This window comes from Rhodococcus sp. Leaf225, from assembly GCF_001426145.1.
Taxonomy (GTDB): domain Bacteria; phylum Actinomycetota; class Actinomycetes; order Mycobacteriales; family Mycobacteriaceae; genus Rhodococcoides.
This window is the reverse complement of record NZ_LMRN01000021.1, coordinates 85,248-200,590: the sequence shown is the minus strand read 5'-3', so window position 1 is coordinate 200,590 and position 115,343 is coordinate 85,248. Positions and strand designations below refer to the sequence as shown.

Here is a 115,343-nt window from a genome sequence, read left to right as displayed (position 1 = left end):
GCTCGTGGCTCGGCGCCACGTCGATCTCGCACGCGTCTGCAGCTGTCTGAGGCCGCTCGTCTGACCCTCCCGCCAGCCCGCACACCCCCCGGCCGGTCAGGGACGAGGTGTGCGGACCAGCCCTCCGAGACACCCCTTCCTGTTCGGCGCCCGACCTTGGAGCGCCCATGACGAACACCCCCGACACCGCTGCGCCGCGCGCACGGTCGACCCGTCCCGCCAAGCGGAGGTCCGAGGGCCAGTGGGCACTCGGCTACCGGGAACCGCTCAACGCGAACGAACAGAGCAAGAAGGACGACAACCCACTCAACGTCCGCGCGCGGATCGAGAACATCTACTCCAAGCAGGGTTTCGACAGCATCGACAAGGCCGATCTGCGCGGACGCTTCCGCTGGTGGGGGCTCTACACCCAGCGCGAGCAGGGCTACGACGGCACCTTCACGGGCGACGAGAACATCGACCTGCTCGAAGCGAAGTACTTCATGATGCGCATCCGCTGCGATGCCGGCGCACTCAGCGCGTTGCAGTTGCGCACTCTGGGTGAGATCTCGCAGGAGTTCGGCCGCGACACCGCCGATCTGTCCGACCGGGAGAACGTGCAGTACCACTGGATCGAGGTGGAGAACGTCCCCGAGATCTGGCGCCGCATCGAGTCGGTCGGTCTGAAGACCACCGAGGCGTGCGGCGACTGCCCGCGCGTCGTGCTGGGCTCCCCGCTCGCCGGCGAGTCGCTCGACGAGGTCCTCGATCCCACGCCCGCCATCGACGAGATCGTCGAGCGCTACATCGGCCGGCCGGAGTACTCGAACCTCCCCCGCAAGTTCAAGACCGCGATCTCCGGCCAGCAGGACGTGGTCCACGAGGTCAACGACATCGCCTTCATCGGGGTGAACCATCCCGAGCACGGTCCCGGCCTCGACGTCTGGGTCGGCGGCGGTCTGTCCACCAATCCCATGCTCGCGCAGCGGCTCGGGGTCTGGGTGCCGCTGCACGAGGTCGCCGACGTGTGGGAAGGCGTCGTCTCGATCTTCCGTGACTACGGGTACCGGCGTCTGCGCAACAAGGCGCGGCTGAAGTTCCTGGTCAAGGACTGGGGCGTGGAGAAGTTCCGGGAAGTGCTCGAGACCGAGTACCTGAAGCGGCCGCTTCTCGACGGCCCCGCCCCGGAGAAGCCGACCCGGCCCGTCGACCACGTCGGGGTCCAGAAGCTGAAGAACGGCCTCAACGCCGTCGGACTCGCCCCCATCGCGGGCCGCGTGTCCGGCACGATCCTGACGAAGGTCGCCGACGCGGCCGCGCGGGCAGGGTCGGATCGCATCCGGTTCACCCCGTACCAGAAGCTCATCGTCCTGGACATCTCCGACGAGAAGCTCGAGGACTTCATCGCCGAGATGGACGCGCTGGGTCTGCCGGCGCGGCCGTCCATCTGGCGCAAGAACCTGATGGCGTGCAGCGGCATCGAGTTCTGCAAGCTGTCCTTCGCCGAGACCCGCAAGCGTTCGCAGGTGCTCGTCCCCGAACTCGAGCAGCGGCTGGCCGACGTCAACGCGCAACTCGACGTCCCCATCACCGTGAACATCAACGGCTGCCCCAACTCGTGCGCTCGTTCGCAGGTCGCCGACATCGGGTTCAAGGGTCAACTGGTGGACGACGGTGACGGCGGACAGGTGGAGGGCTTCCAGGTCCATCTCGGTGGAAGCCTCGGCTTCGACAGTGCCTTCGGCCGGAAGTTGCGCCAGCACAAGGTCACCAGCGCCGAGCTGGGCGACTACATCGACCGGGTCGTCCGCAACTTCGTCAAGCAGCGCGACGAGGGCGAGCGGTTCGCGCAGTGGGCCGTACGCGCCGACGACGCGGATCTGCAGTGAGCGAGCACGGGAATCGCGTGTCCCGCCCTCGCGTTGTCTCCTGGACCGTCCGCCCGCGAAAGGTTGTCTCATGAGCGTCGCCACCCATCGCCACCTGACCGAGTCCGAGCTCCGCGCCATCGCCGAGCGGGGTGCGCGGGAGATGGACGGCGCCTCGGCGGACGAGCTCATGCGCTGGACCGAGGACACCTTCGGCGACGACTACATCGTCGCGTCGAACATGCAGGACGGCGCGCTGGTCCATCTGGCCGCGCAGGTGCATCCGGGTGTCGACGTGCTCTTCCTGGAGACCGGCTACCACTTCGCCGAGACCATCGGTACTCGTGACGCCGTCGAGTCGGTCTACGGGGTCAACGTCATCGACGCGAAGACGACCGTGTCGGTGGCCGAGCAGGACAGGCTCGAGGGCAAGGATCTCTTCGCCCGCGATCCCGCACGCTGCTGCGCACTGCGCAAGGTCGTGCCGCTGAAGCGTGAGCTGGCGAACTACAGCGCCTGGGTCACCGGCATCCGCCGCGTCGAGGCACCCACGCGCGCCAACTCGCCGCTGATCTCCTTCGACGAGGCGTTCGGCCTGGTGAAGATCAACCCGATCGCGGCGTGGTCCGACGACGAGATGCAGTCCTACATCGACGAGCACGGCATCCTCGTGAACCCGCTCGTCGACGAGGGCTACCCGTCGATCGGGTGCGCACCGTGCACGGCCAAGCCCGCTCCCGGAGCGGACCCGCGCAGCGGTCGCTGGGCCGGCAGCACCAAGACCGAGTGCGGACTGCACTCGACCGAGGAAGGAACCCGATGACAGCCGCCACGAGCGTGGATGTCACCCACGTCGACGAGCTCCGGGCACTCGAGGCCGAGTCCGTGCACATCATCCGCGAGGTGGTGGCCGAGCTCGAACGACCCGTACTGCTGTTCTCGGCGGGCAAGGACTCCATCGTCCTGCTCCGCCTGGCGGAGAAGGCGTTCCGCCCCTCCCCCGTTCCCTTCCCGGTGATGCACGTCGACACCGGACACAACTTCCCCGAGGTCATCGAGTTCCGCGACCGACGACTCGAGGAGGGCGGCCATCGCCTCGTCGTCGCGTCCGTCCAGGAGTCGATCGACTCCGGTCGCGTCCGCGAGGTCGGCGGGTCCTCCGGCTCACGCAACCGTCTCCAGACCCGGACGTTGCTGGACGCGTTGGAGGAGAACAAGTTCGACGCCGCCTTCGGTGGTGCGCGGCGCGACGAGGAGCGTGCGCGCGCCAAGGAGCGTGTGCTGAGCTTCCGCGACGAGTTCGGCCAGTGGGATCCGCGGGCCCAACGCCCCGAGCCGTGGTCGCTGTACAACGGCCGCATCAAGCGCGGTGAGCAGGTCCGCGTGTTCCCGCTGAGCAACTGGACCGAGCTGGACATCTGGCGGTACATCGAGCTCGAGCAGCTCGAGCTGCCGTCCATCTACTTCGCCCACGAGCGCGAGGTGTTCGAGCGCGACGGCATCCTGCTCGCCACCTCGGAGTTCACCTCCCCGACCGAGCACGAGACCGCTGCCGTCGAGATGGTGCGCTACCGCACGGTGGGCGACCTCACCATCACCGGCGCCGTGCGCTCGCACGCCACCGACATCGCCGGGGTGATCACGGAGATCTCCGCGGCCACCGTGTCCGAGCGCGGCGAGACCCGCGCCGACGACCGCACGTCCATAGCCGCGATGGAAGATCGCAAGCGCGAGGGGTACTTCTGATGACCATCACCAATCCGCTTCCGATGTCGGACGTTCCGGTGTCCCCGGCCCCCACCGCCCCGCGTCAGCTGCTGCGCATCGCCACGGCCGGCTCCGTCGACGACGGCAAGTCCACCCTCATCGGGCGGCTGCTGCACGACACGGACAGTCTTCCGCTCGATCACCTCGACGCCGTGACCGACGAGGAGGGCGTGGCCGACCTCGCCGCCCTGTCGGACGGTCTGCGTGCCGAGCGCGAGCAGGGCATCACCATCGATGTCGCCTACCGCTTCTTCTCCACGCCGAGTCGCAGCTACGTCCTCGCAGACACCCCGGGACACGAGCGCTACACGCGCAACATGTTCACGGGAGCCTCCAACGCGAACGTCGCCATCCTGCTCGTGGACGCTCGCGCCGGCGTGTTGCGGCAGACGCGTCGTCACGCCCGGATCGCGACGCTCGTGGGTGTGGACCGCCTGGTGGCGACCGTCAACAAGATGGATCTCATCGACTTCGACGAGTCACGCTTCCGTGACGTCGAGCGCGAGCTCGCCGACCTCGGTGCCCGCCTCGGCACGGAGATCCTGGTCATCCCGATCGCGGCGAAGCTGGGCGACAACGTCGTTCGGCCGTCCTCGACCATGCCCTGGTACACGGGCCCCACTCTGCTCGATCACCTCGAGAGCATCGACCTGGTCGCTCCCGCACCGGTCGCCACGGAGCTGCGGTTGCCCGTGCAGTGGGTCTCTCGCCCCACCGACGGCGAACGCCGTCGGTACACCGGCCGGCTGTCCGCCGGCACCGTGCAGATCGGCGACTCGATCGTCGCGCTGCCGTCCGGATCGCGCAGTGTGGTCACGGCACTCGACACACTGGACGACACCCGCGACGTCGCCGTGGCTCCGCTCAGCGTCTCCGTCGAACTGGCCGACGACATCGACGTGGCACGCGGCGACGTCCTGGTCAGTGGCGAGCCCGACGCCCACCTACCCACGCTCGCACGGGAATTCGATGCCACCGTGTGCTGGCTGGCGGAGGCACCTCTCGGTGTCGGCGACCGACTGGCGATCAAGCACACCACCACCACGGTGCGCGCGACGGTGCAGCGCATTCACTCGCGACTCGATCCGGAGACGCTCGACGAGCATCCCGGCTCGGAGAACCTGTCGCTCAACGACATCGCGCGGGTGACGCTGAGAACCAGTGCGGTGATCGTGACCGACGACTACGCGGACAACCGCGACTCCGGTGCGTTCATCCTGCTGGACGAGCACACGAACGACACCGTGGCCGCGGGCATCATCGAGGGGTCCCGCGCGGTACTCGACCGCTCGGACACCCCGTCCTGGGTTCCGTCGTCGATCACCCGCGACGAGCGTGTCCGCCGTACCGGTCAGCACGGTGCGACGATCTGGCTCACCGGCCACCCGTCCTCGCACAAGGCCGCGGTCGCCGTCGCGCTCGAGGACGCACTGACCGCCTCCGGTCGCACCGCCTACATCGTCGGCGGTGACAACGTCCGCGGAGTCCTCGACATCGACGCCGCAGCCGGAACCCGCGCCGCGACGGTGCAACTCGCCCGGTTGGCCCGGTTGTTCGCCGATGCCGGAGTGGTCGCGATCGTGCCCATCTCGTCGGCGGACGGCGAGGATCTCGCTGCCGCGCGAGTCGAGATCGCTGCGGCCGGGATCCCGGTCACCGATCATCACGTCGATGCCGACGACACCGCGACGCCGGCCGAGGTCGCGGCAGCCGTGCTGCGCGAATCGAACGCGTAAGGAAGAGACGCCCCCGCGTCGAGACGACGTCAGGAACCGCCGACGACGGCAGTGGAGCATGCAGGGTCGAGTCATGACCTTGCGTGAACTACTGCCGTCGCTGTCGTCTCCGGACGATGCTCGTGCGCTGTGGCCCGGGGAGATTCACACCCACGGGGGCAGGATGTGCGTCCGAAGCGACGGGCGCGCCGAGACGTTCCTCGACGATCTGTGCGACGAGTACGGCGACGCGGTGGCCGTCCGAGCGGACACCGCGGTGGTGACGGTGACCAGGGTCCGGTCGGTGGACGTGTACCGAGGGCTCCTCCGCGTCGTCACGACCGGTGCCGACTCGGGTGTCGCCCCGGTGTCCGTCCGCGTCGCCTCGCGCCATCCGGTGTGCCGACCGGTTCCGTGTTGCCTCTGCACCCGGTCGGGGCGCTGCGTGTGCCCCGCGCTCGACCTGCCGTCGGACATCCACGCCGGCGACGTGCTGGCGATGGTCACGCGATGCGGTGATCCGGCGTTCCGTGGCCCTACCGTGTGTGTCCGGTCGGGGTGCGTCGAACGCGAGTGAGTCAGCCGGGGATCACCGGCACGCGCGTGGCACGCACGTACACGGTCTCCCCGCTCTGCAGCCCCAGCGCCTCGTTGTCGCCGCGGGTGATCTGCGCGAAGAACAGCTCGTTGGTGGCGCCGTTGCGCAGCTCCACCCGCACCTCGAAGCCCAGGTGCACGACACGCTCGACGGTCGCCCGCAACACCCCCGCGTTCTCGGCCGTGCCGGTCTGCTGCGCGTTCGCGAGATCCGGTGTGCGGCCGACCCGGATGTCGTGCGGACGGACCAGCTGGCCGTTGAGCCGCGACACCTCGCCGAGGAAGGACATGACGAAATCGTTCGCCGGGGTGTCGTAGAGATCGCGAGGAGCGCCCACCTGCTCGATCCGGCCCTTGTTCATGACCGCGATCCGGTCGGCGACGTCCAGCGCCTCCTGCTGATCGTGCGTGACGAGCACCGTGGTGACGTGCACCTCGTCGTGCAGTCGACGGAGCCACGTGCGGAGATCGGCCCGCACCTTGGCGTCCAGGGCACCGAACGGCTCGTCGAGCAGCAACACCCGCGGGTCCACGGCGAGCGCGCGGGCCAGGGCCATGCGCTGACGCTGGCCACCGGACAGTTGCGCCGGGAAGCGCGTCTGGAATCCCGAGAGACCGACGATGTCGAGCAGCTGATCGACGCGCTCGTCGATCTCGGCCTTGGGCCGCTTGCGGATCTCGAGCCCGAAGGCGACGTTCTTGCGCACGGTGAGGTGCTTGAACGCGGCGTAGTGCTGGAAGACGAATCCGATGTCGCGCTTCTGCGGACTGACGGTCGTGACGTCGTCGCCGGCGATGACCACCACGCCGGAGTCCAGCTCCTCGAGTCCGGCGATCGACCGCAACAGTGTCGACTTTCCCGACCCGCTGGGCCCCAGCAGCGCCGTCAACGATCCGGACGGGATGTCGAGGGACACGTCGTCGAGGGCCGCGAAGTCGCCGTAGTTCTTCCGCGCTCCCCGGACGGAGATCTCGATGCCGCCCGTGCGCTTCTCTGTCGTCGTGGTCGTCGTCGTCACGGTGCTCATTCCTTGGTTCGCTTGCGGTCCAGAACCGTCATCAGCAACAACACGATGACGGCGACGACCATGAGAAGGGTCGACGCGGCGTACGCGCCCGGTTGGTTGAAGTCCTCGTACCTGGCGTTCACCAGCAGCGTCAGCGTCTGCGAGATGCCCGGCAGGTTGGTGGAGACGATGATGACGGCACCGAACTCGCCGAGCGCGCGGGCGACCGTCAGGACGACGCCGTACGTCAGCCCCCAGCGGATGGCGGGAAGTGTGATGCGCCAGAAGGTCTGCCACGACGTCGCGCCCAGTGTGGCCGCGGCCTCCTCCTGTTCCTGTCCGATCTCGTGCAGCACCGGTTCCACCTCGCGCACCACGAACGGCAGCGTGACGAAGATGGTGGCGAGTACCATGCCGGGCAGCGCGAAGATGATCGTGATGCCCCACTCGGCGAGGAAGCCGAACCAGCCGCCGGCACCCCACAGCAGGATGAGCGCGACACCCACGATGACCGGGGACACCGCGAACGGGAGATCGACGACCGCCTGCACGAGACCCTTGCCACGGAAGTTGCCGCGCGCGAGAGCCAGGGCCGTGACGACGCCGAACACCACGTTCAGCGGCACGACGATCGCGACGATGATCAGCGACAACTGCAACGCCGACTGTGCGGCCGGTGTGGTGATGAGCTGGAAGAACGAGACGATGCCGTTCTCGAACGTGCGGTACAGGATCGCACCCAGCGGGAACACCACCAGCACGGCCAGATAGAGCAACGCGACCGTACGGAGGCTCAGTCGAGTTCCGGTGGACAGCTTCACTTCTGCTCCTCCCGCCGGGCGAGGCGGCTACCGGCGATGCGCAGCACGAACAGCACCACGAAGGCGATGAGCAACAGCACCACGGAGATCGCGGCCGCGTCGACGGGCTGATCGGTCTCGATCTGCTCGCGGATGAGCTGCGACGCGATCTGCGTCTCGCCGGGAATGTTGCCACCGATGAGGACGACGGATCCGAACTCGCCGAGTGCCCGCGAGAAGGCCAGTCCGGCACCCGAGAGGATCGACGGCAGCAGCACCGGCAGCACGACCCGCCGGAAGATCACCAGATTGCTCGCACCGAGAGAGGCGGCCGCTTCCTCCACTTCCCGGTCGAGCTCGATGAGGACCGGCTGCACCGCGCGCACGACGAACGGCAGTGTGACGAAGGCGAGGGCGAGCACGACACCGGCCTTGGTGGCGTTCAACGTGATGCCCACCGGACTCATCGGTCCGTACAGCGACAGCAGCACCAGGCTCGCGACGATGGTGGGTAGGGCGAACGGCAGGTCGATCAGTGCGTTGACGACCGACTTGCCCGGAAAGTCGTCGCGCACCAACACCCAGGCGATGACAGTGCCCATCACCACGTTGATCAGCGCCGCCACCACCGAGACCTGCACCGTCACGCGCAGGGTGGCCAGCGCCCGCGGATCGGTGACCGCGTCCCAGAACTCGGCGGGTCCGTCGGACAGGGAGCGACTCAGCACGGCTGCCAGGGGCAGCAGGACGATGATCGAGAGCCACAGGACGACGGTGCCGAGCGTGAGCGATCCCCCGGGAAGATGGGAGGCCGGCCGGCGAGAGGCGGGAAGGCCGGAGGCCGGCCGGCGACGGGCGGGAAGGCCGGAGGCCGGCCGGCGAGTGAGGAACTTTCGCCGACCGGCGACCTCTGTCGTCATGGTCAGCTCGATGCCTTGTAGATCGCGTTGATGGCACCGTTCTCACCGAACAGGTCACTGTCCACCGCAGCCCAGCCACCGAGGTCGTCGATGGTGTACAGCTTCTGCGGCGTCGGGAACTTGTCGGTGTAGTCGGCGGCGACTGCGGGGTCGACGGGACGGAAACCGCTGTCGGCCCAGATCTTCTGGCCGTCCGCGGTGTAGAGGTAGTCGTTCAACGCGTTGGCCTGCTCGAGATTCGCGCTGGAGTTGACGACCGCGACGGGGTTGTCGATGCGGAAGGTCTGGTCCGGAACGATGTGCTCCACCGGCTGACCCTGCCCCTCGAGCAACAGCGCCTCGTTCTCGTAGCTGAGCAGGACGTCGCCCTGGCCCTGGAGGAACGCCTCGGACGCGGAGCGGCCGGAGTCGGGCTGCACCGGGAAGTGCTTCACCAGTTCGGTGACGTAGTCCAGGCCGGCCTGGCGATCCTGGCCGCCGTTGCTCACGGAGGCGTAGGGCGCCAACAAGTTCCACTTCGCCGAGCCGGAGCTGAGCGGGCTGGGGCTGATGACCTGCACGTCGGGGCGGATCAGGTCCTCCCACGTGCGAATGTTCTTCGGGTTGCCCGGTCGCGTCACGATGGACACCACGGAGCCGAACGGCACGCCACCGTAGGCGTTCTGGTTCCAGGCCTCGTCGACCTTGCCGGCCTTCACCAGTCGGGTGACGTCGGGCTCGACCGAGAAGTTGACGATGTCGGCCGGTGCGCCGTCGGCGACCTTGCGCGACTGGTTGCCCGAGGCGCCGTAGTCGGCGTTGATGGTGACGTTGTCACCGTTCTCGGTGGAGGCGAACGCGGCGCCGATGGCATCCCACCCGTTCTTGGGCACGGCGTACCCGACGAGGGTGAGCGACGGACCGGACGTGGACGCGGCGGTCTCCCCGACGGTGTCGGAGGACCCGGTGGAGCACGCGGTCAGGGTGAGGGCGGCCGCGACGGCGGCGGCGGACAGCAGGCGGACACGACGTGATGGGAACACGGTGGACCTCTCGAGGAGTGCGGCACACGCGAGCGCGCGGCGGCACGGACATGAACAGCGGTGATGGACGGAACTGACGAGCGGAACGCGCCGGAATCGGTGAGGGCGCGCCGTGTGGGGTCAGCGACAGTCGACGTCAGCGACCGCGAGCATGCCGACAGCGATCAGCGCCAGTTCATGGCGGATCGGGTGCGGGGCTGCGTCGGACACAGCCGAGAATTTAGCAGAAAGTCGGAGAGAGCCTGCTACCGAGTCAACAGCCACGCGACGATCACCAGCACGATCAGCGCGATGAGGGCCAGGGTCACACGGGAGCGGGGCACGGTGTCACTTCTCTCGGGGGTCGGAGTTGCCGGTGGTCACGGCTGCGGGATCCCGGTCGGCGGGCGTCCGGCGGAAGTAGCGCCGCCTGGCATCGAAGAGCGCAGACAACACGGTGTCGACGACGTACGCGGTGAGTGCCGCTGCCGGCACGACCACCAGCAGGACGACGGCGACCTGGGGTACGAACGGCAACCCGGCGATCCAGAGTTCGACTCCGTCCCACCACGTGGCCACTGCGTTCACACCTCACGACAGTAGTCCCTCGCTCTCCGCGGTGGACTGGGGCGCCGGACGGCTTCATGATGGGCGGATGAGCCCGTTCGACGAACAGTCCGTGGTCCCCCGCGTCGCCAGCGCGGGGGAAGCCGTCTTCGGCCCCGGCGCGGCCGAGCCGGCCGAGGAGGGCGGCGCGCTCGACACCGTTCCCGGCACGGCCCAGACGTGGCTGCCGCATCGCACGACGTTTCCGCCGATCGACGACTACGCCTTCCTGTCGGACTGCGAGACCACGTGTCTGATAGCTCGCAACGGTGCGGTGGAGTGGATGTGCATTCCGCGACCGGACTCCCCCAGCATCTTCGGAGCGGTGCTCGATCGCGGTGCCGGGCAGTTCCGCATCGGCCCCTACGGTCAGAACGTGCCCGCGGCGCGGCGCTATCTCCCGGGCGGTCTGATCGTCGAGACCACGTGGCAGACCGAGACCGGATGGTTGGTGGTCCGCGACGCTCTGGTGATGGGCAAGTGGCACAACACGGACGAGCGCTCCCGCACGCACCGCCGGGCCCCGTCCGACTGGGACGCCGAGCACTGCCTCATCCGCAGCGTGAAGTGCGTCAGTGGAACGGTCGAGCTCGAGATGAGTTGTGAGCCCGCGTTCGACTACCACCGCAAGCCTGCCGTGTGGGAGTACACCGGCAACGTCTACGAGGAGGCGACGGCCACCGCCACGGCGGGCGACGGCACCGAACCCACCCTCAAGTTGACCACCAATCTGCGCATCGGCCTCGAGGGGCGAGAGGCCCGCGCCCGGACTCGGATGACGGAGGGCGACAACGTCTTCGTCGCGCTGTCGTGGTCGACGCTCGATCCTCCCCGCACCTTCGAGGAGTCAGCCGAGAAGATGTGGCAGACGGCGGAGTGCTGGCGCCAGTGGATCACCATCGGCCGCTTTCCCGACCATCCGTGGCGCGGGTTCCTGCAGCGCAGCGCACTCACCCTCAAGGGTCTCACGTACGCACCGACCGGCGCGCTGCTCGCCGCGAGCACCACGTCGTTGCCGGAGACGCCGGGCGGAGAGCGGAACTGGGACTACCGGTACGCCTGGGTACGCGACTCCACCTTCGCCCTGTGGGGTCTGTACACGCTCGGCCTCGATCGCGAGGCCAACGACTTCTTCGCCTTCATCTCCGACGTGACGTCGGGCCCGGACGGCGAACCCGTTCCGCTGCAGGTGATGTACGGCATCGGCGGCGAACGCACGCTCGAGGAGGAAGAGCTCGGACACCTGTCCGGGTACGACGGAGCCGTCCCTGTGCGCATCGGTAACGGTGCCTACAACCAGGTGCAGCACGACATCTGGGGCACGATGCTCGATTCCGTCTACCTGCACGTGCGCTCGCGGGAGAATGTTCCGGAGTCGCTGTGGCCCTTGCTGAAGCGTCAGGTGGAGGAAGCGATCGAGCACTGGCGCGAGCCCGACCGGGGCATCTGGGAGGTACGTGGGGAACCGCAGCACTTCACGTCCTCCAAGGTGATGTGCTGGGTGGCGCTCGACCGCGGAGCGAAACTTGCTGTGCTGCACGGCGAGAAGGCGTACGCCGAGGAATGGTCGAGCATCGCCGACGAGATCAAGGCCGACGTTCTCGAGCACGGCGTCGACTCGCGCGGAGTCTTCACCCAGCGATACGGCGACGACTCACTCGACGCCTCGTTGCTGCTGGTGCCGCTCCTGCGGTTCCTGCCCTCGGACGACGAGCGCGTCCGGGCGACGGTGCTCGCCATCGCCGACGAGCTCACCGAGGACGGCCTGGTACTGCGCTACCGCGTCGACACCACGGACGACGGGCTGTCCGGCGAGGAGGGCACCTTCACCATCTGCTCGTTCTGGTTGGTGTCCGCACTGGTCGAGATCGGCGAACTGCACCGCGCGAAGCGACTGTGCGAACGGCTGCTCGGGTTCGCGAGCCCGCTGAAGCTCTATGCGGAGGAGATCGACGCGAAGACGGGCCGGCACCTGGGCAACTTCCCGCAGGCGTTCACCCACCTCGCGCTGATCAACGCCGTGGTGCACGTCATCCGGGCGGAGGAGGCAGCGCAGGCCGGGCAGTTCCAGCCCGCCCACGGCCACCCGCACTCCTGACGGTCAGTCGAGTCGGAGGGCGTTGACCCACAGGCGCGTCGCCGCGTGCACCAGCTGATCCGACGACCACGTCGGCGGCTCGCCGAGGGACGGCTCCACCACGAAATGGGTGAACGCCAGCCGGGAGATCATGCCCGACAACGCAAGTGATGCGACGACGGGATCCACGCCGCTGTCCGCCAGGCCTCGTCGCTGGAGACCGGCGATGCTGCGCGCGTTGCGACGGACGAACGCGTCGGCACGGTTGCGTCGGAGCCGCCGGAACCGGATGTCGATGGCCGCCACCTGTTCGAGCAGTTCCATCAGCTTCGCGTTGCGTTCGTACGCCTCGAAGTACGCGCGCGTGCTCGCCTCGATGACGGCGACCGGATCACCGTCGTCCGGCACGTGTTCGGTACCGGGGTGCATCATGTCGTCCTGCGACACCTCGAGCACCGCCGCGAAGATCTCTTCCTTGCTCGCGAAGTAGGTGTAGAACGTGCCGGACGAGCAGCGAGCCTCGGCGGTGATGTCCACGAGACGGGCGTCGAGGTACCCGGCACGCTCGAACACCACCCGCGCCGCCGCGACGAGCGCAGCGCGCGTGCGCACTCCGCGCGGCGTCGCCGGCGGAGTACGGAGCAGGTCCGCGTCGGCCAGCGACGGCGGATCGTCGTCGGCGGCGGACCCGGTGCCGGCCGGCGGGGTCCTGGTCATGGGTGTCCCCGCGGGAGCGACCGCGGACCTACTTCTTCTTGTCCGCGGACGCGTCGGTGGACAGGGCAGCGACGAACGCCTCCTGTGGCACGTCGACACGACCGATGGTCTTCATCCGCTTCTTGCCGGCCTTCTGCTTCTCGAGCAGTTTGCGCTTACGGCTGATGTCACCGCCGTAGCACTTCGCCAGGACGTCCTTGCGGATCGCACGAATGTTCTCGCGCGCGATGATCTTCGACCCGATCGCCGCCTGGATCGGGATCTCGTACTGCTGGCGCGGGATCAGGTCCTTGAGTCGGGTGGTCATCTTGTTGCCGTAGGCACCGGCCGCGTCGGCGTGCACGATGGCCGAGAACGCGTCGACGGCCTCGCCCTGCAGCAGGATGTCCACCTTCACCAGGTTGGCCGACTCCTCGCCGATCTCCTCGTAGTCGAGGCTCGCGTATCCGCGGGTGCGCGACTTGAGGATGTCGAAGAAGTCGAAGATGATCTCGGCCATCGGGATGGTGTAGCGCAGCTCGACGCGGGTCTCCGACAGGTAGTCCATGCCGCCGAGCTCACCGCGGCGGCTCTGGCACAGCTCCATGATGGACCCGATGAACTCGCTCGGCGAGATGATGGTGCACTTGACCATCGGCTCGAACACCGCGCGCGCCTTGCCTTCCGGCCAGTACGACGGGTTGGTGACGATGTGCTCGGCGCCGTCGTTCATCTCCACCCGGTACACGACGTTGGGCGAGGTCGAGATCAGGTCGAGCCCGAACTCGCGCTCGAGGCGCTCGCGGGTGATCTCCATGTGCAGCAGACCGAGGAATCCGCAGCGGAACCCGAACCCGAGAGCGACGGACGTCTCCGGTTCGTAGGTGAGGGCGGCGTCGTTGAGCTGCAACTTCTCGAGGGCGTCGCGCAGATCGGGGTAATCGGACCCGTCCACCGGGTAGAGACCCGAGTAGACCATCGGCCGTGGCTCGCGGTATCCGGTGAGCGCTTCGGTCGCGCCGTTGCGGGCGCTGGTGACGGTGTCTCCCACCTTCGACTGACGCACGTCCTTGACGCCGGTGATGAGATAGCCCACCTCACCGACGCCGAGGCCCTTCGTCGCCTTGGGGTCCGGCGAGACGATGCCCACCTCGACGAGCTCGTGCGTCGAACCGGTCGACATCATGGTGACCTTCTCGCGCGGCAGGATCTTGCCGTCCACCACGCGCACGTACGTCACCACGCCGCGGTACGCGTCGTAGACGGAGTCGAAGATCATGGCGCGTGCGGGGCCGTCGGCGTCGCCGACCGGCGCGGGCACCAGACGGACCACCTCGTCGAGCAATGCCTCGACGCCCATGCCGGTCTTGCCCGAGACGCGCAGGACGTCGTCCGCCTCGCAGCCGACGATGTGGGCGATCTCCGCGGCGTAGCGGTCGGGGTCCGCCGCGGGCAGGTCGATCTTGTTCAGCACCGGAATGATCGTCAGATCCTTCTCGAGTGCCAGGTAGAGGTTGGCGAGCGTCTGCGCCTCGATGCCCTGTGCAGCGTCGACGAGGAGCACGGCACCCTCGCACGCCTCGAGTGCACGCGACACCTCGTAGGTGAAGTCGACGTGCCCGGGGGTGTCGATCAGGTGCAGGACGTGCTCGGTGTCCCCCACCTTCCACGGCAGGCGGACGTTCTGCGCCTTGATGGTGATGCCGCGCTCACGCTCGATGTCCATGCGATCGAGGTACTGCGCGCGCATCGACCGGTCGTCGATGACACCGGTGAGCTGCAGCATGCGGTCGGCCAGCGTCGACTTGCCATGGTCGATGTGGGCGATGATGCAGAAGTTACGGATCCTGGTGGGATCCGTGAACGTCGTGTCCGCAAAATTGGTGATGGGGTACTCCTGACGAGACGGCCGTGGTGACGTACAGAATATCTGCACGTCACCACGGCCGGGGTCCCGGGCAGGCCGGAGGGGTCAGGCGGGGGCCGTGGTGGTGGCCGCTCCGGCACCCGCGAGGGTGCTCTCGAATGCCGGTACGAGCGAGTCGAGCAGGTACGGCAGGCTCAGCGGCGAGGTGAAGTAGATGGCGCCGGCCGTGATCGCGTCGGTGAAGACGAGCCTGTTCTCCCGCACCTCCTGCAACGACGAGTACACCGGGTCGGCCTCGAGGGTCGCGCGGTCCTCCGGGGACTCGGTGGCCCAGAGCAGCACGTCGGCGGTGTCGAGCACGGAGAGGTTCTCCAACGGGATGTACGCCTGGGCGTCCTCCTCCTGGACGAAGGCGTCGAGCTCGGACGGGATCTCGAACCCGAGCGAGGTGAGGAAGTCCGTGCTCAGACCGTCCTGATAGGCGATGGCGTTGCCGTCGTAGATCGCGTTCTGCAGGAGGACGGCCTTCTTCCCCGCGAACTCGGGGTGGGCCTCGGCAGCCTCTCGGTACCGGGTGCGGACGTTCTCGACGAGCGCCTCCGCCTCGTCGGGCTTGCCGAGCGCGGCTCCGATGGTGCGGGTCTGCTGATCCCACGGCTCGAAGTAGGGGGAATCGACGTCGCTGTGGGCGATGGTCGGGGCGATGGCGCTCAACCGGGTGTAGTCGTCCTGCGTCATGCCGGCGTTGGTGCCGATGATGAGGTCGGGTTCGAGGGCGGTGACCTTCTCGAACTGGATGCCGTCGTCCTGGGTGAGCACCTCGGGCCGGGCGTCACCCAGCAGATCGTGAGCCCAGGGCCACGTCGCGTCCGGCTGCTCTCCGTACCACTCCGTGACACCGACGGGAACGACGCCGAGAGCCAGCAGGGTGTCCTGCTCGGTCAGTCCGACCGAGACCACACGCTGCGGATCGGCCGGCACGACGGTCTCGCCGTAGGCGTGAGTCACGGTCACCGACCCCTCGGTCGATCCGCTCTCGGTGTCGGACGAGCACGCCGACACCAGCGCCAGGACACTCAGTCCGACGGCCACCACCGTGCGGCGACCCACACGTCCGACACTTCCACGCCTCACGACAACCCTCTTTCACATCGGGAATCTCCCGAAATCGGACTTAGGGTAGCCGAACCTCACTCACGGGTGGTGAGCTACGTCCTCGGGTCTCGGTAGCCTGGTCGGCATGGCAACTCTGGCGTCGATCGGCAAGAAACTGGGACGACTCGCAGTGGCGGAAGGCCCGCGCCTGTTCCGGCAGCTGCAGCGGTCCGGCGCCCTCGACAAGGTGACGCAGTCGTTGGGTTCACGCATCGGCGCGTCCGGTGCCGGTGGCACGTCACCCACCGGAGCATCGTCGGGACGGCCCGTGACGTCGACCTCGGTTCCCACCGCCATGCGCGCACGGCGCATCGAGTACTCCCCCGCGCTGGACGGCGCCGCGGATCCGGGCGAGGTCGTGTGGACGTGGGTGGCCTACGAGGAGGATCCGTCGCAGGGCAAGGATCGACCGGTGCTCGTGGTCGGCCGCGACGGTTCCACTCTGCTCGGCCTCATGCTCTCGAGTCAGAGCAAGCACGACGGCGACCGCGACTGGCTCGGCCTCGGCGGCGGGCCGTGGGACGCGCAGGGACGCCCGAGTTGGGTCCGTCTCGACCGCGTGCTCGACGTTCCCGAGGGCGGGATCCGACGAGAGGGAGCCGTCCTCCCCCGTGATCGTTTCGACCTTGTGGCACAGCGCCTGCGCTCCGACTTCTCCTGGCACTGAACTCGGATCACAGTCGATCGACGGCGTTCTTGGCCTCGAGCAGCGACAACCCGGTCCGCTCGCGGAGTAATTTGATCGCGGCGATCGCCTGTCCCTCGTTCTTCAGTGCCGTGAGGCGTGGAACGAGGTCGTCCCACCGCGCCGGGCCCGGCGTGAGGGACTCACCGCGTTCGAGGGATTCGACCGCCACCTTCGCGTCGCGCAGTCCGGCTCCAGTTCGTTCCCGATAGACCTTGATCGCCTGAATCTTCTTGTCGGCGGCCAGCAGTCGATGAATCTCGGCGCGAGCACCGTCGTCCAACCCGACCGTTCCGACCTCGCCGGAGGTAGTGGGCCTGCCGGATGCGGCGCGTCCGAGAAGTCGGAACGCGAGAACGGCGGCGACGAGAACGATCAGGGCGACGAGGAACCATCCGGAGGCCGACATAATCTCCAGTGAATCACCTCCGCCCGGACGCCGCGAGGGTCGTCAGCTCCGGCCGACTCTGGCGCACATCCATGCCGCGGTGCTACCGTCTCTGTGCGGATGTTATTTCCGCCCCCTTCTTCCCCATTCTCACGGGCGCCACATCCTGCGTCACATTCCTTCGAACCATCCGCACTGGTAGTGCGTTCACTGTGACCCTCACGCATTCCCCGGACTCCCTCGACATCGTCAGCGGAGCCCTCTCCCATCTCTCCCATCGCGCCCGGACACTCGACACCGGTCCGCTCGAAGAGCCTGCGCTGCACATCTTCTCGCACCTGGCGGCGCCTCCGGATGCGGTGACCTCGCATCGCCGCTCACTCCCCGCCTATCAGGCCGCGACCCTCGTCCTCGCCGTCGAGGCCTATGCCGATGACCGCCCGGAGGAGTCGACTTCATCTGCGGCACAACGGTGGTCGTCGGTTCGTGGCCACGAGCGGTACCACGACGATCTCGTCGCCATGCTGAGTTCCTGCCGTCGCGGTGGCAGTTGTCGCGGCGCACCGGTCGAGTACCGGTCGGTGGACGTCGGTCCCGCGTCGACGATGTCCGTCCCGGTGTTCGGGTTGCTCGACACCCACTCTCCCGGCGGTATTCCCGTGGCGGTCGCGCTCCACATTCCCGACCCGGCCCACCAGGCCCCACTCCAGATCGAGGTGCTGTCCGGCGATCGAGACGCCGGTGCGAGCACGCTGGACGCCCTCCTCTCGCTCATGACCGACCACGACGTCATGCGCGGGCAGGTCCTGACCCTGGGAGGGAGCGGTGGACGCGGCAACGGCCTCGTGAGGTTCATGGCGAGGCCCACCGTCGCGGGCGAGGACTTGATCCTTCCCGACGGCACCCTCGAGGCGATGACTCGCCATCTCGTCACCGTCGGGTCCTCCGCGGCGCGGCTCCGCGAGGCCGGCCAGCATGTGGGCCGCGGACTACTGCTGTACGGACCGCCCGGAACCGGCAAGACCCACACCGTCCGTCACCTGCTGGGACTGGTGCCGATGAGCACGGTGATCGTACTTACCGGGTCCGCGATGCGGCACATCGCCGAGGCCACCACCCTTGCACGCCGCCTGAGCCCGTCGGTCGTGGTGGTCGAGGACGTCGATCTCATCGCCCGGGAGCGCGAGGAAACGGGTGTGAACTCGCTCCTGTTCGCCTTGCTCGACGCGATGGACGGCATGGACGGCGACGCGGACGTCACGTTCGTCCTGACCACCAACAGACCGGACTCCATCGAGCGAGCGGTCCGGGACAGGCCCGGCCGTATCGACCTCGCGGTCGAGATCCCGTTGCCCGACACCCGCGGTCGCGAACGGTTGGCACGGCTCTACCTGTCGGCCGTGAACGTGGCAGCCGATCTCACACCGCTGGTGGAGGCGACCGAGGGTGGAACCGCCTCGTACGTCCGAGAACTCGTGCGCCGCACCGTGGTGGCCGCGATCGAACGCGACGACCATGGCGCCGACGGGCACACGACGGTGATCACCGACGACGACGTCGCCGCGGTGCTCACCGCCTGCGTGGACGAGCGTCAGAGACTGACGCGCTCGCTGTTGGGCGGATCCGGCGTCAGGCCAGCCGGGTGATCTCCACGACGACGTCCAGTTCCGTGGACCCGCCACCGGAGAAGATTCCCTTGAGGGGTGGCACGTCGGCGTAGTCGCGTCCGATACCCACCGAGACGTGCTGTTCGTTCACCGGCACACCGTTGGTCGGGTCGTAGCCCCACCACGATCCGGTCCACGCCTCGATCCACGCGTGTGACTGACCCTCGACCGAGTCACCCACCACCGCTTCGGCATTCGGGTGCAGGTAGCCCGAGACGTAGCGGGCAGGAATGCCGATACTGCGGAGCAACACCAGCGTGAGGTGTGCGTAGTCCTGGCAGACGCCCTTCTTCTCGGCCCACGCCTCCACCGCGGACGTGTGCACCCCGGTGGTGCCGGGAACGTAGGACATCTCCTGGTTCACCCAGTCGCAGACGGCCACCACGGCGTCGTACGGCCCCAGATCCTTCGCCAACTTCTTCGCGACGGACGTCAGCTGACGGTTCCGAGGGACGTAGGTGCTGTGGCCGAGCAGCTCGTTGAACCTGTCCACCACGGGGTCTGCGGCCAGGTCCTCCCAGTCGAGGGTCTCGTCCGGCGGGACGAACGCGTCCGTCTCGACGACGGAGGACCCGGCCACCTCGAGGGACGTGTGCGGAGCGTGCAGATCGAACGCCGTGACCGCGGTGCCCCAGTAGTCGGTGTACCGGTACGACCTCGTCGCCGGATCGGTCTCGACGCGGTTCAGAATGACGTTCTGCCGGGTGTCGCTCCGCGGCGTCAGTCGCGCCTCGTTGTACGAGGACGTGACCGGTGCGTCGTAGTTGTACCCCGTGGTGTGCACGACGCGCATCCGCCAGCTCACAGTTCACCCTCCAATTGTGCTTCGTCCGTTCGGCTTCCGGCGTCCGTCCAGGCGACCCAGGGCGCTGCGTGGAAGTACTGCTTGGAGATCGCCTCACCCACCTCGCGGCAGGTCTCCTGCAACGACATCAGACGGTCCTGCAGGTCCTCCAGCAGAACACCCGGCTGCAGGAACTCGAGTTCACTGCGAGCGCGGCCGAGAAGTCGCTGCGCCTCGGCACGGGATCCGACGCGCATGTCGGGGTGATGGTCGAGGCTGTCGAGCGAGTGTTCGGCCTCGCTCAGTGCGTAGAACACCGAGCGCGGGAACAGCCGGTCGAGGAGCATGAACTCCAGGACGCGTTGAGCGTCGAGAGCGCCACGGTAGGTACGCAGATACGTGTCGTGTGCACCGGCCGACCGCAGCACCGTGACCCACGCCGGCGACGACGGTCGGTCGCCGGCACGGGCGAGCAGCAGGCGGACGGTCATGTCGATGCGTTCCACGGAGCGACCGAGCAGCAGGAACCGGTAGCCGTCGTCGCGGCTGAGCGTCGAGTCGGCGAGCCCGGCGAACATCGCGGCGCGCTCCTCGATGAACCCCAGGAACTCGTGGGGGCCCAGACGCTTCGACGCTCGAATGCGTTCACCCAGTGCGTTGTACGTCGTGTTGAGACATTCCCACATCTCGCTCGAGGTGACCTCGCGTGCGCCGCGAGCGTTCTCGCGGGCGCTCGACAACGAGTCGACGATGGAGCCGTTGCCCTCGCGGGAGAACGCGACGAGTTCCGTCAACGACCACACGTCCAGGCGCTCGTCGGGGAGCTCGAACCCCAACACCCGCAGCAACACTCGGGAGGTGTGGTCGGGATCGACCGTCGCGTCCTCGAGCAGCTGGTGCACCGTGACGTCGAGGATGCGCGCGGTGTCGTCGGCGCGTTCGACGTAGCGGCCGATCCAGTACAGCGATTCGGCGTTACGAGCCAACATCAGCGGGCACCGTCCTTCGGGGAGTGGGTCAGCTGTTGCTGCTGCTGTTGAATCTGCTGGCTGTTGAGCTCGGGGCCCTGCTCCGCGGTGGGTGACGACGGGGGTTCGGACACGATCTCCGCCCCGCCGAGCTCACGCTCGTCCTCCTTGGTGGCGCGGCCGGCCAGCACCCACGTGTCCTTGCTGCCGCCGCCCTGGCTCGAGTTGACCACCAGGGAGCCTTCGGGCAGCGCCACTCGGGTCAGTCCGCCGGGCAGCACCCACACGTCGTCACCGTCGTTCACGGCGAACGGCCGCAGGTCGACGTGCCGCGGCGCGAGCTGGTCACCGATCTTGGTGGGCACCGTCGACAGCTGCACCACCGGCTGCGCGATCCATCCGCGCGGATCGGCCCGGATCTTCTTGCTGATCGTGGCCAGTTCCTTGGGCGACGCGTCCGGACCGAACACGATGCCGTATCCGCCGGAGCCCTCGACGGGCTTGATCACCAGTTCGTCGACACGGTCGAGCACCTCCTCGCACTCGTCCGGCAGCCAGCACCGGTACGTGTCGACATTGGCCAGGAGCGGCTTCTCGCCGAGGTAGTACTCGATGATGGTCGGCACGTACGTGTAGGTGAGCTTGTCGTCGCCGACACCGTTGCCGATGGCGCTGGAGATGACGACGTTGCCGGCACGTGCGGCGTTGACCAGCCCGGCCACACCGAGAACGGAGTCGGGTCGGAACTGCATGGGGTCGAGGTAGTCGTCGTCGATGCGGCGGTAGATCACGTCGACCTGGCGCTCGCCCTCGGTGGTGCGCATGTAGACGACGTTGTCGCGGCAGAAGAGGTCGCGGCCCTCGACCAGCTCGACGCCCATCAGCCGGGCGAGGAGGGAGTGCTCGAAGTACGCAGAGTTCGCGACGCCGGGTGTGAGGACGACGACGGTGGGGTCCGCCTCGTTGATCGCGGCAGCGGCACGCAGGGCGCGCAGCAGGTGCGTGGCGTAGTCACCGACCGCACGCACCCGGTGGCTGGCGAACAGGTCGGGGAACACGCGCGCCATGGTGCGGCGGTTCTCCATCACGTACGAGACCCCCGACGGCGAGCGCAGGTTGTCCTCGAGGACACGGAACGTGCCCTCGGCGTCACGGATCAGGTCGATACCGGCGACGTGGATGCGCACACCATTGGGCGGCACGATGCCGAACGCCTCGCGGTGGAAGTGTTCGCACGACGTCACCAGAGACTTCGGGACCACGCCGTCGCGCAGGATCTCCTGCTCCCCGTAGATGTCCGCCAGGAAGAACTCGAGTGCCTTGACCCGCTGCTTGATCCCGCGCTCGAGCTTGTTCCACTCGGACGCCGCGATGACCCGGGGCACCTGGTCGAGAGGGAACGGACGCTCCTGACCCTCGAGTGCGAACGTGATGCCCTGATCGACGAAGGCGCGGCCGAGGGCGTCCGAGCGGGCGTCCAGTTCCGCGGCGTCCGACGGCGCGAGCGCCTTGTGGATTCCCTTGTACGGTCCACGCAGCCCGCCGTCGCCGTCGAACATCTCGTCGAACGCCAGTCCATACTTCCCGATGTCCCGGTAACCGTCGAAGACGCTCGGCCCGGACGAGGACTGCGACTGCGAACGGCTCTTCTTCGCCTGTGGTGCAGCGCTTGATCGGGGACTCATGGTCGCCATGCTGCCTCACAGGTACCCCTGGAGCACGGTGGACACGTTAATTCCATGCAACCTCACGAGTCACGTGCACACCGACTCCCTGCAGCGAGATCACCGAATTGGGTTACCGGACCGACGCTGGTAGTCTCGTACGTCGGACGTGGGCACGCTCGTGCGCACCCACCGTCACCAGCTTTCACAAGCACTGCACGTACGGCTCGAGAGTGTTCCCCGGAGTCAGCCGTCCCGGACCGAGAAGAGACGAAGGATAACTACGCGTGGCCAACATCAAGTCCCAGGTGAAGCGAATCGCTACCAACGAGCGTCAGCGCCTGCGCAACCAGTCGGTGAAGTCGTCGCTCCGCACCGTGATTCGCTCCTTCCGTGAGGCGACCGAAGCCGGCGACAAGGCCAAGGCCGAGGAGATCCTGCTGACTGCGAGCCGCAAGCTCGACAAGGCAGCCAGCAAGGGCGTCATCCACAAGAACCAGGCTGCCAACAAGAAGTCGGCACTGTCGCTGGCCTTCAACAAGCTCTGATCTCTCCCGAGCCCTCGCGGCTCCTCTCGAGAGTCCCTGTGCAGTTCTTCTCGAGAGTTCCTGTGCAGTAGCTTGTCAGCACTACGCCCCGGGCGAGCACGATGCCCGGGGCGTAGTCGTGTGCCCGGGCGGCGCTGTCAGCGCGAACTCAGCCCCGCCACCACGTTCACGGCGCGTTCCACCGCGTAGTCCGCATCGGCGGCCTGGCCCTTGACGTCCGCGTTGAGCGCGGCCACCACCTGCAGTGCCTCGGCGATGCGCTGCGGATCCCACATGCGGGCCTGCGCCTGCGCCTTCTTGATCTTCCACGGCGGCATCCCCAGTTCGGACGCCATCCGGAACGGATCGCCGCGGCCCGCCGAACCGACCCGCGCCACCGTGTGGACGGCCTCGGCCAGTGCGTCCGCGAGCAGCACGTGCGGTGTGCCGCCCAACATCGCCCACCGCAGTGCCTCGAGGGCGCCGGCACGGTCACCCGACACGGCCTTGTCGGCGATGTCGAAGCCCGTGACCTCCGCACGGCCCGAGTAATAGCGGCGGACCGCCGCGACATCGACCTTCCCCGCCGTGTCCGACACCAGTTGCGAGCACGCGGCGGCCAGTTCGCGGAGATCGGACCCCACCGCGTCGACGAGCGCGGCGATCGCATCGGGAGCGACGCGTGTCTCCGAGTGGGAGCGGAACTCGGCCCGCACGAAGTCGACGCGCTCCGACGCCTTGGACAGCTTCGCGCACTCGTGGACCACGGCACCGGACTTCTGCAGCGCCCCCACCATGGCCTTGGCCCGGCCTCCACCGGAGTGCAGAACGACCAGGACCACACCGTCCACCGGCGTCGCCGCGGCGTCGAGAACCAGCGTCATCGCGTCCTTACCGGCCTCCGCGGCCGCCTCGAAGACGACCACGCGATCCTCGGCGAAGAGGGAGGGGCTGAGCAGTTCCGCGAGCTCGGCGACCGTCGTGTCCCCCGCCCGCAGACGGTCGACCGGCACCTCGGCCCCGGCCCCCACCGTTGCCGCGCGCATCGCGGCCACGATGGACGACACCGCACGCTCGACGAGGAGCTCCTCGTCGCCCAGGACGAGGTGCAGGGGCTCGGGACGGGTGCTGCTCGCTGTCGAACTCACCGGTCGATGGTGCCACGGTGCGCCGACAGCCACCGACGCCGGACCATCACCGCCGCGCCCGCCGCGACGAGGACACATCCCCCGACGACGGCGGCGCCCCGAGGCCCGGTCGGAGTGAGCACCGTCGCACCGGGAGCGTCCGCCGTGTACGCGGCCACGGCCAGCAACCACCGCAGCGGCACCCACGCCACCCCGGCGACGACGGCCCCGGCCTCCACGCTCACGACGGCCACCACGGCCGCCAGCGCTCCGATCACGGTGACCGGCCCGACGACGGGTGCGGCGAGCACGTTCGCCGCCACCGAGTAGACGGAGAACGTTCCGGCCATGGCGGCGACCAGCGGCGCGGTCACCAGGTGCGCCGCCAGCGCCACGGCCACGGCGTCGAGCACCGGACGTCGGCGACCGGGCGACGCGTCGGCGCGGCTCACCATCGCCGTCAGCACCGGGGCGAGCAGCACGAGAGCGACCGTCGCGGTCACCGACAGCGCGAACCCCCACGACACCGCCAGTCCCGGATCGACGGCCAGCAGCACCAGCACCGCGGTGCACAGGGCCGGCATCACATGGCGACGGCGGCCGGTCATCACCGCCAGCAGACCCAGCACACCCATGACCGCCGCACGCAGGACGCTGGGTGACGGTCTCGCCACCACGACGAACGCGACGAGGACGATTCCCGCGAGCGCCGCGGTGGTTCGAGGCCCGGCCGAGAGCAGCCGAGAGCCGAGGACGACACACCCGACGACGAAGGTGAAGTTCGCACCCGACACAGCGGTCAAGTGGGACATTCCGGCCGCCGTGAACGAGTCCTGGACGGAGACGTCGAGTCCCGACCTGTCCCCCACCACCATCCCCGGGAGCAGCCCCTCCTCCTCACGTGGCAGAGCGATGGCAGCGGCCTCCGCGAGAGCACGTCGCACCACGCCCGACCACCGGAGCAGGGCCGGCGCGCTCCCCACCTCGGGTGGCCCCGTGGCACGTGCGACGGCATCCACCGCGCCCACACGATCGGGAGCCGCGAGCCGCGCCCGGAACGTCACCGACACACCCGGTTCCAGTGCCCGCCACGGATCCGGGGGCGCGAACACGGTGATCCGGGCCGACCCATCGACGACGGTGCCGCGCAGCGTCACTCGGCTTGCTCGTATCGGCACGAGCACCTGATCCGCGAACGAGCCCGTGATCGGACGTGGATCGTCCGTGACGACGCCCTCGACCGTCGCGTACGCACCGCGCAGCGCGCCCTCGCGGACCGGGCCCGTCGTCACCTCGTGCATCCGCAGGGACGACATCGCCGCGAACGCCGCGGTGACGCAGCAGGCCGCCACGACGACGAGCATCACCAGCGATCCCCAACCGTGCCGACGCCGGCACCACCAGCCGACGACCGCCACGAGCACGCACACCGCGGCCAGAGCCGCCGCGGGCCGCCACCCCGCGCCGACGGCCACCACGGTCGCAGCCCACGCCCCCACCGCACTCGGGACGAGCCGCAGATCCACGGCCGGTGCGTCGGTCACACCGTGACCAGGGGCGTCAGCTTCTCGAGTCGAGCGGGGCCGACGCCGCTCACCTCGGACAGCTGATCGACGGACGTGAAGCCGCCGTTCTCGGTGCGCCACTGCACGATCGCGCTCGCGGTCACCGGACCGACACCGGGCAGGGCATCGAGCTCCGCCTCCGTCGCCTCGTTCAGCGACACCAGACCCGGGGCCTTCCCGCCGGCATCGGACGACCCCTCGCCGGCCACGGACACGGGTGCCGGAGCGAGCGGTACCGACCCCGTCGTCGACCCCACCACCACCTGGTCACCGTCCGACACCTTCGCCGCCCAATTGAGCCCGAAGAGGTCCGCGTCGTCCCGGCGCCCACCCGCGGCCGCGACGACATCGGCGATACGGGACTCGGCGGGAACGGTGACGAGTCCCGGGCGCATCACAGCGCCGAGCACGCTGACCACGACTCCCGCGGATTCCGGTGCCGACGTCGTCGGCGTCTCGGACTCGGTGATCAGAGGGGGAAGCGGCGGCACCGCGGCGACCTGCGGAGAATCTCGCATCACCACCGCCCCCACGGCGCCCACGAGAAGGACGGCGGCCACGGCGAGGGCACGGACGCCGCGGGACCCCGGATCGATCCGGAAGCGCGAGCCGACGAGACCCGCGCGGCGATGCACCGCGTCGGACCGGCCGCCGTCGGGGTCGGCCGGCTCGGGAGCAGCGATCTCGGGTGCCATGCCCGCGACGGTAGGCCCGGGCCAGGACGAGACGAGCCGCCGCCGGGCTCACCTGTGGACGGCCACGACCCTGTGGATCAGATGCGGGCGGAGGCGCGCACGGCAGCGACGACGGACTCGGCCACGCGCTCGTGCGCGTCCCAACCCCAGTGAATACCATCGGGATTCGCGTTCCCGGACACGATGTTCTCCTCGACGGCCGCCTTGAGGTCGACGAGCGGGAGATCGTGTCCCACCGCCCATGCCGTGGTCGCGCGCACCGCTGGTTCGCGGCCGGTGTGCACTCGTCCGTAGGCGTCGCATCGATGCACCGACGGGAGCGTCGCGATGACGGGTATCTCCGGACGCACTGCCGCGAGGGCGGCGCGGATCTGCTCGAGGTAGTCGACACTCAGATGCGGTGGCAGGGCCACCGGACGGCCCAGGTGTGAGAGCCGCGGCTGCAGCCACCCGTAGGCGGCGCGCACACCGCGCCGCAGGATGGGCGGTCGGACGTAGCGGATCTGCTCCCGCAGGGCCGTCGGCAGAGGTGACGGCAACGAGTCCATCCCGCCGGTCGCGAGGACCACCGCCCCGGCACGCGGTATCGACGCCCACACACGGGGATCCTGGGTGAGTGCCCACCAGGCGTCGCGGCAGGTCCAGCCGATGCGACCAACGAGCTCGACGTCCCACCCCAGTTCGCGCGCGACGAGGGTGGGCCAGATGCGGGGATGATCGGCCGGCAGACCGCCCTCGGGACCGTAGTACGCGAGCGAATCCGCGAGGACGAGCAGGACCGGGCGATCCGCGGCGGACATCAGAGAACGTCACCTGCCACGGCGGCCGTCGCGTTCCACACGTCCAGGCGCCAGGAGACGTCGTCCGTTCCGTGTCCGGCGACCTGCACCCAGCTGGCATTCCCCAGTCCCCCGAGCACCGGCCACCGGTCGACCGGCAGATCGAGCAGTGCGGCCGTGAGCGCGGCGATGGTTCCACCGTGGGCGACCACGACGACGGGCGCCGTGGTCCACTCCGGGTCCTTCAGCAGCTCCTGGATCAGCGGCATCGAGCGCTCGGCGACGTCCACGCGCGACTCGCCGCCCGGCGGACGGAACTCGGCGTCGGCGCGCCACGATTCGCGGACGCCGGGTGAGACGTCGTCGACGTCGAGGTGCGTCAGCCCCTGCCAGTCGCCGAGGTGCGTCTCGCGGAGCCGCTCGTCGAGCTCGACGGGAACACCCGTGGCCGTCGAGAGCGCGGTCGCCGTGTCGTGTGCCCGTCGCAGATCGGACGAGACGATGCGGTGTGGCTGCAGCAATGCCAACGCTCGAGCGGCGACCTCGGCCTGTGTGCGACCCAGCTCGGTCAGGTCGGTGTCGAGATGACCCTGCATGCGCGAGGCCGCGTTGTACTCGGTCTGACCGTGCCGGAGCAGCACCAACCGACGAACGGACGTCACTCGTCCGGTTCGGTGACGCGATCGACACCGTGGTCGAGGGCGTCGTCGACACCGTGATCGTCGGTGCCGTACTGCGTCGAGGTGTCCGTGGCTCCGAGACCCTCGATCTCGAGGACCGGGCAGTCCTTCCACAGACGCTCGAGGGCGTAGAAGTGACGCTCGTCGTTGTGGAGCACGTGGACGACCACGTCGACGTAGTCGAGCAGTGCCCATCGGCCCTCGCGGGTGCCCTCACGACGAACGGGCTGGCTGCCCGCCTCGCGGAGCTTCTCCTCGATGTTCTCGACGATGGCGTTGACCTGGCGCTCGTTGGGTGCCGACGCGATGACGAAGCAGTCGGTGATGACCAGCTGGTCGGAGACGTCGAGGGCCATGACGTCGGCGGCGAGCTTCTCGTCCGCCGCGAGTGCGGCGATGCTGGCGACCCTGATGGCCTCGGGTGTAGCGCTCACGTGGTGTTCTCTCCTGGTAGGGCTGATGCGGTGGTGGCGGAAGTGCCGGTGTGCTGGGGTGCGGGCTCGGAGACGGTCGCGATGCCGTCGTGACGCTCCTCCCCGGCGGGTCGGTACAGGTCCCGCTTCGAGATGTACTGGACGACGCCGTCCGGCACGAGGTACCAGACGGGACGGTTCTCGGCGGCACGCCGTCGACATTCCGTGGACGAGATGGCCAGGGCCGGGATCTCCACGAGGGTCAGGACGTCCTTCGGCAACCGATCGAGGTACTCGGCCAGATGGTCGGCACCCAGTTCGTACCCGGGGCGGGACACGCCGACGAAGCGGGCCAGCTCGAACAGTTCCTGCCAGTTCTGCCAGCCGATGATGCTGCTGAGAGCATCGGCCCCGGTGATGAAGAACAACTGGTCACCGGGATGCTGGTCGGCGAGATCGCGAAGCGTGTCGACGGTGTACGTCGGCTTGGCACGGTCGAGGTCGACGCGGCTGACGGAGAAGCGAGGGTTCGACGCGGTGGCGACGACCGTCATGAGGTAGCGGTCCTCCGCCGGGCTCACCGTCCGGTCCTGCTTCTGCCAGGGCTGGCCGGTGGGAACGAAGACGACCTCGTCGAGCTGGAACCGGTCGGCGACCTCACTGGCGGCCACGAGGTGCCCGTGGTGAATGGGGTCGAACGTGCCACCCATGACGCCGAGACGTCGCGGGCGTCGGCCCTCGGGCGGCGTCGTCGGTTCCTGCACGAGTGACGACTCTACGTGGACCTGCCCCGAACAGAGGATTCGGCCGAACCGAGAGACGTCAGGATCCCGTGGGAAGGAGCCGCGACACGACCTCGGCCAGTTGCGCCGCCGACCGGCACTCGTGCATCGAGATCACCCGCCGATAGACGTCGGCGGCCGAGTCACCGGTCCCCCACTGCGCCTTCGGCTCGGGGTTGAGCCAGTGCGCGCGCCGGGCGACGGTGACCATGCGGGCGAGGGACTCGGTGCGCGGATCGCGGTAGTTGGTGCGGGCATCGCCCAGGATCAACAGCGACGCCCGAGGACCGATGGCATCGAGGTGATGCGCGGTGAAGGTCTCGAAGGAGTGGCCGTAGTCGGAATGGCCGTCGTAGGTGATCAGCTCCGACTCCGCGATCATGCGCGACATCGACTCGGCGAGCGACGCGCGTCCGGCCGAGGCGTCGAAGAACCGGGTCACCTCGTCGGCGGTGTCGATGAACGCGAAGACACGCACTCGGGAGAACTGTTCGCGCAACGTGTGCACGAGCAGCAGGGTGAACTGGCTGAAGCCGGCGACCGATCCCGAGACGTCGCAGAAGATCACCAGTTCGGGCCGCGCGGTGCGGGGCTTGCGGTTGACCAGGTCGATGGGGACGCCGCCCGTCGACAAGGACTTGCGCAGGGTGCGCCGCAGGTCGATCGACCCCGCTCGCGACCGCCGTCGACGGGCCGCCAGTCGGCTCGCCAGGAGCCGCGCCAACGGAGCGACGTTCTTGCGGAGGGCCGCCAGTTCCGACTCGGACGCGCGGAGGAAGTCGACGTCCTCGGCCAGGCGCGGGACGCCGTAGGACGCCACCCGTTCCTTGCCCAGCACCTCGGCGGTGCGGCGACGGGTCTCCTTCTCGATCATCGACCGGAACTCCGCGATGCGGACCGCGGCCGTCCGACGGGCCAGTTCGGACTCGAACTCGCCGGTCGTGGGTGCACCGGGACCGCTGGAGCGGCCGATCAGTCCGTCGAGAATCTTCGCCAGCAGCGTCGACGGCTCCACCGTGCGCAGCGTCTGGTACTCCGAGAACGACTCGCCGCGGCTGGAGGTGTACTTGCCGTAGGTCTCGACGATGTCGCCCACCAGGCGCTCGACCTGCGCCATTGCCTCCGCGGAACCGTCCGCGAGCAGCTCCGCCAGCACGTGTTTCAGAGCGTCGAGATCGACGGTGCCGTCCTCGGCGAGAGGCGGGCCGACCGTGTTCTCCTCGTCGGCGGTCCGCGCACCGATCGCGGCCGGGAACCACAGATCGAAGAGCGCGTCGAACGCGGGGCGATGGCCGGGTCTGCGCACCAGCGCGCACGCGAGACCCTCCCGCACCACCTCCCGATCGAGGATGTCGAGAACGGCCAGCACCGCGCCCGCGTCGACCGTCTCCGACGGGCCGACGTCGATACCGCGGCGACGCAGCGCCTCCACGAACCCCACCAGGTGTGCGGGGATGCCGGAGATGTCCACCGTCCCGGTCACGGGTCAGCCGAGTCGGAGTTCGGCGACGGCGCGGTCCTGATCTGAGCGGTGCTTGAGAATGACGCCGAGCGTCGACCGCACGGCCGCGTCGCTCACCTCGTCCATGCCCAGAGCCAGCAGGGTGCGGCCCCAGTCGATGGTCTCGGCGACCGACGGCAGCTTCTGCAACTGCATGTCCCGCAACACCTGCACGATGCGCACCATCTGCTCGGCCATCGCCTCCGGCAGCTCCGGGACCCGGCTGGCCAGGATGCGCCGCTCCAGGTCGGCGTCCGGGAAGTCGAGATGCAGGAACAGGCAGCGACGCTTCAGCGCCTCCGACAACTCGCGTGTCGCGTTGGAGGTCAGCACCGTGAACGGCCGCCTGGTCGCCGAGATGGTGCCGAGCTCCGGCACGGTGATCGCGAAGTCGCTGAGCACCTCGAGGAGCAGGCCCTCGATCTCGATGTCCGCCTTGTCGGTCTCGTCGATCAGCAGCACGGTGGGATCCGATCGACGGATCGCCGTGAGCAGGGGCCGCGACAGCAGGAACTCCTCGGAGAACACGTCGTGGCGTGTCTCGTCCCACCCCGCGCCGGAACTCGACTGGATGCGCAGGATCTGCTTCGCGTGGTTCCACTCGTACAGTGCCCGCGCCTCGTCGACGCCCTCATAGCACTGCAGGCGGACCAGTTCGGCTCCCGCGGCCTGCGAGACGGCGCGAGCCAGCTCCGTCTTGCCGACGCCTGCCGGGCCCTCGATGAGCAGCGGCTTGCCCAGACGATCGGCGAGGAACACCGCCGTGGCGGTCGCCTTGTCGGCGAGGTACCCCGTGGCGGCGAGGCGGGTCGCCACGTCGTCGACGTCGGAGAAGAACGGAACGATGTCGGAGTACGTCTGCGTCACGCCGGGCCTTTCGGTTGTTCCAGAGAGGTGGTGGAGGCGGGTCAGGCCGGACGAATGTGCCCGTCGCCCTGCACGATCCACTTGGTCGAGGTGAGTTCCCGCAGCCCCATCGGGCCGCGGGCGTGGAGCTTCTGGGTGGAGATGCCGATCTCGGCTCCGAAGCCGAGCTGCTCACCGTCCGTGAACGCGGTGGAGGCGTTGACCATGACGGCCGCTGCGTCCACCCGAGCGGAGAACGCCCGTGTGGCAGCGAGATCCGATGCCACGATCGCCTCGGTGTGTCCCGTGCCGTACCTGTCGATGTGCGCGACGGCGGCATCCAGGTCGTCGACGACGGCGAGGGCGATGTCGTCGGAGAGGTACTCGTCGGCCCAGTCGTTCTCGGTGGCCGGAACGAGACCGGGAAGATCGCCGTGGACACGTACGCCGTTGTCCGACAACGCCTGCACCAGACGCGGCACCGCCACGTCGGCCACGGCGGCGTCGATCAGCACCGTCTCCGCGGCGTTACACACGCTCACTCGACGTGTCTTCGCGTTGAGCAGGATGCGCTCGGCCATGTCGAGGTCCGCGGACGCGTGCACGTAGACGTGGCAGTTGCCGACACCGGTCTCGATGGTGGGCACCGTCGCGTCGCGCACCACCGCCGAGATGAGGCCGGCCCCACCGCGCGGGATGACGACGTCGACGAGTCCGCGAGCCCGGATGAGGTGCGTGACCGTCGCTCGATCCTCGCTGGACAGGAGTTGGACGGCGTCGGCGGGAAGGTCCAGCGCCGACAGGGCCGCCCGCAGAACACCCACCAGCGCGGCGTTCGATCGCGCGGCGGAGGACGACCCCCGCAGGAGGACGGCGTTGCCCGACTTCAGAGTGAGCCCGAACGCGTCGACCGTGACGTTGGGCCGGGCTTCGTAGATCATGCCGACGACGCCGAGCGGCACCGCGAGCTGCCGGATCTCGAGTCCGTTGGGCAGGGTCCGACCCTCGAGGAGCTCCCCCACGGGATCCGGCAGAGACGCCACCTGGCGCAGTCCGGCGGCGATGCCGTCGATGCGGTCGGGGGTCAGCCGCAGTCGGTCGAGCTGCGAGGGCGGGGTGCCGGACGCCTCGGCGAGTGCGAGGTCCTCGCTGTTGGCGGCGAGGATCGCGTCGGCGGAGGCCAGGACGGCGTCCGCCGCGGCGTGCAGCGCGTCGTCCTTGCGCGCGGTCGTCAGCAGAGCGAGTGCGCGCGCGGCGACCCGGGCGCGGGCAGCAGCGGCGTGCACGTCCGCTTCGAGAGCATCGGGGGTGGACACCTCGGCGCTGGTGGTGGCAGTCACGCCGTCCAGGGTAGGTCACGCTCCCACCAGCCCGTACGCCCGAGCGCACCCGGGACGATCCGGCCGACGGGAATGATCGCCCGGCCGAATTGTTCGTTCATCCTGAGCGCTGTCGTCGTGGACGGCGCGCGTGTCGGACGAGACGAGGAGATGACTGTGAGCCTGCTGTTCGAGCCCTTGACCCTGCGTGAGGTCACCTTCCCCAACCGGGTGTGGATGTCGCCGATGTGCCAGTACTCGGCGGACGCGGAGGGACCCTCGACGGGCGCGGTCACACCGTGGCACCGGACTCACCTCGTCTCGCGTGCCGTCGGCGGCGTCGGCCTGGTGATGACCGAGGCGGCGTCGGTGAGCCCGGAGGGCCGCATCACGCCGTGGGACCTCGGCATCTGGAACGACCAGCAGGCGAACGCGTTGGCCGAGGTGGTCACCGAGATCCGGCAGCACGGCAGTGTGCCCGCGATCCAGTTGGCCCACGCAGGTCGCAAGGCGTCCACCGACGCACCGTGGCGTGGCGGAAAGCCGCTGGCGGCGGACGACTCCCTCGCGTGGGAGACGGTCGGACCCAGCGCTGTCGAGTTCGGCCACTACCCGGCTCCGCGCGAGATGACGACCGCGGACATCGACAAGGTCGTCGACGACTTCCGCTCCGCCGCGGTACGCGCGCTGGCCGCCGGCTTCGACGTGGCCGAGGTGCACGCGGCGCACGGATACCTGCTGCACCAGTTCCTGTCCCCGGCCAGCAACCACCGGACCGACGAGTACGGCGGTAGCTTCGAGGGTCGTGTCCGCCTGACCCTGCGCGTGGTCGACGCGATCCGCGAGGTGTGGCCGGCCGACAAGCCCGTCTTCGTGCGCGTGTCCGCGACCGACTGGACCGGCGAGGAGCGTGGCGTCGACTCCGAGGCCTGGACGCCCGACCAGACCGTTCTGCTCACCCAGCAGCTCGAGGATCACGGTGTCGACCTCGTCGACGTCTCCACGGGTGGCAACGTCGCGAAGGCGTCCATCCCCGTCGAACCCGGCTACCAGGTGCCGTTCGCCCGGCGCATCCAGAGCGAGACGCGCATCCCCGCGGCCGCTGTCGGACTGATCACCGAGCCCAAGCAGGCCGAGGACATCATCGGGTCCGGCGAGGCCGTGGCCGTGTTCCTGGCGCGCGAACTGCTGCGCGACCCCTACTGGGCCCGTCGTGCGGCACGCGAGCTCGGCGCGGACATCACCCCGGCCACACCTCCGCAGTACGAGCGGGCGTTCTGAGTCAGCGCTCGCGCGAGAACGACCATGTGCGGAGTCAGCGCTCGCGCGAGAACGACCATATGACCGCGGCCACGAGCTCGAGGGCGAGTCGCGCGGGTACCGGGTTGGCCGGCTCGATCATCGCCTGGGCCATCGCTCCTTCGTAGGCGGCGACGACACCCCGACCGAGGGTGTCGTCGTCCACCGCCACCTCGCGCCCGTGGGTCGCAAGACCGTGAACGATCATGGGACGCAGGGCGTCACGGAGCGCGGCCCGGTGCCCGGTCACCACGGCCGCCAGCCCCGGGTTCCGCGCCGCGTGGGCGCCGAACTCCGCCATGAGTACGTGCCACGACACGTCGCCGACCAGTCCGCTCAGCGCTGCCACGACGATCTCCTCGAAGGACCGCCCGTCGGACGCGTCGTACTCCAGGGCGTCGACCACTCCGCGTACCCGCGTGATCAGTCCCGACGCCTGTCGCGTCCACAGTTCGAGAAAGACCTCGTCCATCGACGAGAAGTTCGAGTAGAACGCTCCGCGAGTGAATCCCGCTCGCTCGCAGATCTGTTCCGGGGTCGATCGCCCGAAACCCCGTTCGACGAACACCTCGAGGGCGCCGTCCAGCACTCGCTCGCGAGTCTGTGCTCTGCTGCGAGTGGCGGTCCTGCCTGTTCTCGCGGTCACGTTGCCTGAAGTCGCCGCCATGATGCACTATCGTATCGAACGAGACGATACAGATGTGTATCGGTCACCGAGAACGTGCCGACGGAAGGCCCGCCATGTCCCCCGAAGCCGCTGCGCCCGCATTCCGGCGCCCCACCACCTGGGTGCTGCCGGTCGTCGCGGTCTCCGTCGTCATGTCGCTGCTCGCGGCGCTGTACCTCGGCGGCATCCTCGACCCCAAGGAGAACCTCCGCCACTTCCCGGTGGCACTGGTGGTCAGCGACGAGGGCGACGTGCTGCCGAACGGTGAGCAGGCGAACCTGGGGCAGCAGATCGGCCAGGGCATCGCGGACGGCATCGACGCGGAGAAGATCGATCTGAAGCAGGTCGGTATCGCGGAGGCGCAGAACCTCCTCGCGAACGGCGACGTCTACGGCGCGATCGTCGTGCCGAGCGACTTCACCAAACGAGTGTCGATCCTGACGCAGGCCTCCGTCGTGGCGGGCGACATCGAGCGACCCATCGTGACGATCATGACCAATCCGCGTGCCGGCACACTCGGTTCCTCCCTCATGACCACCATCGGCGACACGGCGCTCGACTCCGCGAACGGCACTCTGGGAGAACGACTCACGACGCAAGTGACCGAGGGCGCCACCCTCTCCGGGGCCGCGGCCCTCACACTGGCTGCGCCGGTCGACATCGTCGTCACTCCCTACGACCCACTTCCGGACGGCACGGGGCTCGGGCTGTCCGCCTTCTACTACGCCCTGCTGCTCGTGCTCGCCGGCTTCACCGGCGCGATGATCGCCAGCGCTCTCGTCGACGGCGCACTCGGCTTCGTGCCGCTCGAGTTCGGCCCCACCTTCCTGCAGCGTCGCCGATCCACCGACAGTCGCCTGCGCGTGCTCGCCGCGAAATGGCTCACGATGGTGGTGATCGGGTTCGTGGTGTCCGGTCTCTACGTCGCGATCGCCACCGCACTGGGCATGCCGATCCCGAATGCGCTGGGCCTGTGGCTCTTCGGAGTGCTGGCGATCTCGGCCGTCGGGATCACCGCGGTGTCGGTGCTGTCGATCTTCGGCACTCCGGGGCTGATCCTCAACCTCGTCGTCTTCGTGATCCTGGGCCTGCCGTCCGCCGGCGCCACCATCCCGATCCAGGCGTCACCTGCGCTCTTCGGGTGGCTCGCGCAATTCGAACCGATGCATCAGGTGTATCTCGCCGTGCGCTCGATCCTCTACTTCGACTCACGCTGGAACTCGGGTCTCGCCCACGGACTCGGCATGACGCTGCTCGGGCTCGTCATCGGCCTGGTCCTCGGCGCTCTGGTGATCGCGATCTACGACCGCAAGGGATACGACCGGACGCCCGCGGTCACCGGGTCACCCGGCGACGAACCCGAGGGACTTGTCGACGACGTTGCGCAGCGGTCGGCCGGCCGCGAATAGTTCGGCATTCTCGGCGAAACCGGAGTAGAGCCGGTCGCGCCACCCCACGGTGTCACCGCTCATGTGTGCGGTCAGCAGCACGTGGTCGAGGGTCCACAGCACGTGCTCGGGTGGCAGCGGCTCGGTGTCGAACACGTCGAGGGCAGCTCCCCCGACGTGGCCGCTGCGCAGAGCGTCGACCAGCGCGTCGGTGTCGAGCAGTTCGCCACGACCCACGTTGATCACGCGCACCCCGGGATCGGCCGCCGCGAGAACGTCGCGGCCGACCATGCCCCGTGTCGACGGTGTCAGCGGTGCGATGAGAACGAGGTAGTCGGCGCCGGGTACCACCGACGCGAGATCCGTACTGGCGTGGACGGTTCCGAAATCCGCATCACCCGTGCGAGCCGTCCGTCCGACCCCGGCGACGTCCATACCGACGGCACGCAACATGCGCGCCGTGGCCCGGCCGATACTGCCCGTGCCGATCACCAGAGCTCGACGCCCCGCGATGTTCTCGGTCTCCCGGCGCAACCATCGCGCCTGTCGGCCGAGTTCGACGGTGCCGCGCACGTCCTTCGCCAGAGCGAGCAGGGACGCGAGCACGAACTCGGCGATCGGCACGTCGAACACCCCGCGCGCGTTGGTCACCACGACGTCGGACGCCGCGAGGTCGTCGAACAACAGCTTGTCCACCCCTGCTGCGGCGACGTGCACCCATTCGAGTGCGGAGCAGCGCGACCACTGGTCCCGGAGCGCCGACGAGAAGAAGTCCCACAGCAGGACCGCCTGCGCGCCGTCGACCGCATCGCCGAACGTGTCGGCGGTGGCATGCCGCACCTCGTACGAGGTGTCGAGTTCCTGCACCCGGTCGGGAAGGAGTCCGTCGTGCAGGACGGTGATGATCGGCCTCGCTCCGCCGTTCGTGCGGGAGGGGCTCACGGTCGCTGCTCCGTCATCAGTCGAGCGTAGGCCCGGGAGAGGCGAGCGACCTCGAGCAGGTCCACGGACTCGTCGGGCTGATGGGCCTGCGCCTCGAGATCACCGGGACCCAGCACGATGGTGGGCACTCCGAGGTCACGGGCGACGAACCCCCCGTCGCAGGACGCCGTCCACACCGCGGTCGACGGGTCCGGCGCACCCGTGGAGCGCAGCGCCGCCAGCGCCGACTCGACGAGCGGGCTCGACTCGTCGGTGAGGAATCCCGGCATCTCCATCTCGACGTACGCGTCGACGTCCAGATCCGTGACGAGGCGGGCCCGGCGGAGCAGGTCCGCGACGACGGCGTCCACGTCGTCGTCCGGCAGCAGGCGACGATCGATCTCCAGCCGGCAGCGGCCCGCGACGATCGACGGTCCGGTCCCACCGTCGATCCGGCCGACGTTCCACGACGCGGCGCCGAGCACCGGGTGCGGCACGGTGGCCAGTTCCGCGTGCAGCCCGTCGATCTCGCCCACGACGCGGGCCGCCGCGACCACGGCACTGCGACCGTTCTCGGGCCGGCCGGCATGCGCGCTCCGACCGGTGACGGTGAGCACGATGTTCGCCGCTCCGCGGCACCCGACGATCACGGTGCCGGCCGTGGGTTCCGCCACGACGCATCCCGTGAAGGCCGGAGGCCGGCCGTCATCGACCCTGAAGGCCGGAGGCCGGCCGTCATCGACCCTGAAGGCCGGAGGCCGGCCGGTCTGGTCGGTACGGTCGGACACCCATGCCCGGATGCCCAGGCCCGTGTCCTCCTCGTCCACCACGCAGGCGAGTGTCACGGTGCGCGCCGGGACCACACCGCGCCGGGCCAGTGACCCCATCGCGGCGAGTACCGCGGCGAGACCACCTTTCATGTCGCAGGCGCCGCGTCCCACGATCCGACCGTCGTGCACCCGCGAGCGGAACGGGTTCCCGCTCCAGCCCTCCCCGGCGGGCACCACGTCCGAGTGCCCGAGGAACAGCAGGCCCGGGCCGGGCTCGCCGGGAAGGACCACCTCGACGTTCGGCCGCCCCGGCGACGCGTCGGTGACGACGGTCTGCAGACCGAGACTCTCTGCGATGCGGCAGATCTCGGCCACCACGGCGGACTCGTCGGGACCGGCGTCGATCAGCGCTCTCGTGATCCGCTCGACCGTCGCGACGTCGGTCGACGCGCGATCCTGCTGGAGGTCGGCCGCCGTCACAGTTCGGCTCGGGCCGCGTCCAGCGCACCCGCCAACCGCTGCACCCCGACGTCGATGCGCTCGGGCGTCGAGGACGCGAAGCACAGTCGCATCGCATCGCCGAAGAGGCCGTTCGCGGACAGCGCCGGACCCGGGATGAAGGCGACACCGTGCGCGAGTGCGATCTCGAACAGCCGCCGCGTGTCCACAGCGGCGTCGTCACCCACCAGCGTGACCCACAGGAAGAAACCGCCCTCGGGATCGGTGGTGCGCACCCTCCCACCGAGGTGCCGCTCCAGGCTCGTCTGCATCGCGATCTTGCGGGGCAGGTAGATGTCCGCGAGGGACGCCAGGTGCTCGGTGAGCAGTCCCTGTCGCAGGAACTCGGCCACGATCCGCTGGTTCGGCACGTTGGTGCACGTGTCCATCGCCTGCTTCGCGTTGATGATCAACCGGCGAGCGGCGGGGTCCGCGTCCACCCACCCGACGCGCAGACCGGGGGCGATGAGCTTCGAGAACGTGCGTACGGAGAACACGAGCGGGTCGTCGGGAGCGAGCGCTCGCAGGCTCGGAACCGGATCTCCCTGGAAGCGGAGGTGGCCGTAGGGGTCGTCGTCGAGCACCACGGCGCCCCACTCGCGGGCGAGTTCCAGGAGCGCCAGTCGGCGCGGCAGCGACATGGTCGTCCCGGACGGATTCTGGAACGTCGGGATGGTGTAGATCATCGTGGGCAGTCGGCCCGCGCGGGCGACCGACTCGGGAAGCGCCTCGACGATCAGCCCGTCGGAATCCATCGGCGCCTCGAGGATGTCGCCACCGTAGCTGAGCACGGTCGCGGTGCCGTTCGTGTACGTCGGGCTCTCGACGATCACCAGATCGCCGGGGTCGACGAACAGCGTGCACGCGAGATCGAGCCCCTGCATGCCACCCGACGTGATGACCAACCGATCGGGAGACGTCGGTTCACCGAAGGCGTCGCAGAAGGCCACCAGCTGCTCGATCAGAGCCGGATCACCCTCTGTCGCACCGTAGTCGAAGGCATCTGCGGTCAGGACCCGGCCCGCGATCTCCGCCATCGCCGCGTGCGGAACCGCCTCGGCGGCGGGCGATCCCATGGCGAAGCGCACGATGTCGTGCTTCTGCGCGGCGAGCAGCGAGGTCGACGAGTCGATCATCGACCCGACGAGGTGATCGGTGCGCAGCGCCCACGGAAGCGTGGTCGTCTCGTACGTCTGTGCGTGCATGTCCGTCACTCCTTGACTGTCAGGCATCGCGGGTAGGCGGTGAAGGTGTCGATACCGGTGTCGGTGACCACCACTGACTCGGACACCTCGTATCCGTAACCGTCGAGCCACATACCGCCGATGACGTGGAACGTCATGTTGCGCTGCAGGATCGTGGCGTCGTCGCTGCGCAGGCTGATGGTGCGCTCGCCCCAGTCCGGCGCGTACGCGATGCCGATCGAGTACCCGATGCGGGAAGGCTTGTGAAATCCCGCCCGGCCCAGTTCACGGTTCCACGTCGCCGCGAGGTCACTGGTCTGCACTCCGGGCCTCATCTCCGCGAGCACGGCTCCGAGTGCGTCGTCGGTGGCGGCGGCGAGACCGGCCATGCGCGGGTCCGGTCGCCCGAGCGAGACCGTCCGCGCCATCGGGACGTGGTAGCGGCGGAACACCCCGGTCAGTTCCACCACGGTCGACTCCCCGTCCCGGAACGGCCGGTCGGTCCAGGTGAGATGCGGGGTGTCCGCACCCTCACCGGTGGGCAGCATCGGAACGATGGCCGGGTGGTCGCCGCCGAAGTCGTCCGTGCCGCGCACCTGCGCCGCGGAGATCGCCGCGGCGGCGTCGCACTGGCGCACACCGACGGCGATCGCGTCCATCGCGGTCGCCATGGCGCTCTCGCAGATCGCCGCCGCCCCGCGCATCAGCTCGATCTCGGTGTCCGACTTCACCGATCGCACCCAGTTCACCAGCTCACGCGAATCGACGAACCGGTACTCCGGCAGGCACTTCACGAGTGCTTCGAACGCCTTCGGGCTGAAGTAGTATGAGTCCATCTCGAGCCCCACCTGGCCGTGCTCGAAGTTCGAGACCAGGCTCAGTCCGCGCAGCGTGTCGGCCACCCAGACGAAGGGATGGGTGTCCGGCCGTTGGACCAGGGTCTCCGGATAGCCGAACACCTGGTCGTCGGGAAGCCACGACGTGCGTGAGGCGCCGTGCGCGTCCATGGCGCGGGCGAAGAACAGCATGTCGCCCTCGGCCGGCACGAAGAGCACCTGCGGGGTGTAGAACGACAGGGCGTTGTAGGCCGTCAGATAGTAGATGTTCGACGGATCGGTGATCATGAGCGCCGCGAGACCCCCCTCGGCCATGACGGCACGCACGGCAGCGAGGCGGGAGCTGTGTTCGGCCGTACTGATCGTGTCGATCATGCTGTACCCCTGACAGTTTCGAGGTTATCCGGGTTCCTGGAGCGAGCGTAGGTGCTCGCACCCACGGGCGCAGCGCGAGTGACTACACGGTCTCCGCCGACTCACGTAGCGACGCCGTCAGATCGTGCACGGCGGTGTCCATGTGTTCGCGCAGAGCGGGTTCGAGCCGGGCCCAGTCCTGCGCTCGCAGCAGATCGACGAGCAGCGTGTGCTCCTCGATCAACGCGTCGGGCCGGTGGTACGCGGTCTCGAGGTTGGCCATGCAGATGCGGGCCTCGGCGGCGAGCGTCGCGTACATCCGGCTCATCCGGCTGTTGCCCGTCGCCGCGACCAGTGCGGTGTGGAACGCGAGATCCCGCTCCGCCACCGACCGCCAGTCGCCCCGGCCGATGGCCGGCTGCATCTCGACCACGATGCGCGACAACGCGTCCGCGACACGTCCGGAGTCACCACGCTGCAGAACGGTGAACGCGGCACCGATCTCGATGGCCGCGCGCGCCTGGTAGATCTCGGCGACATCGGACTCACCCAGCTCGACGACGAAGACGCCGCGATTGCGGAAGGAGACGAGCAGCCCCTCCTGACTCAGCCGTTGCAGCGCCTCGCGAACGGGTCCGCGGGAGACGGCGAGTTCGGTGGCGACCGTCGCCTCGTGGACCTGCTCCCCCGGTGCGAACGATCCGTCGATGATGCGCTCGCGCAACTGGTCCGCGATGACGATCGACGTGGTGCGGGCGTCGAGGGGTGTCAGCCGTCGAGTGGCCGTCACAGCGTCCGCCCCGGCCGACGCGGCACGGCGAAGTACTTCACCTCGAGGAACTCGTCGATGCCGAGACGCCCGCCCTCACGCCCCAGTCCGGACTGCTTGACCCCGCCGAAGGGTGCCGCGGGGTTGGACACCAGCCCGGTGTTGAGACCGACCATGCCCACTTCGAGACGCTCGCCCAGATCGAAGGCCCGGTCGACGTCGCGAGTGAACACGTAGCCCACGAGACCCCACTCGGTGTCGTTGGCGATGCGCACCACCTCGTCCTCGTCGTCGAAGGTGATGATCGCGGCGACCGGCCCGAAGATCTCGGTGTGCACGATCTCGGCGTCGGGTGGGACGTCCACCAGCACCGTCGGAGGGTAGAAGTATCCCGGCCCCTCCGGCGTGGCACCGCCGGTCAGGATCCGCGCGCCGAGTCTCACCGCGTCGTCGACGAGGCGCTGCACCTTCGCGCGGCCCTCCGCATCGATCAGCGGGCCGACCCGGACACCCTCGTGCGCACCGTCTCCCACGGTCAGCTCGGCCATCCGCGCAGTCAGCTGCTCCGCGAAGGTGTCGACGACGGACCGATGGACGAACAACCGGTTGGCGGCGGTGCAGGCCTCCCCCATGTTGCGCATCTTGGCGATCATGGCTCCGTCGAGCGCCGTCCCCAGATCGGCGTCCGCACAGACGACGAGGGGCGCGTTCCCGCCCAGTTCCATCGACGTCCGCATGACGGTGGACGCCGCCTGGCCGAGCAACAGCCTGCCGACGGCGGTGGAGCCCGTGAAACTCAGCTTCCGAGCCACACCGCTGCGCAACCACGGTTCGACGACGCCACCCGCGTCCGAGGTCGTGACGATGTTGAGGACGCCGTCCGGCAGTCCGGCCTCCTGAAAGATGCGGGCCAGAGCGAGCGAGGTGAGCGGTGTCTGTTCGGCCGGCTTGAACACCATGGTGCATCCGGCGGCCACAGCGGGCCCGATCTTGCGGGCACCCATGGCAAGCGGAAAGTTCCAGGGCGTCACCAGCACACACGGTCCCACCGGTACTCGTGTGACCACCATGCGCGTCGACCCGTCGCCGGTCAGGGTGTGATCGCCGGCGATGCGGACGGCCTCCTCGGAGAACCAGCGAAGGAACTCGGCTGCGTAGGCGACCTCGCCGCGCGCCTCGGCGAGCGGCTTGCCCATCTCGGCGGTCATCACGGCGGCGAGGTCCTCCGTCCGCTCGACCACGAGGTCGAACGCACGGCGCAGCACGACGCTCCGCTCCCGCGGCGACGTCGCCGCCCACGCAGACTGGGCGGCGCTCGCGGCATCGAGCGCCAGAGCGGCGTCGGCGGGCCCCCCGTCGGCGACGCGCGCGATGGTCTCGCCGGTGGCAGGGTTCTCGACGTCGAACGTGCGGCCGTCCACCGCGTCCCGCCATCGACCACCGATCAGAATGCTGCGATCGGCCACCGGCACGGGTCGGTCGACCGTCGTCGTCACGACCGAACTCCCAGCGCCGCGTCGCACGCCTCCGCGATGCGCTCGAGTCCCAGCTCGACCTCGTCCCGCGTCACCACGAGGGGCGGGATGATGCGCACCACGTTGCCCAGCGCACCGCACGTCAACAACAGGAGATCGCGGTCCAGAGCTGCCATCTGCAGAGCGAGCGCGGCGCCCGGATCGGCGTCCCCGGCGTCGTCGACGAACTCGAATGCCGCCATCAGACCGAGCCCGCGGGCATCTCCGATCTCGTCGTGCCGAGCCGCGATCTCACGCAGTCCACCGAGAAGCTGCTCCCCGCGCAGACGGGCGTTCTCCACCAGGCCCTCGTCCTCGACCACGTCGAGCGTGGCGACGGCGGCCGCCGCGGCCACCGCGTTCCCGCCGTAGGTGCCGCCCTGCGATCCCGGCAGGGCGGTACTCATGAGGGCGGTCGAGGCGGCGATCGCGGAGATCGGGAAGCCGCTGGCGAGACCCTTGGCCGTGATGAGAACGTCCGGGGTGGAATCGGAGAACTGGTGACCCCAGAACTTCCCCGTGCGGCCCACTCCCGCCTGGACCTCGTCCACGATGAGCACGATGCCGTGCCGATCGGCTCGCTCTCGGAGTCCGTCCAGGAACGCCGGCGGGGTGGGAAGGTAACCACCGTCGCCCAGGACCGGCTCGATGATGAACGCCGCGGTGTCGGCGACGGCGGACACGGTCTGCAGCAGGTAGTCGAGCTCGCGCAAGGCGAAGGTCACCGCGGTGTCGAGGTCCCAGCCGTACCGGAACGCGTAAGGGAACGGCGCGATGTGGACGCCGCCCATCATCGGAGCGAAGCCGGACCGGAACTTGGTCCCGGCTGTGGTGAGTGTCGCCGCGGCGACGGTGCGACCGTGGAAGCCGCCGTGGAACGCGATGATGTTCGGGCGGCCGGTGGCCATGCGCGCCAGACGAATCGACGCCTCGACGGCCTCGGACCCCGAGTTGGCGTAGAACACGCTGTCCAGGCCGACCGGCAGGACGGTGCCGAGCTTCTCGGTCAACTCGAGCAGAGGCGTGTGCATGACGGTCGTGTACTGCGCGTGGATGATCTTGCCGACCTGCTCGCGCGCCGCCGCGACCACGCGCGGATGGCAGTGTCCGGTGCTGGTCACGCCGATACCCGTGGTGAAGTCGAGGTAGCGGCGCCCGTCGGTCCCGGTGATCCAACTTCCCGACGCGTGATCCACGACGATGGGTGTGGCCTGCTTCAGGGCGGGCGACAGCCGAGCGGTGTGAGCACTGGTGGAGGCGTCGGCTGTTCGAGGCACGAATGCTGCTGCAGTCATGCCCTCACTGTCGAGGACGATCGTCCGATTGTCAACAATCTGCAATCAGCCGCGCGTCAGCAGCCTTCCCTGCGGTGGACCGTCGAAATCGATGCGTCGTCCGGCGAGCCAGGTCGAGCGCACACAGCCCGTCACCGTGCGGTCGTCGTACGCACTCACCGGATTCCTGTGCCTCAGTTCCTCCGCGTGCACGACGAACTCTTGGTCCGGTGCGAACACCGCCAGGTCGGCGTCCTTGCCCACCGCGATCGCGCCCTTGCTCTCCAGTCCGACCTGAGCCGCCGTCGCCGCGGACATCCACCCGACGACGTCGGCGAGAGAGTGCCCACGCCGACGGGCCTCGGACCACACGGCGGCCAAGGACACCTGCAGCGAGGCGATGCCGCCCCACGCGACACCGAAGTCGCCGATGTCGAACCGCTTGAGCTCCGTGGTGCACGGCGAGTGATCGGTGACCACCGTGTCGATCACGCCGTCGGACAACGCCTGCCACAACGCGTCCCGGTTGTCGGCCTCCCTGATGGGCGGGCAGCACTTGAACTGGGTCGCCCCGTCCGCGATCTCCTCCGCCGCGAACGACAGGTAGTGCGGGCAGGTCTCGGCAGTGATCCGCACACCGTCCTTCTTCGCCGCCGCCACGAGCGGCACGGCGTCGGCACTCGACAGGTGCAGGATGTGGACGCGGCATCCCGTCCGCCGCGACGCGGCGATCACGTCGGCGATGGCCGTGTTCTCCGCGGCGCGCGGTCGCGACGCCAGGAAACCTGCGTAGTCCCGGCCGCCGGCGTTCTCGGAGTCGGCGATGATCTGCGCGTCCTCGGCGTGCACGATGAGCAGTCCGTCGAACGAGGCGATCTCCCGCATCGCCTCCTCGAGCTCGTCGGGCGAGAGAGGCGGGAACTCGTCGACACCCGAGTGCAGCAGGAAGCACTTGAAGCCGAAGACACCGGCCTCGTGCATCGCGCGCAGGTCCGGGACGTTGCCGGGTACGGCGCCACCCCAGAAGCCGACGTCGATGCGAGCCTCGGGCTCGGCCACCGCTCGTTTGACGTCGAGTGCGTCGGTGGAGACCGTCGACGGAATACTGTTGAGCGGCATGTCGATCAGGGTCGTGATGCCCCCGGCGGCCGCGGCGGCCGTCGCACTCGCGAAACCCTCCCACTCGGTGCGACCGGGCTCGTTCACGTGCACGTGGGTGTCCACCAGGCCCGGGAGCAGTACCTCGTCGTCGGCCAGGTCCACGACGACGTCCGCATCGACCGGATCGTCGTGACCCACGACGGCGACGATGCGGCCGTCCCGCACCCCCACCGTGCACGCCGTCTCGGTACGGGAACCGTCGGCCGCGGTCACGACCGCACGGCGCGCGCGGAACGCGAGATCCCACGCGCTCATGCCGGGGCCTGCTCGGCGAGGAGTGCGCGGTGTTCGGCGGGAAGCCCGTCCCACCAGGCGGCGCGCGCGTCGACGCGGCCACGCTCGTCCGGATCGCCGAACAACCGCAACCGGGACAGACCCCCGTCCGGGTAGACGTCGAGGCGCAGATGTGTTGCGGCAGGGGCGCCGTCGAGAAGGAACAGGTGCCGCGTGTCGGGCTGGACCGCCGTGCGCGGCAGGACCTCGGCCCACGCGGACGGATCCGCGACGTCGGCGACCCGATCGTCGACGGTGCTCAGTCGCACCCAGCCCGGGGCGTTGCCGACGTAGTACGACGTGTCGACCTCCACGTGCCGCGGCACCCCGGCGACAGCGAGAGCGAACGTCGCGTGGTCGTTTCCGCCGCCTCGCCGACGCGAGTTCTCCCACCCCTCACCCATGTTCCGGGCACGGCCGGGCAGGATGATGTTGGCCGGAGACGCGTAGAACGCGTCCGAGCACTCCACGAGCCGCCCACCGTGTTCCGCCGCCAGCAGATCGACCGTTCCGGTCAGGAACCGCGGGTCGGGCACCACCTCGCCGTGCACCCGCAACCGCGCCACTCCCCCGTCCGGATAGATCGACAACCGGACGTGGGTCCAGCGACGGGTGTCGGTCACGGGATACAGATTCGCCGTGTCGCCGTCGGCCCGCGACTTCTCGACGATGGTGTGCCACTGCACCGTCGACAGTTCCTCGGCCGAGGGGTAGCCCTCGACGGACGCGGCCTCGACCGACACGAACGGCGGATAGTTGCCGCGGAAGAACGCGGTGTCCACGACGACGCCGTGCACGATGCCCGCCGCACCCAGCCGCACGAGAGCCCAGTCGTGCCCGTCGTCGCGTCGGCGGCGGGTCTCCCAGCCGTCGTACACCTTGCCCTTGTGGCCGAACTCCGACGGATCGAAGAACGGCGCCGTCGGCTTGATGAGGTTCTCGCGCTGGGCGAACAACTCGTCGTTGGCGGCGCTCACCGACCCGCCCAGAGCCCGCGAGGCGAGATCGGGAAAGAGGAGGAAGTCAGCAGCGGCGGACACGACTCATGCTCCCGCGGAGACGGTCTCGTCCGGATCGGGAAGTCCGCGATAGGCACGCCACCCACCGAGATCCGTGATCTCGGTGAGCTCGGCGGACAGCGAGTCGACCAGGCCCGGTCGCAGCACCACGGCCATCACCGACCGTCCGTCGGCGAGCTCGATGACCGAGAGTTCGAGTTCGACGGGCTCCTCCGGCAGGAAGTCGGTGCGGATGTTCTCCATCGGGACGTCGTACAGCTCACCGGCGATGGAGGCGCCACCGGTCTCGGTCAGCAGCAGGCCGGGGAACTCGTCGCGTACCGCGAAGAACCGGTAGTTCGGCGCCGTCCGCACCGAGCCGAGGAAGGTGTGACTGGAGACGTTGTGGTGCAGGTTGCCGCCACGCATGGCGCCTCCGTTGCAGAACAGTTCGGCCATGGTGTGGGTCCGGTCCTCTCGTTCGGTTCACGCTCGTGCGCTGCCAACGTAACCGAGTTCGCGATATATCTTCCGGCCTGCGGAGCGGGTCTACTCTGAGCGACGCCGAACCCCGTTCCCGTCGAACTCCGGAGCTGCCGTGCGCATCCTCGTCGTCAACGTCAACACGACGCGATCCATGACCGAGGCCATCGGTGCGCGCGCCCGCGAGATCGCGTCGCCGGGCACCACCGTGGTCGCGCTGACGCCGGCGTTCGGGGCCGAGTCGGTGGAGGGCAACTACGAGTCGTACCTCGCCGCCGTCGCGGTCATGGAGACCGTCCGCGCGTACGCGGAACCGTTCGACGCCGTCGTGCAGGCCGGCTACGGCGAGCACGGCCGCGAGGGCCTGCAGGAGCTGCTCGACGTTCCCGTCGTCGACATCACCGAGGCCGCGGCGAGCACCGCGACGTTCCTGGGGCGTTCGTACTCGGTGGTGACCACCCTCGATCGCACGGTCCCGCTGATCGAGGACCGACTGCTCGTCGCGGGCTTGCACACCCGCTGCGCGTCGGTCCGCGCCAGCGGCCTCGGGGTGCTCGACCTCGACCGTGATCCCGACGCGGCGGTGCGCGCCGTCGTCGACGAGGCGGAGCGCGCGGTGCGCGACGACCGAGCCGAGGTGATCGTCCTGGGGTGCGGCGGAATGTCCGGTCTCGACGCCGCCGTGCGGGCCAGGGTCGACGTTCCCGTCGTCGACGGGGTGACCGCGGCGATCACCGTCGCCGAGGGGCTGGTCCGGCAGGGTCTCCGCACGTCCAAGGTGCGCACGTTCGCGCCGCCGCGGAGCAAGTCGTTCGTGGACTGGCCGCCCGCTCGTCGAGACGGCTCGGGTGTCCGAACCACCCGTTAGTGTCGTGCACCATGGCCGATCCTGACACCGCACGTCCCCGCATCACCATCGTCGGCAGCATCAACATGGACCTCGTCGCCCGCACCCCCACGCTGCCCGCACCGGGTGAGACGGTCCTCGGCAGCGCGTTCCGCACCTCCCCCGGCGGCAAGGGCGCCAATCAGGCGGTCGCCGCCGCTCGGGCCGGCGCCGAGGTCGTCTTCGTCGGAGCAGTCGGCTCCGACACCTTCGCGCTCGAACTGCGCGAGACCCTCGTCGGGGCCGAGGTCGACGCGTCGCTGCTGCGCGAGGTCGAGGGCGCGAGTGGCGTCGCGGTCATCACGGTCGACGACGCCGCGGAGAACTCCATCGTCGTCGTGGGCGGTGCCAACGAGACCCTGACCGAGCTCACGGCGGAGGAACTGGCTACCGTCGCCGAAGCCGACGTCCTGCTGTGCCAACTCGAGACGCCCGTCGCGACGGTCGTCGCGGCGGCGCGACACGCGCGGGCCAACGGCACGCTCGTGTTCCTCAATCCGTCACCGGTGCAACCGCTCTCCGACGATCTGCTGGGTCTCGTCGACGTCGCGATCGTCAACCGCGACGAGGAGAACGCCCTGGGGGTCGACGCACTCGCCCGCATTCCGCACGTGGTCACCACGCTGGGGGCCGACGGTGCCCGCCATCGCAGCGCCGACGGCGTCGTCACCGCCCATCCCTCGCCCGCCGTCGAGGCCGTCGACACCACGGGCGCCGGCGACGTCTTCGCCGGCACGCTGGCCGCCGCGTGGCGCGACGGCCCCGCCGCCGCGGTTCGGCGCGCGTGTGCGGCAGGGGCCGTGGCCACCACGCGCGACGGCGCGGGGTCCTCGGCTCCCACCGTCACCGAGGTCGACCGGGCTCTCGCCGGGACGCGTGACGCATGAGTACCCGTGAGCGCGCACAGGAGCTGCTGACCGACCTCGCCGGCCCCGATGCCGTTCTCCGTGAGGACCAGTGGACGGCGATCGAGGCGCTCGTCGTCCATCATCGACGCGCACTCGTCGTGCAGCGCACCGGGTGGGGAAAGTCGGCCGTGTACTTCATCGCCGCACGCCTGTTGCGCGAGCAGGGGCTCGGACCGACCGTCATCGTGTCGCCTCTGCTCGCGCTCATGCGCAACCAGGTCGCGGCGGCCGAGCGCGCCGGGGTCACCGCCGCCACCATCAACTCGGGCAACGTCACCGAGTGGGACGACGTCCACGCACGCGTCGCGGCCGGTGAACTGGATGTGCTGCTGGTGAGCCCGGAGCGGCTGAACAATCCGGACTTCCGCGATCAGGTGCTGCCCTCGCTCTCCGCGGACGCGGGGCTCGTCGTGGTGGACGAGGCGCACTGCGTCTCCGACTGGGGTCACGACTTCCGGCCGGACTATCGCCGCATCAGGTCGCTCATCGCCGAGTTGCGCGAGGGGGTCCCCGTTCTCGCCACCACGGCCACCGCGAACGATCGGGTGGTCGAGGACGTCGCGGCACAGCTCGGTGTCGGCGGGGCCGACACCACCGTTCTGCGTGGCGGTCTCCAGCGCGAGTCGCTGCACCTGTCCGTGGTCACCATCCCCGATCCGACGGCGCGCATAGCCTGGCTCGCCGACCATCTCGAGACCCTGCCCGGCTCGGGCATCGTCTACTCGCTGACGGTCGCGGGAGCCAACGACCTCGCGGCGCTGCTGCGCGATCGAGGAATGGAGGTGGCCGCCTACACCGGCCAGACCGATCCGACGGAACGCGAAGCGGCGGAACAGGATCTGCTGCAGAACCGTGTGAAGGCGCTCGTCGCGACCTCGGCGTTGGGCATGGGTTTCGACAAACCCGATCTGGGGTTCGTCGTGCACGTGGGTGCACCGTCGTCGCCCATCTCCTACTACCAGCAGGTGGGCCGCGCGGGACGCGCCACGGAGCGCGCCGACGTCGTCCTCCTGCCCGGTCCGGAGGACCGGGAGATCTGGAGCTACTTCGCGTCCGTCGCCTTCCCTCGCGAGCACGTCGTACGTCGGGTGCTCGAGGTGCTGGACACCGAGCGCGCCCAGTCCACCCAGGCTCTCGAACCGCTCGTCGAGCTCGGACGCACTCGGCTCGAGATGGTGCTCAAGGTCCTCGACGTCGACGGTGCCGTCCGGCGGGTCAAGGGGGGTTGGCTCGGCACCGGGGAACACTGGCACTACGACCGGGAGCGCTACGAACGACTCGACGAGGCACGGCTGTCCGAGCAGCGCGCGATGATCGAGTACCAGAGCACCGACGAGTGCCGGATGGCGTTCCTGCGCCGGCAACTCGACGATCCGTCCCTCACCGGGGATGCGGAGGCGGACCGGTGCGGGCGCTGCGACAACTGCACCGGGCAGCACCTCTCCGCGGACGTGTCGGCCGATCACGTGGAGTCGACCCGTCGCCGTCTCGATCGACCCGGGCTGGACCTCGCCATCCGCAAGCAGTGGCCGACGGGACTGAAGAAGGTCGGCGTCGAGCTGTCGGGGAAGATCACCGACGGCCCGGAGACCGGCCGCATCCTCGGCCGCCTCACCGACCCGGTGTGGGGACCACGCCTGCGCGCGCTGACGGACGGCGAGGACGGTCCGGCACCCGACGGGCTGGAGGCCGCGTGCATCAAGGTCCTCGCGGAGTGGACGTGGGACGAGCGGCCCACCGGGCTGATGGTCATGGAGAGCGACTCCCGACCGGCGCTGTTGAACGACCTCGGGGAGCGTCTGGCGAGGGTCGGCAGGCTGGAGCCACTGGGCGTTCTGCACCGTCGGCCCGATGCCCGGCCCGTCTCGGGCGCGAACTCGGCGTTCCGCGTCGCCTCGTTGGTGGACGCCTTCGAGGCACCCGATCTGACGGCGCATCGCGGACCCGTCCTGCTGCTCGATCTCTCCACCGACACCGGGTGGACGCTCACCGTGGCGGCGCGGGCGCTCCGGCAGGCGGGGGCCGATGCGGTGCTTCCGTTCGCGTTGATCGGGCGCGGGTAGGCCGGGTAGGCCGGGTAGGCCGGGTAGGCCGGAGGATGGACAGAAGGGGTGACTGTCGGCGCGCGACTAGTGTGACGAGGTGACGACAGCTACTCCCGATGCACCAGGTCGGCTCCCCAATCTCCGCCTCCTCTGGACCTTCATCCGCCCTCATCGCCGGTTGTTCCGGTTCGGTCTGCTCCTCGGTCTGCTGGTCACCGCGTCGTCCCTGGCCACTCCGCTGGTCACCAAGCGACTGCTGGACTCCTTCGACGTCCCGGGCGCCACGCGGTCGGCCATCGTCCTGTTGGTCGGGCTCCTCGTCGTGGGGATCATCGTGGGTCTGGCTCAACGCCTGCTCCTGGGAACCATGGCCGAACGCGTCGTGCTCGAGGCGCGATCATCGATGGTGCGGCGGTTCTTCGGCGCCACCATCCCGGCGGTCACCGCCCGTCCCGCGGGCGAGATGCTCACGCGGGTCACGTCCGACACGATGCTGCTCCGCGAGGCGTCGTCCTGGGCGCTGGTCGAGATCGTCAACGGCAGCATCGCGATCGTGGGTGTCATCGTGCTCATGGCGACCCTCGACCTCCCCCTCCTCGGGACGGCTCTGCTCGGCATCGGTCTCATCGGTGTCGCCGCCGGGTTCCTCATGCCGAAGGTGGCTCGCGCTCAACGCAATGCACAGGAGGCGATGGGTCGGCTCGGCGGCATCCTGGAGGGCGCGTTGCGCGCCGTTCGCACGGTCAAGGCCAGTCGGGCGGAGAGTCGTTCGAGCGAGCTGGTCATCGAGGAGGCCCGCGTCTCGGCGTCCTACGGTATCCGGGCAGTGCGTCTCGAGGCCTGGGCGTGGACCATCACCGGTTCCGGGATCCAGCTCACCATCATCGCGGTGCTCGGCGTGGGCGCGTATCGGGTGAGCTCGGGAGCGCTGGCCGTCTCCAGCCTGGTCGCGTTCCTGCTCTACGCGTTCCAGTTGGTGGGCCCGGTCGCCCAGCTCACGCTCTACGTCTCGCAGCTGCAGCGCGGCATCGCCGCCGCGGCCCGTATTCGTGAGGTGCAGGTGATGGACCTCGAGAAGGAGGCGCCCACCGCGGTCGCGGACCTGCCGGCGAGCGCGGAGGTCTCGGCGCTCACCCTCACTCGGGTCACGGCCGGGTACGGCGACGAGGGCGCCGCGGTGAACGCGATCGACATGAGCATTCCGTCGCGCGGCCACACCGCCGTCGTCGGGCCGTCGGGCGCCGGCAAGACGACGCTGTTCTCGTTGATCCTGCGCTTCCTCGAACCGCGGGACGGCGAACTCGCCCTGAACGGTGTCCCGTACTCGGCCTTGTCCCACAGTCAGATCCGCGCGCGCATCGGCTACGTCGAGCAGGCCACACCCACACTGCCGGGCACGATCGCCGACAATCTCCGGCTCACCCACCCGGACGCGACCGACGCCGAGCTGTGGGCGGCACTCGAACGCGTGCGGCTGGCCGAGAAGATCGAGCTGTTGCCGGCGGGTCTCGCCACCGAGTTGCGCGACTCGGCGGTCTCGGGCGGCGAGCGTCAGCGCATCGCGTTGGCCCGTGCCATCGTCCGCCCACCGGACATCCTGCTGTTGGACGAGGCCACCGCGCAGGTGGACGGCATCACCGAGGCCGCCATCCACGACGCCATCCGCGACCTGTCGGTGCACGGTGCCGTGGTGACCATCGCGCACCGCCTGTCGACGGTCATCGACGCGGACACCATCTTCGTGCTCGAGCGCGGACGTGTCCGGTCGAAGGGAACGCACCGCGAGCTGCTCGACACCGACACCCTGTACCGGGATCTCGTCGAGGCGCTACGTATCGCCGTCTGACGCCGCGGCCACCAGCCGTCGGGCCGTCTCGTCGGCCGACGTCGGATCGGTGTCGACGGCGGTGACGCGCACCCCGGTGCCGACCAGGTCGCCGGCAAGTTGCGCGGCGAGCCGATCGATGACGACGGAGGCCAGCGACGACGCGTCCAGCCCCGCGTCGCCTGCGGTCGGCAGGCAGCGCGGAACGAGGATGAGACCGGAGTGCTGGCACACCATGTGCCGTGCGGCCGCCCGCGCGGTGATGAAGTGGGCACGCAGCGCGTCCAGGACCGGACGTTCGAGATCCGCGACCTCGGTGCGATCGAGCCGACGCGCCGACGCTTCGGAGTGGGTCGAACGCGACGCCCGGCCAGGGATGATGACGTCGATCGACACGTCGATGCTCCCGGAACAGGCGGCGACGACGTCCACGTACTCGTCGACGTCGACCTCGTCCAGCACGTCGATGACGGCCGCCTCGGCGTGGCCACCGTCCGCGCGGATGATGTCGACGACGTGCTGCATCTTCGTCCGGGAGCGGCCGGCGAGGTGCACGCGCGCTCCGTCGCGGGCCAGGGCGACGGCCAGCCGGCTCCCGACGACACCGCCGCCCCCGTAGATCAGTGCGTTGGCTCCGTCGAGCAGCACGTCACGCTCCTCCGCCCACCCGGCGCCGACAGGTATTCCTGCCGCGGGATCGTCCGGCCGGTGGTCCTAGCGTACGGAGGACGAGACGCTGTCGTCCTCGGTTCGGTCGGCCTCGTCGGCGTCGTTCTCGACAGCCGCATCGGCACCGTGGTCGACCGGTTCCGCGTCGTCGATCGTGCGATGCGCGGCCAGGACGGCCACCGATACAGCCACCGTGACCAGTGCGGCGATCACCGACACGAGCGAGGTGACGATGCTTCCGCCCGCGGCGGCGTTCTCCAACGACCGGACCAGTTGGCCGAGGGGGGTGAAGAGTCCGACCGTGTCGGGCAGACCACCGACCCCGCGCAGGACCAGCCCGCCGAGCACCACCTGGACGAGCCCGAGGACCCCGAGCACCACTCCGGCACGGACGGCTCCGAGTGCGGTGCGCAATGCACGGGCCGCGGTGGCCACCGCGGCGACCCAGACTCCGATCAGGACGGTCGAGACCATCGAGCCCGAGAGACTCGCGCCGGTGTCGGCGAACGTCAGGGCCAACACCATCGTCGACGCGGTGGCCACCGCCCCCAGGACCGCGGCGCGGGCGCGCGGGACGAAGAATCCGACGAGCGCTGCTGCGACCAGCGCGAACGCCGCCGCGAGGTACGGCCACGCGTCCGAGGCGGACCGCACCACGTACGAGGTACCGCCGCCGGCCGGGTCGGGTTCGATCCGCTCTGCTGCCGGCAGTGAGGTGGACGCTTTCTCCACGTTGGTGCGCAGGGTGGAGAACATGGTCTCCATCGGGCCGACTCCCCCGACCAGGCGCGTGGTGCCGTCGACGAGGCGTACCCCGCCGTCGTCGAGCAGGACGAGGCCGTCGCGCAGCTGCGCGGATCCGTCGGTGGCACGCACCATGCCGTCGACGAACTCCGAGGACGGATCGTCGAGTTGGTACGCCACGGTGCGCGCACCATCGCGCAGCGTCTGCAGGTCGGTCATCACCCCGGCGTTCAGTCCCTGGGTGCGCAGCAGGTCGAGGACCGGCCGCAGCTGATCCGCGGACGCGGCGGCGCCCGGATCGGTGGACGCGGCGAGCGAGTCGAGAGTCTGCTGCACGATCAGTTCGATCTGGCCCTGCGCGGCTCCGACGCCGGTGAGCGCACCCACCACGCGATCGACTCCTCCGCTCACCTGCGACGAGCCGTCACCGAGCTGCCAGAGGCCGGCTCGGAGCTGGGTCATGCCGTCGGCGAGTTCGGCCGAGCCGTCGCGGGCCTGGTGCAGGCCGTCGGACATCTGGTGAGCGCCGTCGTCCAGCTCCACGCTGCCGTCGGACAGCTCGGCCATACCGCCACTCAGGATCTGCAGCGGCAGGACCGTGTTGGTCAGGGCGGCCCGACTCGACGCGAGCGGGTCCGTCGTGGACCCGCCCGCAGTGGCGGCGACGGAAACGGTGCCGGTGGTGGCGGGGCGATCGGTCTGCGAGACCCAGAACACTCCGGCCGCCACGGTGGGGAGCAGAACGGCGAGCACCATCGCGACGGGGGTCGAGCTGGCTGCACCGACACGTGCAGCGGCGCCTCGCAGTCGGGCGGGCCGGGGAAGTCTGACCGTGGGAGTCATAGTGTGCCGGACATTAGCCATCACCGAACGGGAACGGTGGGTGCCTCGCCGGGCTCTGACCATTTATTTCACCGTCGTCGAGACCATTCAGTCTTGATCACCCTGTTCACACTGGTCACAGCAGCCCCACGCCGCGGTGCCGCTGCGAGGGTTCCCGCGCCTCCCGCGGACCACGGCAGGCCCCCGAGTCGCCGACGAACGCATCGTCGTGTGACCACACTCACAAGGGGCGAACGTACTGGCGATAGGCGTGCCATTCTCGTGCCTGACGACGAGGGCGCCTGACATGTCCGGTCAGCCTTGTTACGTTCGTCTGCAATATGACGCCAGTGTTACAGAGAGCCGCCCCGACCGACGACATCGATTTCTCGTTCCGCCCACCACGCGTGGCCGACGGGACGCGATTGTGGGAGATCGCGAGGGACTCCCGAGTACTGGACGTCAATTCCAGTTACTCGTACGTGCTGTGGTGCCGCGATTTCTCCGACACCTCGATCGTGGCAGTGGACGCCGACGACCGTCCGGTCGGCTTCGTCACCGGATACATCCGTCCCGACGCCGACGACACCCTGTTCGTCTGGCAGGTGGCGGTCGACTCCGACCAGCGCGGGCACGGCCTGGCCGTGCGCATGCTGCAGGGCCTCATCGACCGCACCACCCCACGCGGAGCACGCCTCCTCGAGACCACCATCAGCCCCGACAACGACGCGTCGATCGCCCTCTTCACATCTCTGGCGCGACGACGCGACACCACCATCACCCGACGAGATCTGTTCGCAGCGAAGGACTTTCCCGACAGCCACGAGCCGGAGGACCTCTACACGGTCGGCCCGTTCGACGGCACGCTCGCCGACACTTCCGACGACCACACCCGAAGGACCTCGATGACCACCAGCATCACCCCGACCGACACCACCACCGACATCTTCGAGGCCCGCGAGTCGCAGGTCCGCAGCTACAGCCGACAGTGGCCCGCAGTGTTCGACACCGCGCAGGGTTCGTGGATCACCGACGAGAACGGCCGTCGCTACCTCGACTTCTTCGCCGGAGCCGGTGCGCTCAATTACGGCCACAACAATCCCGTGCTCAAGCAGGCACTGGTCGACTACATCATGCGGGACGGCATCACGCACGGTCTCGACATGTCCACCGTCGCGAAACGCGAATTCCTCGAGTCGTTCACCACGCGCATTCTCGAGCCCCGCGGGTTGGATTACAAGGTGCAATTCCCCGGACCCACCGGAACGAACACCGTGGAAGCCGCGCTCAAATTGGCGCGAAAGGTCACCGGCCGTTCCTCGGTCATCAACTTCACGAACGCGTTCCACGGCATGACGCTCGGCGCTCTGTCCGTCACCGGCAACTCCATGAAGCGCGCCGGCGCCGGCATCCCGCTGGTCCACGCGACCCCGATGCCGTTCGACAACTACTTCGGCGGTGCCACGGACGACTTCCAGTGGATGGAACGAGTGCTGGACGACTCGGGAAGCGGCATCAACCGCCCCGCGGCCGTCATCGTCGAGACGGTCCAGGGTGAGGGCGGCGTCAACGTCGCCCGTGCCGAGTGGCTGCGCGGGCTCGCAGATCTGCTGAAGCGCCGCGACATCCTGCTCATCGTGGACGACGTGCAGATGGGCGTCGGCCGCACCGGGCCGTTCTTCTCCTTCGAGGACGCCGGCATCGTGCCGGACATCGTCACGCTGTCGAAGTCGATCGGCGGCTACGGCATGCCGATGGCACTGACGCTCATGCGCCCGGAACTCGACGTCTGGGGTCCCGGCGAGCACAACGGCACGTTCCGCGGCAACAGCCCGGCCTTCGTCACCAGCAAGGCCGCGCTCGACCACTACTGGGCCGACGGCGCGTTCGAGGCGTCGATCCTGGCCAAGGGCGAGCGGATCCAGGACGCGTTCATCGATCTCTCGGCCCGCTTCGAGGGTCTGAGCACCCGCGGTCGCGGCATGGTCCAGGGTCTCGTGTTCGACGACGCGGAGAAGGCGTCGAAGGTCACCGCGCTCGCCTACGACAAGGGCCTGCTCGCCGAGACGTCCGGACCCTCCGACGAGGTGGTGAAGCTGCTTCCGCCGCTCACCATCACCGAGGAGGATCTCGATCACGGCCTCGGCATCCTGGCCGACGCCACCGCGACCGTCTGCTCCTGACCGAATCGCGTTCCGCACGTCTGCACAGCACGAGGAGGACCACATGATCGTTCGCACCACCGAGGCCATCACCGGAACCGAGCGCGACATCGCGAGCGAGGACGGCCAGTGGCGGTCCAAGCGGATCGTCCTGGGCGGTGACAAGGTCGGGTTCTCGTTCCACGAGACCACCATCGAGCCGAACACCGTCAACAACTTCCATTACGCCAACCACGTCGAGGCCGTCTGGCTCATCGAGGGCGAGGGCACGCTCACCGACCGCGAGACCGGTGAGACGTACGACCTGGGTCCGGGATCGATGTACCTGCTGAACGGGCACGAGCGTCACACGGTGGAGACGCGGACCCGCATGCGGATGCTGTGCGTGTTCAACCCGCCCGTCGTCGGCAACGAGCGTCACGACGAGAACGGCGTCTACCCGTTGATCGAGGTTCCTGCCTGACGCCACGGGCCGACCGGACATCCCACCCCGCCGCCCCACCCCAGCCGACGCGGCGACCTACTCTGGAGACGTGACCTCGGTTTCCCCACGCTCTCTCGATCGGTCGCCGCGCAGCGCCCTCTCTCTGCAGGACGCGATGGCCGACGGCCGCGTCGTCGCGCTGACCGGTGCCGGGATGTCCACGGACTCGGGAATTCCCGACTACCGGGGCCCGGACTCTCCGCCGCGCAACCCGATGACGTTCCAGCAGTTCATCGGCGACGACGATTTCCGACGTCACTACTGGGCTCGCAACCACGTCGGCTGGCGCCACATGGACGCCACCCGCCCCAACGCCGGGCACCGCGCCCTCGCCGAGCTCGAGCGCGTGGGTACCGTCTCCGGCGTCATCACGCAGAACGTCGACATGCTGCACACCAAGGCCGGCTCCCGCTCGGTGATCGACCTGCATGGTGTGTACGGCCGGGTCCGTTGCCTCGACTGTGATCGCCTCGTCTCCCGCATGGCTCTCGACGAACGTCTGACCGCTGCCAATCCCGGCTTCATCGAGTCCGTCGTCGGTACCGACGGCGTCGAGATCGCCCCGGACGCCGACGCGATCATCGAGAGCACCGCCCACTTCCGCATGGTCGGCTGCGAGGTGTGCGGCGGCATCCTCAAACCCGACATCGTCTACTTCGGTGAGAGCGTGCCCAAGCCGCGCGTCCGGAGCGCCTACGACATGGTCGACGCCGCGCGCTCGCTCGTGGTGCTGGGGTCCTCGCTCACCGTCATGTCCGGACTGCGCTTCGTCCGGCACGCGTGGAAGAACGACATCCCGGTGTTCATCGTCAACCGAGGACGCACCCGCGGGGACGAGTTCGCCGCCCAGAAGATCGAGGCCGGCTGCTCCGAGGTCCTGGCGTCCTTTCTGTGACGGACGGCAGGACCGTCGGCGGTGCCCCGTGGGCCGTCGCGGCGATCTTCTTCGTCAACGGTGCGGTGCTCGGTAACTGGGCGCCGCGCCTGCCTGCGATCCGCGATGCTCTCGAACTCGACGCGTCGGTGCTCGGTCTGGCGCTCGCGGGAGTCGGCACCGGCGGCCTTCTCGCCACTCCCCTGGCCGCCGTCGGTATCCGGCGGCTCGGCAGTCGCCGAGTCGTCCTGCTCTCCGCGACGGTGCTGTGCCTGGCGTTCGTACTCCCGGCACTCGCCGGGACGTGGTGGGCACTGGCACTCGCTCTCGCCGTCCTGGGCGGGGCTGACGCCGTCATGGACGTGGCGATGAACGCGCAGGGGGTGATCGTCGAGAAGAACCGGCGGCGTTCGCTTCTCAACCGATTCCACGCGGCGTGGAGCGCAGGGGCCGTCACCGGCGGCCTCACGGGCGCCGCCGCGGCCGGGATCGGACTCGCCGTGCTCGTCCACTTCGCTCTCGTCGGTGGGGTCCTGCTGGCGCTCGCGCTGGTGGCTCACCGCTCGCTGGTTCCCGACGGACGCGCCGTGCCCGACACCGTCCCTCGACCGTCCGGCCGAGGGCCACGGCGCGTGTTCTCCGGCGCCCTGGCGTTGCTCGGAGGGCTCGTGTTGGTGTGCGCCCTGGTCGAGGACGTGCCGCAGTCCTGGGGTGCGATCTACTCCACCGATCTCGGGGCCGGGCCGGGACTGGCGGGACTCACCGTCGTGGCCTTCTCGTCCGCGATGTTCGTCGGACGCCTCGTCGGTGACGCCGTGGTGGACTGCGTCGGACGCCACGCCGTGTTGATGGGCGGCGCACTGCTCATCGCGGCCGCGTTCCTGGCGGCACCCGTGGTGAGCTCGCCCGTGATCGCCTCGGTGATGTTCGCCGTCGCGGGATTCGGTGCGGCACCGATCTTTCCGGCTGCGTTCGGGTTGGCCGGACGACTCCCCGGCATCACCGCGGGCACGGCCCTCACAGTGGTGTCGCTGATCGCCCGGATCGGGGTGCTGCTGGCACCCGTCGCGTTCGGCTCTCTCGCAGAGCTGAACGGCTTCGGCTGGGCGCTGTGGTCGATGGTCGCGGCCGGTGTCGCGGTGGCGCTGCTGGCCCTCGCACTCCGGCGCGTGCTCGCCGCCTCGGCTCCGGCCTGACCGGTCGCTCAGCCCGGGACGAGGTCGTCCGCGTGCACCACGGGGCGTCGGGCCTCGGGGGCGAGATCGCCCGTCGAGCGACCGATCATGCCGGCGAGCTCCGCCGCGTCGTACGCGACGACTCCGCGCGCGACCACGGTGCCGTCGACGCCGTGCAGGGTCACCACGTCGCCGGCGTCGAACGAGCCACTGACCGAGACGATTCCTGCCGAGAGCAGCGAGCGTCGTCGGCCGATCACCGCGGTGACGGCGCCGTCGTCGAGCGTGAGGGCGCCGGCGGTGTCCGCGGCATGACGGACCCAGAATCGGCGGGCCGACAACCTGTTCGGGCGCGCGGTGAACGTGGTCCCCACCGGTCCACCACTGAGGGCGGAGGCCGCCTCGGACGCCGCCGCCAGTAGGACGGGAACACCCGCGTCCGCTGCCAGGCGGGCCGCGGACAACTTGGACGCCATGCCGCCGGTGCCGAGGGAGCCGCCCGATCCGGCGACGACGCCGTCGAGATCCTCGGGACTCGCGACCTCGCGGACGAAGGTCGCGTCGGGGTCCTTGCGGGGGTCGCCGTCGTAGAGGCCGTCGACGTCGGACAGCAGCAGCAACGCGTCCGCGCCGACGAGGTGCGCGACCAGGGCTGCGAGACGGTCGTTGTCGCCGAAGCGGATCTCGGCCGTCGCGACGGTGTCGTTCTCGTTGACGACGGCCACGGCGCCGAGTGAGCGCAGTCGGTCGAAGGTGCGCTGAGCGTTGCGGTGATTCGACCGACGGGCGATGTCGTCCGCCGTCAACAGCACCTGACCGACGGTCCGACCGTAGCGGCCGAAGGAGGTGCCCCACGCGTGTGCCAGCGCCAACTGGCCGACACTGGCCGCGGCCTGCTTCGTCGCCAGGTCACGAGGCCGCTGCTTGAGACCCAACGGCGCCATACCGGCACCGATCGCTCCGGACGACACGACGACGACGTCGGACCCGGTACGCATCCGCGCCTCGATCGCATCCGCCAACGCGTCCAGCCGCGCGAGGTCGAGTCCGGCCTCCATGCTGGTGAGAGCCGACGACCCGATCTTCACGACGATGCTGCGCGCCGACGCGATGATCTCCCGCGTACTCCCGTGCGGCTGCATCGCGGTCACTGCTCGTCGCTCTCCAGCCCTCGACGGACACGGCGGGCGTGCTTGCGCTCGGGCGCGCCGATGCGCTCGACCTGGTCGATGCGCGAGTCGGTACCGCGGCCGGTCATGGTGACGTCGACACCGGCGGGGGTCTGCGGCTCCCACTCGAAGCTGACGTCGCCGATGGTCACGGACGCTCCGGGCTGCGCGCCCTGCTTGACCAGTTCCGCCTCGACACCGAGACGAGCGAGTCGGTCGGCGAGGTAACCGACGGCCTCGTCGTTGTCGAAGGCCGTCTGCATGACCCACCGCTCCGGGCGCTCACCGCGCACGATGAAGCCGCCCGGCTCGTCAGGATCGGAGATGACGCTGAAGCCCGCCTTGTCGGTGGCGACGGGCCGGATGACCTGCCGACGCGCGACGGCCTTGGGATGATCGATGCGGTACTGCGCGACCAGCTCCGCGAGGGCGAAGGTCAAGGGGCGCAGACCTTCCCGGCTCACCGCGGAGATGGCGAAGACGGGCCAGCCGCGGGCCTCGAAGTCCTCGCGCACCATGTCGGCCAGTTCCTGCGCCTCGGGAACGTCCACCTTGTTGAGCACGACGATGCGCGGGCGATCGGCCAACTCGCCCAGGCCGGCGTCGCTCGACAGGGCGGGCGTGTACGCGGCCAGTTCGGCCTCGAGAGCGTCGACGTCGGACACGGGATCACGACCCGGATCGAGGGTCGCGCAGTCGACGACGTGGGCGAGCACAGCACAGCGCTCGAGGTGACGCAGGAAGTCCAGGCCCAGCCCCTTGCCCTGGCTGGCGCCGGGGATGAGGCCGGGGACGTCGGCGACGGTGAACGTGGTGTCGCCGCTCGAGACGACGCCGAGGTTCGGGACCAGTGTCGTGAACGGGTAGTCGGCGATCTTCGGCTTGGCGGCCGAGAGCACGGAGACGAGAGACGACTTTCCGGCGCTCGGGAAGCCCACCAGACCGACGTCGGCCACGGACTTGAGCTCCAGGACCAGGTCGCGCTCGACCCCGTCCTCGCCGAGGAGCGCGAAGCCGGGCGCCTTGCGTGCTCGCGATGCGAGGGCGGCGTTGCCCAGGCCGCCGCGACCGCCGGCCGCCGCGTCGAAACGCGTGCCCTCGCCCACCAGGTCGGCAAGGATCCGGCCGTCGCTGTCGAGAACCATGGTGCCGTCCGGGACACCCAGGATCAGGTCCTCGCCGACGGCGCCGTCGCGATTGCTGCCGGCCCCCTGCGTGCCGTTTCCTGCCTTCGCATGGGAGTGGAAGTGGAAGTCGAGAAGGGTGTGCACGCTCGGATCCACCACGAGGACCACGTCGCCGCCGCGGCCGCCGTTGCCGCCGTCCGGACCACCGAGGGGCTTGAACTTCTCCCGGTGGACGGAGGAGCACCCGTTACCGCCCTTTCCCGCACTGACGTGCAGGGTGACACGGTCGACGAAACGCGACATGGGTGGAGGGTCCTTCCGAAAGGCAGATGATGCTGAACTGCTGAGAGATCGGCGGCCGACAGGGCGCCGAGGGGTGAAACGCCGTCAGGGGCGGACGGAGGACGAGCCCTCCGAACCGCCCCTGACGGGAACGTGCACTGACGTCGCGCGAACGGCCGAAGCCGGACCTCGCGGGCGCCGCAGGAGAATCAGGCCTCCGCGGCGGCCGGGACGATGTTGACGGTCTTGCGGCCACGCTTGGTGCCGAAGAGAACTGCACCCGCCGAGAGGGCGAAGAGCGTGTCGTCGCCGCCACGGCCGACGTTCACACCCGGGTGGAAGTGGGTGCCGCGCTGACGGACGAGGATCTCGCCCGCGCTGACCGACTGTCCGCCGAAGCGCTTGACGCCGAGACGCTGAGCATTGGAATCGCGACCGTTGCGTGAGCTGGACGCGCCCTTCTTGTGTGCCATGAGAAACCCTCCCGGGGTTGGTGGAGCCGGTGCCGTGATGGACGAGCCCTGGTGGAACGAGCCGTGGTGACGCAGAGACGCCGGATGGAGACCGGTATCAGGACTTACTTGATGCCGGTGACCTTCAGGACGGTCAGCTTCTGCCGGTGTCCCTGACGCTTGTGGTACCCGGTCTTGTTCTTGAACTTGTGGATGCGGATCTTCGGGCCCTTGGTGTGCTCGACGACCTCACCGGTGACGGTGATGCCGGCCAGCTTGTCGGCCCCGGTGGTCAGCTCGGACCCGTCGACGACGAGAACAGGAGCAAGCGAGACAGCCGTTCCGGGCGCTCCCTCGATCTTCTCGACCTTGACGAGGTCACCTACAGCGACCTTGTACTGCTTTCCGCCGGTCTTGACGATCGCGTACGTTGCCATCGGAGGGCTACCCCTTGCTTCTTTGATGCGTTCTCACGTCCCTGGTCGGGGACGTGACTGGTCTCGTGGCTGCGGTTCCGCAGCCCCTGCTGGTCACACTCTTGCGCCGGCGAACCGAAGTTCGGGTGGCTGCGCCCGCTCACCTCGCGGAGGGCAGGACGGAGCCACGTCGCCGACAGCGACTGTCCAAGATTACGGTAGAGCCCGTGGCTCGGTCAAACCGCCGGGCCCGGTGCTCGGCCGCAGCTCAGGCCTCGTCGTCCACTGGCGGTCCGGCCGGCCGACCCGCTGCCCGACGGCGCGGACGCCGGACCGGTGCGACGGGCTCCACGGAGGCGCCGCCCCCGACGGTCACCGCAACGGGTTCGGCAGCGCCGCCCTCGTCGCCGCTGTCGGAAGTCGGTGCTGCCGTGGATGTCTCGGGCGCCGAGGGCACCACGATGACCGTGCCGGCGGAGTCCCCGGCCGGCGCGGACGCCGCTCGGGACACCCGACGACTGCGGCGCGGACGCGTCGCGGCGGTGGGTTCGGGAGTGACAGGCTCCGGCGCCGCGGGTTCGGGTGTGGCGGAATCGGGTGTCGACGGCGTGTCCGACGTCTCGGTCACCTCGGCGGCCGAGTCCGATCGGCCGTTGCGGCCGGCGGCGTCGCGCACCGCTGCCACGGCGGCCGTCGCGTCCTCGATCGGATCCGACACGGTGTCCGCCACCTCGGCGACATCGTCCGGATGCAGGTGCGCCGCCATGGCCAGAGCGACGGGATGAGCACGACGCACAGCCGTGTCGCTTCCCGACTCGGACTCGGTGGTCTCGGCCGTCGTCGTCTCGTCGACTCGATTCTCCGAACGGTCCCGGCCGCCGCGCTTGCGACGCGAGCCGCCCTCGGAGGCCTGGCTGTCGGAGCGGGAGGTGGTGTCCGAACGGGAGTTGTCGGACCGCGACCGATCGGAGCGGGAGTGGGAGCGCCCACCCTCGTCCTTGGCCGGCTCGACGGGGAACTGATGCATGATCAGCCCACGCCCGTGGCAGTGCTCGCACGTCGTGGAGAACGCCTCGATGAGACCGGTACCCATGCGCTTGCGCGTCATCTGGACCAGTCCGAGCGACGTCACCTCGGACACCTGGTGCCGTGTGCGATCGCGGCCCAGGGCCTCGGTCAGGCGACGGAGCACCAGGTCGCGGTTGGACTCGAGCACCATGTCGATGAAGTCGACGACGATCATGCCGCCGATGTCGCGCAAGCGCATCTGCCGCACGACCTCCTCGGCCGCCTCGAGGTTGTTCCGGGTGACGGTCTCCTCGAGGTTGCCGCCCTCACCGGTGAACTTGCCGGTGTTGACGTCGACCACGGTCATGGCCTCGGTGCGGTCGATCACCAGCGTGCCGCCGGACGGCAACCACACCTTGCGGTCGAGCGCCTTGGCCAGCTGCTCGTCGATGCGGAAGGCACCGAAGACATCGACGTCCTTGGACGCCGAGGTGTACCGCTCGACGCGGGGCAGCATGTCGGGGGCGACGGTCTCGATGTAGTTCTGCACCGTCGACCAGGCACGGTCGCCCTCGATGACCAGCTTGGAGAAATCCTCGTTGAAGAGATCGCGGACCACCTTGACCAGGAGGTCGGGCTCCTCGTACAGCGTGACCGGAGCCGACGACTTGGACGCCTCGGCACCCGTCGAGCGCTCCGAGACGGTGGCCCACTGCGCCTGCAGACGGGTGACGTCGCGCTCGAGCTCCTCGGCGCTGACGCCCTCCGACGCGGTCCGGATGATGACCCCGGCCTCGGACGGGACGATGTCGCGCAGGATGTCCTTGAGACGTTTGCGCTCGTTGTCGGGCAGCTTGCGGCTGATGCCGGTGGACGAGCCACCGGGCACGTAGACCAGGAAGCGGCCGGCGAGCGAGATCTGCGTGGTCAACCGGGCGCCCTTGTGCCCGACGGGATCCTTGCTGACCTGCACGAGCACCTGGTCACCGGGCTTGAGCGCCTGCTCGATCTTGCGGCTGTTGCCGCCCAGACCGGCGGCGTCCCAGTCGACCTCGCCGGCGTACAGCACACCGTTGCGGCCCTTGCCGATGTCGATGAACGCGGCTTCCATGCTGGGCAGCACGTTCTGCACGCGGCCGAGGTAGACGTTGCCCACGATGGAGCCCGAGGCCGTGCTGGTGACGAAGTGTTCGACGAGAACGCCGTCCTCGAGCACCGCGACCTGGGTCAGGTCCGGGTGCCCGGCCAGCGACTTCTCGCGCACGACCATCGTCCGGTCCACCGACTCGCGGCGCGCGAGGAACTCGGACTCGGTCAGGATCGGCGGACGGCGACGGCCGGCGTCACGACCGTCGCGGCGACGCTGACGCTTCGCCTCGAGCCGGGTCGACCCGGTGATGCCCTGGACCTCGTCCTTGGACTTGGCCGCGCGCTGACGTGGCTCGCGTTCGTGCACCACCGTGTTGGGCGGATCGTCGTCGGTCGTGGTCTCGGCGTCCGCGCTCTCGCCACCGCTCTTGCGGCGACGACGGCGGCGCCGGCGACGGCTCGCGCTGTCCCCGGTCGAGTCGTCGTCGTTGTCCCCGGAGGCGCCGTCGTTGTCCCCGGAGGCGCCGTCGTTCTCCCCGGAGGCACCGTCGGTGTCCTCCGCGGACGGTTCCGTCTCGCCGGCAGTGGTGTCGCTCGTGCTCGACGCGTCGGTCGAATCGGTGGTCTCGGGCGCGTCCGAGTCGGCGGACGTGTCCGCCCGCGACCCACGACGGCTGCGCGAGCGGCGGCTCGAGGAGCGCTTCGGGGCGTCGTCGCCCTCCGCGGCGTCGTCCGTGTCCGTGGTCACCGGTTCCGCCGTCGCGTCCTCGGCGGCAGGCGCATCGGAGCGATCCGCGGCGGACTCGTCCGACTCGTCGTCGTCGCTCTGATCGTCGTTCTGGTTGTCGTCGTTCTGGTTGTCACCGCGTCCGCGACCACGGCCACGACGGCCGCGGCGGCGGCGGCGAGGACCGGACGATCCGTCCTGCTCGTTCGCGTCGTCGTCGGTGCCCTCGTCGGACGCGGAGGCATCGGACGAGGAGGTGTCGGACTCGGTCGCCGTCTCGACGACAGGGGTGGACACGTCGGCAGTGCCGTCGGCCTCGGGTGCGTCCGCTGTCGTGGTCTCGTCGACCTCCGCCTTCTTCGGCGCGGATCGAGCGCGACGTGCCCGCGTCCGGGGAGCCTTCGGCGCCTCGGTGACCTCGGGCTGCAGGAACAGCGGCGCGGTGGCGGGGTCGGCGGACGACGGGGCCGTCGCCTCGGCCGTCTCGATGTTCGTGAAGAGGTCCGGCTCGGTGGGAGAGGCCGGACTCTCGTCGGCCGTGGACGCCGAGCTGGTCTCCTCGGCGGCGGGAGGTGTGCTCTCGGCAGCGGGCAGATCTGCCACGTCGGCGGCGTCGAGCGCCGGAGCACCCAGTGCGGAGGCGACGGTCTGCGCGTCGTCACGAACGACGCTGGACTGGACGCTGCGGACGTCGACGCCCATCTCGGCCAGCTGGGCGACGACCTGCTTGCTGGTCACTCCCAGCAGCTTGGCGAGCGCGTGAACGCGGATGCGCTCGGGGAAGGTGGGGGCGCCCTGATCGAGCGGCTCCTGGGGCGGCACGGTGTCGGCCACGTGTTCTCCTCGGGCTCCCGGGCGCGAACATCCACGGTCGAGGTGCCCGATCGGGCGTCGTCCGTCGAATGGCACGCGGCCACGCGGGAGTCATGGTTCGTTCGCGGGATCGGACGATCCGACGAAAAAGCGGGTTCGCACTGCGTCAGGTCGTCGACCGGAACGGTCGGCGACTGTCACCGCACTGCCTGGGCGGATCGCGATCCGAGCACCTGATCTTCAGCGGGACGCGTCGGCGGTGCGAGAAGGAGACTCGCATCGATGCCTGCGCGTGTTCGCGATGACGGGCTTCGGTCCGTGATTGTCATCCGGTCACGTTCGCGTGGTGCGCGCCGCGACCTAGGCCAGTATCCCACACTCCCCGACCGCCGCGTGCCACTGCGGGGTTCGCGGTGCGGCCCGGCGGTCGGGGGTGGGACTCGAGGTGGAGCGTCAGCCGAGCTCGGGGAACCAGAGCGCGATCTCACGAGCAGCGGACTCGGGCGAGTCGGAGCCGTGGACCAGATTCTTCTGTCCGTCCAGCGCGAGGTCGGCGCGGATGGTGCCGGGCGTCGCCTTGGCCACGGGGTCGGTGCCACCGGCGATCTGACGGAAGGCCTCGATGGAACGAGGACCTTCGAGCACCGCCGCGACGAGCGGTCCCGAGGTGATGAACTCGATGAGGTCGGGGAAGAACGGCCGCTCGGCGTGCTCGGCGTAGTGCTTCTCCGCCACCTCGCGGTCCACCGTCAGGAGCTTCAGGGCGACGAGGTCGAGCCCCTTGCGCTCGATACGGCCGAGGATGTCGCCGACGTAGCGACGTTCGACGCCGTCCGGCTTGATCAGTACGAGAGTGCGTTCGGTCACGAGCGCTGAGCCTAGAGGACCCTCGATCGGCCCCGGAGCACCGGCGTCATTCTCGCTGGCTCGGCAACCGGCCCTCGGCGATGCGCTTGCGGAGATCGCGGCGCAGATACAGCAGGTACACCCACACGGCGAGGAACAGCACGCCCACGACGGCGATCGACGGGTGCGCGAAGAAGCCGAGGATCACCAGGACCTGCAACGCGAGATCGAAGGACAGAGCCCACGACCGACCCTGCAGTCCTGCACCGAGCAACATGACCACGCCCAGCGCGATGATGTACGTCCCACTGATCCACGTGAGTCCACCGCCGACGGTCGCGACGACCGGGAGCGACAGGAAGACGACGATCGCCTCGAGGACGAGGGTGCCGGCGCAGACGCCGCGGAACCCCTTCCACGGATCGCGTGCGGGCGGCGGGACCTGGCCCGCCTCGGGGACTGTCATACCGGGTCCTTCCCGAAGAGAGTGCGTGCCGCACCGGCGGTCACCACGGATCCCGTGACGACGACGCCGGCACCGGAGACGGCCTCGCCCTCGTCCGCGACGTCCTCCGCGATGCCGATCGCGATCTCGAGTGCGTCCGGGAGCGTCTCCGCGACGACGACACGCTCGTCGCCGAACTTGGCCACGGCGGCGTCGGCGAGTGCCTCGACGTCGAGCCCGCGTGGGGAGCCGTTGTGGGTCACGACGATCTCGTCGAGCACGGGTTCGAGTGCCTGCAGGATGCCGTCGACGTCCTTGTCCTTCATCACGGACACGACGCCGACGAGCTTGCGGAAGTCGAACTCGGCCGTGAGCGTCGCGGCGAGTGCGGCGGCGCCGTGCGGGTTGTGCGCGGCGTCGACGAAGACCGTCGGTGCGTTGCGCACCCGCTCGAGTCGGCCCGGGTTCACCACCGAGGCGAAACCCTCGCGCACCGTCTCGACGTCGAGTCCGTGGTCGGCACCCGCGCCGAAGAACGCCTCGACCGCCGCGAGTGCCAGCGAGGCGTTGCGCGCCTGGTGTTCACCGTGGAGCGGAAGGAAGATGTCGTCGTACACGCCGCCGAGGCCGCGGAGCTCGAGCTGCTGACCGCCGACCGCGACGCGACGGGCCAGGACCACGAACTCGGACCCGGCGCGGGCCACCGCCGCGTCCATCTCCACGGCACGCCGCAACAGGACGTCGGTGACCTCGGGTTGCTGCTCGTCGAGAACCGCCACCGTGTCGACCGGATCGAGCCGTTCGGGGGCCTTCTTGATGATGCCGGCCTTCTCCTCGGCGATACCGGCCAGATCGGTACCGAGGTACTCGATGTGGTCGATACCGATCGGGGTGATGACGGAGACCTGCGCGTCCACCACGTTGGTGGCGTCCCACCGCCCGCCGAGACCCACCTCGACGACGGCGACGTCGACCGGGGCCTCCGCGAACGCCGCGAACGCCATCGCGGTCACCACCTCGAACTTGCTCATTCTGGGCCCGCCCGCGGCCTCCGACTGCGCGTCGATCATCTCGACGTACGGCAGGATGTCGCGGTACGTGTCGACGTACTGGCGAGGGGTCAGCGGCACCCCGTCGACCGCGATCCGCTCGGTGGCCAACTGCAGGTGGGGGCTGGTGGTGCGACCGGTGCGCCGGTGGAACGCCCGCAGCAGCGACTCGATCATCCGGGTGACCGACGTCTTGCCGTTGGTGCCCGCGACGTGGATGGACGGGTAGCTCGCCTGCGGGGACCCGAGCAGGTCCATCAGCGCACTGATGCGCGTGAGCGACGGCTCGATGGTCGTCTCGCCCCAGCGCTGGTCCAGTTCGGACTCCACCAGCGTGAACTCGGCGAGATCGACCGGGGAGGGTCCCGTCACCCCCTCCGGCCCGGAGTTTCCCGGATAGCTCACGCCGGCCCCATCTCACGCAGACGTGCGGTGATGCGCTCGACGTCCTCGCGGGCGATCTGCTGCCGTGCGCGGATCTTGTCCACGACCGCCTCGGGGGCCTTGCCGATGAAGGCCTCGTTGCCCAGCTTGGCCGTGGTGGCGGCGAGTTCCTTCTCCGCGGCCGCGAGATCCTTCTCGGCGCGCTTGCGCTCGGCCGCCACGTCGACGGTGCCGGACGTGTCGACGGAGACGACGACGGTACCGAGCGAGAGTCGAACCTCGATGGACGCCGTCTCGGCGAAGTCCTCCTCCGGCTCCGTCAGGAAGGCGAGCGCACGGGTCGCGGGGATCTGTGCCGTGAGGTCCGCCTCCTCGACCCCGAGCAGCCGCGCCGGGACCTTCTGCTTCGGCTTCACGCCCTGGTCGCTGCGGAAGCGGCGCACCTCGGTGATGAGCTTCTGCATGTCGGACACGCGTTGCAACGCGACGGGATCGGCTCCGACCCCGGTCTCCTTCGGCCACGGTGCGACCACGATGCTCTCGCCGCCCGTGAGCGCCTTCCAGAGCGTCTCGGTGACGAACGGGACGACCGGATGCAGCAGGCGGAGAATGGAGTCGAGCACGACACCGAGGACGATACGAGTGGGTTCCGCCGCGCTCTCCGACGAGAACTGCACCTTGGCCAGTTCGAGGTACCAGTCGCAGACCTCGTCCCAGGCGAAGTGGTACAGCGCCTCGCACGCCTTGCCGAACTCGTAGCGGTCCAGCGCGTCGTCCACCTCGGCGCGTACCGTCGCCAGCCGGTCGAGGATCCAGCGGTCGGCGTCCGTGAGCGTCTCGCGGGCCGGGAGATCCTGCACCACAGCGCCGTTCATCAACGCGAACTTGGTGGCGTTGAACAGCTTGGTGGCGAAGTTGCGCGAACTCTGCGCGTTGTCCTCGCCGACGGAGAGGTCACCGCCGGGATGGGCGCCGCGCGCCAGCGTGAAACGCAGTGCATCCGCACCGAATCGGTCGACCCAGTCGAGAGGGTCGATGCCGTTGCCCTTCGACTTCGACATCTTGCGGCCGAACTCGTCACGCACCAGCCCGTGCAGGAACACGTCGCGGAACGGCACCGGACCGGGCAGCTCGTCGCCGACGGTGGTGCCGAACATCATCATGCGGGCGACCCAGAAGAACAGGATGTCGTAACCCGTGACGAGAACGCTGGTGGGATAGAACTTCTCGAGGTCGGGAGTGCGGTCGGGCCAGCCCATCGTCGAGAAGGGCCACAGGCCGGACGAGAACCACGTGTCCAACACGTCCGGGTCCTGCACCCAGCCCTCGGGCGGCGTCTCGTCGGGGCCCGGGCAGACCGTCTCACCGTCGGGTCCGTACCAGATGGGGATGCGGTGCCCCCACCACAGCTGGCGCGAGATGCACCAGTCGTGCATGTCGTCGACCCACGCGAACCACCGCGGTTCCTGACTCTTCGGGTGCACCACGGTGCGCCCGTCGCGCACGGCGTCGCCGGCGGAGGCCGCCAACGTGGAGACGTTCACCCACCACTGGAGGGAGAGTCGCGGCTCGATGGGCTCGCCGCTGCGCTCGGAGTGGCCGACACTGTGGACGTACGGACGCTTCTCGGCGACGACGCGGCCCTGCTCCGCGAGTGCCTCGCGCACGGCGACACGAGCCTCGAAGCGGTCCATACCGTCGAACTGCGTTCCGGTGTCGGCGATCCGGCCCGACGTGTCCATGATCGACGGCATCGGCAAGCTGTGCCGGAGACCCATCTCGAAGTCGTTGGGGTCGTGTGCCGGCGTGATCTTCACGGCGCCGGTGCCGAACTCGGGGTCGACGTAGTCGTCGGCGACGACCGGGATCTCGCGGTCGAGGAACGGGTGCGGAAGCGTCGTTCCCACCAGGTCCCGGTAGCGCTCGTCGTCGGGGTGAACGGCGACGGCGGTGTCGCCGAGCATCGTCTCGACACGAGTGGTGGCGACCACCACGTGCGGTTCGTCGTCGTTCAACGATCCGTAGCGCAGCGAGACCAGTTCGCCCTCGACGTCCTCGTACTTGACCTCGATGTCGGAGATCGCCGTCTTCAGCACCGGCGACCAGTTGACGAGGCGCTCGGCGCGGTAGATCAGGCCACGATCGTGGAGCAGCTTGAACATGGTCTGGACGGCACGCGAGAGGCCCTCGTCCATCGTGAACCGCTCGCGGCTCCAGTCGACGCCGTCACCGATCCGGCGCATCTGCTCGCCGATGGTGCCGCCGGACTCACGCTTCCACTCCCACACCTTCTCGATGAAGGCGTCCCGACCCAGTTCGTCCTTGGACGTTCCCTCGGCGACGAGTTGCTTCTCCACGAGCGACTGCGTGGCGATGCCCGCGTGGTCCATGCCGGGAAGCCACAGCACCTCGTAGCCCTGCATCCTCTTGCGGCGGGACAGGACGTCCATCAGTGTGTGATCGAGGGCATGGCCCATGTGCAGGCTGCCGGTGACGTTGGGCGGCGGGAGCACGATCGAGTACCCCGGCTTCGCGCTGTCCGGATCGGCGACGAAGTACCCGGAGTCGACCCATCCCTGGTAGAGGCCTGCTTCCACGTCACCGGGATTCCAGGCCCTGGGCAGGCGGTCGGCAGGGTTCTCGTCGGGCGCTGTCGTCGATCTGGTCACCGGGTGATTCTAGTGCGCGTCGGGATCGACGGTCCGGCCCGGTCGCGCCGCGAGGATCTCGGGCATCGGAGTGGATTGTCCGAGTACGTGCTCGGCCAGGAAGGCGTGCACGGCGCCGTACCAGACAGCGGTGTGCTGCGGCGAGAGGATCCAGTGGTTCTCGTCGGGGAAGTACAGGAACCGGTGCACGGTCTCCCCGTTCTCGTCGGCGGGAGAACCGGACTCGGACAACAGCTCCCACCACAACCGCAGCGCTTCGCCCACGGGCACGCGATAGTCCTTGTCGCCGTGGATCACCAGCATCGGGGTGACGATGTCCGCGACGGCCAGGTGCGGTGAGTTCTCGAACGCCATCTCCGGCGTCATCTCGTGCGCCCAGTACGACGCCTCGTCGGTGGTGGGACCGAACTGGTCCAGCGCCCACAGACCGGCGTGCGAGACGATCGCCCGGAAGCGGTCGGTGTGACCTGCGACCCAGTTGGCCATGTAGCCGCCGAACGAGCCGCCCATCATCGCCGTGCGCGTGGAGTCGATGTCCTCGCGTTGCTCGACGGCGTCGGTGACGGCCATCAGGTCCGTGTAGGGCTCCGTCCCCCATCGGCCCCAGCCGCGCTGCACGAACGCCTGTCCGTACCCGGTGGACAGTGCCGGATCGGGGAGCAGGACGGCGAATCCCTGTGCCACCAGCATCCACGGATTCCAGCGCCACGACCAGGCGTTCCACGATCCGAGCGGTCCGCCGTGCGCCCACAGCACCAGCGGCGCGGGCCAGTCGGCGGACGTGCCCGTGGGCAGAGCCAACCAGGCGCGCACCCGCACGCCGTCCTCGGCGGTGGTCTCGACGTCCTCGAGGGTGCCCGGCAGTGTCGGCGTGGCGGCCGGTGATCGCAGCTCGGTCACCGCACCGTCGACGAGCGTGATCCGGACCGGATGCGGCGGAACGCGATACGACGAGCGCAGCGCGTGGACGACATCACCGTCCGGAGCCGGGCGCAGGTCGGTGTAGGCGTGGTCGTCGTGCGTCAGGCGGCGGGCCGCGTCGGGCGTCACGACGAAGATCGGTGCCCGGCCGTCGTCGTCCGCCGTCACCAGGATGCTGCGCCCGTCGGCGGACCACACCGGCGACGACGGCCACCGGTCCCACCCGGCCGCCCACTGCTCCGGGATTCCGGTCGTCAGGTCGAGGACGTGCAGCGTGGTCCGCGGCGCCGCATCCGGCTCCGGATGTGTCTCGCGCACATAGGCTACGCGCGTTCCGTCCGGCGAGACGGCAGGGGCACCGACGTCGGCCACCGGGTCGTCGACCAGCACGGCGTCGGCACCGTCCGAGGTGTCGATCCGGACGAGCACGTGCCGTGTGGTGGCATCGGCTCCCGCGACCCTGCGTGTGGCCACCAGCCACGAGCCGTCGGGAGCCACCGCGACGGAGGTGTCGCGGTACGCGCCGCCGCCCGCCGAACCGCCGGGTCGCGGCGTCACCGTCCTCAGTGCGACGTCGGTGTCCTCGGTGTCGCCGAGGTTCCCCACGAAGACGTGCGTGGACGCCGGACCGAGGTCGCTGTCCCAGTGCCGCATCGGATATCCGCTGTGCAGGATCGCGGAGACGGCCTTGTCCTTCCGCAGCGCGCGCAGCGTCTCGTCACGGTCGACGTCGCCCAGAACCTCACCGGAGACAGCGAACACCGGCGCGTCGGACGCGGCCACGACTCCCCCGACCCCTCCGCCGCGGTGCGCGACTCTGCGGGCCTCTCCGCCCCGCGCGGACAGCGCCCACACCGCGGACGGTGCGTCGTCGTCACCGGACTCCGCTCGCACGAAGAGCAGGTCGCCGTTCGCGGCGAAGGTCGGTGCGGAGTCACCGGTGGCGGACCGGGTGAGCCGGCGCGGCGCCGACGTGCCGTCCGTCGCGATGGACCACAGACTCGAGACGTACTTCGTCCGTGCGGCATTCAGCTCGGACATCGTGGTGACGAGCGACGCTCCGTCGACGGACAGTGCGAGGCCCGCGATGCGGGGAAGGTCGAGGTAGGCGTCGGGAGTCCGGAAAGCGCTCGCGTCGGTCATGCCCCCGAACCTAGGCGATCACCCGAGCACCGCGCGACGTCTGCTCCGCCACCAGCGGTCGATCGCCGGTCGCAGCGCGGTCAGCCCCTTGTAGTCGGCCATGTCACGCGGCAGCTCCGCGGTGACCGCGACGACGCGCTCCGCCCAGCCGGGCACCGCGGCGAGTTCGTCGAGCGAGGCCTGATGGGTGCGGATGAGGAAGAGGATCGCACCGGACGGAGCGAGGCGCGTCAGGTGCTGCACCTCGACCCGCAGGCAGAGGCGCCGGCCGACCTCGTCGACGGACGCGGTCTCGAGGTGCCGTCGCGCGCGTGCCCACTCCCCGCGCGTCTCCAGAGAGGCGTCGAGTCGATGATCGACCCCGAGCGACCAGTTGGTGCGCCGCACGGTCAATCCCGCACCCAGCCCGAGGAGGAACGCGCGCGCCCGCGCCACGACCCCTTCCTCCCGCACACGCGGGACGGGACCGTGGATGTCCTCGAAGCTCGCACCCAGAGCGAAGTTCACGGACCACCCCGACGCGAACGTCACCACGCCCGCGTCGGCGAACAGCTCGCCGCCGCGGGTGTCCAGCAGGACCAGATCGTCCGGGGTCTCCCCCGCCGCCAGCAGCAGTGGGTCGACGCTCGGGTCACCTCTGGCGACGTCGATGCTGTTGCCGGACAATCTGTTCGAGAAACGGACACGCCCGTCGTCGAGATTGAGCGTCGTCTCGTCGGGCATGCCGCGGTGCAGTTCGGTCAGCACCGTCTCGAGCGCGTCCCACCCGGCCGGCGCCATGTGCGGCAACGACACCGCTCGCCGGGGGTCCCGTGCGAGGATGCGGGCGCGTTCGGCCAGCGCGTCCCGATAGTCGGTGCCCGGTTCGACGACGTGCTCACCCCAGCCGCCCGCGGCGGTCCGATGAGCCGTGCGCGCCGGTTCGAGATTCGTGCTGTACCGGTACGTGTCACCGTCGAAGGGGAACGGGAAGGCCCGTAGGTCGGTCACAGGTCCACCACCAGACGGTCCCCCGCGGCGCGGGACACGCAGACCATCATCGAATCCGACCGTGTGCGTTCGTCGTCGGACAGGAACAGGTCGCGATGATCGACGGCGCCCGCGAGCACGGGCGTCCGACACCGACCGCAGACACCGTGACGACACTGCCGGTCGACGGACACGGCGGCAGTGTCGAGGACGTCCAGCACCGACTCGTCGGCCGACACCGGCAGGGTGCGACCGCTGCGCGCGAGTTCGAGCACGAACGACCGGCGAGGAGTATCGGGGCGGATGAACGCCTCGGTGTGCAGACGGCTCTCCGGCCAGCCCACCGCACGCGCGGCAGTCAGCGTCGCCTCGACGAGAGAGGGTGGCCCGCAGACGAACAGGTGAGTTCCCAGTGGTTGCCGGGTGAGCGCGTCCGCCAGTCCGCTCGTGAAGTCCTCGCGGGTGGTGCTGATCCGCGCATCGCACGACGTGGCCACGTCCTCGGCGAACGCGCCGCGTTCCGGCCGGTGGACGTAGTGCACCTCGGCGGTCGACCCGAGCCACCGCGCCAGGGACAGGATCGGCGTGATGCCGATCCCGCCGGCCACCAGCAGGTGCCTCCGCGCACGAAGAACCGGAGCGAAGGTGCTGCGCGGAGTGTCGACCTCGACGAGGTCACCCAAGCGCCGGCTCTGCAGCCATCGCGACCCGGCGCCGACGGCGAGTACCGCGCACGAGTAGAGGGACGGGACGTGCGGCGATCCGATCAGGGAGTAGGCGTTGTACGGGGCGGACGCGTCGTCGCCGCAGCGCACCACCACGTGGCTTCCGGGCACGAACGACGGCAGCGCGTCCCCCGAGCGCAGCGGCGCGAGGTCGATGCGCCGCACCGCACCGTCCGGAGTGACCGCGGTCGAGTGGACCACCCGCAGTGTCACGACGCGGCCTCCGGAACGCCGAGGCGAGCAGCGAGACGACTCGAGACATGGTCGGTCACCACGAGATTCGCACCGCAGGACCCACAGGGCGGTGCCGGTCCGACCGTTCCGCACACCGGGCAGTAGACGTCGACACTGCCGTCCTGCGTGACGACGACGGAGATCTCGTCGGGTTCTGCGCCCGCCCGCAGCGCTCGCTCGCGGTAGACCGCGACATGGGCTGCGGAACCGATCAGCACACAGCGCCAGCCGACCACCGCACGGTCCGTCTCGGCGTCGAACCACGCGTCCGACTCCGGACCTCGCACCGCGAATCGGCCCGGGCTCTCACCGGCCGAGTCCGGACGGTCGGCGTCGCCGATGATCAGCACGGTCACGCCGCCGACAGTACCGCCGGCCGATCCGCGACCGGGCGTGTCAGCGCACGAGAGGTGCCAGCCGACCGGGGATCTCCTGCAACGCGAACGGCAGGCTGAGCACGGTGCTCCACGCCATGGCCTCGGCCGCCTCGTCCTCGAGAATGATCACGCGATTCTCCTGGACGGCGGTCAGCTGCTGGTAGACGGGAGTGGCCGCCAGCTCGGCACGGAGCTTGTCACCGAAGCCGCCACCGGCGTACCAGACGAGCACGTCGACGTCGGCGAGAGACAACTGCTCGGTGCTCACGGTGGCGAAGTTGCGCTCGCCCACCTGGTCGACGACCGGCGGATTCACGAAGCCCAGTTCGTTGAGGAAGCGCACCTTCGGGTCCTGCGCGCCGTAGACACCGAACTGTCCGGGTCCCTGCAGCGCTCCGAGCAGCACCGTCTTGCCGGCGAACGACGGGTTGGCGGCAGCCGTGTCGGCGAACTCGCGCTCGAGATCGGTGATCAGCGTGCTTGCCTGATCGGCCCGACCGAGCGCCTGGCCGAGCAGTGTGGTCTGGTCGCGCCACGGAATGCCGTAGTCGACGAAACCGGTCGGCTGGGTGACGGTCGGGGCGAGCTGGGACAGCGAGTCGAACTCCGACTGCGTGATACCGGCATAGGTACCGACGATGAGATCGGGGCCTGCCGACGCCACCTTCTCCACGTCGATGCCCTCGGACGCGGTCCCGACGATCGCCGGTGCGGCGCCCCCCAGCGCAGACTGCGCCCAGGGCCAGGTCGCGGACGGGTAGTCGCCGTACCAGTCGAACACTCCGACCGGAACGACACCCAGCGCGAGCAGGGTGTCCTGGTCGTTGTACCCGACGCTGACGACGCGCTGCGGATCCGACGGCACGCTGACCTCGCCGTACTTCGTGGACACGGTCGCGCCGGAGTCCTGCGATCCGCCGGAGTCCGAACTGCTGCACGCAGCGGCCACCGCGACGATCGCGCCGGTGGCACCGAGGAGGAAAGAACGACGTGAGACGCCGGCCGACATGGCCATGGTGAGGTGGTCCCTTCGATGGACGGCGGGGACCCAGCCCCCCTGGTGTAGGCAAGGCTAACTTATGCACCGCCGCCTCGGACACGGGTCCGTCCGCGCGCCGAGCCGACGCGGGTCCACTATGGAGTGATGAGCACGTCGCACGAGAGCCACCACTGATGGGCCGCGCCACCGTCCGCCGACCGGTCGTCCGCATCCGCGGACCGCACCGCTCGTCACGGCCCGACACCGTGGTCGCCGAGGAACCGTTGGAGTTACGCGTCGGCGGCAAGGCGTTGGCCGTCACCATGCGTACGCCCGGACACGACGTCGAACTCGCGCACGGGTTCCTCGCCACCGAGGGCGTCATCGGCGGCCGCGACGACATTCTGGCCGCACGGTACTGCGACGGTGTCGACGACGAGGGGCTCAACACCTACAACGTGCTCGATCTCGCTCTGGCAGCGCACGTCCCACCACCCGACCCCGGGGTCGAACGGAACTTCTACACGACGTCGTCCTGCGGCGTCTGCGGCAAGGCGTCACTCGATGCGGTGCGGCTCAAGACCCGCCACTCCCCCGGAGCCGACGGCGCGACAGTCACGACGACCGTCCTGACCACGCTCCCGGACACCCTCCGCGAGCACCAGCGCATCTTCGCGTCCACGGGCGGGCTGCACGCGGCCGCGCTCTTCGACACGGACGGCACGCTTCTCGCGGTGCGGGAGGACGTCGGCCGACACAACGCCGTGGACAAGGTGATCGGGTGGGCGGTTCTCGAGGGACGAGTTCCCCTCACGGGAACGGTGCTCATGGTCAGCGGACGCGCATCCTTCGAGCTCGCGCAGAAGGCCGTCATGGCCGGGATCCCGATCCTCGCCGCGGTGTCCGCGCCGTCGTCGCTCGCCGTCGACCTCGCCGACGAGTCCGGCCTGACTGTCGTCGGCTTCCTCCGCGGAGACGGTATGAACGTCTACACCCACACCCACCGTGTGATCAGCGAGCCGCCGCCCGACGACGCCCGGTGATCAGACCGACGACGGTCAACAGCACGAGCACCGCGAGGGTGGCGAGTACCTGACGACGGGACGACGCGTCCGTCAGCATGAGCACGGTCAGGCCCACGAGGAGCGCAAGCGCCACCCAGCTGAGGTACGGGAACGCCCACATGCGAACGGGCAGTGGACCTGCCGCCTCCAGACGGCGTCGTAGTCGTAGCTGCGACGCCACCGTCACCGCCCAGATCGCCAACAGGGACGCGCCCACGGCGTTGAGCAGGAACGTCAGCAGACCGTCGAGGTCGAGATAGTTCAGCAGCACGGCCACGAAGCCGAAGAACACCGAGACGAGCAGCGCGGCACGCGGGACCCCCGACGCATCCACCCGCGCCAACGGCCCCCTCCGGCCTTCCCGCCCACCACCGGCCGGCCTCCGGCCTTCCCGCAGCGCCAGCGAGTACATCATCCGGCTGGTCGCGTAGATCTGCGCGTTGAAGGCACTGAGCAGTGACAGCACGATGACGGCCTCCATGAAGCCGACCACCCCGGAGAGGTTCGCCTGCTGCAGCACCAGCGTGAACGGGCTCTCCGCGGCCGACTGCGCCTCGTCGAGACGGTTCCACGGCAGCAGCAACGTGATCACCAGGATCGACCCGAGGTAGAAGACGCTGATGCGCCACACGACGCTGCGCACCGCGCGCCCCACCGACAGGGCCGGGTCCTTCGACTCGGCCGCCGCGATGGTCACGATCTCGATGCCGCCGAAGGCGAACGCCACGACCAGCAGCCCCGCGGCGATGCCCGAGACGCCATTGGGCGCGAACCCACCGAGACCGGTGAAGTTGGCGGCGCCGACAGGGTCCGAACCGGGGAGCAGGCCGAACACCAGCAATGTCCCGACGACGAGGAACCCGATGATGACGGTGACCTTGATGGCGGCGAACCAGAACTCGAACTCGCCGAAGTTCGACACCTTCGCGAGGTTGATCGCGGCGAAGACGACCATGGCCACGAGGGCGGGGATCCACGGATCCACACCGAACCATGCACCCATGAAGGCTGCGGCGCCGGTCATCTCGGCGCCCATGACCATGACGAGGGTGAACCAGTACAGCCAGCCGGTGACGAAGCCGGCGGTGCGGCCGAACGCCATCTCGGCGTAGGTCGAGAACGATCCCGACGACGGCGAGGCGGCGGCCATCTCGCCGAGCATGCGCATGACGAGGATCACGAGGAAGCCGGCGATGGCGTAGGACAGGAGGACGGCGGGTCCCGCGGCGGCGATGCCGGCGCCGGTGCCCAGGAACAGCCCGGCGCCGATCGCGGAGCCGAGGCCCATCATCGTCAGGTGGCGGACCTTCAGTCCGTCGGTGAGTGAGTCGACCATGAGAAGGAAACGGTAACGCTACGTCCGGACGCGGACCTCGGCGCCCGTCGCCGCGAGGACGTCGTCGACCCCCACGCCGGGTGCGGTCTCGATCAGTTCGAGCCCGTCCGCCGTGACGTCGAGGACCGCCAGATCGGTGATGATGCGGTGCACGCAGCCGCGACCGGTGAGCGGGAGCGTGCACCTCTCGACGATCTTGGGCTCCCCGCTGCGGGAGACGTGTTCCATCATCACGATGACGCGTCGCGCTCCGTGGACCAGGTCCATCGCGCCGCCCATCCCCTTGACCATGTGGCCGGGGATCATCCAGTTGGCGAGATCACCGCGGCTGTCCACCTGCATCGCGCCGAGGACGGCGACGTCCACGGCGCCGCCGCGGATCATGCCGAAGGACTGTGCCGAGTCGAAGAACGAGGCCCCCGGGAGCACGGTGACGGTCTCCTTGCCGGCATTGATCAGCTCGGGATCGAGTTCGTCCTCGGTGGGGTACGGGCCCACGCCCAGAACTCCGTTCTCCGAGTGCAGGATCACGGTCCTGTCGGGGGGAATGTGGGCCGGGATCAACGTGGGCATACCGATGCCCAGGTTCACGTACTGCCCGTCCTCGAGTTCGGCGGCCACCCGTGCCGCCATCTCGTCCCGTGTGCGCGGAGTCGGGGTCATGACCGCACCGTCCTGCGCTCGATCCCGACCGTCACGGGCCCGACGACGACGACGCGCTGAACGTGGATACCGGGCGTGTGCACGTCCTCGGGCGTCAGCTCCCCCGGCTCGACCAGATGCTCCACCTGGGCGATGGTGATGCGCCCCGACTCCGCTGCCGGTGGATTGAAGTTGCGGGCGCTGGCCCGGTAGACGAGATTGCCGTACCGATCACCCTTCCAGGCGTGCACCAGTGCGAAGTCGGCGGCGATCCCGCGCTCGAGGACATGGGTGACGCCGTCGAACTCGCGCGTCTCCTTCGGGGCCGAGGCGAGAGCGACCCCGCCGGCGCCGTCGTATCGCTGTGGCAGCCCGCCCTCGGCGACCTGTGTCCCCACCCCCGCGGGGGTGAAGAACGCCGGGACTCCGGCGCCGCCCGCTCGCAGCCGCTCGGCGAGCGTGCCCTGCGGTGTCAGCTCCACTTCGAGTTCACCGCCGAGGTACTGGCGGGCGAACTCCTTGTTCGACCCGACGTACGAGCTGACGGTCCTGCGGATCCGGCCCTGCTCCAACAGGATTCCCAACCCGAAGCCGTCGGTCCCGCAGTTGTTGCTGATGGTCTCGAGATCGGTCGCACCCTGATCGAGCAGCGCAGCGATCAAGAGTTCCGGCACACCGACCAGACCGAATCCGCCCACCGCGATCGACGATCCGCTCGGGATGTCGGCCACCGCCTCGGCGGCCGAGGCCACCACCTTGTTCATCATGACCGTGACCCTAACGCACCGTTCGACAAGTGAACAGACGTCCGCGATGCGAACACTGTGCTTCAATGAGACACGCGCATCCGAGCCGACGAGGAGAGGACCCCATGACCGAGCCCGCACCGCCGCAGACCCGCGCTGCCGCCGCGGATCACGTGCAGTCCCTCGCCCGCGGACTCGCGGTGATCCGGGCCTTCGACGCGGACCATCCCCGTCGCACGCTGTCCGAGGTCGCCCGAGCCACCGATCTCACCCGCGCCACGGCCCGTCGCTTCCTGCTCACCCTGGTCGAACTCGGGTACGTCCGCACCGACGGCACCACCTTCGCGCCGACTCCGAGGGTCCTCGATCTCGGCTACTCGTACCTCTCGTCGCTCTCGCTCCCCGAGATCGCCGGACCGCATCTCGAGGCCTTGACCGCGCGCGTGCACGAGTCCTCGTCGGTGTCCGTCCTGGACGACCTCGACGTCGTCTACGTCGCCCGGGTCCCGGTGAGCCGCATCATGACCGTGTCCATCACCATCGGCACCCGTTTCCCCGCCTACGCCACCTCGATGGGCAGAGTCCTGTGGGCCGGTGTCGACGAGAACGCTCTCGCGGACCTTCTCGCGCGCACCGACCTCCGCGACCTCACGGGGCGAACGATGACGACGGAGTCGAGCCTGCGCGCCGAACTCGATCTCGTTCGGACACAGGGCTTCTGCATCGTCGACCAGGAACTCGAGATCGGACTCCGCTCGATCGCCGCGCCGCTGCACGGGCACGGCGGCGCCGTCACCGCCGCGGTCAACATCAGCACGCCCGCGGCGCGCTACTCGCTCGACGAGTTGAGAACCACCGTCGTGCCGGCGCTGCTGAGCACCGCGGCCGCCATCGACGCCGATCTCGCCCGCGTCGCGTCGCGGTCGGACGCAGCCCGCACCTCCTGACCTCTCCCCCCACCCGAACACCGACACACGAGACGAGACCACGCCATGCTCGACGCCGTCATCTGCGCTCCGCTGCGCACCCCCGTGGGCCGCTTCGGCGGGGCCCTGAAGACCGTTCCCGCAGCGGACCTCGCGTCTGCCGTGATCATCGAGATCCTCTCGCGCACCGGGCTGTCCGGCGCCGACATCGATGACGTGATCCTCGGGCAGGGCGCACCGAACGGCGAGGCACCGGCGATCGGACGCGTCGCCGCACTCGATGCGGGGCTCGGCATCGGCGTTCCCGGCCGCCAGGTCGACCGCCGCTGCGGGTCCGGGCTGCAGGCCGTTCTCGACGCCTGCATGCAGGTCTCCACGGGCGTGAGCGACGTCGTGCTCGCGGGCGGCGTGGAGTCGATGAGCTCCACCGAGTTCTACACCGACGGTGTGCGGTGGGGCGTCGGCGCCGACTCCGTGCCCCTCCAGGACAGGCTCGCACGGGCCCGGATCACGGCCGGCGGCACACACTTTCCCGTGCCCGGTGGGATGATCGAGACGGCCGAGAACCTCCGCGAGCAGTACGGTGTGCCACGCGCCGACCAGGACGCCTTCGCGGTGCAGTCCCACCAGCGCGCCGTCGCGGCGCAACGGAGCGGCGTCTTCGCCGAGGAGATCGTGCCCGTCACGGTGCCTCGGCGCAGGGGCGATCCCGTCGTCGTCACCGACGACGAGCACCCCCGAGCCGACACCACCCTCGAGTCGCTGTCCCGGCTCCGCCCGATCCGCGGAACGATCGATCCGGAATCGACGGTCACCGCCGGCAACGCCAGCGGCCAGAACGACGGCGCCGCGCTCTGCCTCGTCACCACGGCGGACAGGGCCGCAGCGCTGGGGCTGACACCCCTGGTCCGACTCGCCGGATGGGCGGTGGCCGGTGTCGCGCCGGCGACGATGGGCATCGGCCCGGTCCCGGCGACGGCCGCCGTTCTCGGCCGGCTCGGCCTCACCCTCGACGACATGGACGTCGTCGAACTGAACGAGGCGTTCGCCGCCCAGGTGTTGTCGGTGCTGACCGAGTGGTCGATGGACCCCGCCGACCCTCGGCTCAACCCGCACGGCTCGGGCATCTCCCTCGGCCACCCGGTCGGCGCGACCGGCGCACGCATCCTGACCACCCTCGCTCACGAGATGGTGCGACGAGACGTGCGGTACGGCCTCGAGACGATGTGCATCGGCGGCGGCCAGGGACTCGCGGCGGTGTTCGAGCGCGTCTAGGGACGGTCCGCGTGCCCGAGGTCGCGCTCCGGGTCGACCTCGTCTCGAACGAGTTGCTTCAGGACGGTGATCTCGGGAAAACCGCCGCGCTCCTTGCGATCCCACACCACGGACTCCCCCACCACGACGCGGAAGACTCCGCCGGTGCCGGGAACCAGCGCCACCTCGGTGAGGTCGGATCCGAAAGTCTGCAGCAGTTCCTGCGCCATCCATCCGGCTCGCAGGAGCCACTGACACTGGGTGCAGTACGTGATCGCGACGCGCATGGCGGCGACCCTACCCCCGACGTTCCAGAGCCCCGACGCTCCAGAGCCCCGACGCACGAGAACCCCGGCGACCATCGGTCGTCGGGGCTCTCGATCGAGCTGAGGGGGTCAGGCGCTCTTCTCGCGCCGTTCCGGCCGGTCCGGCTTGCGCGGCACGATGGTGGGGAGCACGTTGTCGTTCACGGTCTCCGCCGTCACGACCACCTTCGCCACGTCGTCACGACTGGGGATGTCGAACATGACCGGGTTGAGCACTTCCTCCATGATCGCGCGCAGTCCACGAGCGCCCGTGCCGCGATGGATGGCCTGCTCGGCCATCGCGTCCAGCGCGTCCGGGGTGAACTCCAATTCGACACCGTCCATGTCGAACAGGCGCGTGTACTGCTTCACCAGAGCGTTCTTCGGCTCCGACAGGATGGTCACGAGGGACTCCTTGTCGAGATGCGTGACCGACGCGACGACCGGCAGGCGACCGATGAACTCGGGAATCAGACCGAACTTGATCAGATCCTCGGGCATGACCTCGGCGAAGTGGTCCTGCGTGTCGATCTCGGCCTTGGAGTGGACCTCGGCGCCGAAGCCGAGGCCGCGCTTGCCGATGCGGTCCGACACGATCTTCTCGAGCCCGGCGAACGCACCGGCGACGATGAAGAGCACGTTGGTCGTGTCGATCTGGATGAACTCCTGGTGCGGGTGCTTGCGTCCACCCTGCGGCGGGACACTGGCCTGCGTGCCCTCGAGGATCTTGAGCAGGGCCTGCTGCACACCCTCGCCGGAGACGTCGCGCGTGATCGACGGGTTCTCGCTCTTGCGAGCGATCTTGTCGACCTCGTCGATGTAGATGATGCCGGTCTCGGCACGCTTGACGTCGTAGTCCGCGGCCTGGATCAGCTTGAGGAGGATGTTCTCGACGTCCTCACCGACGTACCCGGCCTCGGTCAACGCGGTGGCGTCGGCGATGGCGAACGGGACGTTCAGCATCTTCGCCAGCGTCTGCGCGAGATAGGTCTTGCCGCAGCCGGTGGGGCCGAGCATCAGGATGTTGGACTTGGCCAGTTCCACGGTCTCGCCACGGGCGTCACGGGCCTTGTCGCCGGCCTGGATGCGCTTGTAGTGGTTGTAGACCGCGACGGCGAGACGACGCTTCGCCGTGTCCTGACCGATGACGTAGTTCTCCAGGAAGTCGCGAATCTCCGCGGGCTTGGGCAACTCGTCGAGCTTGACCTCGCTCGACTCGGCCAGTTCTTCCTCGATGATCTCGTTGCACAGATCGATGCACTCGTCACAGATGTAGACACCTGGTCCGGCAATGAGCTTCTTGACCTGCTTCTGGCTCTTTCCGCAGAAAGAGCACTTGAGCAGATCACCACCGTCACCGATGCGTGCCATGAGCGTTAGTCCTCACTAGTGAAAGAGAATCTCTGCGTGCGACCGTACCCGCCTTCGCGGTCGGAGGTCGACTTCTGACGCAACCCGAGCAGGCATGTCGGAGCGGCGTCGCACCCCCTCGGACGTCGGTGAATCGATGCAGTCCGGGGGCTCGGAACCGGCCGGAGCCACCCGTCGACGACCCGTCGTCCGGGCGTGTCGGGAGCGGCCTCCGGCCGGCCGGCGTCACTTGCGTGCGGAGAGCTTGCGGTACTCGAAGACGGTGTCGATGATCCCGTAGTCCTTGGCCTCCTCGGCCGTGAGGATCTTGTCGCGATCGGTGTCCTTGCGGATGACGTCGGCGTCCTTGCCGGTGTGGCGACCGAGGGTGGTCTCCATCAGACGACGCATGCGCTCGATCTCCCGAGCCTGGATCTCGAGGTCCGACACCTGGCCCTGCACACCGCCGGTGGACGGCTGGTGGATGAGGACGCGAGCGTTCGGCAGTGCCGCACGCTTGCCGGGGGCACCCGCTGCGAGCAGCACGGCGGCGGCCGACGCGGCCTGACCGAGGCAGACGGTCGCGACATCGGCGCGCACGTACTGCATCGTGTCGTAGATCGCCATCAGCGACGTGAACGAGCCACCGGGCGAGTTGATGTACATCGTGATGTCGCGGTCGGGATCGAGACCCTCGAGCACCAGCAGCTGCGCCATGATGTCGTTCGCCGAGGCGTCGTCGACCTGCACGCCGAGGAAGATGATGCGCTCCTCGAAGAGCTTGTTGTACGGGTTCGACTCCTTGACGCCGTAGCTCGAGTGCTCGACGAAGGACGGGAGGATGTAGCGGGAATCGGGCCCGGCGGGCGAGCTGGAGCCGGGGAGAGAACGGGGATCGAAGAGCTGGGACATCAGTACTCCAAGGGTGTGGGTGAAGAGATCGGACGACCGACAGGAGCGAGCGCGTCGCGCGCTGCGCTGTCCGGTCCGATCAGTTGTCGGCTCCGCTGGTGCCGCCGGCCTGCTCGGCGCGTGTGATGACGTGATCGACCATGCCGTACTCCAGGGCCTGCTGCGCCGTGAACCACCGGTCGCGGTCGGAGTCCTCGGTGACCTGCTCGAACGACTGGCCGGTGTGCTGTGCGATCAGTTCGGCCATCTCGCGCTTGGTGAGGGCGAACTGCTCGGCCATGATGGCGATGTCCGCCGCGCTGCCACCTATTCCGGCGGACGGCTGGTGCATCATGATGCGGGCGTGCGGCAGGGCGTAGCGCTTGCCCTTGGTCCCGGCGGTGAGCAGGAACTGGCCCATCGACGCCGCCAGGCCCATCGCGTAGGTCGCGACGTCGCACTCGGCGAAGTTCATCGTGTCGTAGATCGCCATGCCGGCCGAGACGGAACCGCCGGGCGAGTTGATGTAGAGCGCGATGTCGCGAGTGGGGTCCTCTGCCGAGAGCAGGAGGATCTGGGCGCACAGCTTGTTCGCGATGTCGTCGTCGACCTGCGTGCCGAGGAAGATGATGCGCTCACGGAGCAGACGCTCGTAGACGGAGTCGCTGAGGTTGAGTCCGGCGGTCGCGGACGTCATGGCCGGAGCGGTCACGATCGACCCTGCCTGACGGGACGGCCCTGCCTGGTCGGTGTTGGTCGCCGGGTTCGTGGTGGTCACGGTACCTGCCTTCTCGTGCTCGATGTGGTCTCGCCTGAACGAGTTTCTCGCCGTGAGCGCGAACGTTCCCTGTGGACGGAACGCTCACGTTCTCTGTCACCGACACTAACGAAGGACGGCGGCCCCGGAGTCCCGGAACCGCCGTCGTTCGCTGTGAGCGTTACTTCTGCTGTTCGCCCGCAGACGAATCGTCCGCAGCCGACTCGTCCGTGGACGACTCGATCTCCGCCGACTCGGTCTCGTCGGTGGCCTCGTCCTCGGGATCTCCGAAGAGCTCCTTGGTGTCGACGCTCGCACCGGCGGTGTCGGTCACGGAGACGCGATCGACGATCGCGGCGAGTGCCTTGCTGCGTCGGATGTCGGCGAACAGTGCGGGCAGCTGGTTGGCCTGCTGCACCTGCTGGATGAACTCCTCCGGCGCGATGCCGTAGCGCTGCGCCTGGAAGACGATGTTCTGGGTCAGCTCTTCCTGTCCGACCTGGACCGACTCGGCGTCGGCGATGGTGTCGAGCAACAGCTGGGTGCGCACGGACTTCTCGGCACTCTCACGCGCGTTCGTGTCGAACTCCTCGCGCGAGGAGCCTGCGGCCTCGAGCTGCTGCGCGAGCTTGTCCTCGTCGTGGTCGAGCGGATGGATCGCGTCGTGCAGCGCGGAATCGACCTCGGCCTTGACGAAGGCCTCGGGAACCGGGACCTCGACGGACTCGAGCAGAGCCTCGAGCACCTTGTCGCGGATCTGCCCGGCCTGCTCGACCTTCTTGACGCGGGCCACGCGCTCGCGCAGATCGGCCATCAGCTCGTCGAACGTGTCGAACTGGCTCGCCAGCTGGGCGAACTCGTCGTCGGGCTCGGGCAGCTCGCGCTCCTTCACCGACTTCACCGTGACGGTGACCTGCGCTTCCCGGCCGGCGTGCTCACCGGCGAGCAGCGTCGTCGGGAACTCCTTGGAGTCACCCACGGACAGGCCGACGATCGCGTCGTCGAGACCCTCGATGAGCTGGCCGGAGCCGACCTCGTGGGACAGGCCCTCGGTCGAGGCCTCCGCGACGTCCTCGCCGTCGACCGTGGCCGACAGGTCGATGGAGACGAAGTCGCCGGTCTGCGCAGCGCGCTCGACACCGGTGAGGGTGCCGAAACGCTGACGCAGCGAGAGCAGCTGCTCGTCGACGGCCTCGTCGGTGATCTCGACCGGGTCGACGGTGACGGTGACGCTCGAGAAGTCGGGCAGCGTGATCTCGGGACGCACGTCGACCTCGGCGGTGAAGACGATCTCCTCGCCGTCCTCGAGCTTGGTGATCTCGATGTCCGGCTGGCCGAGGGGCTTCAGCTCGGTCGAGCTGAGCGCGTCGTTGTACTTGGCGGGCAACGCGTCGTTGACCACCTGGTTCAGGACGTTCGCGCGGCCGACGCGTGCCTCGAGAAGCTTCGCGGGCGCCTTGCCGGGCCGGAACCCGGGCAGGCGGATCTGCTGCGCGAGCGTCTTGTAGGCGCGGTCGAAATCAGGCTTCAGCTCCTCGAAGGGCACCTCGACGTTGATACGGACTCGCGTCGGGCTCAGCTGCTCGACAGTGCTCTTCACGAACGTGCTCCTTCATCTGCTCGACTGCAGTGATTCGTTGTCGGACTGTGGTGGTGCGGGGTGGTTCCGGTGGGAAGGTGGATCTGGACCATTCGATCGCGGCGACCGACGTCTGTCGGGATGACAGGATTCGAACCTGCGACCCTCCGCTCCCAAAGCGGATGCGCTACCAAGCTGCGCCACATCCCGTTCCTCGTGCACGCCGTCACCCTCGATCGTGGCGATTCGCACCGGCAAGGCCACAGCGACGTGCGCCGACGATCCTACGGCGGTACCGCGGAGGCGCCGACGGCGGGCCGATTTCTCGATCGCGCGCGACGTTCGGTACAGTTCCTCAACGCAGGCGGCAGGAGCTGGCGATCCCAGCACCGCCGCAGGCATGCGGGCGTAGCTCAATGGTAGAGCCTCAGTCTTCCAAACTGATTACGCGGGTTCGATTCCCGTCGCCCGCTCCACGAACGCGAGAGCCCCCCGATTCAGCGAATCGGGGGGCTCTCGTGTGTTCGGGGGTCAGCCGGCGTCGGACAGGACTCCGGCGCCGTCGCGCGCCGAGGTGACCAGCGACACTGCCTCGAAGATGCTTCCGCACACGGTGATCGGCGAGCAGACGCCGAGGAGCTCGAGCGGGCGCCGCACTGCGGGGTCGGTGGCCACCAGCACCATCGGACGGACCGACAGCGAGGACGCCGCGCCGAGGAGAAGGACGGCGCCGGCGCTGCCCAGGAAGGTGACGTCCGACAGGTCGAGAACCACGTCCTCGTGGCCGCGAGCGGCCACGCGTGCCAGGACCTCGCGGAGTTCGGGCGTGGTGCTCATGTCGATCTCGCCGCCGACCGACACCACGGCGACGTCGCCGCGTTCGTATTCGAGGACGGTGAGATCGGCAGCGTCGAAAGAGAAGTGGGTGTCGAGTCCGTGTGCGGTCATTGCTGTGTCTCCCGGTTCGTGTGCGTCGATCTCGTTCCTCGGCGTCTGCCTTAGATTCGCCCGCCAGAGTGACGAGGCTGCGTGCAGAGCATCACGATCCGATAACGTTCACAGCACATCGAGATAACGCCGTTGCAGACTCAACTGCCTGTTCCGGGCATGACATCGCCTCGCGTCGGGAACACTGTGGTCATCTCGGCACCGTCCGTTCGAACCGCTGGAGGCCTGCATGCCCGTGTCCCACCCCGTCGTCGTCGGAGCCGACGGATCGTCCGCAGCGCTCGCGGCCGTGCGATGGGCCACGCGGCTCTGCACCGCTCGCGGCCTGCCCCTCGTGCTGGTCACGGCGGTGTCCGCGCCGGCCTTCGCGGACGTCGACGACACTGCAGCGAGTGCACTCGACCGCATTCTCGCCGACGGAGTGGACGCGGCGCGGGCCGTGGCGGCCGACGTGTCGGTCTCCACCGAGACCCACCACGGCACCCCCGCCGGAGTACTGGTCGAACGATCGACGGACGCCGCGATGATCGTCGTGGGGACGCGGGGGCTCGGCGAGTTCACGGGAGGACTCTCCGCGTCGGTGAGCACGGCGGTGGCGACACACGCCTCGTGCGCCGTCACCGTGGTGCCTCTGGACACGCCGCCGAACGAGGGCACGGGACACGCCGTCGTCGTCGGCGTCGACGGCACGGACAACAGCGTGCCCGCCGTCCGCTGGGCGTTCGAGATCGCCTCGTCACGCGGGGCATCGCTGATCGCCGTGCACGCGTGGAGCGACATCGACGTTCCCGGCGGCCGCGGTCGGTCTGCCGAGGACGAGGAGGCCGTCCTCGCGGAGACGATGGCCGGGTGGTCGCAGGACTACCCCGACGTCGAGGTGGAGCGCGTGGTGGTCCAGGACCGGCCGGTGCGGGAACTCGTGGCCAGATCGGCCGAGGCGGACCTCGTCGTCGTGGGTCGCCGCGGGCGGGGTGGATTCACCTCGCTCCTGCTGGGATCGACCAGCCGAGCCGTGATGCACTCGGTGGACGTCCCTGTCACCGTCGTGCCGTCGCCCGTCTGATCCGTCCTCGCCCTCGCGAGGGGTGATCGGCCTACTGTTTCAGATGCTGCAGGCACGCGGACTCGGTCCGCCGACGAGAGGACCGGGCGTGGAAGAGATCCCCGCAGGCCTGACGGTCCACTCCCTCTACCAACCCGTCGTCGACCTCTCGACGCGCGCGCTGGTCGGCTACGAGGCCCTCGCCCGCGGCCCCGTCGGCACACCCTGGGAGTCACCCGCTGCACTGTTCGAGTCGGCGCGTGCGCACGGGACCGTCGGTCAGCTGGACTGGATGTGCCGCGTCAGTGCGCTCCGGGGGGCGCTGGAGGCCAATCTGCCGACCGGGTTGCAGTTGTTCGTCAACATGGAACCCAGCGCGATGAACCTCGCGCCTCCCGCGGGGGTGGCCGCTCTGCTCGCCGAGGCGTCGCGACTGTCGGTGGTCGTGGAGATCACCGAACGTGACCTGATCGCCGACCCCGCATCGCTGCTCGAGGCAGTGGAACGAGTGCGCGACCGACGGTGGCTCGTGGCGGTGGACGACGTGGGAGCCGAGACGGCGAGCCTGGCCCTGCTGCCGTTCCTGCGGCCCGACATCATCAAGCTGGACATGACGTTCACCCAGCAGCGGGCGACGGCGGACACCGCGCGGGTGCTCGCGGCGGTCTCGGCGGAGTCCGACCGCACGGGCGCGGTGGTCCTCGCCGAGGGCATCGAGACCGAGGAACACCTCCATCTCGCGCGTGAGATGGGCGCTGCTCTCGGCCAGGGCTGGCTCTTCGGCACGCCCGCTCCGTTGCCGCGCCGTGAGCCACACGCCGGCCCGACCGCCGCCGACCTGCCGTCGGACTCCCCCTTCGCCGTCGGGCTCACCCACCGCATGCCGTCCGCGCCGACGCCCTTCGCACTCGCCGCGGCCACCGGTGGCATCCGCCGCGGGCGTCTGTCCCTGCTCTCCACGATCATCGACCAGTTCGCGCTCCACGCGGCGGCCACCGGACCGTCGACCATCGTGCTGGCCACGGTTCCGCACTCGTTCGAGGTGTCCGCCGAGCAGATGCATCAGGCCGCGCACCTCGCCGCGTCCGGGACGCTCGTCGCCCTGTTCGGACGAGGCGGCGCCGCGACCACACCGCCGGTGCCCGGCCTGCACACCATGAGGCTGCCCGCCGCGGACCCGCTGTTGCGGGAACTGTCGGTGATCGTCGTGAGCCCGCACTTCACCGCCGCCGTCATCGGAGCCGAAACGGACGGCGACGGATCGACCGAGTCGGACCCGGTGTTCGACTACCGCCTGACGTACGACCGCGAACTGGTGCTCGACGCGGCCACCCTGTTGCTCCGCCGCACCACGCCCGTACCGACCGAACCCGGATCGGGTCCGCTGCCCGTCTTCGGACCCCAGCGACCGCCACGCATGTTCGGACACGGTCGAAACGGGTAGTCGGACGAGGTGACCGCGATGCTGAACGACACCCCGACCACCTCGACCCCGCCGACCGCAGCCGCGCTGCCGACGGCGCGTGGGCCGCTGTCCTCCGCCGTCCTGTCCGCACTCGTGCAGTCCCCGTCGGACGCGGGCAGCGTCGTCGCCCCCGTCACGGACGCCGATCCCTACGGCGACGACCTTCATCTCGCGTTGTACCTCTGCTACGAACTGCACTACCGCGGGCTCCCCGGTGTGGACGACGCCTGGGAGTGGAATCCCGACCTCCTGCGTCTGCGTGCCGAGATGGAGAGCGCCTTCCTCGCCGACGTCCGTGCGCACGTGACGGTGGGCGGCTCGGCGGCCGACGAGATGGACCTGTTGTCGACGGAGCACGTCGACGGGTCCGGCCCGTCCTTCCACCTCCGCGACACCGGCACCGCCGAGCAGATGCGGGAGTACCTCGCGCACCGGTCGCTGTACCACCTCAAGGAGGCCGACCCCCACGCGTGGACGATCCCGCGGCTGCAGGGTCAGGCCAAGGCCTCCTACGTCGCCGTCGAGTTCGACGAGTTCGGCGGCGGGCGCGGAAGCCGGATGCACCAGAACCTCTTTCGCGACCTCCTGGCAGCGGCGGGACTCGACGCGACCTACCTCGGTTACCTCGACCGGGTGGGTGCACCGACCCTCGCACCGGTCAACCTGATGTCGATGTTCGGTCTGCACCGATCGCTGCGGGGTGCCGCCGTCGGACACCTCGCCGCGACCGAGATCACCTCCTCACCCGGATCGCAGCGGCTGGTGAAAGCGTTGCAGCGGTTGGAGTTCCCGGCCGAGTGCGTCGCGTTCTACGCCGAGCACGTCGAGGCGGACGCGGTGCACGAGCAGGTCATGCGACACGACGTGGTGGGCGACCTCATCGCGCGCGAACCGGAACTCGAGGCGGACGTCGTCTTCGGGATGCGCGCCATCGACCACGTCGAGAACGTCCTGGCGGACCATCTCATGGACGCGTGGAGCAACGGTCGAGAGTCGCTGCGCCCCGCGTCGTGATCCGCGACCGGAACCGGACTCTCCGTACACTGGGACCATGGAACCTCTGCTCCTGATCATCGTCGTCGTGGCTCTGGTCGTCGGCGTCGTCGTCGTGTCCCAGCGCAGGTCCGGCCGACGGAGTCTCGAGTCGCTCGACGACGCCAAGGCCGACGCGCGTCAGGCCATCGAGCGCCTCGGCGGCCAGGTGTACAACCTGGTGGGCTCGGACACTGCCTCCAAGCAGGCTCTGGCCGACGCGTCCGAGCGCTACACGGCCGCGGGCTCACAGATCGATCAGGCGCAGTCCCCCACCCAGGCGCGTCTGGCCAAACAGACTGCGCTGGAAGGGCTCTACTACATCCGCGCTGCCCGGCTGGCGATGGGCATGGACCCCGGCCCCGAGGTCCCCACCATCGACGGACAGAAGTCCGCGGGCGAGGTCACCGAGGAACGCACCGTCGACTACGAGGGTCGGGCCGTGACCGCGAGCCCCGGACCGTCCGAGAGGACGCCGAACTACTACCCCGGCGGACGCGTGGCGGGTCGCCCCGTCCCTGCGGGCTGGTACTCCGAGCCGTGGTGGAAGCCCGCCCTCGTGGCCGGCGCGTGGGGCATGGGATCCATGTTCCTGTTCTCCGCGATGTTCTCCGGGATGGCCGGCGTGGGCTACGGGGCGGACAACTTCGCCAGTGGTGAGGGCGACGGGACCGACATGAGCGATGGCGGCGGCGACGGGGGCTACGACGGTGGGGGCGACTCCGACGGCGGCGGGTTCGATGGCGGCGGCGGGTTCGACGACGGCGGCGGGTTCGATGGCGGCGGCGGCTTCGATGGCGGCGGCGGCTTCGACGGGGGTTTCTGACCTCCACGGGCGCCGGTCCGCACACCCACCGGTGCCGTGCACCCCGTCCAGTCAGCGGAACCGGGTGCGCGCCCCCGGAACGTGTGCGGACGGATCAGTGCTCGACCGACCTCACGTCGCCTGACACGTCGGGCACCAGAAGAGGTTGCGGCCCTTCATGTCCGCGGTGAGAATCGTCGTGCCGCAGATCAGGCACGGCTGGCCGTTCCTCTTGTAGACGTAGGAACGCGGGCGTCCCGGTCCACGCGACCCGGTGCCCGAGTCGTGTTCCTTGTCCAGCGTGATGATGCGCCCGCGTCGCACGCCCACCTTCATCAACTCGACGAGATCCGTCCACATCTCGTCCCACTCCTCGTGGTCGAGGTGCTTGCCCGTGCGGAACGGGCTCACGCGGTGCCGGAACAGCAGCTCGGCCCGGTAGACGTTGCCGATGCCGGCGATGACGTCCTGCTCCATCAGCAACGCGCCGACCGCCATGGCCGACTTGTGGATCCGGTGGAACGCCTTCTCCGGGTCGGACTCCTTGCGCAGCGGATCGGGACCCAGGCGCGCCACCAGCGCGTCGACCTGAGTGTCGTCGAAGATCTCGCAGCGGGTGGGGCCGCGCAGGTCGGTGCCGTACTCCTCCCCCACCATGCGCATCCGCACCTGGCCGACGGGCTCCTTCATGGGAACGGACTGCTCGCCGAACTTTCCGTACAGCCCGAGGTGGACGTGGACGATCGCCCCGTTGTCGTACCGGTGGAGCAGATGCTTGCCCCAGGCGTCGGCGCGCTTCAGGACATGCCCGGAGACCCACTCGGCACCGTCGACGAAACGTCCCTGCGGACTGGACACCTCGATGACCTGGCCGCCGAAACGCTTCTGGTGCAGTCGCGCCAGACGATGGAGAGTGTGCCCCTCGGGCATGGGTGGTACCTGACTACTCGGGCTGTGGTGCGGACCCTCTTATTCGGAGCCGCCGTCGGCCGAGGGTGCACCGGGAACGGCCGGCGCGTCGCCGGTGCGCTCGTACTCGGACAGGATGTCGATGCGGCGCTGGTGGCGCTCCTCGCCCGACCACGGGGTCTCGAGGAACGCGTCCACGATCGCGAGCGCCTCGGGCAGCGTGTGCATGCGGCCGCCGATGCCGATCAGCTGCGCCTTGTTGTGCTGACGCGCGAGCTGGGCCGTCTCGACGCTCCAGGCGAGAGCACACCGCGCGCCTGGGACCTTGTTGGCCGCGATCTGCTCACCGTTGCCGGAGCCACCGAGCACCAGTCCGAGGCTCTCCGGGTCGGCGACCGTGCGGCGAGCCGCCTCGATGCAGAACGCCGGGTAGTCGTCCACCGCGTCGTACGTGAACGCACCGCAGTCGATCGGCTCGTGTCCCGATTCCCGCAGGTGGTCGATGATCTGATTCTTGAACTCGAAGCCGGCGTGATCGGCACCCAGGTATACGCGCATGGCTAGAGTTTGACAGGTGCCCCCCTTCGCCCCGACGCCACCGTGCGGGTGGGGCCCCGTCGCCGGGGTGGACGGCGCCGCGGGCCGGTGGGTGGTGGCTCGCCTCCACGAGGGACGAGTGTCGTTGACCCTGGTCGACACCGTCGCGGCCGTCCTGGACACCACCCGGGACTGCGCGGCCGTCGGGGTCGACATGCCGCTGACCGTTCCCGACGCCGGAGTGCGAGCGAGCGAACTCCAGGTTCGGACGTTCCTGGGCCCGGCGCGATCGTCGCTCTTCCCCACGCCGGTACGCGACGCGGTGTGGGCGGCCTCCTGGGAGGACGCCTGCGTGATCGCCCGCGCCCGCACGGGCAAGGCCATCAGCAAGCAGTCCTGGTACCTCACCGACCACATCCGGGCCTGGGACGCGGCCGACCCAGACATCGCGCGGGTGATCGAGGTGCACCCGGAATCGTCGTTCCGGGCACTCGCCCCCGCCACCCGCTTCACGTCGAAGAAACGAGCCCGCGGCATCGCGCAACGGCTGCAAGCACTCTCGGTGGTGGTGGACGTGCCGGCGCTGCTGGAGGCCACGAGTGCGATCGAGGACGGGCCCGCGATGGACGACGTGCTCGACGCGGTGGCGGCCGCCTGGTCCGCGCGTCGCTGGCTCGGCGGCGAGGCACTGGAGTTCGGGGACGGCACTCGCGATCGCCGGGGCCGTCCCGACCTCATCGTGGTCTGACGCACCCCGCCGGCACCACCGACGGGGTGCGCGGTCGACTCAGTCGAACTGCGGGTCCTCGTTGCGAGAACGCTTGAGCTCGAAGAAGTGCGGGTACGACGCGAAGATCACCGACGCGTCCCACAGCTTGCCGGCCTCCTCGCCGCGCGGGATCCTCGACAGCACGGGACCGAAGAAGGCGACACCGTTGACGTGGATGGTCGGCGTGCCGACGTCCTTGCCCACCTTGTCCATTCCCGCGTGGTGGCTCTTGCGCAGCGCGTCGTCGAACTCACTGCTCGCGGCGGCCTCGGCCAACGAGGCCGGGAGGTCCAGTGCAGCGAGCGACTTCTGGATCACGTCCTGGAAGTCCTTGTTGCCCTCGTTGTGGATTCGCGTCCCCATCTCGGTGTAGAGCGGCGCGAGGATCTCGTCGCCCTTCTCCTGCGCGGCCGCGATCGCGACGCGGACGGGACCCCACGCCTTCTTCATCATGTCCTGGTACTCGTCGGGAAGATCGCGTCCCTCGTTGAGGACCGCCAGGCTCATGACGTGGAAGTTCGTCTCGATGTCGCGAACCTTCGCCACCTCGAGAATCCAGCGCGAGGTGATCCAACACCACGGGCAGAGCGGGTCGAACCAGAAATCTGCCACGTCCTTGCTATCGCTCACGTCGGTCCTTTCGTCGTCGGGTAGTGCTCGGTGTTCGGCTGGTCTGCGGAGCGTCCCGCACAGTGGGCCGGTGACACGAACTCTGCACACCTGTTCTACCCGCCCGCGGCGACCGGCGTCATGATGGGATGGACACAGCCGCGACCGCAGTTCGGCGGTGGCAGAAGAAATCGACAGAAAGGGTGCACGTGGTTGCCCCCAATTTGACCAGGGACCAGGCAGAGGAACGGTCCTCGCTGCTCACGGTCACGCACTACTCCATCACTCTCGACCTGACGGACGGAGCCGGTGGCCCGGGCGAGAAGACCTTCTCCTCGACCACCACCGTCACCTTCGACGCGACCGCCGGAGCCTCCAGTGTCGTCGACATCGTCGCCGCCTCGGTGAGCTCCGCGACGCTCAACGGAACCGACGTCGACGTCTCCTCCTACGACGAGTCGACGGGCATCGCGCTCACCGACCTCGCGGAGCACAACGAGCTCACCGTGGTCGCGGAGTGCGTCTACTCCCATACCGGTGAGGGCCTGCACCGCTTCGTCGATCCGTCGGACGGCTCCGTCTACCTGTACAGCCAGTTCGAGACCGCGGACGCCAAGCGCATGTTCGCGTGCTTCGACCAGCCGGATCTCAAAGCGACCTTCGACGTGACGGTGACGGCACCGAAGGACTGGGCCGTCATCTCCAACGCGGCTGCCGCGGAGACCTCCGAGGCGTCCGGTGCCACGACGCACGTGTTCGAGACGACTCCCGTGATGAGCACCTACCTCGTCGCGCTCATCGCCGGCCCGTACGCGCAGTGGACCGATTCCTACTCGGACGACCACGGCACCATTCCGCTCGGAATCTACTGCCGCGCATCGCTGTCGGAGTACATGGACGCCGATCGCCTCTTCACCGAGACCAAGCAGGGCTTCGAGTTCTACCACCGTAACTTCGGTGTCCCGTACGCCTTCGGCAAGTACGACCAGCTGTTCGTGCCCGAGTTCAACGCGGGCGCGATGGAGAACGCCGGCGCGGTGACCTTCCTGGAGGACTACGTCTTCCGGTCCAAGGTGACGCGCTACTCCTACGAGCGCCGCGCCGAGACCGTGCTGCACGAGATGGCCCACATGTGGTTCGGCGATCTCGTGACCATGCGGTGGTGGGACGACCTGTGGCTCAACGAGTCCTTCGCCACGTTCGCGTCGGTGCTCTGCCAGTCGGAGGCCACCGAGTACACCAGCGCGTGGACCACGTTCGCGAACGTCGAGAAGAGCTGGGCCTACCGCCAGGACCAGTTGCCGTCGACGCACCCCATCGCCGCGGACATTCCCGATCTCGCCGCAGTCGAGGTCAACTTCGACGGCATCACCTATGCCAAGGGCGCCAGCGTCCTCAAGCAGCTCGTCGCCTACGTCGGGCTCGAGGACTTCCTCGCGGGTCTGCGCAGCTACTTCCGCGACCATGCCTTCGACAACGCGACCTTCTCGGATCTGCTGTCGGCTCTCGAGGCCTCGTCCGGTCGCGACCTCTCGGACTGGGGTGATCAGTGGCTGCGCACCACCGGCCTGAACACACTGACACCGGAATTCGAGATCGACGACGACGGCAACTACTCGTCCTTCTCCGTCGTGCAGGGGGCCGCGGCACCCGGCAAGGGTGAGCGCCGCGTGCACCGCATCGCCGTCGGCATCTACGACGGTGACGACTCCGGCGCGCTCACTCGCACCCAGCGGGTCGAGCTCGACGTCGAGCCGCAGGAGCGCACCGAGGTTCCCGCGCTGGTGGGCACGCCCGCCGGTCGGTTGGTGCTCGTCAACGACGACGACCTGACGTACTGCTCGCTGCAGCTGGATCCGACCTCGCTCGAGACGCTCATCGCGCGCATCGGCGACATCACCGAGTCGCTCCCCCGCACCCTGGCGTGGTCGGCGGCGTGGGAGATGACCCGGCAGGCCGATCTGAAGGCACGCGACTTCGTCGCACTGGTGCAGCGCGGCATCACCTCCGAGACCGAGGTCGGAGTCGTGCAGCGGCTCCTGCTGCAGGCGCAGACCGCGCTCGGCAGCTACGCCGAGCCGGGGTGGGCGCAGTCCACGGGATGGCCCGAGTTCGCCGACCGCCTCCTCGAGCTGGCGCGCGCGGCCGACGGTGGGTCGGATCATCAGCTGGCCTACGTCAACGCGCTGGCCTCGTCCGTGCTGGCCGAGCGCCACACGACAGTGCTGCAGGCGCTGCTCGACGGAGACGTGGACGGCCAGGATCTGGGCGGCCTCACCGTCGACACCGATCTGCGCTGGCGGTTCGTCACCGCTCTGGCTCGCAGCGGCGCGATCGACACGGGGTCCGACACACCCGTGATCGACGCCGAGGCCGAGAAGGACAACACCGCGGCCGGTGCCCGCAACGCGGCGGCGGCGCGAGCTGCCCGCCCGCAGGCCTCGGTCAAGGAGGAGGCGTGGACCACGGTCATCGACAACGACTCCCTACCCAACATCACCGCGCGTGCCATCATCGGCGCGTTCCCCGGTGCGGGCCAGGGAGAGTTGTTGGAGCCGTTCGTCTCCCGCTACTTCGACGCCATCTCCGATGTCTGGGCACGTCGTTCCAGCGAGGTCGCGCAGACCGTCGTCGTCGGTCTGTACCCGACCTGGTCCATCAGTGAGCAGTCGGTGGCGGCGGCGGACGAGTTCCTCGCGGGCGACCACCCGCCGGCCCTCGCGCGCCTCGTCGTCGAGGGTCGCGCGTCCGTGGTGCGGTCGCTCGCCGCTCGAGCGGCGGACGGTGCCTGACCGCACCTGACTCGGCACGGACAAGGGCCCATCATCCTCGCGGATGATGGGCCCTTGTCTCTGTGCCGGGGTGGCGCCGTGTCAGGCGGACGGGCCGGTGATCGCCGCGCTCATGACGCGCACGGCGGCGACGAGGCCGTCGATCAGGTCGCCGTCACGGAAGGATCCCGTGGCCGCGGTGATACCGAGCTGCGCGATGCGGTCGTCGACGAGATGGGCGACGCCTCGACCGGAACGAACCTCGATGGCGCGCTGGTTCGGTGAGACCGCGATGAGCACCGAGTACTCGGCCTCGGGCGTTCCCGCGAGAGCGGCGTCCGCACCCGCGGCGGTGTCGGGGCCGAGGTCACCGACCAGCACGTTGAAGCGGATGCCCGTACGGCGGGTGGCCTCGACGAGCGACTCGTCGAGCTGGATCAGCTCGTCGGTCGCGAATGGGGACAGGTCGGGGTTGACGGTGCCCACCTGGTGCACACCGGAGACTCGACCGCTCGCGGTCACCACATGGCCGACGGGAAGGTTCTCCTCGTCGATCCGACGGGTCGAGAGTTCACCACTTGCCACTTGCCCGGCCTCCTACCAGCGAAGCCGAACCCGCGGTGAGTTCGGCGTGTGTCGAATGCGCAGCGTGCTGCGAGTACGGCGTCACCTCGTCCGTGGCCGACCACAGCACCGGGGCGTGGTCCCACTGCTGCCCGAGTCGGTAGGGGGCGGGACGCGGCGCGGGATCGGTCGACGTGATCTTCGCGAACACGAAGAGCGCGAGGAACAGTGCCAACGGAATCAGTCCGAAGATCAGCGCGGTTTCGAGGATGCTCACGCCCATCACCTTAGTGGACGGGTGTCAGGCCGCGCCCTCACCCAGGTACGGCAGCCAGGTGGGATCGAGTTCCTTGATGCTCGCGAGCAGTCGCCAGTGCGGACCCTTCGGCGGGACCAGCGCGGCGCGCAGGGTCCACCCCAGCTCGCTGAGCATCTTGTCCGCCTTGCGGTGATTGCAGGAAGCGCAGCACGCGACGCAGTTCTCCCAGGAGTGACCGCCGCCGCGACTGCGCGGCACCACGTGGTCGATGGTCTCGGCCTTGGAACCGCAGTACGCGCACCGGAAACGGTCCCGATGCATCAGAGCCGCCCGCGTCATCGGGATGCGCGCCCGGTAGGGCACCCGCACGTACGAGCGGAGGCGGATGACCGACGGCACCTGCAGAGCGATGTCCGCCGAGTGGACGACGGGACCGTCGTCGTCGTCGTGCACCACGACGGCCTTCTCGCAGACCAGCAGGACGACGGCACGCCGCATGGGCAGCGCGGTGAGTGGTTCGAACGTGGCGTTCAGGAGGAGTACGCGCCGCTTCACCCAGGCGGGGACGGCGTCCTCGTGATCGAGGTGCCCGTCGACGTCGGCCGGATCGGAGTGATCGGTGACGGCGTGCAACGACGCGCCGCCGAAGACGACAGGGTGTTCGGACTGGGGTCGCGCCCCCGACGCGCCGCCCTGCACGGCGTCGGTGGGCGACAGTTGTCGATGCCCGGCCCGAACCTTCGCGACAGTCCCGCTCTTCTTCATGCCACCTCCAGTGACCACTGCGCGCGGCGCGACTACCACTGGTTTGCGACAGCCACCGCCCGCACGTGAAGACCAACCACAGTGCATCACGAATCGGTGCCGTTCGCACGCTCATTCGAGGTCCGGCCGACGGCCACGCGGTGAACTCCGGGTGTCCCCCCGCACGGGTGGCGGGGTGGGTGCCGAGACGGGTGGTGACAGGTGGCGTGCGCCGAGCAGATCCGTAGACTTTTCGGGTGTATTCCTTCGACCCGAACGACGTCCTCGCCCTCTCGCTCTCCGACACCGGTCGCGACTGGCTGATCCAACGCCCGCTCCAGGTTCTGGGGTACGCCCTGCTCGCCGTGGTTCTGCGTTACATCCTGCACCGCATGATCGACCGGTTCACCAGCCGCTCACCCGGCGCGGGTCGCAGCGCTGCGGGTAAACCGCCCCTGCTGAGGCCGCTGCGCGAACGTGCCCCCGCCGGCGTCACCACCACCATCCTGAACGAGCGCCGCAACCAGCGCGCCCGCACCATCGGTTCGGTGCTCAAGTCGGCGGTCTCCGTCGGCATCCTGGTCTGGTTCGTGCTCTCCGCGCTCTCCATCGTCGGTGTGAACGTCGCCCCCTTCATCGCGTCCGCAGGCATCGTGGGTGTCGCGCTCGGTTTCGGCGCGCAGAACCTCGTCCGCGACTTCCTCTCCGGCATCTTCATGCTGCTCGAGGACCAGTACGGAGTCGGCGACATCGTCGATCTCGGCGAGGCATCGGGCACGGTCGAGACCGTGGGCCTGCGGGTCACCACGGTCCGCGACATCTCCGGGACGCTCTGGTACGTCCGCAACGGCGAGGTGCTGCGTGTCGGCAACATGAGCCAGGGTCACGCCGTCGCGGTGTTGGACCTCCCCGTCAGTCATTCCGCCGACATCGACGTCGCGTGCGAGGTGGCCGAGCGCACGGCGCGCGAGTCCATCGAGCGTGGCGAGTTCCAGGAGGACATTCTCGAGGCCCCGCAGATGCTCGGCGTCGACGCCGTCACGTCGGACACGGTGACGCTGCGCCTGACCATCAAGGTCCGACCCGGCCGGCAGTGGGCCGTGCAGCGCCAGTTGCATCGTCAGATCCTGGACGCCTTCGACGAGTCCGGCATCGCGGCGCCCTACCCCAACGGGCGGCCCTTCGGACCCGCCCCGAGTATGAGCACGTGATCGTGGAGAACAATGGAGCCATGACCGAGCCGGCACAGACCTTCTACGACGCGGTCGGCGGTGCGGAGACGTTTCGCACCCTGACCGCGCGCTTCTACGCCGAGGTCGAGCGGGACGAGATTCTGCGGCGGCTGTACCCGGAGGAGGACCTGGGCCCGGCGGAGCGCCGGATGCGCATGTTCCTCGAGCAGTACTGGGGTGGTCCGCGTAGCTACTCGGACGAGCGCGGCCACCCGCGTCTGCGGATGCGGCACTCGCCGTTCGTCATCGGGCCGTTCGAGCGCGACGCCTGGCTGCGCGCGATGCACACGGCCCTGGCGTCGATCGACTCGGACACGATGGACGATGTGCATCGACAGCAGTTCGTCGACTACATCGAGATGGCGGCGAACTCGATGGTGAACTCGCCGTTGTAGTGCTGCGCGCTCAGCCGAGGGCGCCGGGGCGGCCCTTGCCCCGCAGCTTGCGGGCGACACGCATCGCGAACCACAGGGGACGCGGGATGTGCGGGCGCAGGATGGCGTGCTTGCGCACGTAGTGCGGCACGTGCCACTCGGCCCAGGTGCCGGCGTAGAACAGAGCGGCATCCCCGGCGCGGAGCACGCGGGGCTCGTTGCCCGCGGACTGGACGACGACCTCGCCCTCGATCACGTGAATGGTCTCGTCCTGCTCGAAGTACCAGTTGAAGGTGCCGGCGGTGCAGTCCCAGACCCACGACGACGTGGTGGTGTCCGGGCTGCAGGACCACTGACCGCTGCGCGCGACGGGAGCACCCTCGAGGATCCACGAAGGATCGATCGGAGCCGGCAGGAGCTCGACGGAGTCGAGACTCACGGCTTCGAAAACAGGAGTCGTCATGGAGGTTCCTTTACCGTCGCTTGAAGTTCCGCCTGAAAATACCCCACCAAACAAACTTTGGGTAGTTTTCACGCCGATCGTTCCGATTTTCTTGACCTTCCCATGGCATGAACAGCGGACGCGTGGTGATTCTCGTGGGAGCCGGGCAGGCCGGAGGCCGGTCGCAACGAGAAGCCGGGCAGGCCGGAGGGGTCGTGGTGACGGGCGCACCGCCCCTCGCGGCTCGGCCTTTGGCACTATTGCGCCTGTGAGCACTCCGATCGACGCGTCCGCCGGCCCGTCCCCCACCGACGGCCCGTCCGCCCCGGCCCCCTGGTGGTCCGACGCCGTCTTCTACCAGATCTACCCCCGCTCGTTCGCGGACTCCGACGGCGACGGGATCGGTGATCTGGGTGGCATCCGGGACAAGCTCGGATACCTGGAACTGCTCGGCGTCGATGCACTCTGGCTCAGTCCGGTGATGCGGTCGCCGATGGTCGACCACGGATACGACGTGTCCGATCCCCGCGACATCGATCCGCTGTTCGGATCTCTCGAGACGATGGACGCCGTGGTGACGGAGGCGCACGCGCGGGGCATGAAGGTCACGATGGACCTGGTGCCGAACCACACGAGCGATCAGCACGAATGGTTCCGGGCCGCTCTGGCCGCGGCGCCCGGGAGCCCGGAGCGGGCCCGCTACGTGTTCCGGGACGGCAAGGGCGACGGCTCCGAGCCGCCGAACAACTGGCCCAGCATCTTCGGCGGTCCCGCGTGGCACCGCGTCACCGAGGCGGACGGCACACCCGGTCAGTGGTACCTCCACATCTTCGCGCCCGAGCAGCCGGATCTGAACTGGACCGAACCCGAGGTGCTCGCAGACCTGGAGGCGACGATCCGGTTCTGGCTCGACCGCGGTGTCGACGGGTTCCGCATCGACGTGGCCCACGGCATGGCCAAGCCGGCGGATCTCCCGGACATGGATCTGTCCGTGAACGAGCTGATGCGCAACGAGGACGGGGACCCCCGTTTCGACGACGACGGGGTGCACGAGATCCACCGCGCCATCCGCCGGGTCGTGGACGAGTACGACGGCGCGATGACGGTCGGCGAGGTGTGGGTCCAGGACAACGAACGCTTCAGTCGCTACATCCGTCCCGACGAGCTCACCCTGGGCTTCAACTTCCGGCTGGCCGAGTCCGCGTTCGACGCCTCGGCCATCAGGGACGCCGTCGACAACTCGCTCGACGCGGTCGACCGTGTCGGCGGCACGCCGACGTGGACCCTGTCCAACCACGACGTCGACCGCGAGGTCACCCGGTACGGCGGAGGTGAGCAGGGTCTGCAGCGCGCACGCGCGATGGCCCTTGTCCTGCTGGCGCTCCCCGGTGTCGTGTTCGTCTACAACGGCTCCGAGCTCGGGCTGCCCAACGCGGACCTCCCCGACTCCGCTCTGCAGGATCCCGCCTGGTTCCGATCCGGCGGCCAGGAACGCGGACGAGACGCGTGCCGCGTCCCGCTGCCGTGGGAGGGCACCGAGCCGCCGTTCGGATTCTCGACGGCGCGGGAGACCTGGTTGCCGATTCCCGCCGAGTGGGCCCCGCTGACCGTGGAGAGCCAACTCGAGGACGTGGACTCCATGCTGAGCCTCTATCGGACGGCGTTGAGCCTGCGGGCCGCGCGTCCGGAGTTCAGCGAGCCCGGAGTCGAGTGGTACGGGAGCCCTCCCGGGTGTCTGGCGTTCCGGCGCCGCGGCGGCGTCATCTGCGCTCTGAACACCACGTCCGAGCCCATCACCCTGCCGCCGGGAGCGCTGCTGCTCGCCAGCGCACCGCTGCAGGACGGGCTGCTTCCGGCCGACGCGGCGGCCTGGCTCGTCTGAACGAGTCGCGGTGCGGGTCGATCAGGACACCATGAGCGGGATCGTGGCGCCCCGGCTGCGGAACACCGATCCGTAGCGGGCGTCGAGCCGGATCCACGACCGAGCGATTCGCACCCGGACGCGCGCGTCGTCCGCACTCCGCGACGAGTCGGACACCGTGGGCACGAATTTCATGGCGTTGAGCGCGAAGATCATGCGCATCGACACGGGCACCGCCTCGCCGTCGGCCTCGACGGTCACCACGTCCTGATCGAGCAGCGACACGGGCGGGCCGTGATCGGTTCCGTGTTCGCGGGCCAGGGCGACACCACGCTCGGCCAGCTCCACGAACACCGGACCGGGGACGTCGTCCACATGGGTCCACCCGGCGTCCGGCGGCACCGGGCCGCGCCAGGCGGAGTCCATGCCGAAGCCGGGATCGAACGGTGCAGGTCCGGCGGATCGCATCGCCGAGAGGAGCCCGTCCGCGGCCACGGTGACGTCCGACGGCAGCACCCGGGCGCGGATCACGCGGGCGGCGAGGACGTCGAATCCGGTCTCGATCCACGCGACCACGTGACTGTCACCGCGGCGCCGGAGGCGCACCACCGCGCCCGGGTCGAGCCGCGCGGCGTGGGTCAGGAAGGTCGACAGATCGTCCCGGTCCCGCGCGTCCGGGACGGTCACCGACCGCTCGGCCAGTGCACCCGTCACGGCCGCTGCCAGCGCTGCAGGTACTCGCGCTCGTCGCCGGACAGCCGGCGCAGGCGCTGGGTGTCGATGTCGAAGGCTGCGATCTGCGTCGACGCCACGATGGCCGGCGGAGTACTCATCGGTGCGCCGTGCGGGCGCACCTCGTATCCCGCCGTGAAGTCGACGGCCCGCAACTGCTCCACCCACATGAACACGTCGAGAGGCGTGTCCTCGTGGCGCAATTGGCCGCGGTAGCGCACGTGCAGGTCGGCGATCACCGCACTGTTCCGCAGGGTCGCGGTGGGAACACCGTCGGCCATGAGCCACGGGATGCGGGCCTCCTCCAGCAGCGTCACCATGCGTGCGTGGTTGATGTGCTGGTACACGTCCATGTCCGACCAGCGCACCTCGACGGGGCAGTGGAAGCCGATGAGCTCGTCGTCTGTCACGCCCCCAACCTATCCGGCTCGGCGCGGCGCCGGGCCGGGCACGTCCGTCCCCCGGGCGTGGTCAACGCGAGACGTCGGTCCGCGCACCCGCCCCTCGTACCATGCTGCGGATCTGCCGCGCCGCCACCGAGAGCGTCGCCAGATCCAGCGTTCCGGACTCGCCGATCTCCGTGAGGGCCGCTCGGGCACGAGCGAGCCGGGAGGCATTGGTGGACTCCCAGTCGGCGATCATCTCGTCCGCCGTCTCCCCCGGTTCGCCGCCGCCCGTCACGTCGAGCGTGAGGGCACGCAGCGACGAGTACAGGTCGTCCCGCAACGCCAACCGCGCCAGGGAGTGCCAGCGGTCGCCGCGTTCGAGCGTGGACACCGCAGACAGCAGCCAGTCGATGCCGAGGTGCTCGCTGAGGGCGTAGTAGAGGCTCGCCATCACCTCGTCGTCCTCGTTCGCGATGTCCGCCGTCTCGATGACGTCGAGCAGGCAGAACACGTCGAGGAGCCGGAACACTCTGTGCGCGAGCTCTTCCGGCGCGCCCTTCTCGATGGCGGACGTGGCACGGTCGAGTCCGCTGCGTGCCTGCCGACCCTTCAGCCAGGTCGGGAGCTGCGATTCCAGGATCCGCACCTTGCGCGCGAACCTCGTGATCTCGGCACCGACAGCGATGGGCTGCGGCCGGTTCGACAACAGCCAGCGGGATCCTCGGTCGAGGAGGCGACGAGACTCGAGCACCAGTTCGTCGGACGCGTCCGTGGGCATGTCGGCCGCGGCGATCGCGGCCCAGATGTCGTGCAGACCGAAGATCTCGCTCGTCGCCGCGAACGCTCGCGCCGCGTCCGTGCTCCCGACTCCCGAGTCCTCCGCGAGGCGGAAGGCGTAGGTGATGCCGCCGTGGTCGACCGTCTCGTTCGCCACCCGCGTGGCCACGATCTCCCGGCGCAGCGGATGCGCCTTGATGGCACCGGCGAAACGTTCGCGCAACGGCGTCGGGAAGTAGTCCGTCATGAGCGGGGCCAACACGTCGTTGTCCGGCAGATCCGATGCCAGCAGGTCTTCCTGCAGCGCCAACTTCACGTGAGCCATGAGAGTCGACAGCTCGGGCGAGGTGAGACCCAGCCCGTTCTGCAGGCGTCGCGAGATCTCCGACTTCGTCGGCAGCGCGTCGAGCGACCTGTCCACCCGGCCCGACGCCACCAGGTCGGCGATCAGTCGAGCGTGGACGCCCAGCAGTTCGGGGGCGTGTGCCCGTGAGACACCCAGCAGCTCGTTCTGCGCGACGTTGTCCTCGAGAACGAGGGCGCCCACCTCGTCCGTCATGGAGGCCAGCAGGGACTCCCGGTCCTCCGCGGCCAGGTCACCCGACGTCACGGTGGAATCGAGCAGGATCTTGATGTTGACCTCGTGATCGGAACAGTCGACGCCGGCGGAGTTGTCCACGGCGTCGGTGTTGATCTTGCCGCCCGCGGCGCTGTACTCGATGCGGCCGAGCGCGGTCACCCCGAGGTTGCCGCCCTCTCCGACCACGCGCGCCCGCAGGTCCGCGCCGTTCACGCGCACCGGGTCGTTGGCCTTGTCTCCCACGTCGGCATCGCTCTCGGTGCGCGACTTCACGTAGGTGCCGATGCCGCCGTTCCACAGCAGGTCCACCGGCGCCGTGAGGATGGCGCGCATCAGTTCGGGCGGTGACAGGGCGGTGACGTCGTCCGCCAGTCCGAGAGCCGCGCGCACCTCGGCGCTGACCGGTACCGACTTCACGGTGCGTTCGTGTACTCCGCCACCCCTGCTGATCAGGGAGGTGTCGTAATCCGCCCACGACGAGCGCGGCAGTTCGAACAGTCGCCGTCGCTCCGCGAAGGAGGCGGCCGCGTCGGGTGCGGGATCCAGGAAGATGTGCCGGTGGTCGAACGCGGCGACGATGCGGAGATGTTCACTGAGCAGCATCCCGTTGCCGAACACGTCGCCACTCATGTCACCGATACCGACCACGGTGATCTCGTCGGACTGCGTGTCGATGCCGTACTCGCGGAAGTGACGCTTCACGCTCTCCCAGGCACCCTTGGCGGTGATGCCCATCGCCTTGTGGTCGTACCCCACCGACCCGCCCGAGGCGAAGGCGTCGCCGAGCCAGAAGCCGTACTCGGCGGACACCTCGTTCGCGAGATCGGAGAACGTGGCAGTGCCCTTGTCCGCCGCCACCACGAGGTACGAGTCGTCGTCGTCACGTCGCACCACGCGCTGCGGTGGGATCGCGGCGCGGGTGGCACGGTCGAGGTTGTCGGTGACGTCCAGCAGCCCCGCGATGAACATGCGGTAGCAGGCTCTCCCCTCGGCGGTGGTCGCGGAGCGGTCGGTCGCAGCATCGCCGGTCGGAGACGGCGGCTGCTTGACGACGAAGCCGCCCTTCGCCCCCACCGGCACGATGACCGCGTTCTTGACGGCCTGCGCCTTGGCCAGTCCGAGCACCTCGGTGCGGAAGTCCTCGCGCCGGTCGGACCAGCGGAGACCACCGCGCGCGACCGTGCCGAAGCGCAGGTGCACGCCCTCGACGCGCGGCGAGTACACGAAGATCTCGAAACGCGGGCGCGGCTTGGGCAGCACGTCGATGCCGCGAGGGTCGAACTTCAGGGACAGGAAATCGCGCTCGCGACCCTGCTCGTCGACGACGAAGTGGTTGGTGCGCAGCGTCGCTCGCACGAGGGTGAACAGGGCACGCAGCACCCTGTCGGCGTCGAGGCTGACCACCTGATCGATCAGTTCGGCGAGCTCCGACGCGATCTCGTCGGCACGCTCCTCGGACGCCGAGGCGGGATCGAACTGCGCGTCGAACAGGTCGACGATCAGTCGAGCCGTCACCGGGTTGGCGAGGAGAACACCCTCGATGCCGGTCTGGCTGAAAGGGAATGCGGCCTGGCGCAGGTACTTCGCGTACGCCCGCAGCACCACCGCGCGGCGCCACTCGAGACCGGCCCGCAGAACCAGTTCGTTGAAGCGGTCGGCCTCCGCGTGGCCGTTCCACACGGCAGCGAACGCGTCGGTGAATCGTCGGCTGACCACACTCGTCTGGTTCTCGGCGCCCTCGATGACCTCGGGCTCCGCGGACAGGCCGAAATCGTAGATCCAGCAGCGCGTTCCGTCCTTGCGCACCACGGCGTACGGCCGCTCGTCGACCACCTCCACACCGAGGCTCTGGAGGACGGGCAGCACCTGGCTCAGCGAGACCTCGCTGCCGGTCACGTAGAGGGAGAAACGCCAGTGACCCGCCTCGGCGTCGCGCAGGCGGTACAGGCACATGTCGATGTCGTCGCCGACGAGCGCGTCGAGTCGAGCGATGTCGACGAGCGCCCGGTCCGCGTCGAAATCCTGCTTGTAGGCCTCGGGGAAGGCGACGGCATAGCGCGCCGCGTTGTCGGGCGACACCGACCGGTCGGCCGCGGCCGCCTCACGCAGAGCGTCGTCCCACGTGCGGGTGGCGTCGGCGATCAGGGCCCTGATGCGGTCGCGGTTGGCGTCCGTGACGTCGACGGCGTCCGCGCTCTGTCCGTCGAAGCGAACAGTGAAGTGCACCAACGCGAGTGGGCTGTCCGAGACGCGTGCCTCGTACTCGACGTCGGTACCGCCGAGCTCGTGCAGCAGGATCCTGCGGGTCTCGAGACGCAGGCGGGTGGTGTAGGAGTCGCGCGGAAGGTAGACCAGCGCCGACACGAACCGGCCGTACCCGTCGCGGCGCAGGAAGAGCAGCACCTCGCGGCGCAGGGCACTGCGCTCCACGGCCGAGATGGTGTCGAAGAGCGACCTGCTGTCCGCCGAGAAGAGTTCGGTGCGCGGGAAGGACTGGATCGACTCGAGCATGGCCTGGCCGGAGTACGACGACAGGGTGTGCCCGGCGCGCTCGATGACGGTGCGCACGCGATCACCCACGACCGGGATGTCGAGGACGTTGCCGTGCAGTGCGGAGATGGTGAACAGCCCCGTGAACCGGTGCTCTCCCACCGTGTTTCCCTCGTCGTCCAGGTCGTGGACACCGACGAAGTAGGGGTGCACGGCGCGGTGCACCGACGTGGAGCTCGATGCGCGGGTGAGCACGAGAAGGTCCTCGCGAGCGACCACTCGGTCGATCGGCAGGTCGAAGCCCGCGACGGCGCCCGGATCGTCGGATCGCAGGATACCCAGCGCGGACTCGGCGACGGGTTCGAGACCCGCCTCCGTCGCGGTGTACCGGCGGCTGCCGAGCACGCGGAAGTTGCCTTCGGACAACCACCGCAGCAGGCGGGCGGCGTCGTGCCGCGCCTCGGGGGTGACGGACTCGGTTCCGTCCGCGTCTCCGCGGCGTGGTCGTTCCAGACGATCGGCCAGCTGCAGCTGGCGACGCTGCATGGCCTCGGTGTCGTCGACGACGCGACGGACGTCGGCGAGCACGTCGGCCAGCGAGCTCTCGAGCGAGGCGAAGGCCTCCTCGCTCGCCGCGGGGTGCAGGGCCACGTGGATCCACGATTCGAGGATGCTGCCGTCCGCGAGATCGCCGGTCTCGACGTCGGACGGGGTGGCTCCGCCTCGGATGGAGAGGAGCGTGCCGGACTCGTCGCGCACGACGCGCAGGATCGGGTGCACCACCTCGACGACCGCGATGCCGGCTCCGGTGAGCCAGGCGGTGACCGACTCGACCAGCATCGGCATGTCGTCGGTGACGATCTGCAGGGCCACGCCGACGGTGCTGTCGGGTCCGCGGTGCAGGGCGAGAGAGGCGACGCCGGGATCACGACGCTCGGCGAGCTCGAGATGTCGGTGCACCACCGCGGTCGGGTCGGCTCCCGTGGTGGTCCGCAACACGTCCAGATCGACGTGCCCGAAGTACACCGCGCGGAGGTCGTCCGCCCGATCGAGCACCGAGTTCGGCGCCGTTGCCGCCTCGGAGTGCTCTCCCGCTGAAGTCATCGCTGTCGCCTTTCGATCACCACGAGCGGCGGATCCACCGGTCGGGGCGACGTTGTCCGTGGGGTTCGGCTCCCGACCCTAGCCTCGCGAGGCCGGGAGCCGAACACCGCGGTGACGTGGCGTGCGATGAAAATAGGTTACTTACCAGTACATTTCAGTCGCGCGTGAGCTTCCGGTGCGTGACGCGGTGCGGGCGCGCGGCGTCGGGACCGAGTCGCTCGACCTTGTTGGCCTCGTAGCCCTCGAAGTTGCCCTCGTACCAGTACCAAGCGGCCTCGTTGTCGCCGAAGCCACCTTCCCACGCCAGAATGTGCGTGCACGTCCGGTCGAGGAACCACCGGTCGTGCGAGATCACGACGGCGCAGCCGGGGAACTCCTCGAGGGCGTTCTCGAGCGAACCGAGCGTCTCGACGTCCAGGTCGTTGGTGGGCTCGTCGAGCAGGATCAGGTTGCCGCCCTGCTTGAGCGTCATCGCCAGGTTGAGGCGGTTGCGCTCGCCACCGGACAGGACTCCGGCCGCCTTCTGCTGGTCGTGACCCTTGAACCCGAAGGAGCTGATGTACGCCCGCGACGGGAACTCCTGCGTACCGATGGTGATGAAGTCCAGGCCGTCGGACACGGTCTCCCACACGGTCTTGGCGGGATCGATGCCGGATCGGTTCTGGTCGACGTAGCTCAGCTTGACCGTCTGACCGATCTTGACCTCGCCGCCGTCCGGCTCCTCGAGACCGACGATGGTCTTGAAGAGCGTGGTCTTTCCGACGCCGTTGGGGCCGATGACACCGACGATGCCGTTCCGCGGAAGCGTGAACGACAGGTCCTTGATCAGCACGCGGCCGTCGAAGCCCTTGTCGAGGCTCTTGACCTCGACCACGACGTCGCCGAGGCGCGGCGGGTTGGGGATCTGGATCTCGTCGAAGTCGAGCTTGCGCATCTTGTCGGCCTCGGCCGCCATCTCGTCGTAGCGATCGAGACGTGCCTTGTTCTTGGCCTGGCGAGCCTTGGCGCCGGAGCGGACCCAGGCGAGTTCGTCCTTGAGGCGCTTCTGCAGCTTCTGGTCCTTCTTGCCCTGGACCTCGAGACGCTCGGCCTTCTTCTCCAGGTAGGTGGAGTAGTTGCCCTCGTAGGGATAGAGGCGACCACGGTCGACCTCGCAGATCCACTGCGCGACGTGATCGAGGAAGTACCGGTCGTGGGTCACGGCCAGGATGGCACCCTGGTACGCGGCCAGATGCTGCTCGAGCCAGAGAACCGACTCGGCGTCGAGGTGGTTGGTGGGCTCGTCGAGCAGCAGCAGGTCCGGCTTGCTCAGCAGCAGCTTGCACAACGCCACACGACGCTTCTCACCACCGGACAGGTGGGTCACACCCTCGTCCGGCGGCGGGCAGCGCAGTGCGTCCATGGCCTGCTCGAGCTGCGAGTCGATCTCCCACGCGTCGGCGTGGTCGAGCTTCTCCTGCAGCTCGCCCATCTCCTCCATCAGCTCGTCGGAGTAGTCGGTGGCCATCAGCTCGGCGATCTCGTTGTACCGCTTGAGTTGGACCATCGTCTCGCCGAGACCGTCCTCGACGTTCTCGCGAACCGTCTTGTTCTCGTCGAGCTCGGGCTCCTGCATGAGGATGCCGACGGTGGCGCCCTGCGCGAGGAACGCCTCACCGTTTCCGGGCTGGTCGATCCCGGCCATGATCTTGAGGATCGAAGACTTGCCGGCGCCGTTGGGGCCGACGACGCCGATCTTCGCTCCCGGCAGGAAGCTCATCGTCACGTCGTCCAGAATGACCTTGTCGCCGTGCGCCTTGCGCACCTTCTTCATGGTGTAGATGAATTCCGCCACGAGTTCCTCTCGATGTGCTCACCAGCGTGTGTGCCGGGCGGATCGCGCCGGCTGAGATGCCGACGACGGGGCCGACAACTGGGAGATGTGCTCGACGCGGAAGTCTACCGGGACCGACCGGTGCCCGTGAAACCGTTCGCGGTCAGCCCACCGGCACCGGCTCGGGCTCGGCCGTGTCCACCGCGGCCTCGGCGACGGTCTCGCCGGACTCCTGCCGCTCGGCCGCCTGACGCGGCCGGTCCACCCTGACGTGGCACCGAGCGAGATCGGGTCCCACCGCGGTGGCTCGGATCTCGAGATCGGCTCGGCCCACGCCCTCCTTGGTCGTGTACTCGTTGGTGTGCGCCTGCCCGAAGACGATGACCGAATCGCCCTTCATCAGCGACGCTCCGACCCCCGACACCAGACGTCGCCAGCAGCTGACCGAGGCGTAGAGCGTGTCCCCGTCCTGCCACTCCCCACTCTCGCGGTCCATGCGGCGCGAATTGCTGGCCACGCGGAAGCTGAGCACCTCGTCGCCGGACGGCGTGGTGCGCTTGATCGGATCGGTGATGACGGTGCCCACCACGGTCAGATACGACTCGTACATCGTTCCCCCCTCTCGCGGTCGATCCGGTACCGACCGCGCACCCGACTCTGCGCCGCTCGCACCGCGGACAGAAGGGCCCGCGAGCACCTGTGGACGGCCGTCCACAGAAGCGCCGCGGGGGTTGACAGGAGGAGTGGTCAGGCAGTGACCAGCGAGTCGCCGGACGCCGCCAGCAGTGCGGCGTAGGCACCGCCGCGGGCGACGAGCTCGTCGTGGGTTCCCGATTCGACGACGTGCCCGTGATCGAGCACCACGATGCGATCGGCCGACCGCACGGTGGAGAGTCGGTGGGCCACCACGATGGTGGTGCGGTCCTGCTCGAGCTGGTCGATAGCGTCGGCCAGAGCACGTTCGGTGGTGGTGTCCAGAGCGCTGGTGGCCTCGTCCAGAACGAGGACGGGCGGGTTGCGCAGTACGGTGCGCGCGATGGCGAGGCGCTGTTTCTCGCCGCCGGAGAACCGGTAGCCACGCTCCCCCACCATCGTGTCGTAGCCGTCGTCGAGCGAGGCGATGAAATCGTGGATCTGCGCTGTGCGAGCGGCATTCTCGATGTCCGCGTCGGTGGCGTCGGGCCGCGCGAAGCGGAGGTTCTCGCGGATCGTGTCGTGGAAGAGATAGGTCTCCTGCGACACCACCCCGACCGTCGCGGACACGTCGGCGAGCGAGAGATCGCGGAGATCGACACCGTCGACCTCGACCGACCCGGACGTCGGATCGTAGAGCCGCGCCGTCAGATACCCGAGTGTCGTCTTGCCGGCGCCGGTCGCTCCCACGATCGCCAGGGTGCTCCCGGCGGGGACCGTGAGGTCGATGTCCGTGAGCGTCGGATGTGCCGCACCCGGATAGTCGAAGCCCACGTGGCGGAAGCGCACCTCACCGCGTCGGGCCGTCGGATCGATCGGCGTCGGTACGGCGGGTTCGTCGATGTCCACCGGGAGATCGAGGTACTCGAAGACTCGGCCGAACAGAGCCAGGGAGCTCTGCACCTCGACGCCGGTGTTGAGCAGCATCATCGTGGGGCGGAACAGCTGAGTCTGGAGGGTGGTGAACGCGACCAGCGTTCCCACCGTCAACGCGCTGCCGTTGCCGATGGTGATGCCGGCGAACCAGTAGACCAGGGCCGGCATCGCGGCGAAGCTGATCGACATGGTCGCCATGCGCCACTTGCCCGCCATCATCGAGCGGAGTTCGACGTCGGCGACCTCGGACGAGCGTTCGGTGAACCGATTCGTGAGGACCGACGACGCGCCGGTCGTCTTGCCCAACAGGATGCCGCTCACCGAGAGCGACTCCTCCACCTGGACGGACAGATCGCTGAGCAGGCGTTGCCGCACGGTGGAGATACGGCGACGCTCGTCGCCGACCCGCCGAGCGATGCGGACGAACACCGGCAGGATGGCGAGCGAGAAGAGGGCCAGTTTCCAGTCGAGCAGGAAGAGCGCGACGACGGTGGCCATGACGGTGGTCGCGTTCTGAGCGATCGACGTGGCCGTGTTGGTGACGACGGACTGCATGCCGCCGATGTCGTTGGCGATGCGCGACTGCACCTCGCCGGTGCGGGTGCGCGCGAAGAAGCCGAGCGACTGACGCTGCAGGTGCGAGTAGACCTGCACGCGGAGCTGATGCATCAGGGCCTGCCCGATGCTGTTGGACATCCAGGTCTGGGCGACGCCGAGACAGCTGGTGACGACGGCGATCGCGATCATGCCGGCCGCGAGGATCGTCACCAGCGTGACGTCGGCGTTCGGGATGGCGTGATCGAGCATGTCGCGCAGGAGCAGCGGCGATCCCAGTGCCACGACGGCGCTGAGGGTGATGACCGCGCTCACCGCGGCGACCCGGCCGCGATAGGGCCGGAAGAGGGCGACGACGCGCCCGAGCGGTGCGGGTTGGTGGTCCGCAGATGTCACGGGGGACTGCACCGGCCTTGCCGGTGTGGTGGAGGAACGCATATGACCTCCCTGATCGGGTAGAACTGAGGTTACCTCATTATGAGGTCGACCGCTGCAACGCTAGTATCGTCCCGTGCATTCCCACGAGAAGGACCCGGCCGATCTGGTCATGATGGTGGCCAGGTCGATGCGGCGCCGCCACATGGCCGCACTCGAACCTTTCGGACTCTCGCCCTCACACGGACGGGCACTGCGCGTGCTGTCCGGCGCGGCGGGACCACTTCGGCCCGGAGATCTGGCGGAACGGTTGCGCATCGCACCCCGATCGGCAACCGATGTCGTCGACGCGCTGGAGTCGGCCGGCTACGTCGCACGGCACGCCGATGCCACCGATCGTCGCGCGGTTCTCCTCGACCTCACCGACGAGGGGCGGGCACTCGCGGACACCATCGCACAGGCGCAGCGCAGCGCGTCCGAGGCGATGTTCGCCGGCC

General features: G+C 69.1%; 104 protein-coding genes, 2 tRNA genes and 1 pseudogene. 34 read left to right on the top strand and 73 right to left on the bottom strand.

Annotated features, from left to right (window positions below; translation table 11 throughout):
• Nucleotides 1-167: 167 nt before the first annotated feature.
• The 5 genes from ASG69_RS16070 to ASG69_RS16050 all read left to right on the top strand — a co-directional run bounded on the left by ASG69_RS16070 (nucleotide 168) and on the right by ASG69_RS16050 (nucleotide 5,906).
• Nucleotides 168-1,868 (top strand): nitrite/sulfite reductase, encoded by a 1,701-nt coding sequence (locus ASG69_RS16070; RefSeq protein ID WP_056445789.1) that lies wholly within the window; start codon nucleotides 168-170, stop codon nucleotides 1,866-1,868.
• A gap of 70 nt (nucleotides 1,869-1,938) precedes the next feature.
• A complete protein-coding gene (locus tag ASG69_RS16065; protein WP_027505713.1) occupies nucleotides 1,939-2,670 on the top strand; it encodes a phosphoadenylyl-sulfate reductase in 732 nt (243 codons plus the stop codon).
• Nucleotides 2,667-3,593, top strand: coding sequence for a sulfate adenylyltransferase subunit CysD (gene cysD, locus ASG69_RS16060; protein ID WP_056445792.1), 927 nt, complete (start codon nucleotides 2,667-2,669; stop codon nucleotides 3,591-3,593). The genes ASG69_RS16065 and cysD overlap by 4 nt, the downstream gene beginning before the upstream one ends.
• A gap of 23 nt (nucleotides 3,594-3,616) precedes the next feature.
• Nucleotides 3,617-5,350: a GTP-binding protein gene (locus ASG69_RS16055; RefSeq protein ID WP_235578989.1), complete on the top strand. Its 1,734-nt coding sequence runs from the start codon at nucleotides 3,617-3,619 to the stop codon at nucleotides 5,348-5,350.
• Between the two features lie 73 nt (nucleotides 5,351-5,423).
• A complete protein-coding gene (locus ASG69_RS16050) occupies nucleotides 5,424-5,906 on the top strand; it encodes a hypothetical protein (protein ID WP_056445798.1) in 483 nt (160 codons plus the stop codon).
• Between the two features lies 1 nt (nucleotide 5,907).
• Here ASG69_RS16050 and ASG69_RS16045 read toward each other — a convergent pair whose 3' ends face one another.
• The 6 genes from ASG69_RS16045 to ASG69_RS16025 all read right to left on the bottom strand — a co-directional run bounded on the left by ASG69_RS16045 (nucleotide 5,908) and on the right by ASG69_RS16025 (nucleotide 10,242).
• A complete protein-coding gene (locus ASG69_RS16045; RefSeq protein WP_235578974.1) occupies nucleotides 5,908-6,945 on the bottom strand; it encodes a sulfate/molybdate ABC transporter ATP-binding protein in 1,038 nt (345 codons plus the stop codon).
• A gap of 5 nt (nucleotides 6,946-6,950) precedes the next feature.
• Entirely contained in the window at nucleotides 6,951-7,754 is an 804-nt protein-coding gene (gene cysW / locus ASG69_RS16040; protein ID WP_027505710.1) for a sulfate ABC transporter permease subunit CysW, read from the bottom strand.
• Complete coding sequence (gene cysT, locus ASG69_RS16035; protein WP_082544531.1) at nucleotides 7,751-8,653, bottom strand: sulfate ABC transporter permease subunit CysT; 903 nt, start codon at nucleotides 8,651-8,653, stop codon at nucleotides 7,751-7,753. The genes cysW and cysT overlap by 4 nt, the downstream gene beginning before the upstream one ends.
• A 2-nt stretch (nucleotides 8,654-8,655) precedes the next feature.
• Entirely contained in the window at nucleotides 8,656-9,675 is a 1,020-nt protein-coding gene (locus ASG69_RS16030) for a sulfate ABC transporter substrate-binding protein (RefSeq protein WP_027505708.1), read from the bottom strand.
• 120 nt (nucleotides 9,676-9,795) lie between these two features.
• Nucleotides 9,796-9,885: an Ms4533A family Cys-rich leader peptide gene (locus ASG69_RS23340; protein ID WP_321163718.1), complete on the bottom strand. Its 90-nt coding sequence runs from the start codon at nucleotides 9,883-9,885 to the stop codon at nucleotides 9,796-9,798.
• Between the two features lie 117 nt (nucleotides 9,886-10,002).
• On the bottom strand, nucleotides 10,003-10,242 hold the full coding sequence (locus ASG69_RS16025; protein ID WP_056445801.1) for a hypothetical protein: 240 nt from the start codon (nucleotides 10,240-10,242) through the stop codon (nucleotides 10,003-10,005).
• A gap of 67 nt (nucleotides 10,243-10,309) precedes the next feature.
• On the opposite strand from ASG69_RS16025, the gene ASG69_RS16020 reads away from it, so the two are divergent.
• Entirely contained in the window at nucleotides 10,310-12,358 is a 2,049-nt protein-coding gene (locus ASG69_RS16020; RefSeq protein WP_027505707.1) for a glycoside hydrolase family 15 protein, read from the top strand.
• Nucleotides 12,359-12,361: 3 nt separating this feature from the next.
• Here ASG69_RS16020 and ASG69_RS16015 read toward each other — a convergent pair whose 3' ends face one another.
• The 3 genes from ASG69_RS16015 to ASG69_RS16005 are packed head-to-tail and all read right to left on the bottom strand — an operon-like array spanning nucleotide 12,362 to nucleotide 16,034.
• Complete coding sequence (locus ASG69_RS16015; protein ID WP_051613349.1) at nucleotides 12,362-13,054, bottom strand: TetR/AcrR family transcriptional regulator; 693 nt, start codon at nucleotides 13,052-13,054, stop codon at nucleotides 12,362-12,364.
• A gap of 28 nt (nucleotides 13,055-13,082) precedes the next feature.
• Nucleotides 13,083-14,969, bottom strand: a complete 1,887-nt coding sequence (gene lepA / locus ASG69_RS16010; protein WP_269320095.1) for a translation elongation factor 4 — start codon at nucleotides 14,967-14,969, stop codon at nucleotides 13,083-13,085.
• A gap of 36 nt (nucleotides 14,970-15,005) precedes the next feature.
• On the bottom strand, nucleotides 15,006-16,034 hold the full coding sequence (locus ASG69_RS16005) for an iron-siderophore ABC transporter substrate-binding protein (RefSeq protein ID WP_200933839.1): 1,029 nt from the start codon (nucleotides 16,032-16,034) through the stop codon (nucleotides 15,006-15,008).
• A 106-nt stretch (nucleotides 16,035-16,140) separates the two neighbouring features.
• Here ASG69_RS16005 and ASG69_RS16000 point away from each other — a divergent pair, with 106 nt between their 5' ends.
• Nucleotides 16,141-16,722, top strand: a complete 582-nt coding sequence (locus ASG69_RS16000; protein WP_056445806.1) for a type II toxin-antitoxin system PemK/MazF family toxin — start codon at nucleotides 16,141-16,143, stop codon at nucleotides 16,720-16,722.
• 7 nt (nucleotides 16,723-16,729) lie between these two features.
• Here the strand turns inward: ASG69_RS16000 and ASG69_RS23335 are convergent, their stop codons facing one another.
• Nucleotides 16,730-17,149, bottom strand: coding sequence for a hypothetical protein (locus tag ASG69_RS23335; RefSeq protein WP_056445809.1), 420 nt, complete (start codon nucleotides 17,147-17,149; stop codon nucleotides 16,730-16,732).
• Between the two features lie 191 nt (nucleotides 17,150-17,340).
• On the opposite strand from ASG69_RS23335, the gene ASG69_RS15990 reads away from it, so the two are divergent.
• Nucleotides 17,341-18,774, top strand: coding sequence for an AAA family ATPase (locus ASG69_RS15990; protein ID WP_056445812.1), 1,434 nt, complete (start codon nucleotides 17,341-17,343; stop codon nucleotides 18,772-18,774).
• Here ASG69_RS15990 and ASG69_RS15985 read toward each other — a convergent pair.
• From ASG69_RS15985 to ASG69_RS15975, 3 genes are read right to left on the bottom strand one after another with little or no spacing between them, the layout of a single operon-like run.
• Nucleotides 18,758-19,588, bottom strand: coding sequence for a transglutaminase family protein (locus ASG69_RS15985; RefSeq protein ID WP_082544533.1), 831 nt, complete (start codon nucleotides 19,586-19,588; stop codon nucleotides 18,758-18,760). The genes ASG69_RS15990 and ASG69_RS15985 overlap by 17 nt on opposite strands.
• 8 nt (nucleotides 19,589-19,596) lie before the next feature.
• Entirely contained in the window at nucleotides 19,597-20,568 is a 972-nt protein-coding gene (locus tag ASG69_RS15980; protein ID WP_027505702.1) for an alpha-E domain-containing protein, read from the bottom strand.
• Nucleotides 20,568-22,232: a circularly permuted type 2 ATP-grasp protein gene (locus tag ASG69_RS15975; protein WP_197027785.1), complete on the bottom strand. Its 1,665-nt coding sequence runs from the start codon at nucleotides 22,230-22,232 to the stop codon at nucleotides 20,568-20,570. Before ASG69_RS15975 ends, ASG69_RS15980 begins: the two co-directional genes overlap by 1 nt.
• Before the next feature lie 266 nt (nucleotides 22,233-22,498).
• Here ASG69_RS15975 and rpsT point away from each other — a divergent pair, with 266 nt between their 5' ends.
• On the top strand, nucleotides 22,499-22,759 hold the full coding sequence (gene rpsT, locus ASG69_RS15970) for a 30S ribosomal protein S20 (protein ID WP_027505700.1): 261 nt from the start codon (nucleotides 22,499-22,501) through the stop codon (nucleotides 22,757-22,759).
• 137 nt (nucleotides 22,760-22,896) lie between these two features.
• Here rpsT and holA read toward each other — a convergent pair whose 3' ends face one another.
• The 10 genes from holA to ASG69_RS15920 form a co-directional block, all read right to left on the bottom strand.
• A complete protein-coding gene (gene holA, locus ASG69_RS15965; protein ID WP_027505699.1) occupies nucleotides 22,897-23,886 on the bottom strand; it encodes a DNA polymerase III subunit delta in 990 nt (329 codons plus the stop codon).
• Nucleotides 23,883-25,409: a ComEC/Rec2 family competence protein gene (locus ASG69_RS15960; protein ID WP_056445818.1), complete on the bottom strand. Its 1,527-nt coding sequence runs from the start codon at nucleotides 25,407-25,409 to the stop codon at nucleotides 23,883-23,885. Before ASG69_RS15960 ends, holA begins: the two co-directional genes overlap by 4 nt.
• The gene (locus ASG69_RS15955; protein ID WP_056445822.1) at nucleotides 25,406-26,125 is read right to left on the bottom strand and encodes a helix-hairpin-helix domain-containing protein; all 720 of its coding nucleotides are present in this window, start codon (nucleotides 26,123-26,125) and stop codon (nucleotides 25,406-25,408) included. The genes ASG69_RS15960 and ASG69_RS15955 overlap by 4 nt, the downstream gene beginning before the upstream one ends.
• 77 nt (nucleotides 26,126-26,202) lie before the next feature.
• Nucleotides 26,203-26,925 carry a diglucosylglycerate octanoyltransferase gene (gene octT / locus ASG69_RS15950; RefSeq protein WP_056445825.1) on the bottom strand — a complete coding sequence of 241 codons (723 nt, stop codon included), beginning with the start codon at nucleotides 26,923-26,925 and terminating at the stop codon, nucleotides 26,203-26,205.
• Nucleotides 26,925-27,566, bottom strand: a complete 642-nt coding sequence (locus tag ASG69_RS15945) for a histidine phosphatase family protein (protein ID WP_056445828.1) — start codon at nucleotides 27,564-27,566, stop codon at nucleotides 26,925-26,927. The genes octT and ASG69_RS15945 overlap by 1 nt, the downstream gene beginning before the upstream one ends.
• On the bottom strand, nucleotides 27,563-28,018 hold the full coding sequence (rsfS, locus tag ASG69_RS15940) for a ribosome silencing factor (RefSeq protein WP_051613344.1): 456 nt from the start codon (nucleotides 28,016-28,018) through the stop codon (nucleotides 27,563-27,565). The genes ASG69_RS15945 and rsfS overlap by 4 nt, the downstream gene beginning before the upstream one ends.
• Entirely contained in the window at nucleotides 28,015-28,761 is a 747-nt protein-coding gene (gene nadD, locus ASG69_RS15935) for a nicotinate-nucleotide adenylyltransferase (RefSeq protein ID WP_268788579.1), read from the bottom strand. The genes rsfS and nadD overlap by 4 nt, the downstream gene beginning before the upstream one ends.
• Before the next feature lie 58 nt (nucleotides 28,762-28,819).
• Entirely contained in the window at nucleotides 28,820-30,262 is a 1,443-nt protein-coding gene (locus ASG69_RS15930) for a vWA domain-containing protein (protein WP_056445831.1), read from the bottom strand.
• A 3-nt stretch (nucleotides 30,263-30,265) separates the two neighbouring features.
• A complete protein-coding gene (locus ASG69_RS15925; RefSeq protein WP_056445834.1) occupies nucleotides 30,266-31,147 on the bottom strand; it encodes an AAA family ATPase in 882 nt (293 codons plus the stop codon).
• A 41-nt stretch (nucleotides 31,148-31,188) separates the two neighbouring features.
• Nucleotides 31,189-32,466, bottom strand: coding sequence for a glutamate-5-semialdehyde dehydrogenase (locus ASG69_RS15920; RefSeq protein ID WP_056445837.1), 1,278 nt, complete (start codon nucleotides 32,464-32,466; stop codon nucleotides 31,189-31,191).
• Between the two features lie 156 nt (nucleotides 32,467-32,622).
• Between ASG69_RS15920 and ASG69_RS15915 the strand changes: the two genes are divergently transcribed.
• Entirely contained in the window at nucleotides 32,623-33,726 is a 1,104-nt protein-coding gene (locus tag ASG69_RS15915) for an NADH:flavin oxidoreductase/NADH oxidase (RefSeq protein WP_056446339.1), read from the top strand.
• Nucleotides 33,727-33,760: 34 nt separating this feature from the next.
• Here ASG69_RS15915 and ASG69_RS15910 read toward each other — a convergent pair whose 3' ends face one another.
• Nucleotides 33,761-34,411, bottom strand: coding sequence for a TetR/AcrR family transcriptional regulator (locus ASG69_RS15910; protein ID WP_082544536.1), 651 nt, complete (start codon nucleotides 34,409-34,411; stop codon nucleotides 33,761-33,763).
• A gap of 74 nt (nucleotides 34,412-34,485) precedes the next feature.
• Between ASG69_RS15910 and ASG69_RS15905 the strand changes: the two genes are divergently transcribed.
• A complete protein-coding gene (locus tag ASG69_RS15905) occupies nucleotides 34,486-35,820 on the top strand; it encodes a YhgE/Pip domain-containing protein (RefSeq protein ID WP_082544537.1) in 1,335 nt (444 codons plus the stop codon).
• Here ASG69_RS15905 and ASG69_RS15900 read toward each other — a convergent pair.
• The 10 genes from ASG69_RS15900 to ASG69_RS15855 all read right to left on the bottom strand — a co-directional run bounded on the left by ASG69_RS15900 (nucleotide 35,755) and on the right by ASG69_RS15855 (nucleotide 46,810).
• The gene (locus ASG69_RS15900) at nucleotides 35,755-36,741 is read right to left on the bottom strand and encodes a D-2-hydroxyacid dehydrogenase (protein WP_056445843.1); all 987 of its coding nucleotides are present in this window, start codon (nucleotides 36,739-36,741) and stop codon (nucleotides 35,755-35,757) included. The two genes, ASG69_RS15905 and ASG69_RS15900, sit on opposite strands and share 66 nt — an antisense overlap.
• Complete coding sequence (locus ASG69_RS15895; RefSeq protein ID WP_056445846.1) at nucleotides 36,738-37,970, bottom strand: M20 family metallopeptidase; 1,233 nt, start codon at nucleotides 37,968-37,970, stop codon at nucleotides 36,738-36,740. Before ASG69_RS15895 ends, ASG69_RS15900 begins: the two co-directional genes overlap by 4 nt.
• A complete protein-coding gene (locus tag ASG69_RS15890; RefSeq protein ID WP_027505687.1) occupies nucleotides 37,967-39,193 on the bottom strand; it encodes an aminotransferase-like domain-containing protein in 1,227 nt (408 codons plus the stop codon). Before ASG69_RS15890 ends, ASG69_RS15895 begins: the two co-directional genes overlap by 4 nt.
• Before the next feature lie 5 nt (nucleotides 39,194-39,198).
• Entirely contained in the window at nucleotides 39,199-40,383 is a 1,185-nt protein-coding gene (locus ASG69_RS15885) for a M24 family metallopeptidase (protein ID WP_056445849.1), read from the bottom strand.
• An 82-nt stretch (nucleotides 40,384-40,465) separates the two neighbouring features.
• Nucleotides 40,466-41,152 (bottom strand): GntR family transcriptional regulator, encoded by a 687-nt coding sequence (locus ASG69_RS15880; protein WP_235578973.1) that lies wholly within the window; start codon nucleotides 41,150-41,152, stop codon nucleotides 40,466-40,468.
• Nucleotides 41,149-42,627, bottom strand: coding sequence for an NAD-dependent succinate-semialdehyde dehydrogenase (locus ASG69_RS15875; protein ID WP_056446345.1), 1,479 nt, complete (start codon nucleotides 42,625-42,627; stop codon nucleotides 41,149-41,151). Before ASG69_RS15875 ends, ASG69_RS15880 begins: the two co-directional genes overlap by 4 nt.
• A complete protein-coding gene (locus tag ASG69_RS15870; protein WP_056445852.1) occupies nucleotides 42,624-43,940 on the bottom strand; it encodes an aspartate aminotransferase family protein in 1,317 nt (438 codons plus the stop codon). The genes ASG69_RS15875 and ASG69_RS15870 overlap by 4 nt, the downstream gene beginning before the upstream one ends.
• Before the next feature lie 45 nt (nucleotides 43,941-43,985).
• Nucleotides 43,986-45,335: an allantoinase AllB gene (allB, locus tag ASG69_RS15865; protein ID WP_027505682.1), complete on the bottom strand. Its 1,350-nt coding sequence runs from the start codon at nucleotides 45,333-45,335 to the stop codon at nucleotides 43,986-43,988.
• A complete protein-coding gene (gene alc, locus ASG69_RS15860; protein ID WP_056445855.1) occupies nucleotides 45,332-46,393 on the bottom strand; it encodes an allantoicase in 1,062 nt (353 codons plus the stop codon). The genes allB and alc overlap by 4 nt, the downstream gene beginning before the upstream one ends.
• A 3-nt stretch (nucleotides 46,394-46,396) precedes the next feature.
• Nucleotides 46,397-46,810, bottom strand: a complete 414-nt coding sequence (locus tag ASG69_RS15855) for an allophanate hydrolase-related protein (RefSeq protein WP_027505680.1) — start codon at nucleotides 46,808-46,810, stop codon at nucleotides 46,397-46,399.
• A gap of 139 nt (nucleotides 46,811-46,949) precedes the next feature.
• Between ASG69_RS15855 and ASG69_RS15850 the strand changes: the two genes are divergently transcribed.
• The 4 genes from ASG69_RS15850 (at nucleotide 46,950) to ASG69_RS15835 (ending at nucleotide 52,519) form a co-directional block, all read left to right on the top strand.
• The gene (locus ASG69_RS15850; protein ID WP_056445858.1) at nucleotides 46,950-47,702 is read left to right on the top strand and encodes an aspartate/glutamate racemase family protein; all 753 of its coding nucleotides are present in this window, start codon (nucleotides 46,950-46,952) and stop codon (nucleotides 47,700-47,702) included.
• Nucleotides 47,703-47,713: 11 nt separating this feature from the next.
• Complete coding sequence (locus tag ASG69_RS15845; RefSeq protein WP_056446349.1) at nucleotides 47,714-48,607, top strand: ribokinase; 894 nt, start codon at nucleotides 47,714-47,716, stop codon at nucleotides 48,605-48,607.
• The gene (locus ASG69_RS15840; protein WP_056445861.1) at nucleotides 48,604-50,691 is read left to right on the top strand and encodes a RecQ family ATP-dependent DNA helicase; all 2,088 of its coding nucleotides are present in this window, start codon (nucleotides 48,604-48,606) and stop codon (nucleotides 50,689-50,691) included. The genes ASG69_RS15845 and ASG69_RS15840 overlap by 4 nt, the downstream gene beginning before the upstream one ends.
• A gap of 79 nt (nucleotides 50,692-50,770) precedes the next feature.
• The gene (locus ASG69_RS15835; protein WP_027505676.1) at nucleotides 50,771-52,519 is read left to right on the top strand and encodes an ABC transporter ATP-binding protein; all 1,749 of its coding nucleotides are present in this window, start codon (nucleotides 50,771-50,773) and stop codon (nucleotides 52,517-52,519) included.
• On the opposite strand, the gene ASG69_RS15830 is transcribed toward ASG69_RS15835, so the two are convergent.
• A complete protein-coding gene (locus tag ASG69_RS15830) occupies nucleotides 52,502-53,146 on the bottom strand; it encodes an SDR family oxidoreductase (RefSeq protein WP_051613342.1) in 645 nt (214 codons plus the stop codon). The genes ASG69_RS15835 and ASG69_RS15830 overlap by 18 nt on opposite strands.
• 66 nt (nucleotides 53,147-53,212) lie before the next feature.
• Nucleotides 53,213-54,754, bottom strand: a complete 1,542-nt coding sequence (locus tag ASG69_RS15825; protein WP_162246773.1) for a hypothetical protein — start codon at nucleotides 54,752-54,754, stop codon at nucleotides 53,213-53,215.
• Between the two features lie 320 nt (nucleotides 54,755-55,074).
• Between ASG69_RS15825 and ectA the strand changes: the two are divergent.
• The 5 genes and pseudogenes from ectA to ASG69_RS15805 form a co-directional block, all read left to right on the top strand.
• A pseudogene (gene ectA / locus ASG69_RS23105) lies at nucleotides 55,075-55,578 on the top strand (diaminobutyrate acetyltransferase); the annotation flags it as partial.
• Between the two features lie 60 nt (nucleotides 55,579-55,638).
• Entirely contained in the window at nucleotides 55,639-56,916 is a 1,278-nt protein-coding gene (gene ectB / locus ASG69_RS15820; RefSeq protein WP_027505675.1) for a diaminobutyrate--2-oxoglutarate transaminase, read from the top strand.
• 43 nt (nucleotides 56,917-56,959) lie between these two features.
• Nucleotides 56,960-57,358: an ectoine synthase gene (locus tag ASG69_RS15815; protein ID WP_027505674.1), complete on the top strand. Its 399-nt coding sequence runs from the start codon at nucleotides 56,960-56,962 to the stop codon at nucleotides 57,356-57,358.
• A gap of 136 nt (nucleotides 57,359-57,494) precedes the next feature.
• Nucleotides 57,495-58,274 carry a Sir2 family NAD-dependent protein deacetylase gene (locus ASG69_RS15810; protein ID WP_056445867.1) on the top strand — a complete coding sequence of 260 codons (780 nt, stop codon included), beginning with the start codon at nucleotides 57,495-57,497 and terminating at the stop codon, nucleotides 58,272-58,274.
• Nucleotides 58,271-59,449, top strand: coding sequence for an MFS transporter (locus ASG69_RS15805; RefSeq protein ID WP_056445869.1), 1,179 nt, complete (start codon nucleotides 58,271-58,273; stop codon nucleotides 59,447-59,449). The genes ASG69_RS15810 and ASG69_RS15805 overlap by 4 nt, the downstream gene beginning before the upstream one ends.
• Before the next feature lie 8 nt (nucleotides 59,450-59,457).
• Here ASG69_RS15805 and proB read toward each other — a convergent pair whose 3' ends face one another.
• The 14 genes from proB to ASG69_RS15730 form a co-directional block, all read right to left on the bottom strand.
• On the bottom strand, nucleotides 59,458-60,570 hold the full coding sequence (gene proB / locus ASG69_RS15800; RefSeq protein ID WP_056446353.1) for a glutamate 5-kinase: 1,113 nt from the start codon (nucleotides 60,568-60,570) through the stop codon (nucleotides 59,458-59,460).
• A gap of 5 nt (nucleotides 60,571-60,575) precedes the next feature.
• Nucleotides 60,576-62,027 carry a GTPase ObgE gene (gene obgE / locus ASG69_RS15795; protein ID WP_027505671.1) on the bottom strand — a complete coding sequence of 484 codons (1,452 nt, stop codon included), beginning with the start codon at nucleotides 62,025-62,027 and terminating at the stop codon, nucleotides 60,576-60,578.
• A 188-nt stretch (nucleotides 62,028-62,215) separates the two neighbouring features.
• Nucleotides 62,216-62,479, bottom strand: coding sequence for a 50S ribosomal protein L27 (gene rpmA, locus ASG69_RS15790; protein WP_027505670.1), 264 nt, complete (start codon nucleotides 62,477-62,479; stop codon nucleotides 62,216-62,218).
• 104 nt (nucleotides 62,480-62,583) lie between these two features.
• Nucleotides 62,584-62,895: a 50S ribosomal protein L21 gene (rplU, locus tag ASG69_RS15785; protein WP_027505669.1), complete on the bottom strand. Its 312-nt coding sequence runs from the start codon at nucleotides 62,893-62,895 to the stop codon at nucleotides 62,584-62,586.
• A gap of 247 nt (nucleotides 62,896-63,142) precedes the next feature.
• Nucleotides 63,143-66,532 (bottom strand): translation initiation factor IF-2 N-terminal domain-containing protein, encoded by a 3,390-nt coding sequence (locus ASG69_RS15780; RefSeq protein ID WP_056445871.1) that lies wholly within the window; start codon nucleotides 66,530-66,532, stop codon nucleotides 63,143-63,145.
• A gap of 432 nt (nucleotides 66,533-66,964) precedes the next feature.
• The gene (ndk, locus tag ASG69_RS15770) at nucleotides 66,965-67,378 is read right to left on the bottom strand and encodes a nucleoside-diphosphate kinase (protein WP_056445877.1); all 414 of its coding nucleotides are present in this window, start codon (nucleotides 67,376-67,378) and stop codon (nucleotides 66,965-66,967) included.
• A gap of 46 nt (nucleotides 67,379-67,424) precedes the next feature.
• A complete protein-coding gene (locus tag ASG69_RS15765) occupies nucleotides 67,425-67,823 on the bottom strand; it encodes a DUF4233 domain-containing protein (protein WP_027505665.1) in 399 nt (132 codons plus the stop codon).
• A complete protein-coding gene (gene folC / locus ASG69_RS15760; RefSeq protein WP_051613338.1) occupies nucleotides 67,820-69,256 on the bottom strand; it encodes a bifunctional tetrahydrofolate synthase/dihydrofolate synthase in 1,437 nt (478 codons plus the stop codon). The genes ASG69_RS15765 and folC overlap by 4 nt, the downstream gene beginning before the upstream one ends.
• Nucleotides 69,253-71,904 (bottom strand): valine--tRNA ligase, encoded by a 2,652-nt coding sequence (locus ASG69_RS15755; protein ID WP_056445880.1) that lies wholly within the window; start codon nucleotides 71,902-71,904, stop codon nucleotides 69,253-69,255. Before ASG69_RS15755 ends, folC begins: the two co-directional genes overlap by 4 nt.
• A 9-nt stretch (nucleotides 71,905-71,913) precedes the next feature.
• Nucleotides 71,914-73,968 (bottom strand): S9 family peptidase, encoded by a 2,055-nt coding sequence (locus ASG69_RS15750; protein ID WP_056445883.1) that lies wholly within the window; start codon nucleotides 73,966-73,968, stop codon nucleotides 71,914-71,916.
• Between the two features lie 18 nt (nucleotides 73,969-73,986).
• A complete protein-coding gene (locus ASG69_RS15745; protein WP_056445885.1) occupies nucleotides 73,987-74,958 on the bottom strand; it encodes a heme-dependent oxidative N-demethylase family protein in 972 nt (323 codons plus the stop codon).
• Nucleotides 74,955-75,875, bottom strand: a complete 921-nt coding sequence (locus ASG69_RS15740) for a PDR/VanB family oxidoreductase (RefSeq protein WP_051613336.1) — start codon at nucleotides 75,873-75,875, stop codon at nucleotides 74,955-74,957. Before ASG69_RS15740 ends, ASG69_RS15745 begins: the two co-directional genes overlap by 4 nt.
• Nucleotides 75,872-76,252, bottom strand: a complete 381-nt coding sequence (locus ASG69_RS15735) for a dimethylamine monooxygenase subunit DmmA family protein (protein ID WP_056445888.1) — start codon at nucleotides 76,250-76,252, stop codon at nucleotides 75,872-75,874. Before ASG69_RS15735 ends, ASG69_RS15740 begins: the two co-directional genes overlap by 4 nt.
• Nucleotides 76,253-76,292: 40 nt before the next feature.
• Entirely contained in the window at nucleotides 76,293-77,282 is a 990-nt protein-coding gene (locus ASG69_RS15730; RefSeq protein ID WP_156380558.1) for an iron-siderophore ABC transporter substrate-binding protein, read from the bottom strand.
• 164 nt (nucleotides 77,283-77,446) lie between these two features.
• On the opposite strand from ASG69_RS15730, the gene fdhD reads away from it, so the two are divergent.
• Nucleotides 77,447-78,295: a formate dehydrogenase accessory sulfurtransferase FdhD gene (gene fdhD, locus ASG69_RS15725; RefSeq protein ID WP_056445894.1), complete on the top strand. Its 849-nt coding sequence runs from the start codon at nucleotides 77,447-77,449 to the stop codon at nucleotides 78,293-78,295.
• On the opposite strand, the gene ASG69_RS15720 is transcribed toward fdhD, so the two are convergent.
• Genes ASG69_RS15720 through ASG69_RS15710 form a run of 3 tightly spaced genes read right to left on the bottom strand, consistent with a single transcriptional unit; the run spans nucleotide 78,264 to nucleotide 81,058 of the window.
• Nucleotides 78,264-79,652 (bottom strand): amino acid permease, encoded by a 1,389-nt coding sequence (locus ASG69_RS15720; protein ID WP_056445897.1) that lies wholly within the window; start codon nucleotides 79,650-79,652, stop codon nucleotides 78,264-78,266. The two genes, fdhD and ASG69_RS15720, sit on opposite strands and share 32 nt — an antisense overlap.
• A gap of 18 nt (nucleotides 79,653-79,670) precedes the next feature.
• Nucleotides 79,671-80,315, bottom strand: a complete 645-nt coding sequence (locus ASG69_RS15715; protein WP_056445900.1) for a CoA transferase subunit B — start codon at nucleotides 80,313-80,315, stop codon at nucleotides 79,671-79,673.
• The gene (locus tag ASG69_RS15710) at nucleotides 80,312-81,058 is read right to left on the bottom strand and encodes a CoA transferase subunit A (RefSeq protein ID WP_037185784.1); all 747 of its coding nucleotides are present in this window, start codon (nucleotides 81,056-81,058) and stop codon (nucleotides 80,312-80,314) included. The genes ASG69_RS15715 and ASG69_RS15710 overlap by 4 nt, the downstream gene beginning before the upstream one ends.
• A gap of 107 nt (nucleotides 81,059-81,165) precedes the next feature.
• Here ASG69_RS15710 and ASG69_RS15705 point away from each other — a divergent pair, with 107 nt between their 5' ends.
• Nucleotides 81,166-81,987, top strand: coding sequence for an IclR family transcriptional regulator domain-containing protein (locus ASG69_RS15705; RefSeq protein ID WP_056445903.1), 822 nt, complete (start codon nucleotides 81,166-81,168; stop codon nucleotides 81,985-81,987).
• A gap of 45 nt (nucleotides 81,988-82,032) precedes the next feature.
• Nucleotides 82,033-83,241, top strand: coding sequence for an acetyl-CoA C-acetyltransferase (locus tag ASG69_RS15700; RefSeq protein ID WP_056445905.1), 1,209 nt, complete (start codon nucleotides 82,033-82,035; stop codon nucleotides 83,239-83,241).
• On the opposite strand, the gene ASG69_RS15695 is transcribed toward ASG69_RS15700, so the two are convergent.
• From ASG69_RS15695 to ASG69_RS15670, 6 genes are all read right to left on the bottom strand, one after another.
• Nucleotides 83,238-83,507 carry a SelT/SelW/SelH family protein gene (locus tag ASG69_RS15695; RefSeq protein ID WP_056446356.1) on the bottom strand — a complete coding sequence of 90 codons (270 nt, stop codon included), beginning with the start codon at nucleotides 83,505-83,507 and terminating at the stop codon, nucleotides 83,238-83,240. The two genes, ASG69_RS15700 and ASG69_RS15695, sit on opposite strands and share 4 nt — an antisense overlap.
• Before the next feature lie 108 nt (nucleotides 83,508-83,615).
• Nucleotides 83,616-84,896: an ATP-dependent Clp protease ATP-binding subunit ClpX gene (clpX, locus tag ASG69_RS15690; RefSeq protein ID WP_027505654.1), complete on the bottom strand. Its 1,281-nt coding sequence runs from the start codon at nucleotides 84,894-84,896 to the stop codon at nucleotides 83,616-83,618.
• Nucleotides 84,897-85,121: 225 nt separating this feature from the next.
• Nucleotides 85,122-85,787 carry an ATP-dependent Clp protease proteolytic subunit gene (locus tag ASG69_RS15685; RefSeq protein WP_027505653.1) on the bottom strand — a complete coding sequence of 222 codons (666 nt, stop codon included), beginning with the start codon at nucleotides 85,785-85,787 and terminating at the stop codon, nucleotides 85,122-85,124.
• A gap of 79 nt (nucleotides 85,788-85,866) precedes the next feature.
• A complete protein-coding gene (locus ASG69_RS15680; protein WP_051613384.1) occupies nucleotides 85,867-86,463 on the bottom strand; it encodes an ATP-dependent Clp protease proteolytic subunit in 597 nt (198 codons plus the stop codon).
• Between the two features lie 241 nt (nucleotides 86,464-86,704).
• Nucleotides 86,705-88,123: a trigger factor gene (tig, locus tag ASG69_RS15675; protein ID WP_056445908.1), complete on the bottom strand. Its 1,419-nt coding sequence runs from the start codon at nucleotides 88,121-88,123 to the stop codon at nucleotides 86,705-86,707.
• A gap of 115 nt (nucleotides 88,124-88,238) precedes the next feature.
• A tRNA-Pro gene (locus tag ASG69_RS15670) sits at nucleotides 88,239-88,312 on the bottom strand.
• 192 nt (nucleotides 88,313-88,504) lie between these two features.
• Between ASG69_RS15670 and ASG69_RS15665 the strand changes: the two genes are divergently transcribed.
• Nucleotides 88,505-88,578: transfer RNA gene (locus ASG69_RS15665), tRNA-Gly, on the top strand.
• A gap of 55 nt (nucleotides 88,579-88,633) precedes the next feature.
• Here the strand turns inward: ASG69_RS15665 and ASG69_RS15660 are convergent.
• The gene (locus ASG69_RS15660; protein ID WP_051613329.1) at nucleotides 88,634-89,050 is read right to left on the bottom strand and encodes an STAS domain-containing protein; all 417 of its coding nucleotides are present in this window, start codon (nucleotides 89,048-89,050) and stop codon (nucleotides 88,634-88,636) included.
• A gap of 229 nt (nucleotides 89,051-89,279) precedes the next feature.
• Here ASG69_RS15660 and ASG69_RS15655 point away from each other — a divergent pair, with 229 nt between their 5' ends.
• The 4 genes from ASG69_RS15655 (at nucleotide 89,280) to ASG69_RS15640 (ending at nucleotide 93,415) form a co-directional block, all read left to right on the top strand.
• Nucleotides 89,280-90,113 carry a universal stress protein gene (locus ASG69_RS15655; RefSeq protein WP_056445910.1) on the top strand — a complete coding sequence of 278 codons (834 nt, stop codon included), beginning with the start codon at nucleotides 89,280-89,282 and terminating at the stop codon, nucleotides 90,111-90,113.
• An 88-nt stretch (nucleotides 90,114-90,201) separates the two neighbouring features.
• Nucleotides 90,202-91,536, top strand: a complete 1,335-nt coding sequence (locus ASG69_RS15650; protein WP_162246774.1) for an EAL domain-containing protein — start codon at nucleotides 90,202-90,204, stop codon at nucleotides 91,534-91,536.
• 18 nt (nucleotides 91,537-91,554) lie between these two features.
• Nucleotides 91,555-92,571, top strand: coding sequence for an iron-containing redox enzyme family protein (locus tag ASG69_RS15645; protein ID WP_056446359.1), 1,017 nt, complete (start codon nucleotides 91,555-91,557; stop codon nucleotides 92,569-92,571).
• 37 nt (nucleotides 92,572-92,608) lie between these two features.
• Nucleotides 92,609-93,415, top strand: a complete 807-nt coding sequence (locus tag ASG69_RS15640; protein ID WP_056445916.1) for a hypothetical protein — start codon at nucleotides 92,609-92,611, stop codon at nucleotides 93,413-93,415.
• A gap of 111 nt (nucleotides 93,416-93,526) precedes the next feature.
• Here ASG69_RS15640 and ASG69_RS15635 read toward each other — a convergent pair whose 3' ends face one another.
• Nucleotides 93,527-94,324, bottom strand: coding sequence for an Fpg/Nei family DNA glycosylase (locus tag ASG69_RS15635; protein WP_027505647.1), 798 nt, complete (start codon nucleotides 94,322-94,324; stop codon nucleotides 93,527-93,529).
• Between the two features lie 39 nt (nucleotides 94,325-94,363).
• Complete coding sequence (locus ASG69_RS15630) at nucleotides 94,364-94,861, bottom strand: ribose-5-phosphate isomerase (RefSeq protein WP_027505646.1); 498 nt, start codon at nucleotides 94,859-94,861, stop codon at nucleotides 94,364-94,366.
• Nucleotides 94,862-94,877: 16 nt separating this feature from the next.
• On the opposite strand from ASG69_RS15630, the gene ASG69_RS15625 reads away from it, so the two are divergent.
• On the top strand, nucleotides 94,878-95,588 hold the full coding sequence (locus tag ASG69_RS15625) for a DUF429 domain-containing protein (protein WP_235578972.1): 711 nt from the start codon (nucleotides 94,878-94,880) through the stop codon (nucleotides 95,586-95,588).
• A 39-nt stretch (nucleotides 95,589-95,627) separates the two neighbouring features.
• Here ASG69_RS15625 and ASG69_RS15620 read toward each other — a convergent pair whose 3' ends face one another.
• Nucleotides 95,628-96,239, bottom strand: coding sequence for a DsbA family protein (locus tag ASG69_RS15620; RefSeq protein ID WP_056445918.1), 612 nt, complete (start codon nucleotides 96,237-96,239; stop codon nucleotides 95,628-95,630).
• A 188-nt stretch (nucleotides 96,240-96,427) separates the two neighbouring features.
• Here ASG69_RS15620 and pepN point away from each other — a divergent pair, with 188 nt between their 5' ends.
• Entirely contained in the window at nucleotides 96,428-99,010 is a 2,583-nt protein-coding gene (gene pepN, locus ASG69_RS15615; protein WP_056445921.1) for an aminopeptidase N, read from the top strand.
• A gap of 81 nt (nucleotides 99,011-99,091) precedes the next feature.
• Here pepN and ASG69_RS15610 read toward each other — a convergent pair whose 3' ends face one another.
• Genes ASG69_RS15610 through ASG69_RS15600 form a run of 3 tightly spaced genes read right to left on the bottom strand, consistent with a single transcriptional unit; the run spans nucleotide 99,092 to nucleotide 100,577 of the window.
• Complete coding sequence (locus tag ASG69_RS15610; RefSeq protein ID WP_056445924.1) at nucleotides 99,092-99,574, bottom strand: DUF5130 family protein; 483 nt, start codon at nucleotides 99,572-99,574, stop codon at nucleotides 99,092-99,094.
• Nucleotides 99,561-99,836 carry an aa3-type cytochrome oxidase subunit CtaJ gene (ctaJ, locus tag ASG69_RS15605; protein ID WP_261769336.1) on the bottom strand — a complete coding sequence of 92 codons (276 nt, stop codon included), beginning with the start codon at nucleotides 99,834-99,836 and terminating at the stop codon, nucleotides 99,561-99,563. The genes ASG69_RS15610 and ctaJ overlap by 14 nt, the downstream gene beginning before the upstream one ends.
• A gap of 18 nt (nucleotides 99,837-99,854) precedes the next feature.
• Complete coding sequence (locus tag ASG69_RS15600; RefSeq protein WP_231476311.1) at nucleotides 99,855-100,577, bottom strand: HNH endonuclease; 723 nt, start codon at nucleotides 100,575-100,577, stop codon at nucleotides 99,855-99,857.
• Between the two features lie 236 nt (nucleotides 100,578-100,813).
• On the opposite strand from ASG69_RS15600, the gene ASG69_RS15595 reads away from it, so the two are divergent.
• Nucleotides 100,814-101,767, top strand: a complete 954-nt coding sequence (locus ASG69_RS15595) for a mechanosensitive ion channel family protein (protein ID WP_027505639.1) — start codon at nucleotides 100,814-100,816, stop codon at nucleotides 101,765-101,767.
• A gap of 20 nt (nucleotides 101,768-101,787) precedes the next feature.
• On the top strand, nucleotides 101,788-102,183 hold the full coding sequence (locus ASG69_RS15590) for a globin (RefSeq protein WP_056446361.1): 396 nt from the start codon (nucleotides 101,788-101,790) through the stop codon (nucleotides 102,181-102,183).
• Nucleotides 102,184-102,193: 10 nt separating this feature from the next.
• Here ASG69_RS15590 and ASG69_RS15585 read toward each other — a convergent pair whose 3' ends face one another.
• Complete coding sequence (locus tag ASG69_RS15585; protein WP_027505637.1) at nucleotides 102,194-102,625, bottom strand: cupin domain-containing protein; 432 nt, start codon at nucleotides 102,623-102,625, stop codon at nucleotides 102,194-102,196.
• A gap of 247 nt (nucleotides 102,626-102,872) precedes the next feature.
• Here ASG69_RS15585 and ASG69_RS15580 point away from each other — a divergent pair, with 247 nt between their 5' ends.
• The gene (locus tag ASG69_RS15580; protein WP_056445927.1) at nucleotides 102,873-104,486 is read left to right on the top strand and encodes a glycoside hydrolase family 13 protein; all 1,614 of its coding nucleotides are present in this window, start codon (nucleotides 102,873-102,875) and stop codon (nucleotides 104,484-104,486) included.
• A gap of 21 nt (nucleotides 104,487-104,507) precedes the next feature.
• Here ASG69_RS15580 and ASG69_RS15575 read toward each other — a convergent pair whose 3' ends face one another.
• The 6 genes from ASG69_RS15575 to ASG69_RS15550 form a co-directional block, all read right to left on the bottom strand.
• The gene (locus tag ASG69_RS15575) at nucleotides 104,508-105,179 is read right to left on the bottom strand and encodes a hypothetical protein (protein WP_374198289.1); all 672 of its coding nucleotides are present in this window, start codon (nucleotides 105,177-105,179) and stop codon (nucleotides 104,508-104,510) included.
• Nucleotides 105,176-105,607, bottom strand: a complete 432-nt coding sequence (locus ASG69_RS15570; RefSeq protein ID WP_027505634.1) for an acyl-CoA thioesterase — start codon at nucleotides 105,605-105,607, stop codon at nucleotides 105,176-105,178. Before ASG69_RS15570 ends, ASG69_RS15575 begins: the two co-directional genes overlap by 4 nt.
• A 61-nt stretch (nucleotides 105,608-105,668) precedes the next feature.
• Nucleotides 105,669-110,534: an NAD-glutamate dehydrogenase gene (locus tag ASG69_RS15565; RefSeq protein WP_056445930.1), complete on the bottom strand. Its 4,866-nt coding sequence runs from the start codon at nucleotides 110,532-110,534 to the stop codon at nucleotides 105,669-105,671.
• A 154-nt stretch (nucleotides 110,535-110,688) separates the two neighbouring features.
• On the bottom strand, nucleotides 110,689-112,368 hold the full coding sequence (gene ettA / locus ASG69_RS15560) for an energy-dependent translational throttle protein EttA (RefSeq protein ID WP_027505632.1): 1,680 nt from the start codon (nucleotides 112,366-112,368) through the stop codon (nucleotides 110,689-110,691).
• 142 nt (nucleotides 112,369-112,510) lie between these two features.
• Complete coding sequence (gene ssb / locus ASG69_RS15555; RefSeq protein ID WP_056445933.1) at nucleotides 112,511-112,957, bottom strand: single-stranded DNA-binding protein; 447 nt, start codon at nucleotides 112,955-112,957, stop codon at nucleotides 112,511-112,513.
• A gap of 137 nt (nucleotides 112,958-113,094) precedes the next feature.
• A complete protein-coding gene (locus ASG69_RS15550; protein ID WP_082544543.1) occupies nucleotides 113,095-114,909 on the bottom strand; it encodes an ABC transporter ATP-binding protein in 1,815 nt (604 codons plus the stop codon).
• A gap of 73 nt (nucleotides 114,910-114,982) precedes the next feature.
• Here ASG69_RS15550 and ASG69_RS15545 point away from each other — a divergent pair.
• Nucleotides 114,983-115,343 (top strand): MarR family winged helix-turn-helix transcriptional regulator (locus tag ASG69_RS15545; RefSeq protein WP_056695820.1); only part of this gene is annotated, 361 nt, incomplete at its 3' end.

Excerpts from the sequence above, each read along its gene's own strand:
- ASG69_RS16070 (WP_056445789.1), top strand. The coding sequence starts at position 168 with ATGACGAACACCCCCGACACCGCTGCGCCGCGCGCACGGTCGACCCGT.
- ASG69_RS16065 (WP_027505713.1), top strand. The coding sequence starts at position 1,939 with ATGAGCGTCGCCACCCATCGCCACCTGACCGAGTCCGAGCTCCGCGCC.
- cysD (WP_056445792.1), top strand. The coding sequence starts at position 2,667 with ATGACAGCCGCCACGAGCGTGGATGTCACCCACGTCGACGAGCTCCGG.
- ASG69_RS16055 (WP_235578989.1), top strand. The coding sequence starts at position 3,617 with ATGTCGGACGTTCCGGTGTCCCCGGCCCCCACCGCCCCGCGTCAGCTG.
- ASG69_RS16050 (WP_056445798.1), top strand. The coding sequence starts at position 5,424 with ATGACCTTGCGTGAACTACTGCCGTCGCTGTCGTCTCCGGACGATGCT.
- cysT (WP_082544531.1), bottom strand. The coding sequence starts at position 8,653 with ATGACGACAGAGGTCGCCGGTCGGCGAAAGTTCCTCACTCGCCGGCCG.
- ASG69_RS16020 (WP_027505707.1), top strand. The coding sequence starts at position 10,310 with ATGAGCCCGTTCGACGAACAGTCCGTGGTCCCCCGCGTCGCCAGCGCG.
- ASG69_RS16015 (WP_051613349.1), bottom strand. The coding sequence starts at position 13,054 with ATGACCAGGACCCCGCCGGCCGGCACCGGGTCCGCCGCCGACGACGAT.
- ASG69_RS16000 (WP_056445806.1), top strand. The coding sequence starts at position 16,141 with ATGGCAACTCTGGCGTCGATCGGCAAGAAACTGGGACGACTCGCAGTG.
- ASG69_RS23335 (WP_056445809.1), bottom strand. The coding sequence starts at position 17,149 with ATGTCGGCCTCCGGATGGTTCCTCGTCGCCCTGATCGTTCTCGTCGCC.
- ASG69_RS15985 (WP_082544533.1), bottom strand. The coding sequence starts at position 19,588 with ATGCGCGTCGTGCACACCACGGGGTACAACTACGACGCACCGGTCACG.
- ASG69_RS15980 (WP_027505702.1), bottom strand. The coding sequence starts at position 20,568 with ATGTTGGCTCGTAACGCCGAATCGCTGTACTGGATCGGCCGCTACGTC.
- ASG69_RS15975 (WP_197027785.1), bottom strand. The coding sequence starts at position 22,232 with ATGAGTCCCCGATCAAGCGCTGCACCACAGGCGAAGAAGAGCCGTTCG.
- ASG69_RS15955 (WP_056445822.1), bottom strand. The coding sequence starts at position 26,125 with ATGGCACCCGAGATCGCTGCTCCCGAGCCGGCCGACCCCGACGGCGGC.
- octT (WP_056445825.1), bottom strand. The coding sequence starts at position 26,925 with ATGTCCGCCGCGGATCGCCCGGTCCTGCTCGTCCTCGCGGATTCGCTC.
- ASG69_RS15910 (WP_082544536.1), bottom strand. The coding sequence starts at position 34,411 with ATGGCGGCGACTTCAGGCAACGTGACCGCGAGAACAGGCAGGACCGCC.
- ASG69_RS15905 (WP_082544537.1), top strand. The coding sequence starts at position 34,486 with ATGTCCCCCGAAGCCGCTGCGCCCGCATTCCGGCGCCCCACCACCTGG.
- ASG69_RS15890 (WP_027505687.1), bottom strand. The coding sequence starts at position 39,193 with ATGCACGCACAGACGTACGAGACGACCACGCTTCCGTGGGCGCTGCGC.
- ASG69_RS15885 (WP_056445849.1), bottom strand. The coding sequence starts at position 40,383 with ATGATCGACACGATCAGTACGGCCGAACACAGCTCCCGCCTCGCTGCC.
- ASG69_RS15870 (WP_056445852.1), bottom strand. The coding sequence starts at position 43,940 with ATGACTGCAGCAGCATTCGTGCCTCGAACAGCCGACGCCTCCACCAGT.
- allB (WP_027505682.1), bottom strand. The coding sequence starts at position 45,335 with ATGAGCGCGTGGGATCTCGCGTTCCGCGCGCGCCGTGCGGTCGTGACC.
- ASG69_RS15855 (WP_027505680.1), bottom strand. The coding sequence starts at position 46,810 with ATGGCCGAACTGTTCTGCAACGGAGGCGCCATGCGTGGCGGCAACCTG.
- ASG69_RS15845 (WP_056446349.1), top strand. The coding sequence starts at position 47,714 with ATGGCCGATCCTGACACCGCACGTCCCCGCATCACCATCGTCGGCAGC.
- ASG69_RS15840 (WP_056445861.1), top strand. The coding sequence starts at position 48,604 with ATGAGTACCCGTGAGCGCGCACAGGAGCTGCTGACCGACCTCGCCGGC.
- ASG69_RS15825 (WP_162246773.1), bottom strand. The coding sequence starts at position 54,754 with ATGACTCCCACGGTCAGACTTCCCCGGCCCGCCCGACTGCGAGGCGCC.
- ectB (WP_027505675.1), top strand. The coding sequence starts at position 55,639 with ATGACCACCAGCATCACCCCGACCGACACCACCACCGACATCTTCGAG.
- ASG69_RS15815 (WP_027505674.1), top strand. The coding sequence starts at position 56,960 with ATGATCGTTCGCACCACCGAGGCCATCACCGGAACCGAGCGCGACATC.
- ASG69_RS15810 (WP_056445867.1), top strand. The coding sequence starts at position 57,495 with ATGGCCGACGGCCGCGTCGTCGCGCTGACCGGTGCCGGGATGTCCACG.
- proB (WP_056446353.1), bottom strand. The coding sequence starts at position 60,570 with ATGCAGCCGCACGGGAGTACGCGGGAGATCATCGCGTCGGCGCGCAGC.
- obgE (WP_027505671.1), bottom strand. The coding sequence starts at position 62,027 with ATGTCGCGTTTCGTCGACCGTGTCACCCTGCACGTCAGTGCGGGAAAG.
- rpmA (WP_027505670.1), bottom strand. The coding sequence starts at position 62,479 with ATGGCACACAAGAAGGGCGCGTCCAGCTCACGCAACGGTCGCGATTCC.
- rplU (WP_027505669.1), bottom strand. The coding sequence starts at position 62,895 with ATGGCAACGTACGCGATCGTCAAGACCGGCGGAAAGCAGTACAAGGTC.
- ASG69_RS15765 (WP_027505665.1), bottom strand. The coding sequence starts at position 67,823 with ATGACAGTCCCCGAGGCGGGCCAGGTCCCGCCGCCCGCACGCGATCCG.
- ASG69_RS15750 (WP_056445883.1), bottom strand. The coding sequence starts at position 73,968 with ATGACCGACGCGAGCGCTTTCCGGACTCCCGACGCCTACCTCGACCTT.
- ASG69_RS15730 (WP_156380558.1), bottom strand. The coding sequence starts at position 77,282 with ATGTCGGCCGGCGTCTCACGTCGTTCTTTCCTCCTCGGTGCCACCGGC.
- fdhD (WP_056445894.1), top strand. The coding sequence starts at position 77,447 with ATGGGCCGCGCCACCGTCCGCCGACCGGTCGTCCGCATCCGCGGACCG.
- ASG69_RS15720 (WP_056445897.1), bottom strand. The coding sequence starts at position 79,652 with ATGGTCGACTCACTCACCGACGGACTGAAGGTCCGCCACCTGACGATG.
- ASG69_RS15715 (WP_056445900.1), bottom strand. The coding sequence starts at position 80,315 with ATGACCCCGACTCCGCGCACACGGGACGAGATGGCGGCACGGGTGGCC.
- ASG69_RS15710 (WP_037185784.1), bottom strand. The coding sequence starts at position 81,058 with ATGAACAAGGTGGTGGCCTCGGCCGCCGAGGCGGTGGCCGACATCCCG.
- ASG69_RS15705 (WP_056445903.1), top strand. The coding sequence starts at position 81,166 with ATGACCGAGCCCGCACCGCCGCAGACCCGCGCTGCCGCCGCGGATCAC.
- ASG69_RS15700 (WP_056445905.1), top strand. The coding sequence starts at position 82,033 with ATGCTCGACGCCGTCATCTGCGCTCCGCTGCGCACCCCCGTGGGCCGC.
- ASG69_RS15695 (WP_056446356.1), bottom strand. The coding sequence starts at position 83,507 with ATGCGCGTCGCGATCACGTACTGCACCCAGTGTCAGTGGCTCCTGCGA.
- clpX (WP_027505654.1), bottom strand. The coding sequence starts at position 84,896 with ATGGCACGCATCGGTGACGGTGGTGATCTGCTCAAGTGCTCTTTCTGC.
- ASG69_RS15685 (WP_027505653.1), bottom strand. The coding sequence starts at position 85,787 with ATGTCCCAGCTCTTCGATCCCCGTTCTCTCCCCGGCTCCAGCTCGCCC.
- ASG69_RS15680 (WP_051613384.1), bottom strand. The coding sequence starts at position 86,463 with ATGACGTCCGCGACCGCCGGACTCAACCTCAGCGACTCCGTCTACGAG.
- ASG69_RS15660 (WP_051613329.1), bottom strand. The coding sequence starts at position 89,050 with ATGACCGCACACGGACTCGACACCCACTTCTCTTTCGACGCTGCCGAT.
- ASG69_RS15655 (WP_056445910.1), top strand. The coding sequence starts at position 89,280 with ATGCCCGTGTCCCACCCCGTCGTCGTCGGAGCCGACGGATCGTCCGCA.
- ASG69_RS15645 (WP_056446359.1), top strand. The coding sequence starts at position 91,555 with ATGCTGAACGACACCCCGACCACCTCGACCCCGCCGACCGCAGCCGCG.
- ASG69_RS15640 (WP_056445916.1), top strand. The coding sequence starts at position 92,609 with ATGGAACCTCTGCTCCTGATCATCGTCGTCGTGGCTCTGGTCGTCGGC.
- ASG69_RS15635 (WP_027505647.1), bottom strand. The coding sequence starts at position 94,324 with ATGCCCGAGGGGCACACTCTCCATCGTCTGGCGCGACTGCACCAGAAG.
- ASG69_RS15630 (WP_027505646.1), bottom strand. The coding sequence starts at position 94,861 with ATGCGCGTATACCTGGGTGCCGATCACGCCGGCTTCGAGTTCAAGAAT.
- ctaJ (WP_261769336.1), bottom strand. The coding sequence starts at position 99,836 with ATGGGCGTGAGCATCCTCGAAACCGCGCTGATCTTCGGACTGATTCCG.
- ASG69_RS15600 (WP_231476311.1), bottom strand. The coding sequence starts at position 100,577 with ATGAAGAAGAGCGGGACTGTCGCGAAGGTTCGGGCCGGGCATCGACAA.
- ASG69_RS15590 (WP_056446361.1), top strand. The coding sequence starts at position 101,788 with ATGACCGAGCCGGCACAGACCTTCTACGACGCGGTCGGCGGTGCGGAG.
- ASG69_RS15585 (WP_027505637.1), bottom strand. The coding sequence starts at position 102,625 with ATGACGACTCCTGTTTTCGAAGCCGTGAGTCTCGACTCCGTCGAGCTC.
- ASG69_RS15565 (WP_056445930.1), bottom strand. The coding sequence starts at position 110,534 with ATGACTTCAGCGGGAGAGCACTCCGAGGCGGCAACGGCGCCGAACTCG.
- ssb (WP_056445933.1), bottom strand. The coding sequence starts at position 112,957 with ATGTACGAGTCGTATCTGACCGTGGTGGGCACCGTCATCACCGATCCG.
- ASG69_RS15550 (WP_082544543.1), bottom strand. The coding sequence starts at position 114,909 with ATGCGTTCCTCCACCACACCGGCAAGGCCGGTGCAGTCCCCCGTGACA.